The following is a 115,343-nucleotide window of genomic DNA, read 5'->3' as shown; positions in this document are numbered from 1 at the left end:
CCTCCATCGGCGTCAGTGAGGGTAGATAAATCCCAGAGAAAACACTGGCTAGTGAAGAGGTGCCGCCCAGCGCCGGGTCTTTGCTAAAGCTGGGGAAAGAACCCAGAGAGCTATCAAACCGAGTCCCGCTAGCCGGAACCATACTGCGCGTGAAGATAGTGCCTAGCTGACTGCCCTGTGTTGTGCTCCTCGCATTGTCCTGATGTGGGGCGGCGAAGATGCTGGACATCAATGAACCTTCTGCTGCTGCACGTCCGGCACTGAAGTTACCGAGCGAATTCGAGGAGAGCAGAGCATTCAGTGCCTGTGTTGTGTCGCCTTCTATCTGAGATAATGTGCCGCTGTTCTCACCGGATCTTTGTGGTGTGATGCTGTCAGACAGGCGGAACTGAGGATCACCGGCGATGATCTCTGCGCGAACCACTGCCATAGTCACGGTCAGGGTAAAGTTGGTGCTGACCGACACGTTACTGCCGTCGGTAGCGGTGACCTTGATACTCAGGTTGCCGACATTGCCATTGCCTGGCGTGCCGGAGAAGGTGCCCGTAGCGGCATTAAAACTCAACCAGGCAGGCAGTGGCGAGCCGTCTGCCAGCGTCGCACTGAGTGTCAGCGTGTCACCGTCCGGGTCGCTAAAGATGCCGGCAGGTACCGTGAAGTTTAGGCTACCGTCCTGTGCCACCCTTTGAGCCGGGATCGGGGTTGCGACGATCGGAGCGTCATTGATGTTAGTGACGGTCAGTCTAAAGCTGGTGCTGACAGAGGCATCACCGTCGTTGGCTGTGACCTTAATACTCAGGTTACCGACATCGCCATTGCCTGGCGTGCCGGAGAAGGTGCCCGTAGCAGCATTAAAACTCAACCAGGCAGGCAGCGGCGAGCCATCTGCCAGTGTCGCGCTGAGTGTCAGTGTGTCACCGTCTGGATCGCTAAAGGTGCCAGCCGGTACGGTGAAGTTCAGGTTACCGTCCTGCGCCACGCTTTGAGCCGAGAGCGGGGTTGCCACCACCGGAACATTGTTAACATTGGTGACTGTAAGGCTAAAGCTGGTACTGATGGTGGTGTTGCTCGGGTCGGTGGCGGTGACCTTGATGCTCAGGTTGCCGACATCGCTATTGCCCGGCGTACCGGAGAATGTGCCGGTGGCCGTATTAAAGCTGAGCCAGGCAGGCAACGGCGAGCCGTCTGCCAGTGTTGCGCTAAGTGTCAGCGTGTCACCGTCCGGATCGCTAAAGGTGCCAGCCGGTACGATGAAGTTCAGGTTACCGTCCTGCGCCACGTTTTGAGCCGGGATCGGAGTTGCGACGACCGGCGCATCATTGATGTTAGTAACGGTCAGGCTAAAGTTGGTGCTGATGGTAGCGTTGCTTGGGTCGGTGGCGATGACCTTGATGCTCAGGCTGCCGACATCCGCATTGCTTGGCGTACCGGAGAAAGTGCCGGTGGCTGCATTAAAGCTGAGCCAGGCAGGCAACGGTGAGCCGTCTGCCAGCGTCGCGCTCAGGGCCAGCGTGTCACCATCCGGATCGCTAAAGGTGCCAGTCGGTACGATGAAGTTCAGGTTATCGTCCTGCGCCACGTTTTGAGCCGGGATCGGAGTTGTGACGACCGGCACATCATTGATGTTAGTAACGGTCAGGCCAAAGTTGGTGCTGATGGTAGCGTTGCTTGGGTCGGTGGCGGTGACCTTGATACTCAGGCTGCCGACATCGCCATTGCCCGGCGTACCGGAGAAAGTGCCGGTGGCCGCATTAAAGCTGAGCCAGGCAGGCAACGGTGAGCCGTCTGCCAGCGTCGCGCTCAGGGCCAGAGTATCACCGTCCGGATCGCTAAAGGTGCCAGCCGGTACGATGAAGTTCAGGTTACCGTCTTGCGCCACACTTTGAGCTGGGATCGGAGTGGCGATGATTGGCGCGTCATTAATGTTAGTGACGGTGAGGCTAAAGCTGGTGCTGACCGAGGCATCACCGTCGTTGGCGGTGACCTTGATGCTCAGGTTGCCGACATCCGCATTGCCCGGCGTACCGGAGAAGGTGCCCGTAGCGGCATTAAAGCTGAGCCAGGCAGGCAACGGTGAACCGTCTGCCAGCGTCGCGCTGAGTGTCAGTGTGTCACCGTCCGGGTCGCTAAAGGTGCCGGCCGGTACGGTGAAATTCAGACTACCGTCCTGCGCCACACTTTGAGTCGGGATCGGGGTTGAGACGACCGGCGCGTCGTTAACGTTAGTGACGGTGAGGGTAAAGCTGGTGCTGACCGAAGCATTAGTGGTGTCGGTTGCAGTGACCTTGATGCTTAGACTGCCGACATCGCCATTGCCTGGCGTACCGGAGAAAGTGCCGGTGGCCGCATTAAAGCTGAGCCAGGCAGGCAACGGTGAGCCGTCTGCCAGCGTCGCGCTCAGGGCCAGAGTGTCACCGTCCGGATCGCTAAAGGTGCCAGCAGGCACGGTGAAGTTCATACTGCTATCCTGAGCCACGCTTTGAGCCGGGATCGGGCTTGCCACTACCGGTGGATTCCCAGTGACCAGCGTCAATGTAGAAGTAGCACTGCTGCTGGCATCGTCGTTCACTTTCACCAAAATGGTACGTGTGCCTGCACTGGGCGTGGTGGCGGCGTTAACATAGACAATTGCGCGCAACACGGTCTGGAACGCTTCCGCCGTTGCTCCACCAGTCAGTGTTACTGTCAGCCCATTACTTGTGACATTGATGCCAGCGGCATGCGCTGCCAGCCGTGCTGATTGTGACAGCGCCAAGGATTCGCTATTACTGTCCAGCACGCCGCTGAGTGAGAGCGTCAATGTCCAGATACGACTATCGCCATCAGTTTGGCCCAGGGTTGCCAGTGCATCGGTGATGGCGATACCACTGCCGAAACCGCTGGATATTGTAGCTGAGTAATTATTCCCAGTATTACCCCCGTTCAGGTCCACCTGCGGGGCAGTACCCGAGGCGAATTGCGACTCATAGGCACCGATATCCACACCGCCCTGACGAATGCGATCCAGCCCGCGAACATCTGTGTCGCCTGTGACGTAGAAGCGGTTGCCCTGATTGATGGCATTGCTAGCCGTAGCGGCCAGTCGCGGATCGGATGACGACACCTGATCCACGCTACCACTCAGGATGTTGTTGCCGCCGTACAGCGTGTAGCTGGCGCCGGTGGGTTGCCCCGGCGGAGTGTAGGCCACAATATCCTGGCTCGTGCCGGTAATGATGGAATTACGCACGCTGGCGACCCAACTGAGGGCATTGTTAATGAATTCGAAGACGATACCGTTGTTCTGACCACTGATGGTGGTATTTATTAGGCTGATATGTGTGGTGGTAGGGTTACCCTGGTTCCCGGTTAGCCACAACCCGCTGATACCGAAGGTGCTTCCAGCCGAGTTAATACCGGTATTATGGGTGATGGCGGAGTTGGTGATTGACAAGGACATGACTTGCTGGGTATTGGACACGAACAGCTTGATCACCCCTTCATTCAAATCGCCAATCATCATGTTGTCGTGAATATTGACCCGGTCGAAATCAAGGTTGTAGCTACCTGGCGCGACATTGTACAAGTCGATTATGCCGTTACCCCACAGAGTGTCACGGTTGCCCGAAATATCCACGTTGTACAGCCGGAAGTTGACATCGTGGGCACTGTAGCTGAGCCCCAGCACGCCACCGGTGTCGGTGCTGTTATCTGTGGTGAAATTGGTCAGTGTTAGGTTTTGAATGGCCATGGTGATCGAACCGGTAACAATCTGGAAACCGGAATAGCCGCCACCGTTCAGGGTGAAACTTTGACCATCAATTAGCACGCTGTCTGTCGGCGACAACAGGGAACTGGCTAGCGTCACGTCGGTTTGGAACACGATGCGGTCAACACCCGAGGTGTGGTTGGCCCAGTACAGCGCCTCACGCAGGCTGAGCCCATTACCGTCATTGGCATCCTCTTGCAGGGAACTGCTGAAGTTAGCATTATCACCGGTGTCGTCCCCTGAGGTGACATACAGCGCGCCATTGCTGGCCAACACATTGACCGATGAAGTGATATTTAGTGCGCTACTGTTGTTGCTGCTGCCACTGTCGCTGATGGCACTCAGCGTGACCGTCCGCGCTGCGGCGGTGACACTGGCGGCGCTGTTGCCATAGCGCATGCCATCCACCAGACCGGCCACTTGATCATTACTGGCGCTCATGCCATTCAGTTGCACGGTCACGGTGTTCCCGACGCGTGTCACGCTATAGCTGCCGATGCCGTTGAGCGTACCGGTGCTGTTGGCACTCAGGTTGATGTTGTTGCCGCCAACGTTGATAAATTCGCCGCTGTCGGTGACATTGGAAACGGTTAAGGTTAGCGAACTGAAGGTCTGGCCGGTGTCGTTGGTATTGGCGCTCACACCACTAAACAGATCAACTGAGCCCGCCATGCCGCCGATGAATACCGGACTGCTGCCAGTGGCGCTGAGTGTCGGCGCATGGCTCGCGCTGGTGGTAGTGGCATCAACCTTGACCACAGTGACCGTATTATTACCCGCGCTATCCTTCGCCACCACGTACACATCATACATTGTGCTGGCGGCGAGGCCGGTCAATGTAAAGCTAAAATCGTAGGGTGCGCTGTTCAGCACCTGGCTGCCCGAGGCGGTGGCAGCACCACCTGTGGCATTTTTCCCGGCAATCACCTGCGCCGCAGTCGGCGCGCTGGCGCCATCAGCCACCACCACATAATAGACATTACCCTTCTCACTGACGCTGCCGCTAAGATCGAAGCCGCCTGCAGTGGCGTTGGATGCGACCGGTGCCTGATCGAAGGTAGGGGCAATATTATCCGTTACCACCAGCGTCACCACCTTGTCATAGGTGGCTCCGCCATCAGATACCTGCAAGCGAACTGAGTAAGTGCCGGCAGCCATGTTGGCGGCATTGACGGCGTGGAGTGTGTTGCCGCTGACGGTGAATAGGGCGTTATTCGTACTGCCGCGGCCACTCACCAGACTGTAGGTAAAGACGGTGGAATCCACATCCGTCGCCGACAAGGTGGCGACCACGCCATTATTGCCGAGGGATTGAGTAAACTCCGTGGACGACAGCGTGATATCGGTGGGTGCATCGTTCACCGGCACCACGGTGATAGCGCTGCTGATATTTGGCGCAACGGTATTATTGCTGGTGCCGGAGTCGGTCAGTTGCGTCAGGGTGACCGTGCGTGTGGCATTGCCGGGGTTGTCGCTGCTGTTGCTGTACGTCATGCCTGATAACAGACTGCCCATGTCGCTGTTGCTCAGCGTGGCGCCGGTGATAGTGACAGTGGCGACACCATCATTCAGGCTGACACTGGCACTGCCATAGCCGCTACCGAGTGAGACGCTATTACCATTGCTTAGCGCAACATTGATGCCGTGAATAGTCAGGTATTCAGTACTGCCCGCCACGTTACTGACGGTAAATACAGCGCTGCCAAAGGTCTGCCCGCTGTCATGGGTATCGACGCTGATGCCGGTAAATACACCCACTGCTGCGCCGTTTTCGGCAAAGGTAGGGTTGGCTCCGCTGCCGTTGGCCGTCGGGGCGTGATCGGCAGATTGACCCGAATTGGTGGAGGTAAAGTGCCATACCAGTACGCCATCACCGGCCGTCATATTGGTATTGATGTGGAAGGTAATGGTTTTATCGTTGCCGTTAACCGTGGCAGAGATATCCGCTGCACTGGTGGTAGCGGCGTTATCTTTGGTGACCGAGGTGATGGCCAGCAACGTGCTGCCAGAGAAAGTGAAATCGAACGAGGTAAGTCCGTCACTGGCGTAAATTCCGTTGCGTATGGTCATAGTGATGGTGGAATTGGTCGGATTGATATCGGCATACCAGTTGGAACTGTCAACATCAAATCCGCCATCAAGAAATATTTCCACACCAGCGCCGACCGTACCAGTGGAATAGGCAGTACCGTCAATGATGAAATCAACTGTAGTGCCGCTCACATCGAGTGTATGACGATAGCCGTCTATGTGTATTGCACTGGTTTCGATGGTGCCATTGTGGTTTTCCAGATCCCAATCGCCCCCCAGTCTGCTGTCGCCAGTAGTATCACTGGAGGCCGCCACATCAGCACCAGTAAGCTGTGCCAACAGCGTGACGAAACTTTGGCCGGAGCCCTGCGCCACCTCGCAGCCGTAAATCAGCAAATCCCCCGAGTCCGTCAGAGCAGCGCCTAAGGTCGCAAGATCGGCGGCACGGGCGTTGGCGGTGGTACTGTCCAATGTCAGGCTGCCTAACTGGATTTCCCCTTCTGAGCCGTGGCTTAAAATATGGACAGCATCATAATTGCTGTGGCTTTTTGCCCACTGGACCAACTGGCTGAGCCCATCTTTACTGCCGTCAAACAACTGGACTTCAATTCCTACCGGTACGTTATCGACCAGTGTTTGATAATCGGTGACCGAGGTATCGATAAATACCACTTCCTTACGCGCGGTTTCACCGGTGACAGCAATATCACTGGTGCCGCTGGTATCATCATGGTTGTCGGTGTGTTCGGTTTGGTTATGTTGTGTCTGGGGGCTATCACCCGTATGCGCGGTATTGCTGCTGTCAGTGTTGGCACTGGCCTCAGCGGCGGGTTGGGCATTATCTGCCTGATTGACGGTAGCGGCGACGGCACCATCAAACATCATACGTGCTTCGAGCGCGAACCCGAGTGGCATTGGTGATGCAGTATTCACCGCAGCGGTAACTCGGTCACTGTGTCTGCGAGTGCGTAAAAAATGGCGCCATAACATAGATGTACTCCCGAAAATCATGACTAAGTGATCACAACCCGATACGCGTTGCGGGGATACGCTAAATCTCATGTAACGGAACATTAATAAATATGGCTACATGATCGTTTTATTGTCTTATTGTAAATTTAATTTAAAAATAAAAGCTTGAGAATGTCATTTTTTCAATAATGTTAAATATCTCGATTTATTTTTCGCCATTGCCAATAGCGGGTGATATGCGAAAAAGAAACAGCCAACCGACGCTGCTAATAACGGCGGTCGGCTGGGATTACGCGTCAAAGTATTTAGGGGTGTTGCGGGTAAATCCCCTGAGTTGCAATGCAGGCTGTCAGCCCTAGTACCGGGTCACGGACCGATAATGGGGTGCTTGAACCTGTGACGCCGACCGAGACTTCCGGGACTTTAAACGAGAATGATGGAATGGTTGGGTTGCCTGTTACTGCAACATCGGCAGGCAGCGTCGCACCTGCGCCGGGCTTAGTTTGTATAAAGGGGCCTTTGAAAGTCACATTCTGCGTGCCAGCCCCAACGGGCACCGTGCCGGCGATGGCGGTAAGGTAGTTAAGCCCGCTGGCCGGTGCAGCACCGCCGCTGGCAGGTACGGTGGTAGACAGCGGCAGACTGGCTGTTACACTCAGCGTGCCCGGAACTGCGGGGATGGTCACGTTATTCGTCGCTGGCGAAACCGATGTCACTACATGGGAGTGTGCTGCCAAATTGCTGATGGTAAGGGCTACGCTTTCTGCCCCCAGCGATTGACCAAGATTGATGTTACTCAGACCTGGCCCCTGGTCGGTGCCGATAGCACTTCTGCCGCGTAGGTCGGGAAGGCCGAAGGTACCTGATGATTGCTGCCCGCCAAACGTGTTGCCGACCAGTGAATAGAGCGCCTGATAAGCGTTGATTTGTACTACTTGCCCTTTAGCTGGCAGGAATCCCTGAGGGCAGTAGTTGGTGACCATATAACAGACGGAACCGATTAAGGGTTCGGCTGCACACGCAGAGGCATCTTCTGCATGCAGCATAATAACAGCCAGGGAGCTTACCAGTGCAGATTTGGCGAATAATGATGAGGTTAATTTCATATTGACTCTCCTTGCAATATATACGGCTTTGTTGAAACCACATGGATTTGCAAAAAAATAATTCGCTTTCTTATTATTTAAATAATAATTAAATTGCAGAAATAATTGCTACCTAAATACCATAGCTCAGCGTTTTTGATTTGTTAGTCTTAGAGAGAAAATTTAATTTATTTAAAACAATGCCCAGTCTTGATATGGAGTATGGGCAGGAATAGCCGAGTTGCCTCAGTTAAGGTGTGATATCTATTATTTAATAAAACCTGTAATACATTGAAAAATAAATGTATAAAATGACTACTTATATATTGAGGATTAAAATCCGCTCTCTCTTATTCCTAATGCTGCGATGCGCCGCCATATTGCACCTAACAACGATTCTTTCTCGCCTTGTAAAATAACGCTGCCACGTAAAGGTTGCTGTGGTAACGATGTTGCCGACGTCAGGGTGAAACGCACGCTGTAGTGTGCCTGCACCGGTTGGGGATATTGCTGACTGTCGCGGCGTACGGCAATGGGGCCATGGCGGTCAGAAGCCAGCATTTCCTGTTGCAGGTAAGCGCTGCCTGTAGGCGCAATCGTCTGTAAGCGCACCGCCTGACGCGGAAATGCCGGGTCGTCCGCGAGGAAGACGCCGTTCATACCTTTTTGGGCACGCGTCAGGTAATCTTCCGGAATATAACCACTGACTTGCCCCTGTAGAGGGTCGACCACTCTCAACAGCGGTGTATCAGCAGTGAGCCAGCGCCCAGAAGTCATATCCCGTGCAACATCCCGCACCACACCGGCTTGCGGCGCGCGCAGCGATAAACGTTGGCGCTGTGCTTCCAATCCGCGATACCGTGCCAGCGACTCGGCCAATTGTCGATCGAATACCTGAGTTTCGCTGGCGGTTTCCTGTCGTGCCGCGCCGCGCCGTAATTGCTGTTGCAACATAGCAATACGCTGGCGTTCGATATCGAGTCGGTAATCCAGATCGTTTGAACTCAGTTCCAGGAGAATATCCCCGGCATTGACCCGCTGACCATCGGTGACGTACAGATTTTTTACCTGGGCCGGCAACGGTGAGTATAGGGTGCTGACATTGGCGGCTTCTAGCACTGCAGGGATGCGCATGCTACCGCGCCAGGGATAGATCAGGATAAACATCACCAGCAGGAACAACAGTGCCGCGCGCAGCAGGGTTGCACTATGTATGGATGAACGCATAGACCACCAAGTATAAGCTTCTTTAAGAATTGGCAGTGCGATAAACCAGGCAATCTCAATCAACATCAGCCCGATACCGATCACTTTGATAAAGAAATGGTACACCACCAGTGCGATACCAAAGAACAGGAAGAAACGCCAGATCCATGAGGCGTAACCCCAGATAAGCAGCTTGCGTTGTAGGTTAGGTGACCAGGTTTCCGGTGGCGGGTGGCCATAGCCGAATAGACTTTCGCGCAGTCGCCAACGACACAGGGAGTAGGCACGCTCTTGCAAGTTCTCCACACGCCAAAAATCGCTCAGTAAGAAGTAACCGTCAAAACGCATTAGTGGGTTCAGGTTCACCGCCAGTGTGGTGATCCACGTGGCGCTGGAGAGCATAAATGCTGCGGTACGTGCCGGACCGTCGGGCAGCAAGGCCCACGCTAGCAGTGCGATACCGGCCAGCAGTAGTTCAGCCAGAATTCCGCCAGCACCGATCAACAGGCGTGAGCGGCGATCTTTGAGTTTCCATGCATCACTTACATCGGTATAGAACAAGGGAAACAAGACGATAAAGGCCACTCCCATGCTCTGCACTCGGCAGCCAGCACGTTTTGCCATAAAAGCATGACCCAGCTCGTGAATGAACTTGGCAAACACCAATGACAGGCCAAATACTGCCATGCCAGACAAACTGAACAGATGCGGGAAGGAGTGGGTGTAGCGCACCCAATCACGGCTGACCAGAAACAGGCCCAATATCAACAACAGCGGAAAGATACCAATAAGAAAAGGACGCCCGTAGCGCTGTAGCCAAGGCCAGCAGCGGTTGAGTATCGGATCTGGACGGCACAGGGGGATACGAAAAAACAGATATTGATGCAGCACGCGTTTCCACAAGCTGATGCGCATGGTACGGGCTTTATCCAGATAGCGCTGACGCTGTTCGGCATCCAAGGAACTAACCAAATCGTGCTGACGCAAAAACTGCAACAACTGTTCTAGTTCCTTTACCTGCAGCGGCAGGCCGGGTTCCTGATTGGCGGCGGAGAGGACCTGCTGAGGATGACGTAGTGCCCAATGACGTAACAGCCGGATGGCAGACGGTGACAGATTGAAATAGCGTCCGGTTACCGGATCTGCCAGTACCCACTGCGGCGCACCGTTAATGCCGGGAGCGGACTTGGATAACTGTAAATCGGCACGCAATGCGGGTAATAGCGGGGTCATAGCCCGATAGCCTGACGGATCACAGCCAGCGGGCGACGGAACAGATAAACCGCCAACGGAACGTATTCGCCTGACAATTTGGCAGTACCACGCAAACCAATACGAGGCGGTGCATTGATAAGCCGACCATCTAGCCGGTAAGCCAGATTACCCGCTGGTGTCTGCTCAGATTCATAGGCGATACGTTCTAACTGTGCCGCATGGGGTGTCAGTGGATCGCTGTCCAGAAACAGCGTAATAGGCGCATTCTGTTGCAGTTGGATAGCATCGCCCACATCCAACTCTATACGTAACGTGGCCAACATCGGGTCTGCCAGCTCCATCAGCCGTTCTCCGGTGCGCACGGGTTTTCCTGCCCAGCGGTTGGCGTCTGCGAACACAGCGATACCGTCACGGTCGGCACGAATTTCAGCTCGACCAAGCAGGGCGGTGGCATAATCTCGCTCGGCGCGCTTTTGTGCCACTTGCGCGGCGAGAAAATCCAAACGTGCTTTTGAATCAGCATCCTGAAATGCACGCTGTGAGCTGGCGCGATATTCTGCTTCGGCGACATTGAGCGCACGCTCAGCCACATCGGCTTGTGCTTTTAGGGTGGTGTCATCGAAGCGTACCAGCACATCGCCCTGATGGACGCTTTGGTTCGGCTGCACAACAAAAGATTGAATCACGCCATCCAGTGGGGCAGCCACTACCCTGCCTTGATAGGGTACCACCTCCGCTGGGGCCAACACAGACTGACGTACTGGAATAAACAGGCAAGCAAGTATCAGCAGTAGCGGCACGACAATCTTCCAGCTCGTCCGGCGCGGACGCCAGCGGGCAGTTTGTGGTTCAAGTGCCAGCCAGGCATGGCTAAAGGCGTCGCCAAGTTGTTCTGCTAGTACCCGGTCGGCGTTGTGCCATGGCTGCTCCCGCGCCAGCCAGACCGCACCGAAAGGTTTTCCTTGACGATCGTTTAGCGGCAACCACAAGGCTTCGGGGGCGGATAATGTTTGCCAGTCGCTACGGCTCTGCTCATCAAGCTGTATGGCTTCGATCACCGAACATTGCTTAAACCTGTCTTTATCTGCTGCTTGTAATTGAGTACAAGCACGCTCGATGAACGCGACAAACGGCGCATGCGGAGCAGGCTGAGTGACGCCAGTCACTGCGCGTACGCGACCATTGATGATCAGTGCAGCATGACGAAAGCCAAATAGCGGTTGGCTATCGTTGACGATGCAGTAGGCCAGCTCTTCGCTGGTAGCGGCGGCACGAGCCTGTCTTTCAACATCGAGAAAACGGGCGAATACTGCTGCACTGGTCGAGGTGGGTGAGGCGACGCTAGTCACTTCGCCTCCGGGAACTGCGCAGTACCACTCATTCCAGCCATCAGGCTCTGATCGGGATGTGCAAGGGATCCGGTCAGACCGAGGGTCTGGCTGCTCTCATCAATACGCGCGCCCAGCCTTGCCACTGTAGCTTGCAGTGGTTTGCCCGTTTCGTCGGGTATGAAAGTGAAGGTTAAACCGGGTTTTAGCACTGACAGCAGGCGTGACGAAACCAGCAAATTAATTTCCAGATGGCGGTTATTCACTATATCCAGCAGTGGCGTACCTTGCGCCACACTCTCGTAAGTCTGTGCGCGGCGTTTAACCACTTGTCCGTCAAAGGGGGCATTTATGTGGCAGCGGTTGACTTGAATCTGATATACCTGACTTTCAGCCTGGGCTTGAGTGAAATGGGCGGCAGAGAGTGCCACGGCGTGTTTACCGACGGATTTCAGTTGTGCCAGTTGCTGGTTTTGATTCAATTCCGCCTGTGCTGCGCGCGTTGCGGCTTGTGAGGCGCTGAGCTGGGCCTGATAAATGGCGCAATCAAAACGAACTAATACGTCGCCTTTATTGAATGCTTCTCCTTCCTTGAATGGTATTTCTACAATGCGTCCCGACTGGTCACTGGAGAGAGTTGCTTGATCGACTGCGACCAAAATACCGCGCGCTTGATTGTCGCTACGATTAATCGGCGTATCGCCAGCGACCGTGGGAGCGAGAAGCGGATCAGATACATTTGCCCGTGCTGGCTGAAACAGTGAACCAATTAAAAGCAGACCTACCATATAGCGATAACCCAACATGTTAACTCTATTCACAATCGCCTGCCTTTGCCGAAAAACTACTATTGACATCGGAGATCCGCAACGATATCTGGCGTTGCGTTCTGTTAATTATCTATATTTCAATGCTTCGCAGTATAGCAAATGGGATAAAAGTCGAAAGAGGATGCAATAGACTAAGGCAAAAATTTCTTATATGAGCAGCAGGCCATAGTGGCAAATCGGGCATATGCGCTAGACATGCGAATTGATCACAGCCCAGCGTTGATCTCGCTGATGCTGGAGTTTATCAAGCCGTGTAAGCCTACACAGAATGCTGTTGTTGAAAGCTCAACCGGATACCGGACAGAAAACCTGGATTTTATCTATTTCAGACACTGAATGAAGCACGGGAAATTACCGAGCGTTGGCTGACTGAATATAATAGCGAACGGCCTCATGAATCCCTGAATAATCTGACGCCGAAAGAGTACAGGCTGATGGTTGAGAAACTGGAAGTCTGAAAAAGGGTGTGGAACTAGAATAAGTATAATTACAGGTTTTTTTGCCTCCATTTAGCTGGCGATAGGCCGTGCACTTTCTTGAAAGCTTTAGAGAAATGTAGTTGGTTTTCATAGCCTACCGAAATTCCCACCACTTTGATCGCCGTATTGCTATTGCTGAGAAGGCTGACGGCGATGCTCATGCGAAAATTAAGCAAATACTCCTTAGGGCCAATACCGTAGGCACTTTTGAACAGCCTGCATAGGTAGCTGCGATTGATATTGCAGTAGTCAGCCAGACTATCAACCGTCAGATGTTCGTGGTAGCGGTTTTCAATTTTTTTAACCGCTTTTCGTATATGTTTCGCCTTCTCATCATGGGGGGAAGCGCTACCCTGAAGCGTATTGCTGATTAGCGTTGAAAAGAAAAGATAACACAGTCCCTGCACCTTCAACTGGTGTTCATCGCCATGATTGATAATTTGCCGTAGATACCCTTGGGCGCTGGTGTTGTCTTTATTCAAGTTGGGCCGATAAACTGGGAATTGACGACTCAGATGACAGTCTTCGAAAATTTTGGCGACGATCAGCCCATCTACCTCAAGCCATATATAATGCCAGGGATCCCGTTTATCAGCGCAGTAGGTTGTCACATCATGCGGGTGGATCAGAAATCCTTCCCCTGCGACGACAGGAAAAGTGCCGTATTCGCTGTATAAAATACCGGTCCCGCTTATCACATAATGAAATAAATAATGCTGGCGGACAGCGGGACCAAAACTGTGTCCCTTATTGCAAGTCTCCTCCCCGTACTGGTACAGATTCAATTCAATATTGTCGGTATGATTTAGGATAAAAGTCTTGTGCATCAGCCATGGCCTCTATTTTTCACCCACGTTATCAGCGAGGTCTCCAGTAAAATTACTGTGTGCTAGTCAGATTCAGAGCTGGCTCACACTTTCTTCGTTACATCATTTTTCGCCATAACAATATCACATTTAGCCATATTTCATGTTCACGCCACAGCGTACATTCTGCATATCGAAAACAGCAAGAATGGAGAAATACAATGATTAAAGTGACATTTATGGGCGCAGGCAGCACCATTTTCGCCAAGAACGTACTGGGGGATATCATGGCGACACCGGCGTTGAAAGAGGTGGCAATCGCACTGTACGACATCGACAGCGCCCGTCTCAATGAATCACTCGCCATGTTGAATAATATCAACATTAATACTAATGCAGGCAGAGCGAATATCACCGCTTACCTTGGTGTTGAGAACCGACGTGCGGCACTGAAAAACGCTAATTACGTGGTGAATGCCATCCAGGTCGGCGGCTACGATCCTTGCACCATAACCGATTTTACCATTGCCCGGAAATATGGTCTCCAGCAGACTATCGCCGACACGCTGGGTATTGGCGGTATCTTCCGTGCGCTGCGCACCATACCAGTGCTGTTTGATTTCGCACGGGATATTGAAGCAGTCTGTCCGGACGCCTGGTTACTGAACTACACAAATCCTATGGCCACCATAACGGGAGCCATGTTGCGTCATACTGAAGTGAAAACAGTGGGGCTTTGTCACAGTGTTCAGGTTTGTGCTGAAACGCTATTGAAAAGTGTGGATATGCCAACCGACGATGTGCAATTTCATATCGCGGGTATTAATCATATGGCCTGGCTGCTGGACATTCGTCGTCACGGCGAAGATCTGTACCCGGAAATTAAGCGTCGCGCAAGCGCTCTACAAGGCAAGCATGATGATATGGTGCGTCATGAAATAATGAAAACTTTCGGCTATTACGTGACTGAATCGTCAGAACATAATGCCGAGTACATGCCTTACTGGATCAAACGTAACTACCCGGAACTGATTGAACGATTCAATATCCCGCTGGATGAATATCCGCGCCGGTGTATCGAGCAGATTGAGCAATGGCAGCAGCAGAAAGTGGAGCTGACCCATGACACCAGCCTGACTCACAGCCGTACCCATGAATATGCTTCTTACATCATAGAAGCGATGGAAACCGATCGGCCTTACAAAATTGGCGGTAACGTGCTCAACACTGGTTTGATCACCAATCTACCTTCAGAAGCCTGTGTCGAAGTTCCTTGTCTGGTGGATGCACAGGGTGTTACGCCATGCTATATCGGCAACTTGCCGGAGCAGTTGGCAGCGCTGAACCGTACTAACATCAATACACAGCTGCTGACTGTCGAAGCTGCGGTTACGCACAAACGCGAAGCCATCTACCATGCTGCTCTACTCGACCCGCACACTTCTGCAGAGCTTTCAATCGATGACATCCGCAAGCTATGCGACGAACTAATTGAAGCGCATGGCAGCTGGCTTCCAGCCTACCATTAATCGCCTTACTGACCTGATACCTCCTTATAACTCACAAGGCGCGGAGCTTTCCGCGCTGCTACCAATGGGAAGGTGAGCTATGTTCTACTTAAAAAACAGGAACTTTTGGATTTTCGGTGCCTTCTGTTTTTTCTATTTCTTTATCATGGGCGCGATACTCCCGTTTTTTCCGATTTGGTTGCATGACGTCAACCTGCTCGATCAGCAACAAACCGGAATAGTTTTTGCTAGCATGGCGCTGTTTGCACTGGTATTTCAGCCAATTTTTGGCTTCGTGACAGACAAGTTTGGCCTGAAGAAACATCTGTTGTGGATGATCATTTTCCTGCTGCTGTTTCTGGCCCCTCTGTTTATTTATGTCTTCTCACCGCTGCTGCAAAGTCACTTTTTTGTAGGAGCCCTGTTGTGTGGTATTTATCTCGGACTGGTCTGCAGCGGTGGTTCGCCGGCTATAGAGGCCTATATCGAGAAAGTGAGCCGCCGCAGTCAGTTTGAGTATGGTCGCGCGCGCCTGTTTGGTTGTATCGGCTGGGCAATTTGTGCCTCGATCGTTGGCTATATGTTTACCATTAATAACCAGTTCGCGTTCTGGCTGGCGTCGAGCTTCTCGCTGGTATTGGCCGGTTTGCTATATCTGTTCAAACCGGAAGAAAGTAATACGCTGGCGGTGGCTGATGGTTTGGCGCTGAACCATAAGCCCATCAAACTTAAAGCGGCACTGGGGTTGTTGAAAATGCGCAAATTCTGGTGCCTGGTGATGTATATCGTCGGAGTTGCCTGCGTATATGACGTCTTTGATCAGCAATTCGCCAACTTCTTCACCTCATTTTTTAGCAATCGGCACACCGGCACTCAGGCGTTTGGCTATGTCACCACACTGGGAGAATTTCTTAATGCGTTTATTATGTTCTTTGCACCATTGATCATTAACCGCATTGGTGGCAAAAATGCGCTTCTAATTGCCGGAGTGATTATGTCAACGCGGATAATCGGCTCGTCACTTGCAGACTCAGTTACAGAAGTAATAATTCTGAAGACACTCCATATGTTTGAGGTACCATTCCTGCTGGTGGGCATTTTCAAATATATTACTACCCAGTTTAACGTTAATCTCTCAGCATCGATTTACTTGTGGGGTTTTTGCTTCTTTAAGCAGCTATCTGCCATCGGTATGTCCTATGTGGCAGGGGTGATGTACGTCAATTACGGCTTCAAAATTGCTTACCTGATCCTTGGCTGTATCGCGTTGCTATTTACCATCATTTCAGCATTTGCTCTGAGTGGTAAGGTACGTATTATCCAATCCTCAGACGAGTTATCGGTTTCAAATGTATAGGTCGGTTTTAGTTCTGAGTGCAACGTTATGAGTATTCGTCAGAATCCACCCTCAAATACGACGCGACGAGTGGTGTAAAGTGACCGATAGCTTGTAGAACAAATGTGGCAGAATATTTATACAGAAGTGGCAGGTTAGGGGGAGTTTCTTATGTCGACGGATATCCTGATGGTGCTGAATCTGTTGCCCCGCACATCGTTCGTGCCGGGGCAAAGTTTTTGTGAACAGTTGCTCAACTTAGGTATTTGAGCATCAATACGTTAGAAATAGCTACATAGAACAACGTTGCGGATGCCCTCGTGAAGCGCGATTATGCCGTCCAGGTTTATTGCCGTGTTGTTCTCAATCTGGCAAACAGACGAGTTGCGTGATTCTCTGACCATGTTCGGTTACTGTTATGTCAGTCCAGCGCCACAAACTTGAAAGTTTTTTTGCGAGGAAGTGGCTCTTTCAGCAGAGCGCTGTTGTGCTGGATTGATATTCTGCGCCAGCAACTTGCGGATACCATCACGCTATTGACGGGCATCAACCAAAGGCACGTCGGGATAGGCACCTAAGCCGAGGCGGGATTTTTTTCTATTGATACGATATTTGAGATACCAGAGACGTGAACCGCCTGGATTAACCAGCAGGTACAAACCGTGAGAATCGGAAACTTTGAAGGGTTGATCAGAAGGTTTGAGACTGCGGATTTTTGAGTCGTTAAGAGACATTTTAGGGTCACTCCGTCATCGAACCAACCTGACCCCAAATCTGACCACCAAATTCATCCTTTTCGGAGGGAAAACTGAAAACGCCGCGGGTAGATTTATCACACTAACCTGTTGTATCAGAATCATAGAAAAATTTGGGCGGGTACATAAAAAGCAAAAAACCTGCCTAAGTTTCCTTAAGCAGGCTTCTCTAAATTTGGCTCCTCTGACTGGGATCGCCTTTGCCAGTAACTGGCTAATAAGCAAACTAAACTTAAATTCTTATCCTGTCAAGACCACCAAAATGACCACCAATCGAAGTTGGTTATATAAAACTGATTTGAGCGGTCTCGTGCATTTGGTGATCGTTACTATGATCGTATCTACAAGGGCAGTCTGCTCTGTGCTCAGGCTGTGTGAAAACCGGCTTAGCTCAAAGCAATAACCGAATGCGAGACAAAACCAGCGTATTTAAGTTAAATCTGCGAGTTCTTACCAGGGAACAAATCGCAGTTCTCGCGTAGACGCACGTCCTATAGTTTGTAGTTAGAGTTTTCACACAGCATGTGCCTGAAGCGGACGTTGTTAACGAGAAGAGCATGAGAAAGCTGAAGTCGGTATAGGTGCAGCCAATGTGGTAAATGAGGGGTGAAACTATGAGAAGTAAAAACTATTTCCGGCTATGTCAGACATTTTCCTGAAGGAACTTAAAGTTCCTCGGTAGAAGTATAATATTATGGTTATCATAATTAGCAGAGCATATACTAATAGAGTACAACAGGCACTCTATTTTAATGATTTTATTAGGGAGCAATGTCAATGCTTAAAAATTGGAATGATTTAGAAAGTTATACCCAATATGTCTACTCGACCTTGCTTAACCCTCGAGATAATGGAGTGGAAGTTAGTCGTAATGTTATCCTTAAAGGATTAAAAGGTGAATATCAAATTGATGTATTTTACCAATTTGAAAATGCAGGCTTTATACATCGTGTAGCGATAGAGTGCAAATATCACAATCGCCCGCTTGATCGTGATACTATTATGCCATTTTGCAACAAAATTACTGATATTGGAAATATTATTGGGGTTATAGTTAGTAAGTCTGGTTACCAAAGTGGTGCAAAAGAATACGCTGAAAAACATGGCATTACTTTGTTGAAAACTGAAGATTTACCAAGATTTAACATTTTGGTTGCTGATTATTTGATAAATTCAATTTTACCTACAAAAGACTGGATCGGTGAGCCTTTTTGGATTTTGATGGAAAGAGAGGAAGATAATGTTTCAGGTTCATACTACAAGTTTGCACAAAAACATAATGGAAGAGATGTAATGCCTTTATTCTTTTCAAAGCGTGAAGCAATCGACTTTCTAAATGAATTTGAGCAGGCACCGCATTTCGCAATAAGAGGTGTTCCGCAACATTATTTAAAACGTTTGATCGCAATAACAGAGCGTTTAAACCCTTTATTCTTCTTAATGCTTCCTGCTTTGAATGAAGAACAAGCGAAAGGTTTATTAATTGAACCAATTGAATTAATGAAAAGATATCTGTTATCAGAGATATTGCCTGAGGAATATCAAGAGTTTTACGTTAAAAGGAAGTTTCGTAACAAGAATGAACTTACTCTTTTAAAAATATTGAAAGCAATGAAAGGTAAAATTGGTGCAGAATTGGCGGAAAAAATATTAAAAAAGAAAAATAGGTAATTACGGAGTCGTGATCCCGGTAACCGTTCAACCTGAAGTGCTGGCGTGAAAGATGAAGCGGAGGGCCATTTGATGAAATAAAAGATTAAACATTCGATGCAAAGCAAACGGTCCGCTGTGTGCCAAAAGCGGAAGTGATTAACATCCATATGTGTTGTTCAACGGGGAACGGGTCACTTCATTTTTCTGCCCTCAGGAAACGAAAAAAGCGCGCCAGATCAAATCTGCTTCACGCGAGTGCGTTAATCACGTAGCCGGGACGTTTCAACCTCATTAAGATGGCGGAGACACTTTCTGTATGAAGGATACGCCGGTGATAGGCTCACAATGGAATAAATGGGATTTACACATCCACAGTCCCCTGACATGGCTGGCCAACAGCTATACTCCGGATGATATTGAGAATTATGTTGGCACGCTGGGGGCGCATCAGCTGTCCCTCATCGCTGTGACGAACTACTTTTATTTCCGGCAGAACGAACTGGAAATCATCCGGGAGGAGATTGCCCGGCAGGGGCTGGCGATCACGGTACTTGCCAACGTGGAATTCCGTCTCGATCAGCAGAACCGGGATGACCAGTTCAATAACATCCATATTCTCTTTTCAGAAAAGCTCTCAACCGAGCGCATCAATGAAGCCCTTTCCCGCCTGCCGATCAGGCTGACGGATGGTGAGGGGAAGAATGTCTACTGCTGTGAGAAAAGCCTTGGCGACAGCGGGCACGGTGTCGATACCATCACTGTTGCACTGTCAGAGCTGACTTCCCATCTTAATTCCGCGCTGCGTCCATTCCAGGATTTTCTAATTGCAGTGTGCCCCAACGGTTACGGCGGATATCGTCCGGGGGGCACCGGACGGTCCGTAGCCGCCGCGACCGAGATTGACCGCCAGGGACAAATAATTTTCGGTGGTGCCGCCGATCGTGCATTTTACCTGCGGACCGACCGTTATCCCGGCGCCACAATCAAACCCGTCTTTCTGTGTTCGGACGCGCACAGCATGGCACAGATTGGCGGGCGTTATACGTGGGTAAAGGCGATGCCGACTTTTGAGGGACTCCGGCAGGCCCTACTTGAACCCGAGTCTCGACTGAGGATAGGGGATGACTGGCTAGCCACTCGCACACCCAAGGCCCACTTCAGTAAGATCGAGGTGGAAGGGACAATTTTTGACGGGCAGGAGATCCGTTTCCGGCAACTGGCAATCCCCCTGAGCCAGGACATGGTCGCCATTATCGGAGGCCGGGGAACCGGAAAAAGTCTGCTCCTCGATGCGCTTCGCTCCCGGTTTGCCGGAGCCGCCACCAGAGGAAGTGAGCAACGTGCGGTGAATGTGCAGAATCTCTGCGTTGAACTGGACAAGGCCAACGGGGAAAAGGTGCGCTTTGATGCACATTCAGAAGGATATGAATACCTTCACGTATCGCAGGGCGAGATCAAAAAACTCTGCCAGGAACCCGGTCTTATCAGCGACGAGATTAAAAAAATGCTGCGACTGTCTCCTCACCATGAGGCCGGCAGTACGGGCATTCAGCTGAACGAAAACCTCAGTGCCTGGCGCGCATGGCGTGAGTTTCTTACCTTTAAAAATGAGCGTGATGAGCCGATCAATACGCGGTCATTTCAGGAAGCCATGGCGAGAACGGCCCGGGAAAAAATTGATGTCCTGACCAGCAACCGTAACAGGGAGCTGATCGCGCGATTTCGTGACAACAGCGGCCGGCAGGCCACCCTGACACAGGCAAGAAAACACGCCACCGGGCTGCAAACAGCGATTGAAACCGTCGCTCGGGATCTAATTACAAAAATTGACGCCGTCAATGCTGCCGTCGATGACGGCACGGTTATCCCGTACCCTGATCTGTCATTGATTGATGCCGCCGTCGGGACAAAGCTGGCCAGCATTGACGAGCATACAGCCCGGCTTGCCGAGGATGATCGCCGTATCATTTCATCGTTTCAGGAGCAGGGGGTAGGGCAGGATATCGCTGGATTACTGGAGAAGGTGCAGGAATATCAGCTGCAGGCGGATCGTGCAGATGAACACTTGGGCACTATTGACGCCCGGGAGACACAGTATCAGCAGGAATTACTCCAGCGAGGCGTACTGGCTACCGCGTTTATTGACACGCTGCTGACAAGGCAGGAAATTATCGATACTGCTTATGGCTCTCTGTCCACCAGACCACACCTGACTGAAGATCAGCAGGCGCTGATCCGAGATATTCTGACGGACATTCGTATTTACGGCCGGCCGCATTTTGATGTAGCGGCGTTTTACAGCGGCTTGCTGGATCATATGAACCGCGGCCGGTTCAGGGCTTCCGCTGAACTGACATCTGTTGAAAGGCTACGCGATGTGTTCCAAGTGCAAACCATTGCTGATTTACATGCACTGCTCTCCAACGCTCCTGTAATGGCACTGCCGGAATGCCCAGACAGGAAACTCACCATTGAAGAATTTCTGTGGCGCATTGAGTACTTTAACAGCCCGGGACCATATGCCCTTCTGAGCTTCCTATTCAACCCGGAACATATCCAGCAATACCTGAGCGTCAGGGCAGAGTTTGAATACAAGGGAAAAACCGTCGAGAAACTGTCTGCCGGTCAGCGCGGAACCTTTTACGTCTGTCTCAAACTGGCTACGGATGCGTTTGGCTCACCTTTTGTCTTCGACCAGCCGGAGGATGATCTGGATAACGATTTCATCATGTACAATCTGGTGCCGCTGTTCCGGAAAATCAAACAGTACCGTCAGGTCATCATAGTGACTCATAACGCTAACCTAGTGGTGAACTGTGATGCGGAACAGGTGATAATTGCCACAAACGATGAAGAGGTGATCAGTTACCGTGCAGGGGCACTGGAGTACGGCGATCATGACGCACCAAACAGCATGCGCAAAGCAATTTGCGATGTGCTTGAAGGGGGCCGCCACGCATTTGAGGCTCGGGAGCAGAAATACGGCATGCTCTGGCTCAATTCCTTATAGAGAAGAGCTTAAGGAAGAGAACCGGAGGTTCAAACAGCAGTTTGTGATCTGGTAATACAATGCATACAAACATGGAATGACAGAACATCAACTTAATACTCGGTTGATAAAGATTGACCGGGAACGTTCTGACGGTGAAAAACGATGATAATCACGGTAGAAAAATTTTTCGTAATATTGATCATAAAGGAGATTGAAAATGATTGATCAGTCTTTTTCAGCAAAAAATTTTAGAAGAATATACGACCTAGATAGGAAAAACAAAGGTACTATAGAAGTTGAACACTTTCCTGATGCATATAAAATTAGGAAGAAAATGATAAGGTTAAAAGCTTTTATTTACTGGCACTCAAGAAGACTTAAAAGTGGTCAGATTAGCGCTGCTAAATTTGAAGAAAAGGAAAATATAATTAATGCGCATATTAAACTAAGGAAAGAACAATATAATAATGAAGTAAATGAAAAGTTGAAGATTATTGCAAGTAATGTCAGTGTAAAAGGGTACACGTTACCTTTGACGTTATTGCCACAACAAGTGAAAAATAAAAGTGTATATTCAATTGGAAATTCAGTTGAAGAATTATTTGTGTCTCGGCAAATAAAGTGTATTTTAAGCGCATTATATACAATAAAATCAAATAATAGGGATCTGATTATCAGTCGCCTAAGCGCTTTGGCTAAGGAAATGAGTCCAAAGTATATAATTAGGGCCGATGTTGAAAGTTTTTATGAATCTATAAATCATAAGTCTTTATTAGATATGTTACATTCATCACCTAAATTATCTGTTCCTCCACGTCGGGTGATTACTCAGCTAATTAGAAAATATCAGGTTTTAACTGGATTAGATAAAGGGGTGCCTCGTGGTGTAGGCATAAGTTCGTATTTATCTGAGCTGTATATGAGTGTTGTAGATGATAAAATAAGAACCTTACCAGATGTTACTTATTATGAACGATTTGTAGATGACTTGATAGTAGTTTTCTCGCCAAATAAAGTGGGGAATACAGATGACTATCTCCCCAAAATCACTAATATTATAAATGATCGTGGCTTGTTCCTAAATAATAAAACAAAAGAATTGGATTTATTTACACAAACTAATAAAAACTTTGAATATCTAGGATATAAATTTCAGCTAACAGCTGGAGGTTGTAGTATAAAAATGAGTTCTAATAAAGTTCAAAAAATTAGAGGTCGAATTGATAAAACATTTGATGAATATAATCAGAGTGTTAGTAAAACACCGAAGAGAGCAGCAAAAAATATTTTGCTTAGAATGAAGTTTCTTACCGGAAATACTCGGCTTTATAATAGTAAGTCAAAAGCTTTTGTTGGCATATATTTTAGCAATCGATTCATAACTGATTTATCTGACTTAAGTGGATTAGATGCTTATTTGTCGAATAAAATAAATGGATTGCAAGATCAGAAACTTAAAAAAAGAATTAGTAGATTTTCTTTTAATAAAGGTTTTGAAGATAAAGTTTTCAGGAAATTTAGTTTCATCGAATTTAGCGAGATATCTAAGGGATGGTCACATGTCTAAAAAAGCATTATCTATAAATTTCCCTATAGAACGAGTAGTTCTTTCCGATTTTTTACCATATGAAGTTCCTATTATTTTTTCAAATAGACATTTTTATAACTTTATTGTTAAGTATCAAATAAAACATGATGGATTGAATTTTATATGGTTAAAGAGAGATGACTGTTTAAATAGTTTAATACTACTTTTATTGGGGCTTGAAAATGGCACTGCAACAGTTGAAATAGTTGTTGATGGCATTAGTTATATTAAAACAAATATCGAGCATGCTAAACTGCCTAGTATTGCCTTTACTTTTCCAATTTCGCATAAACATAAAGAATACAGATACTTGTCTCTAATGCATCCTAAGGGGCAGTTATTAGGTGTTGATTTTTATAGAAATTATAAAGATTTAATAACATACTATTCTAATGTTAGCCCACTCAGCCTCAGATCAGCAAAAAGGGTCGCTGGTTGTACTTACATCGATTCCAAGTCTCTTATTGAAAGTTTTGAGAAAGAAGATTTAAGTATTGAGGTTGAAGGTCAGGATTATGAAAATTTAAAATCTTTTTTTGTTTATAAGAAATATCGTAATATTTTTGAGTTTTATGAATCTGAAGATCATCATTGGTGTGAAAAACGTTTTAATTTCCTCTCTAAATTAGATGTATCGAACTGTTTTGATTCAATATATACCCATTCAATTTCATGGGCTGTTTTGCAAAAAAATTATGCAAAACAACAGTTAAATAAGACAAAATCGACATTCCCATTTAAATTTGATCAATTAATGCAGAGGTCTAACTACAACGAAACAAATGGCATAATAATTGGACCGGAATTATCCAGAATTTTTGCAGAGATAATAATGCAGTCAGTGGATAACAATATAATTAATGATCTTAATAAAGAGGGTTTAGTTCTTGGGGGAGATTACCAAATATATCGCTATGTCGATGACTATTTCATTTTTTATAATGATGATGATGTGTTCAATAAAATTAGAATAAGTGCGCAGACAAATTTAAAAACTTACAAGCTAAGTTTGAATAAATATAAAGAAGAGAAGTTTTCCCGGCCAATAATAACTCCCATAACTATTGCCAAGAAAAAAATAGCGAATTTGATATCTGAAAGAATATCTTATAACATCATTGACAATGATTCTTTAGACGAAAATTCAAATAAAGGCAATGTCTATATACATCAAAATAGTTTATCTACCGACTTTAAATCGATACTTTCTGTATCAGGCATAACATATTCGGATATCTTAAACTATTCATTGTCTATAATTGAAAGGAAAATCAAGACACTTTTTAAAGATTATAAAGAACTATCAAAAGAGGAAAGTGGTGACCGCCAACTAATTAATGCTATTGTATCTGTGGTGAATTTCACATATTTTATATATGCAGTTGCCCCGAAAGTGAATAGCACCATAAAATTATGCAGGATAATTCAGCAAGTAATTATGTTTGTTAAAGATCAAAAATTAGGCGAGGAATATCAACATATTGTATTCAAATGCGTATTCGATAACTCGTGTTCTATTTTAGACAAATATTCTGTTGATAAAACAACACCTATTGAAACTTTGTATTTGCTGGTGTTAATCAGGCAGCTTGGTAAATATTATTGGCTAGGCGAGAAAAGCTTAATAAAATATTTTAATATTGGCTTTGATGGCGACACCTACACATTTGATGATAACTTAAATTACTTTTCTATTACTTCTTTATTGTTTTATATGAGTGACAAAAAAAGATATAATGGAGTCAGGAAACATCTTTTGCTTCATATTGAAAACATTTATAGCATGAAAATTGATACTCTTCTAAATGAATCTGAAATGGTTCACTTAACGTTGGATCTAATAGCTTGTCCTTACATACCTGTTTCTTTTAAAAAATCTTTGCTTTCTCGTTATGGTATTGATAAATCTTGTGTGAAAAGAATTATCTCATTAAATGAATATTGGTTTACAAAATGGAATGACTTTGATTTTGCAAAGGAACTGGACGCGAAACTTAGCAACGCTGTATACTGAGAGGGAGCGCATCAGGCACCCTTAATGGCTGTTGGCAGCCGCACACACCAGCGCTAACAGGTATGATTGCCCTATGCATGGGAATTATGCTTGGCGAGATTCGTCTGAGTCTTTCCGTTGAGATAGCCCCCTACTACACAGCTTTGGCCTATGTTGTAGGGGGTTGTCGATACTAAAGTGACCTAGGTACCATTCTCTCCAGCTTGGAGATACATTGGTGTCAAAACTAGCCTGACAATTTTCTTAAATACTTAATCTAAATTAATCAGTGTGCCAAGACTTTGCTCGGCGTTCTTGCATGTTTGATTCGTTGATTACCACAAATATAACAAGAACATGAACAAGTTGCTTGGTAAATTTCCCCTACAACTTTCGGTGTTTTTGCCACCGCAGTTCGATAGTTTTTCTTTTGGATTTTAATCGAGATATATGGTGGCGCCGCCAGGCCCGATTTCTAACCATTTCCATTCACTCCAATTTTCGAACGCGGCGTCATACCGCGCCATTATCAATCTTTGGAGTTTGATATCAACCTGATTTTTCATGAATATCTCTAAATTTGATGGCGCAATATATCATTAATTAGCAGATGAAAAGTCTGACACTCCACATTTTCATCTAGGCTCCACGTTGTCAGCTATAGGACAGGCGACAAGATCTATCAGCAGATATAGCGAGATTTACGGACGTGCCAGCATTTGTAATTTTGAAAAGCACTGGTTCTGGATCAACGCCTAGAGTGGAAGGATGCCGCTGACCTAATCCACGTGATCAGATACCTAGGCTCGATAGAGGAAGTCGCAGCTCTATTCGTTCAGCGTATTCGTTCAGAGCTGCACCCAGAAGTGGACTGACCCCATAAAGTTGGACAGTTCATGTTAAGCGGCTTTCAGGGCCTGGGTTCGGTATTCTACCGGACTCAGGCCTTTTAATTTCAGGCTTATTCTTTCGTTGTTGTAGTAATGGATATATCCCTCTATCGCCTCCCTCAGTTCCCTGAGACTCCCGAACTGGCTCAGGTAAAAAGCACTCCGATTTCAGCGTACCGAAGAAGTTCTCCATTACTGCATTATCCAGGCAGTTTCCTTTACGCGACATACTTTGCGTTATGCCCTTTGCCTTTAATTTTGCCTGATAGGCTGCCATTCGATACTGCCAACCCTGATCCGAGTGCAACAACGGGGCATCTTCTGGACTGAGCTTTGCGAACGCATCACGCAGCATGGTATTCACCATTTCCATCACCGGTCTTTCCGACAGGCTGTATGAGATGATTTCCCGGTTAAAAAGATCGAGAACCGGTGACAGGTACAACTTTTTACCCTGTATCGAGAACTCTGTAACATCCGTAACCCACTTTTCGTTGGCTTTTGATGCACTGAAGTCCCGACTCAGGATGTTGGAGGCTGCCTTGCCCGCTTCCCCTTTCCAGGCGCGATATTTCTTCACCCTGATAAGCGACCGGAGCGACACCTCTGCCATCAGCCGCTGTACTGTTTTATGGTTCACCAGCAGCCCCTGCTTTCTCAGTGAGAGCGTGATCCTGCGGTAACCATAACGCCCTTTATGATGGTGGTATATCTCTCTGATTTTGTCTTTCAGTCCGGCATGCCTGTCCACTCGTTTCAGCGCGTTCATATTGTGATACCACGTACTGCGGGACATCCCCGCTGCACGCAGAAGGTCACTAAGCGCATAATTACGCCTTAGCTCACTGATTATTGCGGCTTTTTGCCGTTTTTCTCGCTTTGAACTAAGGCCTTTAGCTTTTTTAGGTAGGCATTCTCTGCACGCAGGTAACGGAGCTCAGCCCGCAGCTCTTCGGAAGATAACTTTTCCAGCGCTTCATCGGTAAGTGGGGATGCTTTTTTGGGTTTTGTCATGCCTTTGCTCCGGCCGGGTTTTATGCTCAGAAGTCCATTCTCACCAGCGTCTTTGTAGACATTAACCCAGTGCCGGACAACGGTCTCGTTTGAGATATTAAACCGTGCGGCAGCTTCGCGCATTGAAAGTTCTTCACCGAGAACAGTCCGGACAACAGCAATCCGGAATGCCGGAGAATGGCGGTCATTTTTCCAGGTAATGCCATCAATACCGTGTAATTGCCAGGCTCTGACCCAGCGACGAACGGATGTTCTTTCGACACCAAAACGTTCTGCGGTCCGTTGTGTCCCGTCATTGCCGTAGAGGTAATGGCTGACCACAGCCATTCTGGTTTCGAGGGTATATTTTGGCTTCGCCATAAAAAATTGCACCTTACTCAGTTGGGTGTCCAACTTTTGGGGTGCAGTCCAGTTATGCGGGCTTTTAGATTTGAGGTAATATCAGGAAATTGCACCATACCTAAAAAGCATATCATGATTTTTTAGTTCGAAATTATAGAAGATGTTATTATCTCCTTTTTCTTTGTAATGCACCATCCATTGATTCAGGATTATCCATATTAACGCTGCCCTTTCTGTAAGTAATATTTTATTTTCATTTCGAGGAATGCCAAAATCCCTGGCGACTCGTTCCTTTTCATTCTTATTAAGAATTGAATTAATTTCAAGCTCTACAGGCAGGTTAAGTTTCCATAATGAGTCATAGTCAAGACTATGTTCTTTCTCTATATCTTCATTAGTTTCAGAAACATCAATAACTCTGGAAAAATTAAAATTTTTATATCTAACAGCGGGTTGTGACGGGGCGTTTTCATGGTAAGCCCTGAAAATCCAGTTCCTGCCATCAAATAAAATAGCCAGTGGAGAGAGTAATCTGCTGTCTGTGTTTTTACTGGACGCTGAATCGTAATTGCAGAGAATTTTTTTGTTATTAAGCATTGCCCTGGTGATTTTAGAAACCTCAATTGAGTTAAGAGTTGATTTTATAAAACCAACTCTCTCGAAAGGCGTGTTGATTCTGGAGTTGATTATCTTATTTTTGTTAAACCCTTCAGCTAACATTTCTAGTGCGTCATCTACACTAAAGTCCACAAATGGAATAAAACTGTCAATCTTGATTATGAATTTCTTTTCGCTTTTATCATAATCGAAATTATTCTCTCTGAGAGAATTGTATTCCGCAATTATGCGCGTTGCGGTAATTTCAGAAACATCAAATTCTTTAGTTATATCCAGTCTGGAAAATTGTCCTTTGTAGAGCAATAAAAAATCAATAAAAGCTAATCTCAGAGCTAAGTTCTGGTCATTTTTTAGTATGTCTGTAAAAGATTTATCGGTCATGGTATCAGCCTCATGTCTACTCTAAGTAGATTCTACCACAAACCATCGCTCACATGGTTATCATTTTGATAGTCTTATAGATCGATTTATAGGTTCGTATATGGCATGTTTCCATGTGCAAGTGCTTGACAAAGGGCAGCCGGCATTTTAGATTAAAGCTGACTAGTGGGAATTGGTCCCACCGGTAACTTTTAGGAGCAGCCCAGATGGCTACTAACCCACCGAAAGATGGACATAGAAATGGAATGGTTAAACAGCGCTCACAGGTGTTTAATCCATTGACGGAGACATGGACTAAGCGTGATACGCAGACAGGGCGCTTTATGGATGGTAAGGCAGATGGTGATCCATTCAAAGGCGTAAGAAAGGAAAAGTAAAGTGGATGCTGTATTAAGCATCCACTTTATGATTGCACTCAGCACTTAACTTCCCCAAGAAAGTGCCTAACCCAAAGGCTGTTAATCAGAATGCCATGACGGAAGCTTCTGGTCAACAGCCAACACATAAGAGGTTCTTTTATGAACTTTCAGCATTATAGTTTAAATCATCGTCACAAGGGCGATGTGGTAGAAATCTCCTTGCAAGGAAATGCCGCTAATATTCGGGTCATGGATGATATTAATTTCCATAGATATAAAAGCCGCCAGCGTTATCAATATCTGGGTGGGCTAGCTATGAAATCACTTACTCGGATTCAAATACCAAATGAAGGAAACTGGCATGTTGCTGTTGACCTTGAAGGTTACCGTGGTAATGTGCGCTCATCTGTAAGAGTACTGTGAGATAAAAAGGGGCCTTCCAGGCCCCCAATTCATTATGAAAGCATTGGCTATTTTTGGCAGCACTGCGCGGTATGAAAGAGAAGCTTCATCAGATATAGATTTAATCGGCCTTTACGATGAGGTTGCAGTTAAATCCATTACTGAGCAGTCAGTTTCTCTTTTCATGTACCCGGAAAAAAAATTGGTCGAAATGATGACCAATGGGGATTTATTCTCTCTACACTTGGTTAAAGAAGCACAGCCTATTTATGGAAATGAGATATTCGAATGCATTTTCTCTAAGTTCAATTATAAAGAAAACTATCAGCAGGAAATGAATGTGTCGATGTTTGTCGCAGAATACATCCTTAATAACTACGAGATGCTAAAGAATTACTCAGAGGCCAATAAGAAACTATCATGGTCACTGCGAACTTTTATCATTGCCGTTTCTGCTCATGATAGAAAACCTGTTTTTTCCAAAATTAAAATATCGGAATACTTATCTTTCCCAAATTTAACTAGTCAGGATATTTTAGTTGCTATCAATATAAAGGCATTCAAAAACAAACTGCCTGATAATATAATGCTGAAAATAAAGGATATTTTTAGTTATCTTGCAGAGAGTAATAATAGTAGCCCAAGATGTGAAATGGACATTGAACTGGCGACATCAATTATAAAAAAAATTGGGATTGGTTATTCTGGTTTATTTGTTGGCGGTCAGTAAAATAGTCCGTCAGTTCAGACGGGCTGAATTTTTTAAAATTTATAGCTATTTCCTGCAGTGACTGAACGCTTAGGCGCTGGTTGACGTCACAAGGGCTAGTATCTACGCCGCGGAACCAGTACTCGCGGTCAAAGATATTATTGATTCTGACATAGCCGTTAAGCATGGTGCTGCCAGATTTGTACAAGTACCGGCTTACCTTGTATTCCGTATCTAGTAGGACGGCATCTGGCACAGAGCAGCCTGTCAGATTAGGTTTAGCCTTGTGCCTTATGGTGTTAGATCAAATCGAACTAATACAGATTAACATCTGCCCGGAGTGCCAGCAGCCGCCGTTCCAAATTATCCAGTCTTTCTTCGAGGTCATAGCTCTGCTGCTCAATATCTTCCAGCGTTTCTGACAGAACATCACGAAGCAGCACAAAACTTGCCTGTAGAGCATAGACAAAATCGCTGCCGCGAGTCAGTAATGCTTCGCGCGGTATGTCCTGCAATGCGGAATGCGTCATCCATGTCACCAGCGCTTTTGCGCTCATTTCAATCAGTACGTCAGAAAGTCTGTCAGTTTCTCTGTTCATTCTGGAGTCCTGTCTATTCTGATGTTGGGGAGTATTTCGTAAGGGCATGATTTCCGGTCATTGCGCTGCGGGTTGGGGCTGGTGGTGATACAGAAGAACTATATGCCGTGGTCTACATCGAGCCGTTGCAACTCGTCGAGCGTGTAGATGCGAAAGACATTCCGGTGGCGAGTTTCCAGCGGGATGTGCTGATGGTTAACGGTCACGTGCCTGATGCTGTCAAACAGCCGTTCAAGGCCGAGTTTTTTCTGCGGGTCCGGCACGATATAAAAAACGTAAATCCAGTCTTTCCGGGTCCGGGCCACTAAATGGCTGGCGATTATCGACTGGTAGCGAGCTCTGGTTTTCAGACGACGCTCGGTCTCAATGGCGATCACGGCGCCGCCGGGAAGGGTGATCAGCCCGTCCGGGCGGTGACTAACCTGGTAACGGCTAAGGAAGGTTGTGCGATCGCCGTTGACCCACCCTGACGCGCCTTTTTGCTCAAGGGTGATCCGGGCCACCTGATTATCAAGGTGATGCTCCAGTGTCCAGCCGGTGATTTTTGAAGGTTCAAACCGCGCCGGGAAAATCGCATCGTCGGGGGTTAACACAACGGCCAGTCCGTCACTGGTAATGCCCCACAATGAAATTTTCATCGTGCGCGATACCAGTACATGCTTTTTTATTAAGCCCATTCCCTCGACTTTTGAAAGAAGGGAATACAGCGATTTATGATCCCTGAAGCCAAACAGCAGCATCAGTGTTTTAAAGTCACTGTACGTTTCTTCTTTCAGGAAATTCAGCAGTCGTTGTATTTTTTCGCGGTGTCGCGTCTGGCGTTCGCTATATGTGGTGATCAGCATCATTCCCCCTTTAAAAATCCAGCAATGACGGGTTTTCTTCTTTGTTGGTATTCGGTGTTGTCGTGTTTTTTTCATCCGTATCAAAAAAAAGATCGGGTCGCGTTGTGGTGATATCCGTCTTTGATGCGGGGCCGGGGTAAGTTTCCTCCTCGCTAAAATCCAGGGTGATGTTTACCGTTGCGGCGGTGGCGGTAATCGCGGGCGACACGGCACTGATCTCCAGTTCGCGTTTTTTCACCCTGATTGGGGAAATCAGTGAGGCGGAGGGAAGTGTTCTCGTCGTAAAGATAAAGCTGACAAAATCGGGTAAGTTCAGGATCATATTGCTGTCGGTAAAGAAACGCTCGGCCTGCCTGATGGTGCGTTCATCGTCGATAGTCTCTGTCAGCACGGCGTCGGTTTTCGCTTTGCGGACCTCATCATCGACTAATATAGTACCGGACATTCTTGCCACCCATTCGGCGGTATCTGGATCCATGACGCGATAAACCAGTTTGAATTTGGCGTTCTCAACGACCGCGCCCACTACGGCATCACCTTTCAAATCTGCCGGGCAGTCTTTTAAATCGGCAATCGACTGCTGGTCCATAATAATATGCACGCCTTTATCGCGTGCGGCGCCTAAACCTTCCAGCGCGGGCCTGGATAAATGGTATTTCAGTTCGGAAAGATAAATAGCAATGGGACGGGGCACGTCTTTCACTCGCTCGCGCCTTTCTGCCAGCTGGTACAGGCGAACCAGCAGCATGCGCTGCGCGGTGATAATTTTGCTGTTTCGCATCGAACCGATGACATAACAGCAACCGCCTTCCTCAAATATCGTATTAAGTGAAAATCCGGTGGGGGCATTAATGGCATTGAGTAGGGCCAGCTCTTCAATTTTCCCGAAGAAGGCTTTTATTTTATCTGCAATGCCCTGAACGTAGTCGCCGTTATACACATCACGAATAGTTGCGGTGGCATGTTGATTAACAAACTGCGCGGCTATTCGGGCCGCTTTCCGGTCGTCAATCCGATAAAAGTCAGATTCCTGACCTTTCTCTGCCAGGCTGAACCCGGCAACAAAAAGCTCTTCCAGTTCATCGGCGGTGATCTCTTCTATCAGGTTTAGCTGGTATTGGGGTTTTCGCAGGTCAATTAAGGCAAAAGTCTTACCCGCATCCTCGCAGGCTTTGCGGTAAAGGTGGGGTACCCATTCATCATCCTTGGGGTCCATCACAAATACGCCTTCACCAGCCAGAATACTTTGATAAAGCAATATCCCGGTGGCCACCCCTTTACCGGCCCCAGTGGTGCCGATAATATCCGCGTGTTGTCTCTGCCAGTCTTTTAACGGCAGGTACATCGGCTGAATATCGCGGTCAATGCCGATAAATAACCCTTTGTTCAGGTCGATATAATCCAGCGGGTCATAATGCAGTGTTTCCGGCAGCAGTGATTTCACCGTGCGGACATCGGTGCGCAATTCCCGTTCAAGCACTGTTTTCCTGACGAGGCGTTTCTTTATTTTGTCTAATTCAGGGGTTAATACCCTACGCAGCAGAATATGGAAAATAAAACCTGTTACGGTAAAGGTAATCAGCACCGGCCATGCCAGAACCGGAATGCTGTCGACGACCCGGCCTTGATAAAGCCACTGGAAAATCCAGATAACAATCGGGGCCATCGTACCGGAAAGAAAACACAGCAGGGAAAAAGCAATAATCAGCTTTTGCCACAACGGGGCTTTTTGCCGTTCATCGCTTTTCATCGACGCGAAAAACGGCATCGTCAGCCCCGATAACAGCGCCAGCATCAGCTGATGCTGTTGCATAAAAGCCATGAAGCTCAGCGCGCCATTCACTATCAGCGACAGTGAAACGGCCAGCTTATTCAAAATCACGATGCCTCCTTCGTCAGCAGTTCGCCCCATGACATCGCCCCATCGGTTCGCCCCACGGTGTCGGGCGAAAAGGCGGGGCGAACGTCAGGGACGAAGAAGTTGGCCGCGTTGCGGCCATGTGCAGGAAAGCATGCTTACCTGCACGAAACGGCGTGCGCCAGTACATGCGGGCTGGACGCCCTTATTGCCTGTCGCATGGGGGTAATGTCGCAACTGGACGCCGCGCCAAAACCCCCAATTTCAACGGCGGCACACCGTCGCCCGCTACGCGCGACCAACCCCTTTAAGACGGTCGCTTTCGCCTTTTTATTCCCTTTGCTCGTTCCTCGCAGCGTGAATAAAAGGGAAGCTGACCTTTAAAGGGGTTGGTCGCGCCACGCTACCGGCTTTTGGCCGGAGACTTAGCCACGACGGTGTGCGGGGCTGTGCCCCCCAAATAAACCGCTATCGTGGGCGATAGCTTTTCGCTCGCTGGGGCGGCGAAATTTATTCGGCTCCCCCGGCCAGCTCGGTTCACTTGGGGGTGAACGCTCGCCGGTGGGTTCGGTGACGCAAATTAGCCATTTCTTCGAAATGTAATTTACTCGCCTCACACCACTTTTTAATTCCTGCTGAGCGCACGAATTAAAAAGCCTAAACCCGTCACGCCCTGCGCCGGACTTGCCCAAATTCCCTGTGAAATTTGCCCACGCCCCAGCGGGGTTGCTTCGCCATCCTTTGCTAAATACAGGTGGTTTTTCGGTTAGTATTTACGGGCAGGGTATTTTGTCGCGGAGAGGGATGTTTCTATCTTCAATATTCGCTATAACGAATTTCAATCAGCGTGTCCTGATAACTCTGGCGACTCTCTTCAATACTGGTTTCATCCAGATTAAATCCGCGTCTGTTTGCTTCCTCTATGAGCGTCAGCCTGTCGGTTGCGTTCAGGGTGCAGAGCAATGGCAATAACTGACTGATGACGCGATAGTGATAAATTTCGTAATAAAGTCCACATCCGCGCATAGCCCCTTTTTCAATCCGCTGAATAATGCTGGCGGCGCGAAGGGTATCACCCCGCTGATGTGACCAGGGGTGTTGAATAAATCCGGGTTTCGTCATGATGATAATCCTCTTTTATCCACCACGGATGCGACCAAATTTACTGATGATCTGGTTGATGATTGCCGGATTTTCCGACGAGCATTCGAATAAAAATGATTTTCTTGGGTCAGCGGTATGGTCAGGCATAAAGCCGTGCCTGTTCTTTTTCACAATCTTAAAGAAAGACTGTTCAGCAGAATGACATTCCTGCCGCCGCTGTTACCCGTTGTTTTACCGTATAGGCATAAAACTACTTCACAGGCATCGGCGGCTATCACCGGAGATGAAAATATTTCCATGCTGCAAATTAGCATTGCGAGGGCTATTGCCTTATTCATATCAGTCACCCTTGTGGGTATATATTGGATTGTGTTTTTTATATGTTAAAAAGATGGAGTTGTTATTTTTCTGTAGGAGAGGGGGCTATTTAAATATCTCCTTCATCTTATTCAGATGAAGCGGCTTAAAATAAATATCGCCTATTCGGCGGACATCACCGGCAATATCAATGCTGACGATCACGTCGACGCTCTTAAGTACCTTGCGTAACAGCACCTCGAACGGAATGTTCTGGCAGTTCGGGTTTTCATAGCAGCGGTCAATAATGCCCTCAATACATTCTTCCGGGCTGCCCGCGTGCATAGAGGTAATGAGCCCCTCATGGCCGGAACCGACGATTTTCAGCGCGTCCCAGGCTTCACCCCCGCGAATTTCCGCCAGCAGAATACGGTCGGGGTTCATACGGTAATTCGCCCGGATCAGTCTGCCGGGGGTGACAATGGCATCCTCTCCGGCATCCGCCGGGTAAAACAGATGAACATAATTGGCGTGGTGGTAAAACAGGATTTCGGGGTTATCTTCGATGGTGGTCAGCCTGAGATGCGGCGGAATATAGTGCAGCAGCGTTTTCATGTAGGTGGTTTTACCGGAGCCCGTTTCACCGACGATAAAAACCGTCTTGCCATACTCCACCGCCTTTTCCATAAAGCGGGGAATATCCCCGCTGTGGTAGCACCGGGCCAGTTCAGCGTCTTTACTTTCCGGCTGCTCCTTACCGGAGATACGGTTATAAAACCCTGCATCAATCCACGACTGATGCTTTTGCTGCTCAAATGACGGTTTGCGCAGCGTAATGGACACCGTGTTACGCTCGCAGGCAGGGGGCATGATGGCCTGAATGCGCTCACCGGATTCAAGCGTGGCGGACAGAACAGGGGACGTATCATCAATGTTATCCTCCTGCCACGACGCCAGCGCTTTGGCAAAGGCGTAACACTGGCGCAGCGTGACAGGAACGTCATGCTTCTGCCATTTCCCCTTAATTTTGGTGTGAAGTTCACCGGGTCGGTTAATCGCAATTTCAGTCAGCCCCTCCGTCGGCAAGAAATCACCGAACAGCTGATTTTTCATAAAATCCAGCGACAGGTTTTCAGCGTTCATACCACCTCTTTTTCAGCCGCAACTGCCAGACGGATGAGAAATCAATATCGGTACCGGTCATGATGCCGATAACGTCACCCTGATTCAGATACATCGTGGGCGGGATATTGATGCTGTTGTCCAGCGTCGTTTTCGCCATTTCGTCCGTGGCGGCGCGGGTGTTTTCGGTATAGTCGGTATTGCGGTCTTTTCCCGGTGCCGCATCCGCCGCCGCTGCGGCCACGTCCTGCACGGTGCTCAGCATCAGTGCATTACCGAACCGTTCCCAGAAATGGCTATCAATCCAGCCTGCGATCCCCGTTTCACCCAACGGGCCGGTAGCGTCTGTATCGGTCAGCGGGATTTGCAGGCTGCCGGGCTCAGGCGTGCGCAGTTCCGTCCACAGTATAAACATTCGGCTACGGCCATGCTGCAGCGCCCCGGTGCGGTAAATGCCCCGGGCGACGGTGCCCGCCGGCAGAAGCTTCACGTGATTGCTGGCGCTGAAGACATCCTCACTGATCAGGCAGGAGATATGGCCACCCACGTCGGAAACGAAGCGCCGCATCATTGAACAGGGAATATAGCGGTCAACGGGAATATACAGATCGGGATCGAGCTCCAGCCGCCTGACTCCGGTCACTTTCGCTACGCCCGGGCTGGCGATTTCAGCATTCGCAGCCGATCCGGTCGTTGGATTTCCGGCGTCCGTGCAGCGTAACCGGCCATCCTTATCTTTGATCATCACTGATGTACACGCGGCATATGTGTCAGCCGGCGGACTACCGGTTGACACAGAGCTGCTACCTGGTGTGTTTTGAACCGTCAGCACGTTGTTCTCCTGGGTCGTACTGGCCGTGCCGTTTAGCCCGGCAGCCAGCGCCGCCGCCTTATTCAACAGGGGCGGTTCCGGTGATGCTGACGCAGCGGCTGGGGCCTGACTTGCCCGGTCTGCTGTCGCTTCCGGCTTGTGCTGGCCGAACAGGCCGAATGGGTTGCTGTCCATACCGAGGTTTTTGCGCTCATGCTGTACCGCGCCGTTTGACGGCGGCGGCGCGGAGTCTGCCGCGTTACCATCACCTCGTTTCAACGCCAGCAGAAGGCGATCGCCGCCGAGCGCCAGCGCAATCAGCAGGACCAGGCTCAGCAGGGTGACAATCAGCGTGCGGCGACCAGAGGACTTTCGAAAACGAGTCACCTCAGGCTGGCCGGGCCGGTGCGATGGCTCCGGCTCTCGTTGGGCCATCTCCGCGCGGGCGCGTTGGCGGGCCTCCGCTTCCCGCTCTGCTGTGGTCTTTTCCGGTTCTTCCGGGGAAGGAGTTTCTGTCATTTTGCCTCCAGCGTGACGTTGGGGGAGACGGTGTCACCGCTGGCGACCGCCATTCTCCCGAAGGCCGCGTTTTCAATCCCTACCACAGCAGGGCCGTAGCGCAGCACCAGGTCTGGCGACAGTGCGCGGACCACCATCACGGTGTAATTCCCCTGACTGACAATTCGGGGTGTCACCGCATGTTCCTGACCGTTAACGACCAGGAAGGTGGAGGGCAGGGTTTTGGTGGGGGAAAAGCCAAGGTAGGTAAAGCGACCATCGTCGTAAGTGAAATCAGGTGCAATGGACGCCGAACCGGCGGCCACCCGTTTGGTGTAACGCCAGTTGCGCGGCGCGGTGGTCTGCCTGAATGCCGCCGCTATCCGCTGCTTTTCCTGCTCTTCCTGCAGCCTGTTCAGGCGTGTGGCGCTGGCCGCGTCGGATTGTTGGCGGGCCTCAGCCGGATAGTGGTAGCGGATAACGAACGCCTGTGCGGGCGAATCGTGGTCCAGCACGTTCAGCTCCAGGCTGTAATCACGCTTTGACGTCACCACAAAGAGGTTGGTCTTCCAGTCCTGTGCGGTCGGCAGGAAAACCTGACTGATGTTGTTGCCGCTGGCGTCCGTGACCGGCTGCGTTATTGGGTTCGGACTGACGCCGACCCGGTTATCGCTTTTGGTCACCGTCCAGCCCTTGGGGAAACCTGCCTGCGCGTCAATCACCACTTCATCGTCGTCAAAAAGCAGCGTGGTGACGTAGCCGGGTCGGGTATTCACCACGGTGGCGTTCTGGCTGTTGTAAGGTACGTTCTGCATCCGGCTGTCGTACCCGCTGCCGCGTGGCGTGGCTGCGCCCCACACAGCGCATGACGCGAGGATAAGCCCGAAAGAAAGCAGTATTTTCAGCATCATTCGCTCCTCAGTTCTTTATCGCGCTGGTAACTGGTGACGATGAACCCAAGTGGGTTCACTTCTCGCTGACTGTCCGTCAGCTGTTTGCGGGGAAGGTAGCGCCAGGTCAGGCGGATATTCCAGACATCTGTTTTTACCGAATTATCTGCAATGCGGCGAAGGGTGCGCTTAATTCGCAGGGTGGCAAGACGATCGGGAGCCGTTGCGGGAGCATGGACGTTGGAAATAATGTCGACAGAAACTACATAGTCCGCCTTATTGAAAATGACATCCGGCGCCTGGTCACCGTTAAATCCGTCCAGATACTCTTTATTCACGCTGTCACTGTTGAATAACTGCACCTCATCGTAATCGCGCTGAAGAGAAAAATAGTTATACCCTTCGCGCAAGGTGACGTAATGCGCCGCCAGCGAATGCGCCAGCGCTTCCTCGGTGGAAATATCACGCTCTTTAATGCGGGTCATGTATTCATAGCGCCCGGTCTGTTTATCCACTGACCACAATTCGATTTCGGTGGTTTTCAGCGGCATCAGAATAATCACGGCGGCTATCGCCAGTCCGGCCAGCGTAAATCCGACCGCCGCCATTGCCCATGCAGTCTTCCTGGCACGCTCCTCCTTTTCCAGCATGATGTATTCAAATGAGCGGGATACATTGATGATTTTCTCAACGTCAGGCATTGGGAGTCAGCTCCTGGATAATGGCCGGGGAATTAACCGACTGCGGGGAGCCGGATACCGGCGGGAGATTGCCTTTATGCTGTGCGCAGCCCGCGAGCACGCACAGTATCAGGAGGAAGATGCTGAATTTCATATCAGACCCTTATGTGATGGATGCAGGAATGCTGCCCCGATGGCGCAGGCAACAGAGAGGCAGTAAGGTGAAATTAACGACCAGAAGGGTTCAGCGGTTACGCTGCTGATTGAAGCGTTTCATGCTTTCGATGGCGGCGGCACGCTTTTGCCATGCTGTTACAGCTTTGCCGGTTCCGGTGGCGATAAGTCTGCCCGCTGCGGCGGCGGCCACCGCACCCCCTTTGGCCGTCATCCGGGCACCGGTGGCCCCGGCCTTCATGCCCGGTCTGGCCGCGTCGGCGGATTTGCTCGCCAGCCCGCTCAGACCACTCATGGCAGCGCCCTGTAATACGGCCTGCACGGCGGCACCGCTGAGTGCATTGGCGATCTTCGCGGAAAAATACACCACGACACCCGCTGCAATCCCGGCCAGCAGACATTGCGCCGCCAGCGTCACCATATTGCTGATATTGGACATTTGGGTGGCCGCATCAAGGATTTTATTCAGATAATTGATGGCGATGCGGACAGACAGCGCAGAGAACATGATTGTTAATATTGCCGTAAATATTGTTTTCAACCAGTTATCAAACATCGGTTTAATAAAGCCATACAACAGGCAGAAAATAAATATCGGGGCGGTGGTGGCCATTAACAAAATAGTGATTTCGGCGAGGAGGTTGACAAACGTGGCGGCCAGTAACAGAACGATTGCACCACCCCATACCAGTACCTCGGCAAGGCCACCGTTCAGTTTGACGTAAGTGGAAGTATCCAGATTAAACAGCGTTTGTCCCAGCGTCTGTGCCTTTTCCCAGACGGTATCGAGCAGCGCCCAGACATTATCATCGCCGCTAATCCCATCCTTGAGCCCTTCAATAGCAGCAATGCTCGCATCCAGCCAGCCGTCGCGGTTTAAAACAAAGGTGGTGATCAGCAACATGCGTCCTACATCCCAGACAACATCTTCCACTGGCGTCTGGAGTTTTCCGCCCAGCGTCTGATAGCCGCGATACACAATAAACAATGTGAAGGAACTGACGATAATCACACTGATCATGGCGCCGTAGGTGTAGGACTGACCTTCTAAAACAGCGTTGAGACCCTCCATGATGCTTTTGTCCATACCAACAAAAATACCACCGGACATGGTGCCTCACTTGAGATGGTAAGAGGTGGGGAATAGAAAAACAGGGAAGGATCCCTGTTTATGACGGAGGAGGTGTTACTGAGTGACCGTTTTTCTTTTTTCAGCTTCCTGCCGAAAAACCGTTTCGAATTTTTCCTTGATGCCGGGCTTGCCTGTTTGCGCGAACATAATCGCTGCCCGTTGAGCAAATTCGCAGTTATCGCTTGCCTCGCCATCTTTGATGCATTGCGTATAGACCATATAGGTTTCATCGGGATGCTGCTTGTACCAGGCTTCGGATTTCGGTTCCTTACAGCCTGACAGCAATATCGCACCTGATATTACGCATAAGGTTACTATGGGCTTGAACACGTTTGACCTCCTTATATATTATTAAGGTCAGCAACAGGCGCAGTTAACTGCTGCTGCTCAAAGGCTTTCTGTCTTTGCTGTTCCAGCAACGTGGTTCGCTGTTCGGCTTGTTTGACAGACATTTCCCACTGGTTGGTCAGCGCATTTAACTGTACGCTTTTTGCCGCGATAGCGTTAGCCAGGTCTTGTGACTCTTTCGAGTCCTGCGCATTAGAAATACGGTCGGACAAATCTGATATATCGCTTAGTGTGCCAGTGATCTTGTTTTCAACCTCCGCGGTATTTTCTATCGCCATTGCCTGATTCAGGATCATTTGTTGGCAGCTGTCTGTTAGCGTTTGCGATTTTATTCCCTCCTGTTCCGCGCTGCACACGCTGAAGGATTTGTATTTACTGTAAAGATGTTGAAGTTCTGTAGAGTACGAGCCGTTGTGATTGGTTAACAGGTTATCCAGTGAAATACCGTTTTTGCGGAGATTATCAATATCAGTTTTAAGGCTTCTGGCATCGCTGAGAAACCCCTGAATATTCCGCACGCCCGTCGCGGTGGCTAATTGCTGTTTATAGGCGTTAAGCTCGTTTTTATAATGGGTGACGGTATCTTCCCATTGCTGGAGTTTTTGTACCCACTGATTGATAGATTCGACATTTTGCACGGCGTCGAATACCGGTATTCCGGCGCTGAACGCCTGGGTTGAAATAAACAGCGATAATGCCAGCATGATATGGCGGGTCTGCATTTTCATTACCTCAGTCATGGCTATTACAGGGCTTGCTCAAGGAAGGCGTCTTTCCAGTCATCGGGTTGCATCCCTTCCTGATAAAGGGCGTCAAACAATTTCAGGTTGTCTTCGCTCCCGCTCAGCATCCGGGTGATTTTTCCGAGGCCCGATAGGTCCATTTTCGCCATCGACACAAAAGGCCGGGTTTCACCGGCCCACAGGGGCGTTTTCAGGATCACCATATAACGCTCTCCCGGGTCAAGGTGTCTGACGATGTCATACACGCTGTCCGGCACCTTCATCTTTTCCACGTAATCGGCACGGCTGGCCTTCGGGTTGGCGAGAAAAATCTGTGTGCCGCACTGTTCAATAATCGCCGGAGCGATGGGGTGTTTGACGATTTCATCAGGCGACTGGGTGGCGGGGACAAAGATGCCGTTCAGCTTGCGGATGACTTTCAACATATTGAGCGAGAACCGAGAAAATTCCACGTCGGCCAGCCACTTCCAGAACTCGTCCATGAACATCACCAGCCGGCGACCGTCCAGCAGGCCGGTAACGCGGTACAGCAGATAGAAGGTGATGGGACCACGAATATCGTCATCATCCAGAAACTCCGTGCCGTCGATGCCCACGTTATCGATGTCGCTGATATCGAAGGTGTCCGTTTCGTTGTCGAATACCCAGCCGAACTCACCGCCCTGCGCCCACTGTTTCAGTCGAATGCGCAGCCCGTTTGTACGGGCCTCCTTCGTCGGCGGCTCCGGCAGGACTTCCAGCAGGCGCGTGATGCCGTAACGGCGATACTGCGGCGGGTAGTCCAGCATAATGGTGTCCACGGCGGTACTGATACGCTCCTCATCGCGAGGATCGAGTGGTTTGCTATTGCGACGACACAGCATCCGCACCAGCTGCTTGATAAAGCTGATGTTCCGTTTGGTCGGCGCAAGCGCAAATGGATTAAACCCGGTAGGGACGCCAGTACGGAGTCGGAAGTAGCGACCGCCCATTTGGCGTATCGCCATCTCCGCCGCCCGGTCCTTGTCGAAATAGACGGTGGTTAGCTGCTTGTGAGGGGCCGATTCGGAAAACGTCGCCGGATTGCGGTACTTCTGCATCAGTTGCTGCATCACGGTCATCAGCATCGTTTTCCCGGAGCCGGTTTTCCCGATAATCGCCGTGTTCCCGGGTGTTTTTTCGTTGAAGTCGTCCCGTCCTGCCTGGCTGTCGTGCAAATTCAGGTAATACCCGCCGCCGCCGGGGGAGGTCATGATGGCAATGGCCTCCCCCCACGGATTGCCGTTGCGCTTGTGGGGGTGAAAGTTATGCAGGCTCGCCATATCGGCAAAGTTCTGGCTGCTGACGGCTACCAGCCGGGGGCGCAGCGTATACACACCCGGCAACTGCGACAGGTACGCGGCAGGAAGCGACAGTGTGGACAGGGTGGTCATAATGCCGAGGTCGGCGAAGGGCTGCGCCAGCGCGTTGGCGTCCTTCACCACCTGGTCGGCGCTGTCTGAGGATACCAGCAGAGAAAAGTGGTATTTCCCGCAGGACACGTGCCCGGACTGGAGCAGGTCGCGCAACACAATCAGCTCTTCGCGCTGGGAAAGGGCGTCGTCGGCCGCTGAATTCAGGCGTTTTTCTGCGAGCCGGATATGGGTTTGTGCTTCATCTCGCGCCATGCAGGTGAACGACTGCGTCATCACGTACTCACTTTCCGCGTACAGCAGCGCATCCAGCAGGCCGGTCGCGGTGTCAGGTGAGTAGTCCTTGATTTCCAGACTGCGGAAGAAGCGGGAGCCGCCGACCGTCTGGCACTCGGCGGTATCGGTGGTGAAAAACACATCCGGCGTGCTGAGTGTGTCGTAAAACGGCGAGCGCGTGACCGCCACCTTTTGCCACTGGCCGGTGAGCAGGCGGTGATAAAAGGAAAGCTGGGAGGAGTAAACTCGTCTGTTTTCTTCATACACCTCCAGCGGCGTCGCCGTATAGCGGGACAAGGCAGAAGCCAGCGCATCCCGGTATTCCAGCATTATTTTCAGGGCATCATCCAGCGCCGCAGTGCGTTTACCGGACGGCTGCGCCTTCATGGCCTTTTTCTCAAGGCGTGAGAACGGCGCATAGCACAGGGTGAAAAACAGCCGGTGCCGCCAGAGCGGTTTTTCCTTTATCGGCTGATAATAAAGCGCGGTGAGGTCGTCCGAAAAGGGAATGCCTGAATTTGCCGCGAAGGCGTCCTGGTATTTTTCCCGAATACGGTGAAGATAAAAGGTGACCGGCAAGCCCTCATACGAACGGATCACGTTATTAAGATGGGTTGACATTAACGTCAGGTGATGTTCATCCTCGCATTCAAACACCGTACCGCCCAACTCCCAGGTAGAAACTAAGTCGCCGTGGCGGTTTCTTATTACCTGGGGGTGAACATGGGAGGAGTACGGAATATGTTTATCCAGCGTAACGCGCTCGTTTAATTTCATCTTCTTAATAAACTCCGAAATATCGACGGCGTCATAGCGGTTTGCCAGCATGGCATTGGCACCGAAATGCTTATTGGTGGCAAACCGGCCCCGGGTTTTAAAGGCCAGCCAGAGTAGGCCAAAATAATGGATATCCGTTCTGGCCTTTGCCTTCATCTCCAGCCAGGCCGGAATGAGCAGCAACACAAGGTAATAGCTGAGGTAGACAGACAGCAGGACGATGGCCCCGCTGACTATCACGAACGGCACGAGGGGAATGCCGGCTATGGCGGCAGGCCGCGTCAGTGCTTTGTTCAGCGTAGCCATCGCGGCCTCCTTTATGATGCCCAGTATGCACCGAAGCCTGACGCGCCGATGATAAGGATGGCGCCGATGATGACGTTGCGCATGTCTTGCAGGCTCTTGCCGTCAAACAGCACTTTGTATCCCACCCACATTGTGGCTAACGTAATGGTAACGGCGGCCAGTCCGAGCAGGCCGGTGGAGGTATTGCTCAGCGTGTCATTGGCTTTATTAAATCCGCCTTCTGCCGACAGAGCCGGGGCTGTCAGTAATACGAAAGAGAGAGGACGGGCCAGTAATTCTGTATTCGTTTCATCATTGTTCCTCCTGGGAACCGGGGATGAGTAACGCACCGCGTATCACGGCGTTGGGGTAGTGCAGGGAGAGTGGCGAGGAAGATGGGGTATCGGGGAGGTCACCGCGCAGTAAGTTGGCGGGGTAATGGATTTCCTGCATGGCCTTTTCGGTGGCAGGTTGCTGCCGGTTTTCCCGCGTTGACGGCACGGCGTAGCCGATGCGCTGGATGTAGCTGGTCTGGTTAAACGCGGATTCCGGCTGTTGGCCGGTCGTGAAATTTCCGGAATAGTAACAACTGAGCGCACGTTTCAGAGAGCCGCCGCGGCGGTAGCAGTCGGTGAGGATGCGCTCAAAGATGGACAGGTTAGTACAGGGGTTAAGAAGATCGCGAGCAGTCACGCTGTAGTGACGGAAATTGGTGCTGGTGATTTGCATCAGCCCGACCGAATAGCGTCGACCCTGTGCCGCCAGCCGTCCGATGAGGCTGACGGTCTCATCCCTGCTGGCGGGGAAATGTGAAATCACACCTTTGCCACCGGGCAGAATTTCAGCGATGGCATACGGATTCAAACCGGATTCGACCCGTGCCACATCAAGTGCCGTAGTCGGGTTAATGCTGGCTGCGCACTGCATTGCTGCCGCCAGAAATGCGGGGGTGGAAAGCATGTGAGCCTCGGAATGGTAACCGGGTAACGCGTACCGCCATCAGACGGGACAGGGCCGGAAAAAGGGGAAAGGGTGGTTAAACGGATTGAGTATGTTGTGTCGCATCGCTGTCGTCCCTATGCTCAAGGAGCACCAGCTTTCCAGAAACGGCAATACCGGGTGTCAATACCACATTCAGGCCGGGTTTACCGTGATGGGCGAACGCCACGCCGACTTTAGTCCACCAGGTGTTTTTTTCACCCTGTGGGTCGGGCTGACTTTCCTGGATGACAAATACGTGATAAAGGGGTTTTCGCATGAGGTTTCCTCTAATAAAAACAACGATGAGTTAAATAAATGTCACATCCCAATTCTGCATTCCGGTTTAAACGGGCTAGCGAGAACATTCAGCGGCACCCTGAATTGTGGTTTCGTGACAGCCCGAGCCTTATTTTTAAAGAGCAATATCAATTCCGGAAAAATTAATCCGCCATTAAGTAATGGCGTATTCAGAGTGCAACATTAAAAAAACCTTCGATATAACAAATTAAAAAAAGAAGAAAGAGAGTTAATAAAATAAAAGATGGATTTTCCTGGCGGGATTATTCTTTCCGTTGCTGGGGTAATAAAAAAATTTACGGATTTATGACTGATAGAGGAATATAAAAATGCGCGGAGAAGAGAAATTCCCCGCGCGTAACCGGTATGATGATTAGCGCCTGCGACGTTCAAGGATGGACTGGCATACCGTGCATGTCGTCACCCCCGGCAGGGTCTGCCGCCGTTTATCAGGAATAGGCTTACCGCAGAATTGACAATGAAATAATGAGGGCGTTGCCGCCGATTTGAAACGGTTCTGTTCAATCATCTCCTCAAGCCGCTGTTCATTAAACTCCTGATCGCGATCGATCTCATCCGACATGCCACGCCCCCCTGTCAACTGCTTCACGTTCGCAAAGGGTGATACGATTCCAGACGACAGTCAGTGAGGGGTTATCAGGTTGAGCAGACAAATCTTCAGTAACCTGCATCATCGCCTTTAACGCATCGGACGAATCAAGATTATCTACCCGATATTTTTGCCATTGTCGCCAGATCCCAGCATCTGTCTCTTCATCCGGTATTGGCGTCCGGCCAAGGGGGATGGCGACATTCAGCAATCGACGACGCAGGCAGACTTCATTGGATGTGAGACCAAAATAGCGATTTAGTAGCGCAATTGACCCACCCAACCGTATGGCTCGATTAGTTTGCTGCTGGCATTGAACCTCCTTACTGGATCTAGCCAGGAGCAGGCGTAAGGCATCATGTTGTACAGTGACAGTCATAAACTGCGCTGATTCCCGACTGATAATAAACAACTCGTCGAGAGACAGCTGGTTGAGGGCATTCATCTCGTCGAAAGTAAATCCCAGAGTTTTACAGTGGTGGATGTTGCCATCCTTCAGCGCGTGCAGTGCATCTGTTAAGACAGCATAATTAAGTGACGGGATCATGATTCTTTTTCTCCCTTCAGCGCATTACGCGATTGGCTAATTTGAGGTTGATCCATTCGTCAATTTCCGATTCGAGCCAGGCCACACTGGCCGGGCCAATCTTGATTGAACGGGGAAAGGTACCATCCTTCATATACAGATAGATTTGAGAACGCTTCAGGCCAGTTTTTTCTTCAACCTGTTTCAGACGTAATAACTGATGAGATCTCACGGTATTCTCCTGTGGCAGATATAGCGCTAGCCGGGAGATAACACGACAACACAAAGTAGTGGTGGGGATAAAGTTGATGAGCCCGTATTACGGGAACTAGAACCCTTAATACGGACTTTTATAGCAAAGGGACATCATCTTACTTTTGTGCCGATATGGACAGGGGGCGAGCCGCGTTCAAGCGCAGTCTTCAGTGTGTCGCCACTGAATCGTTCAGTAATGCCTTCCTCAGAGGCCCATTGTTCAAAAATGGATAATAGTTTATACGGTTGCTTGATTAACGGACTAATAGTCTCATTATTTTTACAAGCAAGCCAGAACATACGGGATAGTGGTGTCGATATACGTGTTGAAGTCGCTGGGGCCGTTTTGTTTTTTAAGAAAATATTGATTAACTTTTCAAGTTCTGAATGTTGAATTACAAAACACGCATCTTGTGGTAAATTATGAATTGGGAAGTACCATCTTTGTTGATGCCTTTTTTTGTATGAAATATACTTTTCAATATGCTGAGCTATATCCTCTGGTAGTTTTATTTTTTGCTGTTGTATTCTTTCACGCCATGTCTTTTGTTCAAATACCTGGAATAATTCTCCGTTGATAATAACAGAAATGCCATAATTCATATTATTCACTCCATCTATAGGGGGAGGGATGTGCAGCGAGTAGGCCAGTAGGCGTTGCACAAAGACATATTCATATCCCATTAAAGGAGTGTCAATAATCCTTTGTAGAGGGTAAATGTATTTACCTTCGGTACTGATAGTTAAGTTTCGGCTGCTAATGAAACAGTGCCTTTCAAGTAGGCATAGCCGATCAATTAGTGAATTCCTTGTTGGTCTAAGATTTACTTTATGTTTCGATATGTGAACTTTTCTTAATACAATAGGGGATTGGAAATATATGGAGAGATAGATGTTCCCATATAATGCTTGGCGATAAATATCAAAATCATTGATTTTTAACTCTGCTATTGTTTTTATTAAATCAACAGCCTCTTGAATAGTTAACCAGTTTGGAGTCCTATTTATAAAATTTAATTGAGAGTCATTCTTTGGCACAAAGCATCTCCTTCCGAACAATAAAACCAATTAGTGAAATTGGCAGTATTATGAAATTGATGGGCTTTATTGGTTTTTAACTATAAGAAAAAACTAAATAGCGTGATGATATTTGGTTATTACACTATAGAAATTATTCATTGTACGTTTGAAGAAGTACGCGTATAAAATTCAATCATTCTAAGGTCGAAGCCTGTATAGCATGAAGTCTGTAACTGCAATTGAAGGAAAGAAAGAACCGTTATTTGAACAGCGTTTACTTCACAAGAATGAACAAAATGAGATTTTTTATCTTTTTGCCGTTGGTCTAACTCCATTGAATATATACCTCATGCCTTATTATACGAACATTATTATTACAATGCTCATACTAGGCCTCTGACCGACCTTATGAATTTGTTAGAATGTGCCAGGCAGGCTGAAAAATATATTGTACACAAATATGAAAAACAATCGCTCGATACACGATTTATTTTAACTGAGTGGTCTTGCAATTTCACCGAGAACTTTATTCCTACCACTGACTTGTTAAATCGTTCTGTATGTTTAAAAATAGTTACAAGTAATACGCGGAGTGACCTGCTCCCTGTTGATTAACATATCCCGATGTTAGTAATGTCATTCGTAATGACCGCTCCCCGTATGTGATCCATTCATAATCAGGAATAACCGGCTCGAATTATACCCTTCAGTCTCTACCAGCATGCTTTGCTGAAATAAGCCCTTAGGACAACTCATCGAACAAACCCTTTTTTAGTTACGACAGTGCTCAATCCTGTGCGATAAAGCTCTGGTCACGGTGCTGATATCCTTCCCTGCATCGGTCATTAAATTGACTTTTTTGGTCGTTGGTCGATATTATGAGATAAATTGGTCATTACAGGATTATCACGTGCTAACTGTCTCTCCGTCAATTGCCCCTGAAGTGTATGCTATCGCTCCCGGCTTCCGTGCCCTCAGTATTTATGTACAGGCGGCGCCGGTACTGAATCCCCAGGTCGGGGAAACGGCCCTGAAAGAAGCCTGTGATGCTGTTCTGGCTGGCGCCCCAGAATGGGCTGATTCTCATCTTGCTGCGTGGGCCGAAGTGTTTCAGGCATTTGGTGCCAAACCTAAACGGACTCCGAGCTCCGCTGATGCACTGCGTAAGCGTGTGCTTCGCGATGGCACAATGGCGGCTCTTGATCCGGTGGTGGATCTCTATAACGCCGTCAGCCTGCGATATGCTGTTCCTGTTGGTGGAGAAAATATCTCTGCCTACCAGGGAGCGCCACGCCTGACAGTGGCAGAAGGCACAGAGCCTTTCGATACCGTGAAAGAAGGTGTGCCGGCGGTGGAGTACCCTTCCCGCGGAGAAGTTATCTGGTGTGATGACGCCGGAGTAACGTGTCGCCGCTGGAACTGGCGACAGGGGATCAGAACCCGCTTAAGTGTGGAAGCTCAGCATATGTGGTTTATCCTGGAAAGTCTGCCTCAGATGCCGCTGGAACAGCTCCATGAAGCAGGGAAGATGCTGACCGACGGCCTCGAACAAATGATGCCTGACCTTGTGTTTGAAGTGACTCTCATCGGGGAATAATGCTTATTATGCCATCAAGGACAAACAGTATGTTTACTGGATTAAGTGCTTTCCCGTTAACCCCTGTCACTGCCAGAGGCGTGGATGAAGAGGGGTTTAGCAAAATCCTGGCCCGTCTGACTGCGGCCAGGGTCGACTCTCTGGGTATTCTGGGATCAACCGGTAGCTATGCCTATCTGACCCGGGAGCAGCGCAAACGTATCGCTCATCTGGCAAATCAGTTTGCCGGGGATATTCCTGTCATGGTGTGTGTGGGCGCGGTCAGCACTGATGCAATCCTGTACCTGGTTGAAGATGCTCAGGCTGCAGGAGCCGATGCCCTGTTACTTCCGGCGGTCAGTTACCAGCCACTCAGGGATGAAGAAGTCTTTGCACTCTTTCAGACTGTTACCCGGCATGCTTCTGTACCAGTCTGTGTCTATGACAATCCAGGTACTACGCATTTTACTTTTACTGATGAGCTACATGGGCAGCTGTCATCACTGGATGGTGTTCATTCGATTAAAATACCGGGTGTACCTGATACTCCAGCCGTTGCCGTTGAGCGCGTCGATGCGTTACGTAAACAACTTCGTCCCGGCGTGACGATTGGTATCAGTGGGGATGCATTTGCCGGTCTGGGATTAAATGCTGGCTGTGAGGTCTGGTATTCCGTATGCGGTGGATTGTTCCCGGAAACAGCAAAACAAATCACAGAGGCTGCGGCGCTGAAAGACCATGCCGGTGTTACTGCTCTGGTTGCCCGCCTGGATCCTTTGTGGGCACTTTTCCGTAAACATGGCGGAAGTATCCGGGTTATAGCAGCCGCTGCAGGAGTGCTTGGGCTTACCGATACCGACTGTCTGCCTCGTCCTCTGCAACCGTTGACTGCTGGTGCTATCGCGGATATTGCCCGTGTGATAACCGAGCTGGATCTGAAGTAACTCTCCTCCGGGACCGGCAGTCTGTCGGTCCTTCTGAAACATGACCGGGCTATAATTCGCCATGACGATGCTTCGATACAAAAACGTTACTGGTCAGGCGGGCCTGGTGCGCTATGCTTTTGCCGCGATGCTGGCACGAATTGCAGATGGTGGCGGTGTGCTGGCCGTGATTCTGCTGTGCCAGTCATCAGAACAATATTCCACGGTCACCGGGTGGATGGCTGCCTGCATTACCCTTCCACATATGCTTGGTCCGTTTATTGCCCGGAGTATCGATACAGCCAGGGACGGGCGCAGAGTCATTGCGACAGCCTGTCTGGTCTATGCAGGTATCACGGGATTACTGACAGTCACTTTTGGCCATATTCCCTTATTCCTGACAGCCTCGTTTCTGATCGCTGCAGGTCTCTGTGGTCCATTACTGACCGGAGGGATCAGCATTTTTCTGCCAGCCATTGCAGGGCCGGACCAAAAAAGTCAGCGCAGGGCGCAGGGATTGGACGTGGCAACCTATGGGTTTGGTGGTACCCTGGGTCCCTCTGCTGTTGCTGCCATCTCCGCCTGGTCTTCACCTTCGGCCGCCTTTTACCTTCTGGCAGCCTGCACAGTACTCGCTGCCTTTTTTATCATGCGACTGCCGGTATCTCCGGCAACACATACTGGCAAACCTGCAGAAGTTTCGGGTGCCATAGCGACTATTGTTCTGATGATCCGGGACACGCGCTTGCGCCGGACACTGTACCTGACGATGGCGGTGGCCTTTGCTGTCGCTGTCCTGCCGGTTATTGCTGTGAACATGGCTGATGTTTTTGGTGTGCCAGCAGCCACAGCCGCCTTTCTTACCGTTGCCTATGGTGCCGGTAATCTGGCAGGGTCATTGTGTCTGATGATCATACCGCTGAGAGGTGAGCCGGATAGGCTGATGATGAAAACTGGGGGGCTGATTGCCGCAGGCCTGCTTTCCATCTGTTTGGTAAACGGCTTTGTATCGGTATTTGTATTCTTCTTTATCACCGGGATGCTCAACTCAGCATTTTTTGCCGCCACGCTTGCTGCACGCAATGAATATTCTCCCCAGTTTTGTCGAGGACAGGTATTTGTCTGGGTGGGAGCAATGAAGATTACTGCAGGCTCACTTGGCACTGCAGCAGCAGGTCAGTTGATGGCACAGGGAACCTATGCACCTCTGGTATTAGGCCTGACTGTCCTTTCGGTAATATTGGTTATTTCCCTTTCAGGCCATATCAGGCCGTCAATTAAACCCCATGACTGATAAAACAGCAAAACAAGAAGCCAAATGAGCAATATTTTTCTAGCCTCAGTAAGGGCGAATTTTGTTTTTCGAGTGCCAATAATATTTTGCTTCGTAGTAGCGGGTTCTGGTCTTCCAACTGCAGCAAATGCTCCTTATCCATTTGAATGCCAGAGCTCGGACTGATGAGATTTTCCTTGTTCTCGGTGTCTTTGATAATACAGTTTGGCCCAGTATGATGAGTCAACCGTTTTGCAGTTCATTCCATGAGTGTTTGTCGAACGAAGTTGGCACATTGCTAACGCCAATGTACCTAGCATTTCTGTCCGCTTCGTTCGGTTAGAATGCTACCAGAAGGTAATGACTGTAGCAGCACCTTGCTTGACTCATCAATTGCGTCGGTATTTGAATGCTGTCCGTAAGCTCAGGGCAGTACAGACGTTGATAATAAGAAGCTATGAAGTTTTTTAAGCACGGCCCCAAATTCATTTATGTCAATGTTGGCAAAGCCGATGATAATGAACTGGGGTGTCGCGCGCACATCAGAAACATAATTTTGCGGGGCTGCGACCTGAATGTTGCTGGCGGAAAGCCAGTCGGAGATCCGTTGGGTTTTTGCAGGATCTAAAAATCTGACATAAAGCTGTAGTCCGCCAGACGGAACAGAAAACTGTGCATCCGGGAGGTAATGGCGGATCAGTGCGACAATAGCATCCCGTTTGTGCCGGTAAACCGTTCGCATCCGGCGGGTGTGCCGCTCGTAAGAGCCGCTTTTAATCAATTCGCATACCCATTGCTGAAGCAGACCGCTTGTACCGCGGGACAAACTCCAGTGCAGTGAGGCCATCTGCTTTACCAAGTGTGCATCTGCAACAAGGTAGCCCAGCCTGACCGTATTGAACAATATCTTGGAGAACGTGCCCATATAGACAACGTGATCGCTGGCCGCAGAGGCTCTTAGTGCCGGTCTTGGAGCACGCTCGAAGTAAAACTCACTGTCGTAGTCATCTTCCAGCAGCAACAACTGATGCTGGATGGCCAACCGAATGATATCGCTTCGTCTTGCATCAGAAAGGGTGATGCACTGAGGGAAATGATGTTCCGGCATAATGTAAAGAATATCCTGGGAGGTCGCATGAAAACCTGAGATATCGATCCCCTCAGTGTCCATGCCATGCGGGTGCAAGTGATAGCCGAAACGGGAAAAGTTACGGGCAAACTCCATGTAACCAGGATCGCCGAAATGAAAGCAGGACCTTTCATGCCCGATGGTCATTGCGAGCAACAGGCTACCGTACTGTGAACCAGGGACGATCAGTACTTCTGAGGGGCTGGCGGAAATCCCTCGCGAAGGAAGGATTTTTTCGCAGATGAGCTGCCGTAGTTCCAGGTGGCCGGCACTCTCGCCGAACTGGTTAAGCCGGTCCGGGTAACGTAATACGCGATTGAAAGCCTGTCGAAACTCACTCACCGGGAGGTGCGCTGTACTGGCATGGCTGGGCAGTAAGGATAAACCTCCTGGAAGAAATTTTTCAGCCGTTGGGCTATCAGTCGCAGTTGGCCCCTGTGACGACAGTTCAGATGCCGATCGGTAAATCACCCTGGTTCCCCTGCCTGTCTGGCTGTGACAATACTGTTTCAAACACAGCAATTCATAGGCACGGACCACGCTTCCCCGTGATACCCCGAGCAGGCGAGCCAGCTCCCTGGACGGAGGAAGGTCATCCCCGTAAATCAACTGACCCTGAATAATTTGCCAGCTGATTTGCTGTTCTATCTGGTTATACAGCGGCAGTGCGGTTGCACTGCGGCTGAGATGAAGTTCAATCACAGCCTCTCCAGTGGTCCAATTATTTAACGGAATTGGACCTTTTAAATGATGATGTGCAGGACCAATATACACGAAAAATGATCATTCTTTTTTGCAGGGGCAAAGAAAAACGCCTCTAAATTTACAAGTGAGATTGCTCGTGTCTGAAAAACTAAAATTTGTCAGCTTTGATTTATATTCAGCCGTCATGGGTATTACAGGCCTTGGACTTGTCTGGCGCGCTGCCGCATTGACTTACGCTGTTCCTGCATGGCCAGGAGAAACCTTCCTCGCCTCGGGTCTGGTTGTGTTTCTTGTACTGACAGTTGCTCAACTACTGCGTCTGATTTTTTGCCATCAGGCAATTCTTGCGGAATGGCAATCACGCACCAGTAAGAACTTTTTTTGTGCTGCCACTATTTCGGGCTTTTTGCTTTCCATGGGGTTGCTGCCCTATAGCATTGTGCTGGCAAAGATGCTCTGGATCACCGGCGTCATTGCACAAATTTACTTCCTGACCTGTACTTTCCGTCGCTGGATTATTGACAAGTTCGAGACGCATGAAATCAGCCCTGTATGGCTTATCCCGATGGTAGGCAATGCATCACCTGCTTTTGCCGGTGTCGATCTTGGTTTTCCGGGATTAAGTAAAATGCTCCTTTTCTCGGCTATTCTGTGCTGGGCATTGTTTATGCCACTTATACTCTGGCGAATTATTTTTGTTTGTCCCGTCACCCCATTGAAGGCTATGCCGGGCCTGGCGATTATGGTTTCAGCGCCAGCCGTTATAGCAGTGGCACTCTATTGTGTTTATCTTGGGGTGAATGATGCCGTCGAATTTATGGCATGGACCGCTTTATTTTTTGCAGTAGTACTTATCAGTTTATGGCGAAGAATGGTGCCGGATACGTTCAGCAAGGCCTGGTGGGGGTTCACATTCCCGGCCACGGCACTGGCATCATCTCTCATCAGGGTCGACAGAGCCACAATGAGTCCACTTAACCATGCTCTCGCAGTGACGGCGTTGATATTCGCTACCTGCGTTGTATGTTCGATTATCTTTCTTACACTCAGGCAAACATTGTTAACCGTCAGAGGATGCAGGAATGCGGAACAAATTTGACAGCGTCTTCTATAGTCCTTTATATGTAAGGGTGTCGGAATATCTTTTTTATGTGGGTAAACGCAATGTCTTTACAGCCATTGCAAAAGCGGTTATTGATAAGATTGAAGATTTCCCTGATGTAAATATTGAAGAACTGGCATTGTATTGTAATACGACGCCTTCAAGCATTACAAAGTTCGTTCGTGAGATAGGATATGGCTCTTTTCAGGAACTGAAAAATGACATAGCGCCTTACCGTTTGGCGCATCATGGAATAAAAGGACTGACTGAACAAAAAATTATTGAGGAAATTTATAATTATATTCCCTATAACGAATGCAAGGCGCTGGCTGAAGTTATTAATAACAGTCATTCTGTCATTATTTTATCAAATTCATTTATTTTTAATATCGCGAATTTCATGCGTGAAAGTATCAGTGGTCGAAATAGAAAGGTATATCTTGTCGAACGCTCTAATGATGAACTCATTAGGAGTATTTTAAGACAAGTTGATTGTTTATTTATTCTTACACTCACAGGTCAGTGGATTAACTCCTGTCATTACATTAATAATGTTGCGGAAAATACTCGTATATGTCTTATTTCAGGAGGTATTCCGGCTATATTAAAGAACAGACCTGTTCATTACATCGAGCTTAATAATTACCCACAAATGCTTTATGCTAATTATTTTTCACATAAGTATCTTGAGAGCATTGTTTTTAATATGGTTCAATATGTGATTTAGGTCACATCTCATTTTCCAAAACTGGAAAACGATATCCTTTGATTTCCCTCTTTCTTGAATGTATTTTCATAATACACCCTACACCAAAGAGTTATACATATGTCTGAAGAAAAACAAATAGCATCAATTATTGATGATTTAGGCGGTCGTGAAAATATTAAAGATTACTTCCACTGTGCTACTCGTTTACGATTTAATCTCTATGATTATGATAAAATAAATAAAGAAGCACTCAAGGCTAACTCTCTGATACTTTCAGTCGTCCAGGCTAGCGGACAATGTCAGTTGATTATTGGCAATAAAGTCAGTGCGGTATACAGCGCTCTACACAATCTACTTGAGACAGGTGATGGAAGCATCGCAAAACCGCCAACAGATTCGGTATCTAAGCATGAATCAATAACGAGCTGGGTCTTCGCATTTATTTCGGGTAGTTTCCTGCCATTGATTGGCATTCTTGCAGCGGCAGGATTGCTGAGGGCTTTGGCCACACTGTTGTTGAGCTTGCCTTCTCTTGCAGGTAACAGCACACTTACCATCCTTTCCTTTATTGCCAACGTACCGTTTTATTTCATGCCAGTTTTACTTGGCTTTACCATTGCACGTAAACTCAAATCGAATGAATTGATCGGCTCCATCATAGGCGCCTCACTCCTCTATCCTGAATTTACTCATCTGGCAGGTCAGACATTAAACGTAGTAGGGTTGCCTCTGATTGTCATGGATTATGGATACAGTATATTCCCGGTCTTTTTTGCAGTACCTGTTGCTGCGTACCTGGAAAAATTCTTTAAAGTCAATCTTTACGACTCAATTCAGCTATTTATGGTGCCATTACTATGCGTTGTAATTGTTGTTCCTATTACAATGTTTTTACTTGGGCCATTCGGGAAATATCTTGGTGACTATCTGGCCACTGGTATTGTCTACATTATTAGCGTAAATAGCCTCGTGGCGGGAATGATTATCGGGGCAGCATATTCATTTATTGTTCTGTTTGGTCTTCACTGGGCCATTATTCCCGTTGTATTTTCAAATATTGCTCATGGTGGAGACCCTATCTACGCTATCGGTGGGATGTCTGCAATTTCGCAGATGGGGGTTGCATTGGGAATTATGATCCGTACCCGTGATGCCAGAACTCGTCAGATTGCAAGTAGCGCATTTTTCCCGTCATTAATCAGTGGCGTAACTGAGCCAATTTTATATGGCCTGATCATTCCTAACCGCCGCACAATTTATTACATCATCATTGCAGGTGCAGTGGGTGGCGGTATCGTTGGTGGCTATAATCTCACCATAAATAATCTTGTTTTTGCAAGCCTGCTTTCTATTCCGACGGCAAGTAATATGCTTGTCTACAGTATTGCATTATTTGCTACGTTGATTACTGGTGCATTGTTACCTGTCATTTTTGGTTATAAAACCCGGTCTTAAATGGGAGATGTTATGAGTACAAACTTACTGCAATTTTCAGATGATTTTTTATGGGGTGGTGCAATTGCTGCCAATCAGGCTGAAGGAGCCTGGAATGTAGATGGCAAGGGCATTAGTGTTGCCGACATTAATGAATATGTTTTCAATGAAGATATGCGGAAAATGTATAACATCGAGCTTACCCGTGACTATGCTATTCGGGCCCAGGACGATGCTGAAGGTATTTTTCCTAAACGGAATGGTATTGATTTCTACCATACCTTCCGTGAAGATCTGGCACTTCTCAAGTCAGCGGGTTTAAAGACATTCCGCACCTCAATCAGTTGGGCACGCATCTTCCCGAACGGTGACGATGCTGCACCAAACGAGGCGGGCTTGAAGTTTTACGATGAACTTATCGATGAAATCATAAATAACGGTATGATCCCGATGATCACGCTCGCACATTATGAGATGCCGCTAAATCTCGCGATTAACTATAATGGCTGGAAGAACCGTCAGCTTATAGATTTATACTTCAATTTTGCCTGTGTATGTCTCGACCGATATCATGACAGGGTGAAGTATTGGATACCATTTAACCAGATTAACCTTATTCGTTATGAATCCTTCAACCATTTGGGTATTTTTGAGGATGACGGCTCGTCCCTTGAACAGGATAAGTACCAGGGGGTGCACCATGAGCTGGTTGCATCAGCAAGGGTCAAAGAATATGCCTTATTATTGGGGGAGGATATCAAAATTGGTATGATGCTATATACTGATTTCGCCTATCCAGAAACGACAAGCCCGGAGGATAACTTCGCGACCTGGCAGAAAAATCAGTACGAAATATACTTTGCTGATGTTCTTCTACGCGGTGAGTACCCGGGGTATATCAAGCGATTCTTCAAGGAAAAAAATATCGTTCTTGATATTACTGAAGAGGACAAAGCCGTCCTGAAAAACACTGCGGATTTCATGACGTTTTCTTATTATACGACATATGTCAGCAATGCCGATATAGCTCATAATTTCAGAGGTAATAACAAGCGCAACCCGCTTTTAGCTCAGACCCCATGGGGTTGGGCCATTGACTCTGTAGGGCTTCGTTATGTGCTGAATTTCTTCTGGGATCGCTGGCAAAAGCCCATCATGATTACTGAAAACGGGATCGGCTGCTTTGACGAGCTGGTCAATGATACCGTAGAAGATGATTATCGTATCGCCTTCTTCCGGGATCATATCCGGTCAGTGGGTGAGGCAATCGCGGATGGTGTTGAGGTGCTGGGATATTATATGTGGTCACCTATAGATATTATCAGTTGCTCCTCAAACCAGATGTCAAAGCGCTACGGACTGGTTTACGTCAATCTTGACGATTTAGGGCGAGGTGACGGTAGACGCCTGTGTAAGAAAAGTTTCTACTGGTATCAGAAACTTATTGCCACAAATGGTTCATCACTCGAAGAATAATTCTCCACGGCTCCTGGATGATGAGGTGGTTTTTTACTTTCCTGCCGGGTCGGCTACCGCTCCGGAATACCGGCTGCGGTGGGGGTTATTACCAGTCTCATCATCGTGAATATGTTATTTTGAGAACACGATCATTGTTTCACATGATCATCTGCACGCTGTGCCGTGAGCAGGCATAGCTGTGCAGTTCCTCTATCAAACCGGCGGTCTCTTCCCTGACAATAATGTGGATCTCTTACAATTGGTTATTGATTCAGTCCAGGAGTTTGCTTCTCCCCGAACAGTTAGGTTCTGCATGTGCAGAATACCTGTCTGCGACCCCCGCCTTTAACAAAAAAAAGAGCTCACAATACAATGAGTTATCCGGAAGTACCTGATAAAGGCAAAAGCTTCATTTCACATACATAGTCTGCAGTCCCGGCCCACTGAACTTCTCTTCGATCAGAATAAAAATATTATTTTCAAATTTAAAACGACCAAATCTAGAAGAGAAATATTATTACCTTTCTCCTTTTTAAATACTTAAATATATATTTGGTGCTGTACTTTTTTATCAGTATCAGCACCGATTTTGTAACTTAATGATTATTAAATAGACTGATTGTTAAAGTGTTCTTTTACTTTGTTATCACTACGCAGGAAAAAGTAAACCATTGCAACAATAACAACCAAAAACCCTGCGCCAACAATCCAGTATCCCGGACCGAATGGACCAGGATTAAGAACCATATATACCAACGAACCCACAGAGCACATCACAACACCAGTACGTAAAATCCATTGAATATATTTATTCTCATCATCTTTTAAAAAATGCTGTGCAAGCAGCATTACAACCATGATTGCTGGAAACAGTATGAGACTTACATCGAGATGTAGCATCCTGAAGGCAAAACCATAATCCCCGAGGGGAACATCTTTTGCCGAATTGTAAAGATCGGCCCTATACTCTTCAAGAAATCCCATGCCTGCTACGGTTACAACGATACTACTCCAGGTAAGGAAAATACCGCTGAGAGTGTATTTGGCTGTTTTGCTTAATGTGTGTCCTGGGGATTTTTTTCCGAAAAGAACCGCCCCAATCAGCAGTATTCCTCCCATCAAAAAGAATGTGCCAATGGTGAAATCGCCGAGATCAATACCCGCCACGCTCTGACCCCGTGGGGCATAAAATCCCTTCTCAGTGAAAATGTGCGGGATCTGCATACCGGAGCCACCGAACCCGGAAACGACCATGATGATGATCAGTAAAACCAGTCCCGTGATGGCCATCCATTCACCTGTGGCTTTTGCTGATGACGATATACCCGTCAGATGTCGCCCGTACTTCCAACTGATGACAGACAGAATCAGGCCGATAACGGCAACCACCATCATATCTGAATGTGAACGTAAAAGATTACCCTGCCATTCCTCTAACGTATAACCTATTTTTCCAGCGTACCATCCCAGAATGCCGGGCCAGTCACCAAAATCCAGGATAAAACCCGCCAGATCGCCAATCAGGGCTGCGATAACAGCGGTTGCTGATGCTGAAAGAACTAAATAATAGGTACGTGATTGTCTGAGCTCACTGTCCTTTATCACAATCAGACCGATGGACATGGTGATTAAAATCACGTCAAGCGCGATAAAAGAAAGGATCTGATACCAGAGAAACAGTTTGGTATATTCCATTGAGCGATTAATTGCACCACCCGTAATCCCAATGAAAATTGTGGCAACAGTACAAAGGAAAATGATTTTTTTAAATTTTTTATCAAGAGCAAACACCTGACTGATAATCAGAGCAGTGATTCCGGCTAGTCCCACTGTCATGCCATGAAAATACATTACTCTGGAATAATCAACAGGTGTGGTTCGATCTACAAAGATAGAAAATGGATTGGATATAAATACGCTGGCTATGGCGTACACCACTAACATAACTAAAAGCCATTTAATGACCTGCGGCCATGAGTACTTTCCTAGTCCTATTTCTTGCAGGGTTTCAGGGGGGTTATACATGTGTAATGCCCCCGATGTTAAACATAACTTGATCTTGCAGCTCACCTGAATTCATTTTCTTCTCCATTTCCCATTTGGAGGGTTGGGCAGGCTTCCGGTATGAAGACATGTATGTTCCCTTACTTGCGTCCTTATGGATGGGCCCGACCCTCCGACCGTATACAAACTGAAAAATACCTGGATAACGTACTGTAAGGTCGTAAGTCATCAGGTAGTCATTGTATTGACTATTATTGATCATTATATTGACCAAGATCTGTTTTTTAAGTTATTACCAGTGATTCTCGGGTGAGATCACTCTCTTTAAAATGGCTGAAACGGATAGTCCGCAACTATCTGATAATCCAATCCCAGGATGAACTATGTACAAGGGGGCGTGCGAAAGAGACAGGACCTATTGAATTTGCGTGCTTTTTACTATTTCCGGTTTCATAACTAACTTTCTGAAAAGAAAAGGGATCTGTATCTCTCTCGGCAGGATTTTGGGTATGGGAAAATCATAAAGATATTTGTCTAGGAGGCGTTCTGTTCTTCATAGCGAACATGAGTGAAGATGGCAGAGCTTCTGCCCTGACTCTTTAATCAGGGCTTCGGTTTCTGGTAAATATTTGGGCGATTGGTCTGCCAGACAAAATCAGGCCGGTTCAGGGGGGTATATCCATATTTCTCGTATAACCATGGTGCGCTGTCAGTTACCAGCATTATTCTCCGAAGACGTGACATTACCGGATGGGCATGGCAGCACTCGATCAGCCAGCGACCAAGACCCATCTTCTGATACTGATCGAGGACATAGACATCGCAGAGATAGCCAAAAGTGGCATAGTCTGTCACCAGACGGGCAAATCCTATTTGTTCTGAACCATCGAGCAGGCCAAAACACAGGCTGTTCTCTATCGATAAACGCACTGTTTCTTCATCAATTCCTGGTGCCCAGGATGACTGTGAAAGAAAACTGCGTATGGCGCCAGTCTGGAAACGTGAAGCGTCGGTCGTTACGGTAAAATTGTCTTTCCGAAAAGTCAGATGCTGATTGTTCACAGGGCATATCCTCAGGAATACCGGCAAGGGTTCTTTTTACGCTTTTTCATGAGCAGAGTTTGTACGGGAAATACTCAGCATGGTGGTCAGCAGCACTGGGGGGACAGGAAGAGCATTTTTTTCCATTGACGGACTAAAGGTACTCAGGTGGTAAAGAGCATGGGTGAGCAGGTGAAGGAGGATCTCCTCACGTGTCATGTCTCCATATGCCCCATCCGTGAAGATAAATTGAACCCTCTTAATGCCAGTGTTAGCACCCAGAGAGCTCGCGTAGGAAATTAGCCAGTCATTACTGTCAATTGCTTCCTGTCTGAGTACATGTAAATCGGGTATATCATCACTCACGGTAGACTGGTAATCATGTGTTTCTCCGCACAGATGCGCCCGAAATATCTTATCCACGATATGAATATGGTTAAGCCAGTATGACCCGGCAAGAACAACCTCAGGAAATGACTGGCATTCCGGAGAAAGTAATAAATCATAGAAAGCAATTTCCTGATTTTTCTTCATTTCCATCATGGTGGCCAGAATGGCTGACTGGGAATTCAAACTTAAATATCCTTCAGGTGAAACCTGGTCATTCACTACTGGAATCACTCAGGATGCTTTTTCGTTAACGGTCATGATGAAAATGAGGGGATGCTCTTCCTGATTTTCGTAGAAATGAGGAACGTCCGTTCTGGCTGTCGCGGAACAGCCGGTATTGACCTGGTACAGACTATCTTTCATGCCAAGCATGAGCGTACCAGACTGCACATAGAGCAATTCAAATGTTCCCGAAGGATGACCCGGGGATTGAAACTTCTCTCCTGGCTGCAGTTCCCACAACCAGAGTTCGGTCATGTCAGGTCCTCCTGAACCGGCAAGAAGCCTTGCACTTCCCCCCTTGTCGCCTTTCCAGAGTTCAGGAATATCTGTATCAGCAATGATGCGAACGTCAGGCTTGCTGCTCACATCCACAAAATCTGCCACTGATACACTCATTGCTGCTGCAAGACGGCATAACATCGCAATACTTGGGTTGGCCTTACACCCTTCAATCTCTACCAGCATGCCTTTACTGACATTTGCTCGTCTGGACAATTCATCGAGCGATAATTTTTTTAACTTACGGTACTGCTTAATCCGGAGCGACACGGCTTCGTTCACGGTGATCACATCTGCCCCGGCATATGTCACTAAATTAACTTTTTTAGTCATTGGTCGATATCATGAAATAAATTGGTCATTATATGATTATTACGTGTTAACTGCCTCTCCGTCAATGGCCTCTAAGGTGTATGCTATTGCGTCCGTTTTCCGGGCACTCACTATCTAGGTGCAGGCCTCGCCACTACTGAGAATCCATAGGTTAGGGAAATGACACTGAAGGAAGCCTGTGAAGCCGTTCTGGCGGGCGCGCGGAACGGGCCGAGTCGCATCTTGCCGCGTGGGTAGAAGTGTTTCAGGCATTTGGTGCGAAATCTTAACGTACTCCGAGCTCCACTGATGCACTGCATAAGCCGGATTGTATTTAATTACGCCCTGTTGTATGGCATTTCGCATTATTTTGGTCAGATGCTGGCGCACGCATCCGGCGACGCCATGCACGCCTTTGTCGTCAATCGCCTTAACCAACTGCGCCAGATGCTGGGTTTCAACCTGAGCAATATCCATCGCGCTGATAGTAGAAAAAACACGGTGTTTCAGGCAGGTGAGGATTTTATTGGCATGAGCCTTCGACCAGAGTTTAAGGCTGCTGGTGTGCCAACTGAAAGGTGCGGGATTCATCAACGGCGGTGTTGTTCGTTTTGCGAAGCTGAGAGAGGTTGAATCTTGACGTTAGCAACTTACGCCCCGCATCGCGCTTTTCATAGACTTCCGCCAGCGTGGTGTGAGGCCAGACGGCTTTATTTACCGCCGAAGCGATAGCGGAAATAGCTTAGCGCCGCTGGTGGATACTGTCAGGTACAGGCCTTGCGAATCGGTGAGCTTGTAAGATTTTGCGAGAGTTTTCGCGGATCGGACTTTGCTGTCAGTTATCATATGAAGGTCACTCCGTTCGTCGAACAGAATGGCCCGCAATCTGACCCACAAATTCCGCGATACGAAGGGATAAATCAAAACGTATTGGAAAATATTTTCACGCCAACTTATTGAATGAAATAAATATATTTATTGATAAGGAGGCATAAAAAAGGAAAGGGTGTGCCAGGACTCGAGATCGCCAACAGAGCGCGAAAATACAAATGTTGAAACCGATACAAATTGAAAAAGCAGACCGATAATAGATCGGATCTGCTTTTACTTTACTGATTAACTGAGGCCATTACTTATTAGATAAAATTATGTTTTCTCCAGTTTATCCCAGACATAGGGTGGGGTATATTTTTCCCTGCATCCATCCAGATAATCCGACCACCACTGCATCATCGCTTTACGAGCATCTAGATATTCTGCTTTATGGATGTAAGCGGCTCGAACGCTGTTGCGTTCCTGGTGACTCATCTGACGTTCAACGGCATCTTGTGCCCACAGACCAGACTCCATCAGAGCACTACAGGCCATTGCCCGAAATCCGTGGCCGCAGATTTCATCTTTCGTGTCATAACCCATCAAGCGCAGCGCCTTGTTGACCGTGTTTTCGCACATTGGTTTATATGGATTATGGTCACCGGGGAATATCAGTTCCTGATGCCCGGATATATCCCGTATCTGTTTCAGTATAGCGATGGACTGACGGGAGAGGGGAACGATATGTGGCGTGCGCATTTTGGCACCACGCCCGGAATAACGCACGCTAGGAATGGATTCACGGGTAGCCGGAATGGTCCAGATTTTGTTTCTAAAATCGATCTCAGACCAACGGGCAAAGCGCAACTCGCTGGAACGGATGAACAGGTGCAGAGTAAGTGATACTGCCAAACGGGTTAATTCTCGCCCTTGCTTGTAGTCCTTAATGCGAGTCAATAGTTCCGGTAGTTTCTCCAGCGGAAGGGCAGGGTAGTGGCGTTTAACGGGCGGGGCGATAATGCCGTCCAGATTTGCCGCCGGGTTGTGCTCTATTAATTCCTGATGCACGGCATGACGCATGATGTTGCACATATGCTGCCGGGTACGAGCCGCCACTTCCAGCAAACCTTTTTTCTCAATCCCTTTCAGTAGGTCGATAAAATGACGTGGTTTTAGTTCAGAGACAGGTAGATGCCCAATGATTGGAAAAATATGGTTATCCATGCTGGCGAGCAGAAGGACGGCATGATTCTCAGACCATGCTTTGTTGCTTTTATGCCAGCTTAGTGCAACAGACTTGAAGGTTTCTTCTGGCAACGCAGTGGCTCTTTCAGCGGAGCGTTGTTGTGCTGGGTTGATATTCTGCACCAGTAGCTTACGGATACCGTCACGTTGTTGACGAGCATCAGCCAGAGAGACATCAGGATAAGCACCTAAGCCAAGGCGGGATTCTTTTCTATTGATACGATATTTGAGATACCAGAGACGTGAACCACCTGGATTAACTAAAAGGTATAGGCCGTGAGAATCAGAAACTTTGAAGGGCTTTGCGGATGGTTTTAAGTTGCGGATTTTTGTGTCGTTAAGAGACATATGGGGGTCACTCCATTATCGAACCAACCTGACCCCAAATCTGACCACCAAATTCTTCCGATGCAGAGGGAAAACTAAAAACGCATCGGAAAGGTTTTTCAAGCTAACTTATTGAATCTGAATCACATAGGGATTCGCAAAGATGCATGAAAATAAGAATTTGGCTCCTCTGACTGGACTCGAACCAGTGACATACGGATTAACAGTCCGCCGTTCTACCGACTGAACTACAGAGGAATCGTGTGAACGGGGCGAATAATAGCGGGGTATGAGGAACATGTCAAAGGGGGAAACAGCAAAATTGGATTGTTTGCTTACAGTTTGTGCAACTTGTTGAGATTTTTGGCTTTTCGTTCAACATTTACCCGTAAAACGGGTCTGATAGCCGGGAAAATGGCGGGCAGCGGTGTTGGTTCTCTGCCCGCCAGGGTGCTTACTGGGGCGCATCCGTCAGGACAAACATGCCATATGGGTGAATTTGCAGATAATAGCTATCGCCAGGAGCGGGTTGTAACTGTGTGGCATTGACTTGTAATAGCAATGATTGGCCCTGCCAATCGACTGATACTTCATATTGCGGCCCCATATAAGCCACTTTATTGATAGTGCAGCGCTGGCTTGGGTCACCTTGCTGGCTTAACGTAATGGCCTCTGGCCTTACACCGACCGTAGCTTGCTGATATCCATCAGCAAATCCTTGTGGGCGTGGAATGTGATAACCAAAAATTTCAACGCTATCACTGTTGATTCGTGCAGGGAATACGTTGGCATCACCCATAAAACTGGCCATAAAGTGAGAGGCAGGGTGGCGGTATAGCTCCTGTGGCGCACCGATTTGCATGATTTTGCCTTTATTCATCACCAAAACGGTATCAGACACGGCAAAAGCCTCGCTTTGGTCGTGCGTAACATACAGCGAAGTAATATTAAACTGCTGCTGCAATTCACGAATTTTATCGCGCATACTACGGCGTAGGTTGGCATCCAGGTTACTGAGCGGCTCATCAAACAATAGCACTTTAGGTTTTAGGATAAGGGCCCGCGCCAGTGCCACTCGTTGCTGTTGCCCGCCAGAAATCTGATCGACAAAACGATCAGCAAACCCGTCTAAATCAACCAACGCCAGTGCTTCTTTCACCCGCTCGCGAATTTCATCTTTCGGCCGCCCTAGCATTTTCAAACCATAACCAATGTTCTCGCCCAGTGACATATGCGGGAACAGGGCATAGGACTGAAACACCATACAGATATCTCGCTGCTGGATAGATCTGTCCGTGACATCTTCACCATCGATAAAAATTTGCCCGCCAGTGGGTTTTTCCAGCCCAGCGACCAGCCGTAATACGGTAGTTTTACCGCAGCCAGATGGCCCCAGCAGCGTGACCATTTCGCCTTTGGGGATAGCCAGATTTAAATCATCGATAACGGTATTGGTGCCAAAACGCTTGGTGACATGTTTGAGTTCGACAAAATGCTTTTTATCAGACCCATGATTTTTATCAGATTCATAGCTTTCGTTAGTCATTATGTTAAGCCTTATCAGTGCGCCGTTATTCAGCATTACTGGCTTTCGAGCGGGCAATACGCGCTTCGCCAACCAGGTAATCAAACAGGAAGATGATGGCAAGCATCACCACAATCAGGATGGAGCCATAGGCAATCGCGATACCGTATTCGCCATCTTCTACCCGGTTAAGGATGTAAGAGGTGGCGACTCGGGTATCCGGCGTTACCAGGAAAACAATGGCACTGACAGTGGTCATCGCCCGCACAAAGCTATAAATCAGCGCCGATAGAATCGCCGGGCGCAGTAATGGCAGCAAAATATAAATCACGGTACGTAGCGAACCGGCCCGCAAACTGAGTGAGGCCTCATCCAGCGATTTATCAAGTTGGCCCAGACCGGCAATCCCGGCGCGTATCCCGACGGGCACATTGCGCATCACCATTGAGATTATGACGATAGCTGCCGTACCGGTCAGGTAGACCGGAGCACTGTTAAAGGCCAAAATATAGGAGACGCCCGCCACAGTTCCGGGTACGGCGAAACAGAGCATGGTACTGAATTCGATGGTTTTTTTGCCACGAAATTGCTGACGTACCACGATATAGGCAATCAGCAGACCAAAGGCGGCCGTGATAGGTGCGGCAATACCGGCGTACAACAGTGTATCGAGCAGCGAAGGCCACGCGCCATCACTGAAACCTTGGCCAAATAACTGGTTGAAGTTATTGAGCGTCAGGGTGTAATCGACTCCCCAGTTGACGGTGAAACTGCCATAGAAAATACTGCCGTACAGCAATACGTTAAAGGCAATCCACACATATAACATGGCTGTTGTGCCCCAAACTAATGAGACCGGCAAGGGCTGAACATCACCGCGCGAAGATTTGCCGGAGATGGTGACGTAGGAGCGTTTGCCTATCCACATATACTGAATACAGAAGATAAACAGCGAGAACATCAGCAGGATGACACCCAGTGTCGACGCTGCCGGATAGTCAAGTTGTGCGCCGGTAATATAGAAGTAGATTTGCGTGGCGAGCACATCAAAGTTCCCGCCTAATACCAGTGGGTTACTGAAATCAGCCAGTGATTGCACGATGACAATTAAGAATGAGTTCGCCAGAGCCGGTTTCAATAGCGGCAGGAATACTTGCATAAAGGTCTGCCAACGGCTGGCCCGCAAGGTATAAGAGGCTTCTTCCAACGACGGGTGAATCGTTTTTATCGCACCATCGAGGATCATAAATGACATCGGCGTAAAGGCCAGTACTTGCGCCAACCAGATACCGGTAAAACCATAAAGCCAGTTAGTGTTTGTCAGCCCGAACCAGGTGACCATTAATTCGGTCACGTAACCGGAGCGGCCCATCATCAAGGTGACACCCAATCCAACCACAAAAGGCGGGGTGACAATCGGCAAAATCGAGAAAATTCGCCCCAGTAATGCTGAGCGTTTAGCAATTCGCGTGGTGTATATAGCTAACACCATGCCAAAGAAGGTACAGCCGATGCCGACCGCAACCGACAGCACAAACGAATTCCAGATAACTTGCAGGATATGAGCCTGCCCAAGGATCGCCATAAATTGCCAGGGCGCAAAAGCCCCACTTTCATCAGTAAAGATGGGAATAAAAATAGCGATACTGGGAAACAGGATAAAAACGGTGATAAGGGCAATAATGGTGACCAGCGAACCGAGGACAAAACGATCGCCCCCCAACCATTCAAGGCGAGCGAACGCCAGTGTAATGATAGCGCCCAGGGCAATAAACAAGCCGATAGTGGCAAAACCCAGCCCACGTTGCAGCCAGGCCGAAGTGATGACCACGAACAGAGCGCAGAATAGGGCGAAACCGGCATCAAACAGATGTCGGGTGCGGTGTTCGCGTCCTTGTGGGGACAGTGGCCGGAAAAGCAGCACTAATGGCAAGGCAAACCATAATGTGCTGATGTTCAGACTGGACCAGCCATAGGCGGCCAGTAGCTCAGAACGGCTGGCCTCAAGCAGACTATAATCCAAACTGAACGCGGGTAATAAGGCAAAAGCAGCCACGGCAAAGGCCAACCAATAGAAAATGGTATCCCGTGTCTGCGGGAGCCGCAGAGCATGTGAGTGAGTCATGGTGTTCCCCAGATCTAACCTTCACCCTTGACGCGACAGCGCGGTGCTGCCGCGCCAAGGGCTTGGTGATAGAAAAGCGATAAGTTATTTTATGGTTCGCTTATTGTGTGGGCTGCTATTTGCCCATCTTGACGTCATTAACCCATTTGGTGATCAGCTTCTTACGCATCTCGGTTGCACCGTAAGTGTCCATGTCGTAATTAATCAGTTTCAGATCATCAAGTTTGAGTGAGTTAGGGGAGGTCGCCGCTGTGGTATTGGTCAGGATCTGATAGGACTGACCTTTCTGCCATGCTAACTCTTGCGCGTCTTTTGACAGCACCCAGTCAACGAATAACTTGGCGTTATCCAGATTACGCGCGCCTTTCAGAATGCTGACACCCCCAATTTCATAGCCAGAACCCTCACAAGGCGAAATCAGTTTCAGGGGCGCACCTTTCTCTTTTTCCAGTGAGTAATCGTGCAGGAAACCAATACCAATGGTCGTTTCGCCGCGTGCGGCGTTACGTGCCGGGGCGATACCGGATTTGGTGTATTGCGACACGTTGGCATTGAGTTTTTTCAGGTAATCAAACGCAGCATCTTCACCCCATAATTGAGAGAAAGTAGCCAGCGCGGTGTAGGCAGTGCCCGAGCTTTGCGGATCGGCAATCTGGATTTCACCTTTGTAGATAGGGTTGGTCAGGTCTTTCCAGCATTTAGGTTCTGGCAGGCCCTTCTCTTTCAGGCGGTCAGTATTCACCCCCATCCCTAAAATACCGATATATACCGCAGAGGAGTAGTTACCTTTGCGTTTGGCCGGATCACGGAATTGCGGCATGATTTGCGCCAAATTTGGTGAGGCATAAGGATAAAGTAAATCCATTTCACCGGCCTGAGACTGTGGGTCCAGGGTACCGCCATACCAGACATCGGCCTGTGGGTTCTTTTTCTCTGCGTCTACTTTAGCGAGTGTGCTGCCGGAGCCATTGCGAATGAAGCTGGTTTTGACATCGTATTTTTCGCCGAACGCTTTGGCTTCTTCTTCACACATGGCATTGGTTGCGCTGCAATAAATCACCAAACGGCCTTCCGCTTGGACGACGGTGGTAACGGCGCTCAGTGCGAGACCTGCGGCGACCAGTGCTGATAGAGGTAAGAGTTTCATAACATTATCCTTTTTATTTCCTTTATGCGCCCATTACTGAGGCATAAAGGATTGTTGTTGTAGGTAGAGGTATGACTAACGTTGTTAACGTCCTTTTTTTATTTAACGTACTGCTTTCAATCGATTAATACCGGTCATTAACAGCGGCATTAATAACAATCCAACGCCTGCCGATGCCAGTGTTAGCGAAGCAAAAAAACCTTGCCAGCCATAATGTTGCAACACTTGCGCCAGCGGCCATCCCGCCAGCGCCGCACCGAGATAAGCAAATAACCCAAGAAACCCAGTGACCGTACCGGCAGCATCTTTATGGGTATATTCGGTGGCTGCCAGGCCAATGAGCATCTGTGGTCCAAAAACAAAAAAACCAATACTGAAAAATGTCACGGACAGTAGTGGATAGTTATGTACTGGCGCCAGCCACAGGGCCGTCATGGTCAGAAACAGCCCCAATGCGAATAACAAAATCATTGGTGCGCGCTGACCGCGAAATAATAAATCTGATCCCCAACCAGCAAATAGCGCCCCAAATAACCCGCCTAACTCAAATAGCGATAAGGTGGCATTGGCGCTAAGCAAATTGACTCCATGACTCTCCGCTAACCAAATGTTGCCCCAGTCATTGAGGGCGATGCGGATCAGATAGACCAGCACATAAGAAATCCCTAATAACCATATGGTGCGATTACGCAAAATGGCATCGCGAAAAATACGCCCCATCGGCATGGGGGGGCTTTGCTGCTCTTGCCACTGATCCTGCGGATCTCGCCGCCATTGGCCGATGGTCGGTAAACCTTGCTGTTGCGGCTTGTCGCATAATTGCCAGCACAACCAAAGACCTAACACGATACCAATAGCGCCAGGCACTAACAGTGCGGCCTGCCAGCCGTAATGCGAGGCCAGAAAGGCCGATAACAGCGGTACTGCCGCGCCGCCAATACTGATGGAGGTATTCCAACATCCCCACCAGGTTCCACGCTCGTTGCGCGAGTACCAGGTACTCAGCAATTTGGCGCAGGGGGGCCATCCCCATCCCTGAAAGAAACCATTTAAAGTCCAGACCACCAACAAGGCGGGCAGGGAGTGGCACAGGGTAAACACCACATTCAGTATCCCGGTCATCATCAAACCGATGCCCATGATCCAACGTGCCTGGGTGCGGTCGCTGACAATACCGGACACAAATTTTGAGCCGCCATAGGCCAAATAGAATAGGGTGCCCAGTAAACCGATATCTCCTTTATCCAACCCCAATTCCAGTTGCATCACTGGCATGGCGTAGTTGACACTTTTACGTGTTAGATAAAAGGCGGCATAGCCCATCACCATTGCGGCCAGCAGGCGCGGTCGCCAGTAGCGGTAACGCGCATTCACCTGTTCCGGCGTCAAAGGCTCAGGGGGCAAAGTCTTTGACGACAATAGCGGTGCTGACATGGATTCCTCCGGTAATTATGTTGAGTGTAAGGAAGGAAAAAGTAAAAGAGATGAGACAAGTTTGTAGACGCTTAGGAATAATGCTTAGTTATGAGGGTTTTTTATCCCGTTCTGTGGGCGGGCTCACAGAGTCATGAGTACGGATATGGGTTGGCAGGTTAACTACCACGCGGGTTCCTAAGCGGCGTTGCAGTAGCCAGTCACCGCCCAATGCCCGTACCCGTTCTTCAATCCCGCGTAGACCAAATCCCCCGCCTTGTGGTTGTACGGGGATTCCCATGCCATCATCGCGCACTTCCAGGGTGATGATATTGTCGGACAGGCGCAAACTGACCTGAATATTGCTAGCATTAGCGTGCTTATTAATGTTGTTGAGCAGTTCTTGTACCAGCCGGTACAGCGTAAATATCACCATATCCTCACCGGGTGTCGCGGGTAGGGCATAATCCAATTGGAAATGAATCCCTTGTTCCGCGAAAGCAAACTCTTTCGCCAAATGGTGTAGGGCTTGATCAAGTGGCATTTCATCCAGTACCGGTGGGCGCAATTGGCGCAGCAGTTGGCGGGTGGTTTGATGGATTCGTTGCGATAAGCTGCTGATTTGATTAGCTGCAGATTGAGCCGCCGGTGAGGGTGCACTGCGGCTGACCAGCATGGCTTGAATTTGAATGGCGGTGATATTTTGGCCGATTTCATCGTGCAACTCACGGGCAATTTCTTTGCGCACATCTTCCTCGGTGCGCACTAACCGTTTCATTAATTTACGCCGGGTTTGTAGCTCTTGCTCCAATTGATTGCGATAACGATGCAGATGTTGAGCCAACTGTTGTTGGCGGCTGATGGCAATCCCCAGTGTCAGCCCTAGCAGTGCTTGAGTGGAGAGGAACAATTCCAGTTCCGCCAAATCATGGAATGCACCACTTGCCTGACGCGTCACGGTAATCATCAGGCTACCTAACACGGCTGCCAACACCCCACCTTGCCAGCCAAATTTATAAGCCATAAAGACATTGGGCAGAAAGACAAAAATCAGCAGTAGTCGCTCCATATTGGGAGCAATAGCTATTTGCACACAAACCCCAATAGCAAAAATCAGCGAGCACCAAATCAGCAGTGAGGTGCGCAGCGGTGGGTCTGGCATCTGTTGCGAGAACAAGTTTCGGATATGCTGCTGTTTTAAATATTCGTAGATGAGATAGGTAAACGGCACTAACAGAATGCCCCCGGTAAAAGTGGCAAGCAGTGTCTGGGTTAATGGTAAAGGCAGCCAGAAGCCCAGTACCAGCCCATGCAATACACTGTTACCGGTGACGGCAGCGAGTAACAGTAATAACCGCTGCCAGTAAAGGGTGTAATGGTGCCAAAAACGCTGGGTCAGTTCGGCGGGCAATAAACTCAGGAACGGTGACAACATAATCAACACAGCGGGTTGCAACTGTTCACTGTGCAGCCACCACAAGGCGACACACTCGGTCAGCAGCAACACTGACCAATAGCAGCGCGGCAGCAATATCATTAATGCCAGCCGTAAGCCTTGTGGCAGTAATAGAACCGCATGTAAACCATCATCACTGAGATAAAAACTGATGGTCCACAGCGCTAGCCAACTCAGTGAGAAGAAAATAGCCAGGAACAGCGATAGCCCCACTGAGCGCAGCTGCCACATGTCAGTTTCCCGCCAGCAACTGATGTTGCAGCGCAAAGTGCACCAGCTCGACGGTAGTTTCGCAATTCAGTTTGCCCAGAATATTGGCGCGATGAACATGGACAGTTTTGTGACTGAGAGACAATTGTTCGGCAATAGATTTGACGCTGATCCCATTGATCAGTAACTGGAAGACCTCTTTCTCACGTGGCGTCAAAATCGCCAGTTGTTGCGGCTGCTGTGGCATATGGCGCAGGGCGCGCAAAGCATCAGCGCACAGATAGAGACCGCCGCCATGAACGGTTCGTAGGGCTTGTACCAATTCATCCGGGCCACAGCGCTTAGTCAGGTAGCCACTGGCACCGGCATCCATCGCACTTTGTACAAATGCGGTGGTGTCATAAATACTCAAAATAATGGCGCGAAAATGTGGCATTTTTTGGCGCAGGCGTTTGAGCAGGCTAAGCCCGCTTTCGTCCGGCATCGAGATATCCATAACAGCAACATGTACATCGGTGTTGGGTAGATTGGCCCAAGCCTCTGCCGCCGAACCATACTCACCAATAATACGAATATCTTTTTCTAGCGATAACAACTGGGCAAAACCCGAGCGGACAACAATATGGTCATCTATCAACGCGACATTAATCATGATTTTTCATTATTACGGAACCCATACTGCATGATGCTGATCAATCATTTGCGTAGCAATAATTGTTATCAAAAATGTAAGAGGCTTAACAGATGCGGCCAAAATCTGACGGTGAAATAGGTAGTTTCCGGTGAAAAACGCTGCGCTCCACAAGATAGGTGTGGAGCGCGAAGCTGTGGGATGAGTGGAACTCAGTGGTGGTTATAGCGATTTTTTACTGCGGTAGATCCGTTGTGGTCGGCCCACTTTGCCATAAATAATCTCTGCTTGTAGTGCTTGATTCGCAGCACAGAATTCCAGATAACGACGAGCGGTGGTGCGGCTCAACCCAAGCATTTGCGCGACATTTTCAGCTGTGTACTCATCTGCAGTATAGCTGAATAGCGTCTGGATTTTATCCAGTGTCATTTGGTCGATACCCAGCGGTAATGTCACTTTTTGCTCGCCACGAGCATAGGTGTTGTACATTTCATCAATCTGGCGTTGATTGACCTTGGTACCATCTTGCAAGACTTGATGACGATGGCTGTAGCGGGCCAGGGATTGTTCCAACCGTTCGTAAGCCACTGGTTTTATGAGATAATCAAAAACCCCATAACGGATAGCTTCGGAGACAGTTTCGCTGTCACTGGCTGCGGTGACGAAAATAATACCGCCAGAGAATCCCTGTAAGGTCAGTTCACGCAATAATTCTAAACCACTGCCATCGGGTAGATAGTTATCCAGCAGAATTAAATCAGGGTGAAAGCGAGCCACCATGCTGCGGGCTTGCTGCAAATTACCCGCCAGCCACACTTCATGGCAATGGCTGCTTTGTTTGATAAATTCGGCATGCATTTCTGCCAGTGGTGTTTCATCTTCTACCACTAAAATATTAAGACATTCCATGGGATCTCCCTGTCTTTGAGATCAATGCGTCTTCGGAATAAAGACTGTAAATAAGGTGCCGCGCGGCGGATTCTCTTCTATTGTGATGGTGCCACCACTTTGCTGAACATAGGTGGCCACCAGATACAGCCCAATACCATGTTCATCTGAATTTTTAGTGCTGATACCCCGCTCGAACAGGCTATCTTGTAACTGTGGCTCAATTCCGCAGCCATGATCGGCGACTTCTAAAATCACATCATCACCCTCATCAGACAGATAAATTTCAATTTGTTTATCGCCCTCAGGGTTTTTTAAGCTGGCCTCAAAGGCATTATCGAGCAGATTTCCCATGATAGCGGCCAGTTCATTTTCACCAATATTGGTAGGTAACTGACCTAGCTGGCAGCCGGGGACAAAGTTCAAATTGAGCCCTAACTCTTTGGCCCGATGGTATTTACCAAATAATAATGCGGCAATCTGTCGGTTATTGAATCCGGTGCGCAGCATATCAATCAGCGCCTGATGGGAGGACGACTCGGTTTTCACCATCTCCAACGCCCGGTCAAACTCTTTCATTTGCAACAACCCACTCAGAGTTGACATCCAGTTCAGATGCTCATGGCGCACCGTACGTAGATTCTCGACATACTGCTTGATCTGGCTGAGTTGAGCACTGAGAGTATGGATATCATCCTGGCTGCGAAAACTCACCACCCAACCCTGAAACACACCATCCTCCGACCAAATACCCGCGCGGTTGGCGATGGCATTTAAGCCATTAAAGGTACAGAGTTCATCCTGGCGATTTTCACCACTTTGATCGAGGAAGAAGTGGTCAGGAGAGACGACTTCACTGACTTTACGACCAATCAGTTGTTGTGGCGTAGCAAGAATATGCAGCATTTTACGCGCATTTTGATTGATTGCAGTGATCTTTCCCTCAGGATCAACCGCTAACAACCCTTCAAATACTGCACCGAACAAGGCTTCTTGCTGGCGCAACACTCGCGCTATTTCTTTGGGTTCCATTCCCATCATCTGGTGGCGGATATGATGAGCAAACAGCCATGACAGTAACAATAATACGGCAAGTACCAGGATGAAAGAGTGGGTCAGTGGCAGCAGATAAATCAGCCGCCAGTGGTCTATTTTGCTGATCAGATATCCCAGAGAGACGACGCCAATGATTTTTCCCTGTTCATCGCGTATGGGGGTTTTGGCGCGCATGGCTTCACCCATAGAGCCTTTGCCAAAAATAATGTAGCTCTCGCCCCTTTCCAGTGCGCCGGGTTTGGTCCATTGCATTGGATGGCCAATCATCTCGGGATTGGGGTGATACAGACGAATAGATTGAGTATCACCAATGACGAGGTAATCAAGATCGGAAGTACTCCCGAGTCGGCTGACGATTTGGGCCAATTGTGCCTTATCGCGGTGCTTCACGGCATTGACTACGGAATCCATCGACGCAATGATTTTTGCCTGATTCATCGCTGTTTTGCTGACTTGATCGAGTAGGTATTGCTCAAAATTATGGCTGAGAAAGCGATCCAGCGCGCCGATCAGCAGAATAGAGACGGTCAAGAGCAGCAGAAATATACGTAGCGGGAAGGCCATGTTTCGCAACCGGCTCCACATTCGGCCACGCCATTTTAATTTGCCTGATAGAGAAACATCGGCAGAGGGGATCGACACATTACTCACCTTATTTAACATATGGGCTATGTACTGGCGTTAACATAAGTTAATTTAAGAAATAATTAAATAGCTAAGAGAAATAAAAATATATATTAATAATTAAGAAAATTAAAACCATTAAATAAATTATATTTACTCTCTTATATGTGAAATAGGTCAATTAACCACGTTGTTTTTATGTTTAGCATGTACTCATAAATTAATTAAAATTAAAAATAAACCCGATTAATTTATTTTAACTTGTTGTTTTTATGTGGATTTAATATTTAAAAGTAGAATTATTATTTATTTTTTTCTGATAGATCAACTTGTTTTTTATTTGTTATGTAAACGTTATGGTAGAGAGTGAATCATGGATACGGTATTTAATCGAATTAATCGTTCAGACCATCAGAAGATTGCAGAAATAACACGCTTCTTGCGTGCAAATGATCTGAATATAGACACCACTGTTGAGGTGTTTATTACCGTAAGCCGTAATGAAAAGCTAGTGGCCTGTGGTGGCATTGCGGGTAATATTATCAAATGCGTGGCCATCAGTGAGCAAGTGAGAGGTGAGGGGCTGGCGCTGATTCTGGCCACCGAGCTGGTCAATCTGGCCTATGAGCGCCATCACAGCCATCTATTTATTTATACCAAAACTAAAAACGAGAGCCTATTTAAAGCTTGCGGCTTTTATCCTATAGCGAGTGTCCCTGGCATTGTGGTGTTGATGGAAAATAGCGACTGCCGCCTGCAGCGCTATGCCAAACAATTAAGTCAATTACGTCAGCCAGGGCAGAAAATTGGCAGTATCGTCATGAATGCCAACCCATTTACTCGCGGGCACCAATATTTGGTTCGGCAGGCCGCCGCGCAGTGTGATTGGCTGCACCTATTTTTGGTGAAAGAAGACAATTCACGTTTTCCATATGAAGACCGACTGCAATTAGTGCTTGAGGGCACCCAAGATATTGCCAATCTTACGGTACATCCCGGCTCGGAATATATGATCTCCCGTGCCACTTTCCCTTGTTACTTTATTAAAGATCAAGGCGTGGCTGATGACTGTTATACCGAAATTGACCTAAAAATATTCCGCCAATATTTGGCTCCGGCATTGGGTGTGACGCACCGCTTTGTCGGAACTGAGCCGTTCTGTACCGTGACCGCTAAATATAACCGCGATATGAGCTTCTGGTTGGAGACATCGTCATTGCCATATCCACCTCTTTCGCTGGTAGAAATTGAACGTCTTAAATATCACAACACTGCTATTTCAGCTTCTTGGGTGCGCAAACTACTGGCGCTGGGGGATAGCGAAACCATTCGTAAATTAGTCCCTCCCGCCACCTGCAATTACCTACAGCGATTGTTGACACAACGCGCGCAAAAAGCGGCCAATACGGAAAAAAACTCAGCATTAGCAAAGAGTTCAGCCCCGTTTTAACTGATTAAAGAGAACTGATTAAAGCAGGGCGCAAAGAAAGATAGGGACTGATATCTAAGTCAGTAACCACGAATTTGAAGATAAGTTAATCAGGTGAAAAATGAAAATTATCAGAGAGGCCGTCGCCGGAACGTTGGAATCGAGCGACGTTATGGTGCGCATCGCGCCATTAAATCCACCCGAAATAGATCTGCAAATACACAGCAGTGTGGACAAGCAGTTTGGTGACGCCATTCGCTATAGCGTACTGGCGTTGTTGGAACAGTATCGGGTTACCGGAGTGCAACTGATTATTGACGATAAAGGCGCGTTGGATTGCGTTTTGCAGGCACGGCTGGAAACTGCGTTGCTACGAGCCTGCGATGAAAAAATTCTGCCATGGAGAGCGCATTGATGAAACTTGAAATGAAAAACAGAATGCGCCGCAGCATGTTATTTGTTCCCGGCGCTAATGCTGCAATGGTCAGTAATGCATTTATTTATCAAGCAGATGCGTTGATGTTTGATCTGGAAGACTCCGTCATTCTGCGCGAAAAAGATGCTGCTCGTCGCTTGGTCTATCACGCCTTGCAGCATCCGCTTTATCAGGATGTAGAAACCATCGTTCGGGTTAATGCATTGGACTCGGCTTATGGTCTGGCCGATTTAGAGGCCGTGGTGCGTGGTGGCGCGGATATCGTGCGTTTGCCGAAAACCGATAACGCGAAAGATGTCGAGGATATGGCGCGTGAAATCAGCCGTATTGAATCAGAATGTGGCCGTGAAGTGGGTAGCACCGGCTTACTCGCCGCCATTGAGTCAGCACAAGGTATCACTCAAGCGCTAGCGATTGCGCAGGCATCACCGCGTTTAATGGGGATTGCGCTGGGAGCGGAGGATTATGTCCGCAACTTACGCACTGAGCGCTCTCCAGAAGGGATTGAGCTGCTATTTGCTCGTTGTTCAATATTGCAGGCTGCCCGTGCGGTAGGGATTCAGGCTTTTGACACCGTGTATTCTGATGCCAATAACGAAGCGGGTTTTTTGCAGGAAGCCGCGCTTATCAAACAACTGGGTTTTGATGGTAAGTCGTTGATAAACCCACGTCAAATAGAACTGTTACACAACCTCTATGCACCAACTGAGAAAGAAGTCCGCCATGCCCAGGCCGTGGTTGATGCTGCTGCGGCGGCAGAAGCTGAAGGGCGTGGTGTGGTTTCTCTGAACGGCAAGATGGTGGACAGCCCAGTGATTGAACGGGCGCGGTTGGTTTTACAACGTGCGGTCAGTGGCCTGCGTGAGGAATAAGAGATGAATAGGCAACAACGAGTAGAAAGTTTAAGCCACAGTCAGGATAACGGCCCGGTATATCATCGCCCGTATCAGAACACCTCTAAAGCGAATTTACAGGCGCAGAAGCCACGCAATATCAAGATGTGTGATTCATTGGAAAATGTGATTCGCCGTAGTGGATTGCAAGATGGCATGACTATTTCCTTCCACCATGCTTTCCGTGCCGGTGATTTGACCTTAAATCTGGTGATGAATTCGATTGCCGCGATGGGCTTTAAAAATTTGCGTCTGGCCTCTAGCTCTTTGAGCGATTGCCATTCGCCGTTGGTCGAGCATATCCGCAATGGTGTGGTCAGTGAAATCTACACCTCGGGTATGCGCGGGCCGTTGGCGGAGGAGATATCACGCGGATTATTAGCCAAACCGGTACAGGTTCATTCCCACGGTGGCCGCGTTAATTTGATTGAGTCTGGCGAACTGACCATCGATGTCGCTTTTATCGGGGTGCCGGCTTGTGATGAATTCGGTAATACCAATGGTTTTAGCGGCGCTGCCTGTTGTGGCTCATTGGGTTATGCGCGAGTTGATGCTGAATATGCCGGTTGTGTGGTGCTGTTAACGGAAGCCGTGGTGGCATATCCGCATCATCCGGCGAGCATTGCTCAGGATCAGGTTGATTTGATTGTGCAGGTAGAGCAAGTGGGTGATGCCGACAAGATTGGCGCTGATACCACCAGAATGACTTCCAATCCTCGTGAGTTGCTTATTGCCCGCCGTGCGGCCGAGGTGATTGCCGGTTCGGGTTATTTTGTCGATGGTTTCTCTTTGCAGACCGGCACTGGCGGGGCATCGCTGGCAGTAACACGTTTCCTCGAAGATAAAATGCTACGCCGCAATATCACGGCCGCTTTTGCACTGGGTGGCATCACCTCAACCATGGTGGATTTGCACGAAAAAGGGCTGATTACCAAGCTGTTGGATGTGCAAAGTTTTGACAAGCAGGCCGCCTCTTCGCTGGCTCGTAACCCACGTCATATCGAAATCAGTGCGAATCAATATGCTAATTTTAGCTCGAAAGGCGCATCAGTCGATCGGCTAGATGTGGTGGTGCTTAGCGCGCTGGAAATTGACACCGGTTTTAATGTCAACGTGTTGACCGGTTCTGATGGTGTGCTGCGCGGTGCTTCCGGCGGCCATTGTGACACTGCGGTTGCCGCTCGACTGTCAATCATTGTCGCCCCATTAGTCCGTGGCCGTATCCCAACCTTGGTCAAGGACGTAACCACTTGCGTCACGCCGGGTTCCAGTGTCGACATTTTAGTGACCGATCACGGTATCGCGGTAAATCCGACACGACCAGAACTGGCCGAACGTTTGCAGCAAGCGGGTTTGCCGGTAGTCACCATCGACTGGCTCTATCAGCGCGCGCTGATTCTGACCGGTGAACCTCAACCGATCAAATTTACCGACCGGGTGGTGGCGGTGGTGCGCTATCGCGATGGTTCCGTGATTGATGTTGTTCATCAGATACAGGAGTAGACGATGAATACACTTTCCCCTGCATTAGCCGCTAACCGGCCGATCAGTTTGCCGGAATTGCTGACCAGCCGTGAGTCGCGCCAGAGCCGACAACAGGCCTGGTTATCGCGCCATCAAGTCACGTTGATTTCACTGACACTGGTAGCTCCGGGAGCGGTCAAAGATAACCCATTGACTCGCAAGCTGTTTGCACTGGCGTGGCAGGCCATTACAGCATTGAGCCAACAGCAATATTGGCCGGTGTTGCAGCAAGAAGTGTTCCCGTTACCGACCGGCTGTGAGGGCTTGATAGCGGTTGATTTGCCTGCCGAACAAGTGAAAGACGCAGCATTGTTGCTGGAGCTAAAGCATCCACAGGGCAGGTTATGGGACATCGATGTGCTGGATGTTTCAGGGCGAATTTTGTCACGCCGTGATGTGGGCTTAGCGCCACGCCGCTGCTTGCTGTGCCATCGCCCAGCTAATGTGTGCGCCCGGGCACAGACGCACACCATTGACGAATTATTGGTCCAGATGGAGTTGATGCTCAATGCTACCTCTGCAACGCACTGACGAGATGGTGGTTTCGTCGCCTGCCTTGGGGGCAAGTGATGATTTCAGCAAAAAGTACGGCGCATTAGCTTATCGGGCGATGCTAGCTGAAGTTAATCTGACACCCAAACCTGGCCTGGTGGATTGCGTTAACTGCGGTGCGCATCAGGATATGACGCTGCAAGATTTTTATCACAGCGCTGATGCTATCGCGCCGTGGTTGCCTCGTTTTATCGAACAGGGTATGCGCTACAACCATTTGCAGGGTCAGGCAGCGCTTAATAGCTTGCGGCCATTAGGACTGGCTTGCGAAAACAGCATGTTTCAGGCGACCAATGGCGTCAACACCCATAAAGGTAGCGTTTTTTCTCTGGGGCTGATTTGCTGCGCACTTGGGCGATTAAGGGCGCGAGCGCAATCGATTAGCGCTGAGGCGGTGTGTCAAGAGGCCGCCAGCTTATGCCGTGGGCTGACTGAGCGCGAACTACGCCAATCGAATCCACAACAAACCGCCGGGCAGCGCCTGTTTTATCAATATGGCCTGACGGGCGCGCGGGGTGAGGCTGAATCCGGCTTTGCCACGGTGTTAACCCATGCTTTACCCGCGTACCGGCGCTTATTAGCCGACGGGGCGCAACCTGACCATGCCTTATTGCATACTTTGCTGATTTTGATGTCCATCAATCGCGATACCAATGTGGTTTCCCGTGGCGGTATGGCGAGTTTGCAATGGTTACAACAACAGGCAACAGAACTGTTGGCCTCACTCTCGGCGGCAGGGATGAATGATCCTCTCAGCCTGTGGCGAGTGCGCAGGTTTGATGCCCAATGTATCGCCCGCAACCTTAGCCCTGGGGGCAGTGCTGACCTGCTGATCCTGACCTGGTTTCTGGCGCAATTTCCCCATCATCTCCCTCACAAAAATAATAACGTTGTTATTGAACCAGTAACAGCTATTGAACCAGTAACGGCTATTGGGCCAGTAACAGGTATAGGAGTCTCTCTATGTTGAAGTCGCAAGAGAAATTATGGAAAGCGCTCGCGCCTTTTGTGGTGCTGGCCGTTCTGCTGTTGATCCCAACCCCGGAAGGCATGCCACCACAAGCTTGGCGCTATTTTGCGATTTTTGTCGCCATGATTGTCGGTATGATTTTAGAGCCAATTCCTGCCACGGCGATAAGCTTTATCGCGGTGACAATTTGCGTGCTAAGTTCTGACTGGGTGCTATTTAGTGCTGCCGAAGTGGCAGATACCAGCTTCAATGGCGGTAAAGAGTCATTGAAATGGGGGCTGGCAGGATTCTCCAGTACCACCGTCTGGCTGGTATTCGGGGCATTTATCTTTGCGCTGGGCTATGAAGCCACCGGGCTGGGCCGACGTATTGCCTTGTTCATGGTGAAATTCATGGGTAGGCGGACACTGACCTTGGGTTATGCCATTGTCATTATTGATATTCTGCTGGCACCCTTTACGCCATCGAATACTGCCCGTACCGGCGGCACCGTATTTCCGGTGGTGAAAAACTTACCACCTCTGTTTGACTCCTATCCCCATGATCCGTCGTCGCGGCGCATTGGTGGTTATCTGATGTGGATGATGGTGATTGGTACCAGTATCAGCTCCTCCATGTTTGTTACAGGCGCGGCACCTAACGTATTGGGTATTGAGTTTGTTAATAAAATAGCTGGTGTTCATATCGGCTGGATGCAGTGGTTCCTGGCCTTTCTGCCGGTTGGATTGATTTTACTGATTGTTGCGCCGTGGCTCTCCTATGTGCTGTATAAACCCGGTGTCACTAAAAGTGATGAAGTGGCAGCGTGGGCACAAACGGCACTCAGTGAAATGGGGGGGTTGACCCGCAAAGAGATAACCCTGATTGGTTTGGTCCTGTTGAGTCTATGTTTGTGGGTGTTTGGCAGTAAGTTCATTGATGCCACTGCCGTGGGTTTGCTGGCGGTATCGTTGATGTTGGCGCTGCATGTCGTGTCGTGGAAAGATATCACCCAATATTCCAGTGCCTGGAATACGTTGGTGAATCTGGCGATCTTAGTGGTGATGGCAAATGGCCTGACTCGCTCTGGTTTCATTGATTGGTTTGCCAATACCATGAGCACCCACCTTGATGGCTTCTCACCGAATATGACGGTGGTGGCATTGGTGCTGGTGTTCTATTTCTCTCACTACCTGTTCGCGAGCTTGTCTGCTCATACTGCCACCATGCTGCCGGTGATTTTAGCTGTCGGTAAGGGATTGAGTGGCGTACCAATGGAGCATCTATCCATGCTGTTGGTGCTATCCATCGGGATCATGGGGGTGTTGACGCCGTATGCTACCGGGCCAGGGGTGATTATCTATGGCTGCGGCTATGTGAAATCCAAAGATTACTGGCGCTTAGGGGGGATCATGGGGGTGTTCTACATCAGCATGCTGTTGCTGGTTGGGTGGCCAATTATGAGTCTATGGTATTGATTTAAAATTATTAATAAGGTTAATGACAAAGTACGTGCTGCGGTGAAAACAGGTAGATCGTAAAGACGCCGTCAATGCGTCCTTGTAGGCTCGAGCCGCACCATCCCTGGCGCGGACGCTTTACTCTTCTGCCTGTCCTCCCCACCAGAGCTCCTGTCATTGAGGTTTGTCTGCAAGCTGATTAATCTTGTGAGTCGGGCCAGTCAGCGGCCCGACTTATTTATGTCAGATGATGAGCTGATGGGTTAGCCGGTATAAACGCCAAAGACTCTGGATAGCCACAGGGATAGAGTTGTTGACCGGCAATAAACAGTGCAGCAATAGAAACCGTACCGCCGGTTGCCAGCGAGTAAATCCCCGAGTTATGGCTAGGGGGCGTCAAAATAGCCTTAACTTTGAACCATAGCCGTTTCCAGAGGTAAATCAATCCATACTGCACCTGCAATCGCACTAAAGCAGACGGCACGCCGATAGCCAACAAAATTGCCAGGGTAAAAACTAAAATGAATGTATCCATAAGGTGAAATCCCTTAAATTATGAATAGACAATCACCATTAAATGCAGAGCAAAAGATAGGATTTATCGGGTAATAAATATGGTGTAACTTGAGGTGGCTAACGTTTTAGCTCAAATGGCGGGGTTCTAATATTGTGGCAAACGAGGTTAGCTACTAATATACCGGTTATTCTTCAAGCAGCATGTGCGTTGGCTGTCTCCATTACTCGGCCCGTCCATGGGCCTCGCCTCTGCGAGGCCGCTGCAAACAGCGTTCAAATCTGCTCCTGGCTGATTTGTCACCCCAGTCACCTACTTGTGTAAGCTTCTGGAGACTCACTCAGTTGACGCTTTCCTGCAACTAGAATCATCTAGGGTGCAAAACGCTATAAATCAACATGAATAGGATAACGCGTGACCTCAGTATTTATCCGTAATTTTACTTTTGCTGCACTCCCAGCCGCCGGTTTGAATGACCAACCTCAGTTTCATGGGCTTTTGGCTAAATGTGATTTTGATGTGAATGAATATAGGGATGAGCTATTTGCAGTGTATGGCATTGCGTTTCCTGGCAGTTTACAAAAAGCCGTTACAAAACGGCGTGCTGAATACCTGGCAGGGCGCTTTGTTGCCAGACAGGTATTGAATATGCTGGAGGCTCGCGATTACCCATTGGTAAATGGTATCGACCGCGCCCCACTTTGGCCGATCGGTTTGATTGGTAGCATCAGCCATAATAATCAACGCGCTTTGTGTACCGCACAGATAATAACACCCGCTGGAGAGGCTATTGAAGCCAGTTCACGTCGGCATGGTATTGGTCTGGATATCGAGAGTTTAATTGCTGTTGAAAGAGCAGCTAACTTATGGCCGGGTATTCTCAGTCAAGAGGAGCATCATTGTTTCCAGGATGGGCTATTACCTTTTAACCAATTGCTGACATTAGCTTTTTCCGCGAAAGAGAGTTTATTTAAAGCGGTCTATCCGCAACTTGGGCGTTATTTTGATTTTCTTGAAGTGAAGCTATTGAGTTATTCATTGGAAACCGGGCGTTTTGAATTGCAGTTATTGCGAGAATTAAGTGAAGATTTCCCCTCTGGCCGTTGTTTTATCGGATGTTTCACATTAAACGACAGTGATGTGCAGACATTTATTGCTTACTAATTCTGAGCAATTTGCTATCACTGAAAAAGAGCCAGCTCTTTTTTATCAGTTATCCTCCTATTTAGTGCCTCAATTTAAATTTCAAAAATAGGTATTTATACCTAAAAAATGGGTAGTAGTACGAATTTACTCTTCATATAAACATGATTACTATTCATGTGGATAAATACTTAAATATCCCAAGGCTACAAATCATTTTTTAAATATAGACATAAAAATTTATCGTAAAGTTTAAATAAACAGAAATATGTAAGGAATACATATAATGAATAGAAATTGTACTTTCGCTATTATCACAGGATTGCTATTAGCCACTTCCAATGTTGCATCTGCCAATAGTATTGAACAAGAAGGTTATTATGGTTCAATCAAAGTATTGAGGACATTCCAGGATGCTAAAAATATGGACACCAGCAGTCGCCCTGGTATTGGTTCATTTGTCTCTGGTCAGGATAGCGATAATTTTTACAATGGTTCAATAGCGGCCGGTTATCAATTTGGTAATGGTTGGCGTACTGAAGGTGAATATGTAGCCAAAAAAAAATCTACTTACACCAGTGGTTCTACTCGCTTCCCAACCAGCTTTAATCATCAATACATTAATGCTGAGCGGTTAATGCTAAATGGCTATCGTGATATTGCGCTAAGTCATGGTTTCGCTTTATATGGCACACTGGGTATCGGTGTTGCAAAAATTAGCTCAGACGGATGGCAAGGTAATCCTGCCCGTCAGTATGCGAGTAGCACACAGAACAATCTGACTTATACAATTGGCACAGGTGTTAGTTATTCACCTGTTGAATCACTGATTTTAGACCTCGGCTATCGCTATACTGATATGGGGGATGTTCAAAGTGGTTTCAATCAATTTGCAAATGCCAGAGCATTACAAGATGAACAGATGAAAGCACATTTGGTTTCAAGCGAATTTTTATTTGGTATACGTTACATATTTTAACCTTTTCTATCCCTGCTTTCGCGGGGATTTTATCCCTAATATTAATCAAATAGGCGCACCCAAACGCCGAGCTTATACATGACTTCAATAGATTGGAGGATAGATTTCTCATCTGCGGTTATCGGCCCTTGTCATTATTTTAAATTATTTTTAGTTGGAAAATTTAATGGGAATAGACTAAATATTTAGATACCAAAAATATTTATTGATAGGGCATCATGAAATATATAGTACTGTTTTTTTTCATCTTATGCGTAGCCTATGTGCACTTTCGCGGAAAGGTTCGTTATAAGTTCTGGCGTCAACTCTCAGACCATTCGACCTTTGTTTCACCAATCAATGTCTTTATGTATTTATTCTCGCGCGTTCCCACCACGCCTTATTTAAGACAGGATCTGTTCCCTGAACTTGCTGTACTGCGAGATAACTGGTTAAAAATCAGGGAGGAAGGTAAGGCATTAATGGAAATCCAACAAATCAAAGCATCGGATAAGTATAATGATGCCGGTTTTAATTCTTTCTTTAAAACGGGGTGGAAGCGTTTTTATTTGAAATGGTATGAAGATAGCCACCCATCAGCAATGACATTATGCCCCCACACCACCACTTTATTGAAAGGGTTACCATCAGTGAAAGCGGCGATGTTTGCTGAGTTACCGGATGGCAGCCGTTTACCTCGCCATCGCGATCCTTATGCGGGTTCCTTACGTTATCACCTTGGTTTAATCACTCCGAATGATGACCGCTGTTTTATTGATGTTGATGGTACGACCTACAGTTGGCGTGATGGAGAGGGAATATTGTTTGATGAAACTTATATTCATTATGCTGAAAATCAGAGTGGGCAGGATCGGCTGATTCTCTTTTGTGATATTGAACGCCCGATGCGGTATCGTTGGGCACAATGGGTTAATCATTGGTTAGGGCGCAATTTGATGAGTGCCGCCACCGCCCCTAATGAAGAAGGGGATAGGACTGGCGGGGTTAATCGTGCTTTCAAATATATCTATGCGGTACGCAAGGTAGGTAAGCGCCTGAAAGCCTGGAATCGGAGAATTTATTATTTGATCAAATGGCTATTATTTGGTGGCATTGCCGCATTGATTTTTTATGCGCTGTAGCTCCAGGTCAATAAAAAAGTAATCAAATAGCAAAAAGCCCGCTTATTTTTCTTCAAGCGGGCTTTCCTCATTAACATCCGATAGTTCTCACCTTCTAGTCCTCTAATCGTGTTGGTTGGTCTAAATTTAGGCCAAATAGTATGGAAAACTTCAGTTGTGAGCCGTTAAACTTCAAATGCAAATTTTTATTCCATAAAAAATTATTTTTGAAATAAAATGGTTAACCAAGTCACAAAAAAATCAATTTTCCTTACTGCTACTTCACTAAAAAATACCCGCCATGCCATCTATTTATCATTTTTTTTCGTTTAATATCAAATGGATATTTTTTATTCTTGTTGTTGAATGAGGGGGGGGTCCTGTTTTCACTCATGTTGGGTTAGAATTTAAGTATCATATTGTGATCGATATAGAATTTTAATTTCAATATGAATGATATGTTATGTCACGGTTAAGTTATTCAGGTGTTGCTGTAAGTTGTCTGGTGAACAGGTTGGAAACCGAAAATGTAAAAGGGGCATGCTAAACAGAAAAACACATCATAAGTAATATAACGTCACACTCTGTAAGAAAGTTTATTTGGCTTCAATAACTGCATTTATCTAATTAATAAATCAGAGTGTCAAAAAGTTTTTTCACTTTCTCTTTTGAAAGTGTAGAGGCGTTTTTTTTTAAAATCTTTTTGGCATTAAATGGATACTCAAATAAAAGGTAAGGATATGTCGTTAATGATGAATCTCAACGCACAACAGAGAAAACGATTACATCAAATAACATTAGTCGCTACCTTTGGTGGCTTGCTTTTTGGTTACGATACGGGTGTTATTAATGGTGCATTTTCGTCATTGAAAGAAAATATGGCACTGACACCGACGACAGTCGGTCTGGTCATGAGTGTGCTTTTGGTCGGTGCCGCTATTGGTAGTATCTTGGGCGGAAAGCTGGCTGACTTCTTTGGCCGAAGAAAATATTTACTCTATCTCTCCTTTGTTTTCTTTTTTGGTGCACTACTGTGCGCATTGTCTCCTAATATTACTTGTCTGTTGATTGCCCGGTTTGTACTCGGTTACGCAGTTGGCGGCGCATCTGTTACTGCACCCACATTTATATCCGAAGTTGCACCAACAGAAATGCGGGGTAAACTGACGGGATTAAATGAAGTAGCCATTGTATTTGGTCAATTAGCTGCATTTGCTGTGAATGCGGTGATCGGTATTGTTTGGGGACATCTTCCTGAAGTCTGGCGCTATATGTTATTGGTGCAGACTATTCCCGCGATTTGTTTATTGGCTGGAATGTGGCGTTCGCCAGAAAGTCCTCGCTGGCTGGTCAGTAAAAATCGACGTGAAGAAGCGTTAGCCATATTAAAGCAGATTCGCCCCGAAAAGCGTGCGATTAAAGAATTTGAAGATATCGTAACGTTGATTGATGTTGAAAAAGAAAAGCACTTATATGCAAAGAAAGATTGGGCTGTTATTTTTCATACGCCGTGGATCTTAAAATTAATCTTGGTAGGTATTGTTTGGGCAGCATTACAGCAAACAACCGGGGTTAACGTGATTATGTATTATGGCACTGAAATACTGAAGACTGCCGGGTTCTCTGAAAGAATGTCATTAATCTGCAACGTGTTAAATGGCGTATTTTCTGTCGGTGGTATGGTCATTGGGGTGCTTTTCCTGGTTGATCGTTTTAAACGGAAGACATTGATTATTTATGGTTTTGCACTCATGGCAACATTACACCTGATTATCGCCGGTGCAGATTATTATCTGATGGGTGAAATCAAGGCAACGGTCATTTGGTTGCTCGGCGCGTTATTTGTCGGTGTTATGCAAGGGACCATGGGTTTTCTTACCTGGGTCGTATTAGCTGAGCTTTTCCCATTAAAAATTCGCGGATTATCTATGGGGATTTCGGTGTTTTTCATGTGGATCATGAACGCAATAGTCAGTTACTTATTCCCGGTCTTACAAGCGAAGTTGGGCTTAGGCCCAGTATTCCTGATTTTTGCACTTATAAACTATCTGGCGATTATCTTTGTGGTCGCAGCCTTGCCAGAAACAGCTAATAAATCATTAGAGCAACTAGAAGAAGAACTGTCTTCCGGTAATTAATAGATACTGCTTTATATGAGACAAATGAGTCATCGCGCAAAGGGGACAGGTCATGCTAGATAATATTACTGCTGAAAATATCCATTTAGGATGTCATGCAAAAAATAAGGCTGAAGTTTTATCCATGGTAGGGAAAGAGTTTAAAGCTAAAGGGTATATTAACCAGGATTGTATTGCTTTCCTCACTGAAAGAGAGCAGCAAGTCTCTACGTTCCTGGGCAATGGTATTACCTTACCCCATCTACCAAAATCAGCTACCAATATTATCGTTAAAACAGGTGTTGAGATCTTCCAATTCCCGGATGGTGTTATTTGGGATAGAAGCAATGTGATGTTTATCGCCATTGGTGTTATCGCGAAAGAAAAAGAACATATCGATGTGCTAAAAGATATCGCCTCGATCTTTAGTGATGAAATTATTGCTAATGCACTCTCGCTGATTTCAAGTAAGCAGGATTTTCTGCGCATTCTTAATCGAAAATAGCGGTGAGTTTATATCGCTAATACTCAAGCCTGAGCAAATTATCAGATAATCAAAAGCCCGTTTAAGTTTCCTTAAGCGGGCAGCGCCAATTGTGATATCAAATTTAGCGCCAGCCTGTTGACTATAATCAACATTCCCTTGCATACCAATGCCGGCGATATGCCCCATTAACTCCAGCTCGGCAAACCGATTACCGATGATTTGCACCGGCATACCTTCCCGTAATAGATGTAAATCGATCTCTTCTACGCGCGTTAGTATTCTAAATGTATCTTGGCTAATAATATCGATCAGCGGGGTGCCTACGCCGACGGGCATACCTGGTTGTATGAGAAGCGGGCGACTATGTTCAGGGATTATGGGATGGGTTCAGTAGAGGGGGCTGGTAGGGCTTATCTAAATTTGGCTTTCTGACTGGGTACAGCCTCAAAAATAACAGGTATAATCCCACAAATTATTCAACTGACTTAGAAACTAAGATGACAAAACTTACCTTACAAGAGCAGATGCTAAAAGCTGGATTAGTGAGCAGCAAAAAAATGGCTAAAGTCCAAAGGACAGCTAAAAAGTCACGAGTTCAGGCTCGTGAGGCGAGAGAAGCTGTGGAAGAAAATAAAAAAGCACAACTTGAGCGAGATAAACAGCTAAGTGAGCAACAAAAACAAGCTGCTTTATCTAAAGAGTATAAAGCTCAGGTGAAGCAGCTGATTGAAATGAACAGAATCAATCTTTCAAAAGGCGATATTGGTTTTAACTTCACAGATAATAATTTAATAAAAAAAATAGTTGTGGATAAGGTGACGCAAGCTCAGCTGATTAGTGGTCGTCTAGCTATTGCTCGAGTCGTTGCGGATAACAGTGGCGAAAGTGAATACGCTATTATCCCCGCGAGTGTCGCCGATAAAATTGCGCAGCGAGATGCGAACAGTATTGTCTTAAATAGTGCACTTAGTCAGGAAGAGCAAGATGAAGAAGATCCGTATGCTGATTTTAAAGTGCCTGATGATTTGATGTGGTAATTAACTGTTCTCAGAACGGGCTGGCATGACTGATTTTGATCCACTCCCCGCTAATGGGATGAACAAAATGTAACTCACTGGCGTGCAGCATTAGCCGTGGTGTCTGTTCGGTTCCCGGAAGCAAGCGACCGCCATACAGGTCGCACCCCCAAATCGGGTGACCCAACAGCTGGCAGTGGATGCGCAGCTGATGAGTACGCCCGGTTTCTGGGAGTAGCTGTACTCGCGTCAATGGTAGTAACCTTCCGTCCTCCAACTCATAATAAAAACGTTCAACCACTCGATAGCCGGAGCGAGCGGGCTTGCCGTGGGTTGCGCAAATCGACATCAGTGGGAACAGCGCGGGATCTTTGGCAATTGCTGCGTCTATCACCCCTTCGTTGTCGTCCAGATGTCCGCAAAGCAGTGCGCTGTAGACTTTGGTCACTGAGCGCTGGCTGAACTGTTGGCAGAGAGCGGCATTGATAGCCTTATTGCGGGCAATCACCATCAGCCCGGAAGTCCCGAAATCGAGGCGGTGGACTAGGGTGCAGCCGGGGAATATCTGAACCAGCCGATGATGCACCGAATCGAGATTTTGCAGGTTTTTACCTGAGAGGCTGAGTAACCCCGTGGGTTTATTGATAAGTACCAAGTGATCGTCCTGATAGAGTATCTCTATCTCGTCATGGCACCGCGGGGCAATAAAGGTATCGATGATCTTAGACATCAGGTAACCCAGATGGAGAGTGGGGGCGGATGATAACGAATTTTAAGTCGGCTGACGAATCTGGCTATTTAATTTAGTAAAATTGATGTGTATTTAAAGCGTATTTCCTCATAGGTTAAACAGTAGATTTTTATCGCATAATAAATAATTTTCATTATCATTGCGTTTCCGTATTCAAAGTTCATTCCGCTAAAGAGTTGTGTTAAATGAAAAAGGTCATCTATGCGTTAGGCATGGTACTCGCCTCAGTCAGTTCTGCTTTGGCAACCACGTATCCTCTAACGATTGAGAATTGTGGATATAAAGAGGCGTTTACCAAAGCTCCTGAGCGTGTCGTTGCATTGGGACAAAATACCGTCGAGGTTCTGCTGTTATTAGGATTGCAGGATAAGATAGTTGCTAGTGCGTTTTGGCCGACTAAAGTTCTGCCACAACTTGCTGAACAGAATGAAAAAATCAAAATGCTGACGGTAGAAATACCGACGCTTGAATCTATTCTTGCCCAAAATCCTGATTTCGTTCCCGCACAGCTGCCTTTGTTGCTTGGTCCGGAAAGTAAAGTCGCCAAGCGTGAAGATTTTGCCACCGTTGGCGTAAATAGCTATATGTCTCCTGGGATGTGTGCAACCACCAAAGATATTGGTGATATGTACGGCAGCCGCCAAAAACTGTGGGACATGACATTCCTTTATAAAGAGATTGAAGATTTCTCCAAAATCTTCAATGTGGAAGATCGCGGTCAGGCGCTCATTACCGATTTTAAAAAACGCGAAGCAGATCTTCGTCATGAGTTCGGCAAAAACCACAAAGATCTTTCATTTGTTTTCTGGTTCTCCAGCGCTTCTCCCTCCGCTGACGCTTATGTTGGCGGCAAGAACAGCGCTTCGGGTTTTATCGCTAATGTGTTAGGCGGGCATAACGCTATCACTTCAGAGACAGAGTGGCCAACTGTTGGTTGGGAGAGCATCATTGCCGCGAATCCTGACGTGATTGTAGTTTCAAGTCTTGACCGCAATCGCTGGGCGCTTGATAACGCGGAAGAAAAGATTAAATTCCTCAAAACTGATCCTGCTGTTAGTCAATTAGATGCAGTGAAAAAAGGTCACATAGTTGTGATGGATGGCCAGGCTATGAACCCAACTATTCGGACAATCTATGGTGCGGAACAAGTTGGTGAACAGCTCAGAAATCTGGGACTAAATAAGTGACCGCTCTGGCACAGCCGATGAAACAGACGTTTCTGCTAGGTGTATCGAGTATCTTTTCAGTGGGATTGTTATTGCTGGTGATCGCGATTGGCGTCAGCGTGGGTGAGCTTTCTATCCCTTTGCGAAGCGTGTTCTATGCCATTAGCAATAAACTTGGGCTGACAGAAGTCCCCCTTAGCCGCATTTATGAAAGTGTCATTTGGGACTTTCGACTGAGCCGTGCGCTGGTTGCGGCTGGTTGCGGCGCTGGGTTGGCGATCTGTGGTGTGGTACTGCAAAGCCTGCTAAAGAATGCGCTAGCAGAACCTTACGTTCTCGGTGTTTCTGCGGGCGCTTCAACTGGTGCGGTTTCAGTAGTCGTACTGGGCATTGGCACTGGTGCTGTATCGCTCTCGGCTGGAGCATTTGCGGGGGCACTTGCCGCCTTCATATTTGTTGCCTTTTTGACCAATGGCGCGCGCGGCGGTAACGAGCGCACCATACTGGCAGGCGTTGCTGCATCTCAGCTCTTCAATGCTATTACCGCTTACACCATTAGTACATCGGCCAGCGCGCAGCAGGCACGTGACGTAATGTTCTGGTTATTGGGCAGTTTCAGCGGTGTGAGATGGCCTGAGTTTCAACTTGTTCTGGTTGTCGTGCTGGTTGGGTTTGCCGTGTGCCTTTACTATTCTCGAGCATTAGATGCTTTTACTTTTGGCGATGATGCGGCAGCCTCTCTTGGCATTGCTGTTCCCTGGGTTCGTCTGATCCTGTTCACCATCACTGCACTGATCACTGCCACTATTGTTAGCATGGCCGGTTCTATTGGCTTTGTGGGATTGGTCGTCCCGCACGTCATGCGCTTCTTTTTTGGGCCGTTGCATCGCCGGTTGCTGATCACCAGTGCATTGGCAGGCGCTATCTTGATGGTGCTGGCCGATATCGCTTCACGTCTATTGATCGCCCCACAAAGTCTCCCGGTTGGTGTGGTTACTGCGCTGGTTGGCGTGCCGTTCTTTGCAGTCATTATCTACCGCTCAAGGAATAAGTAATGAGTATCGCCGCTGAAAATATTACTTGGAGGGTGGGTAAAAAAACCATCGTTAACAACGTCTCGCTGAGTGTTTCGAGTGGAGAAACAGTCGGGCTACTTGGCCCTAATGGCTGCGGTAAGTCATCATTGTTGCGGATCCTCGCTGGGTTACGGCGCCCTGACTCAGGTGCTGTCACATTGGATAGGCAAAATATCGCCCAGATGGCTAAAAAGCAGTTAGCGCGCCGGGTGGCTTTTGTGGAGCAACACGGCATGACTGAGGCGAATATGCGCGTTGTCGACGTGGTCAAATTGGGGCGTATTCCTCACCACACTCCATTTTCTAACTGGAGCGCGCAAGATGACGATACTGTTACTGCCGCGCTCCAGCGCGTGGATATGCTGAGCAAAAGCGAGCAGGGGTGGCTGAGTTTATCGGGTGGCGAGCGCCAGCGTGTACACATTGCACGAGCTCTCGCTCAGTCGCCTACTGAGATTCTCCTTGATGAGCCGACCAACCATCTGGATATCCATCATCAGATACAGTTGATGAAACTCGTTAGCGAACTGCCCGTGACCAGCATTATCGCTATTCATGATCTCAACCATGCCGCCATGTTCTGTGACGCGTTGATTGTGATGCAACAGGGGCAGATTGTCGCCTCTGGTAGTCCGCAGGAGATCCTCACAGAATCTCTGCTTTGGGATGTGTTCAGGGTAGAGACAAAGATTGAGATCTCACCTTTCCACGGAAAAAAACATATCCACTACATCATTTAAGACCAGGTCATGAGCATGCCTTTGCCAATTCTGCGGCCAGCTACTCAGCTTTGGCCGCCTGTGTTACTAGGTAGCCAGTTCGTTTTTAATATTGGCTTTTACGCTGTTGTACCATTTCTGGCGGTATTTTTACGCGAAGATATGATGCTGTCCGGCGGACTCATCGGGCTGATATTAGGCCTGCGAACCTTTTCGCAGCAAGGCATGTTTATTGTTGGCGGCGCGTTGTCTGATCGCTACGGTGCACGTATCGTTATCCTCTGCGGTTGTATGATCCGTGTGGCGGGTTATCTGCTACTGGCACTTGGGCAGTCTTTGTATCCGATTATCATTGGTGCCTGTCTTACCGGCATCGGCGGTGCCCTGTTTTCTCCTTCAATCGAAGCGTTATTGGCAAAGGCAGGAACGCAAAGTGAATCACAAGGGAAACGCAGCCGGGCAGAATGGTTTGCGTTGTTTGCGGTTTGTGGCGAACTGGGAGCAGTACTTGGTCCGGTGGCGGGGGCCCTGTTAACAGGATTAGGTTTTCGCCAGGTTGCACTGGCGGGGTCTGGTGTCTTCGTAGTAGCACTGGTAGTGCTATTTTTTTGTCTTCCACCAACAGATGTGAAGAAACAGACACTAAACATTCTTCCGTGGTGGACTACATTCCGTAAGCCACGGTTTGTCGCTTTTATTATTGCCTATAGCTCATGGCTGTTAAGTTATAACCAGTTATATTTTGCGCTTCCTGTGGAAATTCAACGTGCTGGCGGTAGCGAAAAAGATCTTGGCCCATTGTTCATGTTGGCATCGTTGCTGATTATTACCCTACAGTTACCACTTGCGCGTTTTGCTCGCCGGATAGGCGCTGTGCGTATCCTGCCCGTGGGTTTTTTGCTTATTTCTGCTTCATTTCTAAGCGTCGCGCTATTTGCTGCCACCCCTCCACCAGAAAACGAGCTGCGGCTTTTGCCTTCCGTCTATTTTGTGACGTTACTGACCCTAGGACAAATGTTGTTGGTGCCTTCAGTGAAAGATTTGATTCCTTGGTTTGCTAAGGAGTCGACACTAGGCGCGCACTATGGTGCGCTTGCTTCTGCCGGAGGATGTGCGGTATTGGCGGGAAATTTCTTTCTCGGCAACCAACTTGACGCTGCATTGACGCCTTCCCATGAGGCTATCTTCCCTTGGCTACAACTGGCTTTTTTCCCGTTCTGTAGCGCAATAGCAATGGTTGTGATTTGCCGACCTATGCGAAAATAGCCTGCACAAAATCATCAGAGCGTATGAAGCAAAAATCGGCGACAAGGGCCGAAATGCAGGGCTGTTATGTTATGCATTATCTATGGTTGGTACTCATTGATTCGGGACAATAGAAAGAACTCATCCACCCTAAAATAAAAGCAAAAAGCCCGCTTAAGTTTCCTTAAGCGGGCTTCTCTAATTTGGCTCCTCTGACTGGACTCGAACCAGTGACATACGGATTAACAGTCCGCCGTTCTACCGACTGAACTACAGAGGAATCGTGTGAACGAGGCGAATAATAGCGAGGGTGGTGGCGTTTGTCAAAGTAGAAAAACACTAAAAATGCGCATTTGCTGAGAGAATGAGCTTATTGGCTTGTTTTTCAGCAAACTTGTCTGCTTTCCCGCTATTTTCATCTGATTTTTATTTAGATTCATCACGACATGTTACGGTGTCACTTTGACTAACTGGCTGTTTTTCACCTGATTACCGGCATCATCGAAATAAACATACTCCAAGGTCAGTTTTCCGTTGAGCGAGGTGGGAGGATGTTCAAATTGATACTGTCGAACAGCAAACGGAGTGATCATCATGTTCATCTGTTGCGCGATGGTATGCTTTTGTTGTGCGCTGTTGAGCTGCATCTGACCGAATGAAACATGATATGGCGTAGGATTATGAACGGTGAGGACGTATTCTTTATTTTGTTTTTGCAGAGTAAAACTCACCTTTTTCATCGCTTCATCCGGTTCCGGTGTTAATCCCTTAGGCCGATGAAAAATTTTCATCTGCGTGTTCATTGCCATCGCGAGTTGAGCATGAGCCTCGGCATTGCGCGGTGTTTTAGGTGGAATTTCATAGAGGTTAAGCCAATAAACTGACTCTCGATCAGCGGGCAGATTGTCACCTTTATTAATAATACGCAGCGCTTGTGCAGAACCAGATTGCATTTTAAAAACTGCCGGTAACACCATAAACGGCGCTTCCGCCTGGTCCGGTGTGCTATCGACGTCGCCATTGTCGACCCAAGTCTGTACGACGACTGGGTAATCATTGGTATTCGCCAGCATCAATGTACGCTCGCGTGACTCGGGTTGATAAATCATCCGGGTTGAGCTTGCAACAAGCCCCGCGTGAGTAGCTTGATTGATATTGAACATCAATAAAAACAGGCACAAGTATCTCATTGTATTTTCACCAAAACATAGGCTGTAGCATCAATTTTACCGGCTGTTGGTGTGCCGTTCGGTAGTTTTTTTAATGTGGCAGTGAAATGGTGCGAATAGCTGTTGAAACCCGCAGCATTACTGCCATTAGCATTAGCCCCGGTGAGAACCGGATACCAACCTGCACTGGTAGTGGAAATACAGTTGCTGACACATCCCCCCCAGCCAACAAAATTCATCGCTTTGCCGCTGCTGTCACTGAGACTGATCCCCACGCCTGTAGCAATACGTTTGTCTGTACCATAGTGATCGGAAAGCAGATAACTGACACCGTCTGCAGAATTGACCAATCCTAAGCCTTGAGCAATCAGATACCCTGGTAATGAGGTCTGAATACCGAGCGCGGTTTGTCCACTATTAATGCCTGACTCAGTGCCAGATTGGCATTCAATATCAACAGTAATATCCGCACTACGTGTTTGATTATCATTGAGTTCATTCACAGTGATAATGGGGAAAACGACATAAGGTGTTACGTTGCGCACGACGCAGGTGTTTTTGCGTGTCAGGACGGATACCGGTGAGGTATTCATACCAAACGCCATATAGCGGCCTGTCCCCCATGTCTGATAATTGGTCGCGGAATCATAGCCTGTTTCTGGTACTGGCATCCCAGGGCCTTTGAACACCACATATCCATTAGGTTGATTACAGGTATAGCTGCCGGAGTAATTCTCTGCCGCAGGGCCCGGACAGCCCCAGCTGGAAGGGCCTGGAGTACGATCCACCGTACCGACCTTTTTCAGTTCGGCGCGGATTTGGCTGAAGTGCTTGCCTTTAATCTGAATTTTATTACCGACTACATCGTATTTCTTCAATGGAACCTGTTGCCAGATTCGGGTGAACTCAATACCGCTATCGACATGAATAAGTTTTAACGCGGTATAAGGGAAAAAGGTCTGAAAATAGTTGTCGCCCATATTGGTATAGCCGCCAACATTACTGTCGCCGTTAGTCGCAAAGACTTCAAATAAGCTGTCTTTATCGGCGACATCACACTCATAGATGACAGCCTCGGGATCTGACCAGAAGCGGGCAGGGACCAGGCTGATAATGCTAGAGGCCAGAATTGAATCGATAGGTTGAATGTAATTACTGGTGACATTGATATTGCCTAGTTGCAATGAGGCACCGTAGTTATCCCCACCGATATTTGCGCCTTTCCAAACACATTGGGCATAGCCGGGCAAGGCGAGGCTCAATAATCCGAGTGAAAAAAACCAACGCCAACGACGTGAGAAAAGAGATTTGCCTTGATAATGGTAGGCCGCAAGGCGTGTCATAGGATTCATACTGTTTCTCTGATTCAATGCTGGGTAGCGACACACAAGGCATCGAGTTTATACAGCTGTCTATCTTTATTGGGCGTTCCGAGATCGTAATCTAGCTGGCAGCGCTCATGAGCGGTATCACCCCATACCAGCAGCAGCGTTCCGCGGGCTTGTTCGGCTCGCAAATATGCCTGACTGGCTTGCCCGACCATGCCAACTTCCACATCTTGGGGGTGATTATCGTCATGGTTGTTGGTTGGGGCACTCGTGGTGTAAACCACCGCCCCCATCGGCACTTGGCTGCCGTCAGCAAGTTTGACCGTGATTAAGAGTGGGTATCCGCTGAGGGTGCGAAAACGGACTTTGACTGCTGAACCGGCATAAGGCGCAATTTGGCGCTCCCCGTCCTGGAGTTCAGTATTGAAATCCATACCCTCAGGATCGAGTGTGATGGTGTTATAGCGATAGGGCGTCAGGGTCGGAACCAAGGCATAGCCGAAGCCGTCGATTTTTGCCCCTTGCCCATACATGACTTTGGCCCCGCTGGCTCCTTTTGCCTCAATCAGCGCAAAGGTATCACTCAGATACGGCCCCAGCGTGACTCCTCCGCGGTGAAAAGCAATGGCCCCACGGGTGCTAGCTGAACCCTGCCAGTAACCAGGGCTTACTGAAGCACTGCCACTCAGGCTGGTGACCGGCAGGCGTTTTTGCAGGCTGCCACTAAAGGTATTTTCTTTGGACTGCTCACTGCGGGCAAAGTCCATGCTGTAACTGGCTGACTGATCGTCGCCCATCACACCGGCCAGCGAAGTCTGATAGCTGGCACCACTGATTCGACTATTAACAGCGCCGGCAGAGACATAGGGGGCCTGAGGGTTGCCACCTAATGGGAATGAAAGGGACATTTGCACCACGGTTTCATTGGTAGCAAGAATATTCGCTCCATTCGCCGCTGGCATACCGCTGCCGGGGTCAACAAAGAAAGTTTCGTTGGTCGTCGCCCCTCCGGTTTTTTGTTTTGAAATGGCCAGGTTAAAACTGGTATTACGCCATAGAGTATTGGCATAACCCAATTGCAACTGGGTATCTCGCTCGCGTGAATTGCGGTAATCCTGTGAAGATGCCGTCAAATACAATGAGCCGTAACTGTTAAGATTCTGATTAAGGGAGATTTCAGTCCGGCTGCGCTGTTGGTAAGTTCCTGAGCTCCATACTTTGCCGTTGCTGGCCGCCCGTATACCCAATACATCACTTAAGTCACGGTAACCTTCCGTTGAATAACGGTAGCCCGCCACTGATAAGGTGGTGTTAGTGGTTTCAAAGGTACGACTGAAAGAAGCCCGCGTCATCCAGCCATTCTGCGATTTGTTTTCTGGTGAATTGGTATCGCTCGGAAGGCTGGCATGGGAATAGGTGGCATCCAGCCCCAAGGCACCTATATAGTGGGCAAAAACGCTACCCAGCATCACGGCCTGATATCCCGAGGCCAGCCGAATCCCGCTATTGGCCGTAATAGCGTTACTCACTCCCTGTTGATAGGTTAGCTCACCGAACAGTTCTTTACTGCCCAGATCACGGACCTGACCTGCGGCGAAGCTATAGCGGGAATAACCGGGGCGTAATGATTCAGGCACCGATGAGAATGGCACTTGGAAGGTGCTTAGAGTGCCATCGGCTTCTTGAATTTCAACAGTTAAATCACCGCCAAAGTTTGTTGCGGTTAAGTCATTGAATTCAAATGCTCCGGGTGAAACAGTACTTTGATAAATTGGCCGATTATTCTGAAATACCGTAACCTTTGCATTGGTTCTGGCAATCCCCCGGATAACAGGAGCATAGCCACGTTGTGACTCCGGCAGCATGCGGTCATCGGTGCTCAGCGCAATACCGCTAAACCCCAGACTGGAGAAAAACTGGCCGGAACTGAATGTCTCACCTACAGTAGCTTCGCTGCCAAAACTGGGCAGAGCACGTTGGCTGTATAAACGATTAGATGTCCAGTTTGCCCCTCGGGTTGGGTCATAGCGCAAAGAGCCTTGTTGACGAAAACGCCACATTCCGGCATTGATGCCATTATTTAGGCTAAGATAGGTCGAGTCGGTGCTGCGTTTAATCCCATCTTTGTTATAACCCACATGATATTGGTTTAAGTTGTAATTACTAAAGCCAATGGTTTCTCCCGCAGTGAGATTACGAGGGTCAACATAGCCACGTGGGACATTCTTCACATACAGTTGTGGAATCGATAAATCAAAACGCAATTTGCCATAATCGAAACGATAGTCACTGGCAGGCAGCAGGGTTTTTAAATCCAGACAGTCATCTTCCTGATTGGCATTTTCCAGCACACTATCATTTACGCCAGCTTGCAGTAGTTGTGACGCTGAGAAGCAGGGAACAACAGCGTCATTTTTGGTCATAAATATCAGTTCGATACGATCGACAAACTTGTTGTTCATATAGAGATCAACTTGATATTTGCCTGCTTCATAACTGTCTTTTTTATTAAAGCGGGAGATGGCACCTAAGCCGAGTGATGAACCGCGCAATAATGCATCCTCAAACACATATTCGTCTTGCTTACTCTCATCTGCCGCTGACACAGAGTGACTGACCAACAGACCCTGTGTTAGCAGGTAGGATAACCAGGGAGCAAACCTCACGTTTTCTCCCTGTAGCCCGGCACATTCACGATTCTCATCACGACAACATTACAAATGGTAATCGCTAGGGATGTTAGTGCCATAATCATTGACCACGTTCAACGTGAGTAGCTCGCCTTTTTTGGCTTTAACCCCAGGGGGTAAAGCTAAATCAGTGGTCGAATTAGGGGCAAACATCTCGCTGGTGGCAAATGAGATGGTTTTCCCGTCACTGACCAGCTTGGCATCACGCAAGCTTATGTAATAAGCCGTAGGATTTTGTATCTTGATCTTGTCACCATGGGTGCTCTCCAGAGTGACGCGAACCTTCATACCCAAAGTATCGACGTTTTCTTTTAATGCAGCAGGACGATAAAAGACTTTCAGTCGATTATTAACGATTAAAACCAGTTTGTTTTCAGTCTGTGTATCTGCTTTTTTTAAGGCGGGAATTTGTAAAAAATTCAGATAGAAAACGGATTCGCGATCATTGGGTAAATTACGCTCAATATAGGACAGGCGAACCACTTGTCCACTTTTAGCTTCCATCCGGAATATTTGGGGAGTCAATGTGAAAGGGACATCACTTTTTGATGGCGAAGACTGATTATTACCATCATCCATCCATAATTGGACTAAGTTAGGGTGGTCATCTTTATTACTGAGCTGTAGCACCTTCTCCCGAGTACCCTCAGGATAAATGATACGTGTCCCTGTCATGACAACACTGGCTTGCGTCCATAAGGGTACGCCGCTAAGCAGTAATAATGTGCAGGCGATAATGTTGTGGGCAGTCAGTGTCATGGCGCTTACTCATCCTTGGTTTTTCTGGTTTGCATCGGCCCCGTTACCGGTTGGCCAACATATTCATAAAACAGTTCGGATTTCACGAATAGTTAGGGATAGGTGATCGCATATTGCGCTGAAGCAATAACGCTCCCCGCGGTAGCGCGGCCTTCTTCTGTAATATATTGAGCAGCCAAATCCTGTGATGCTGATGTCGCACCCGCGACCAGTGTAATTCCAGGTACTGAAACGCTACCACCAGACATGCGAATAGCCGCACCACTCGAATCAAGTAACTGAATAGCAACATTTTTTGCTGTTCCAACATTACCCAGATTACCGGCAGATGTGACGTTCATCCCCTGAAAAACAGAGCTGATTTTGGTGTCTTGAATGGCGATATTGCAGCCAGTGAGATTGATGGTGAAATTGGTTTTACCTGCGACAGCATTGACTTGATTCAAGTTACTAGTCGAGACGGTGGGTAACAAGACAACAGGTGTGTTGGCTGTGCCATTGATATCAACCATACAAGTCTGTTCAGCAACTTCTCCCTGAAATTTGATTGTGTTATTTGAAGTCGCCGCCAGCGCGATACCCGGTAGGGTCAGTAGCGCCAACGTTATTAATGTTTTTCCCATTTCATTCCCACTTAAATTTATATTTTCGTCAACGGAGATCTCCAGCATTCAACAAAATGAGAGCTCATTAAGCTGAATTGATCATCCGTTATTTATATTTGCGAGCTGGTTTCTAAACCGGGGGTAGTATAAGGGGAAAATAGTGGCGAAAAAATGAGAGGCGTCTTTATTTTTTATATGAAATTTCCTACAAAAACTGTAGGAACTTGTCCTATTTAAATTGGCAGTAATTATAAAATGTATTTATTACAATGCATTACGTGTTTTTTTGGATGTGTGATGATACTCTTGTTATAAAGTTATTAATAATGAATTTATAAAAAACTCGTCAAAATGTCTGACGAGTTTCAGTGAAAACATTAATTTCAACCCTATCCTATGATGGCGGCGAACTACCTATTTCAGCATATGAGGCTATTAATTCCACTAATAATTGGTTCGTCTTAGTCAATAGTGCCAGGTAGTCAACGCCATAGGTAATAACGGCATATTTATCCTCTGAGTGAAGTAGGGATTCAAATGTAATACAGCTGTCTACCAGAGGCAGGGCATCAATCAATTGTACCCCACCCTTAATTCGATGAACCAGACTGGCCATTTCTTTATAAATTTCAGCAGAAATAGCGCTATTATTTTCTACGGTGAAGTGTGAATACTGTTGTTTTAACACTGCAGTATCTTGCACATTACTCTCTAGCAATGACTGCAATAGCAGCAACTCCACATCTGTGTTGCCTCCCGAAAGTTTTTTGAGCTTACTCCGCGCTGCAATAAAAGGCGTCGCTGGTTTATTGTTAATCAAATTCGGGACGCTATTTTGTGCTGCGGCATCATCAATAGACGGGTGAGAGGGCATGTTCGCATCACTGCTAATAATTTCCAGACGCAGCAGGGTAGTGCGTAGTGTATCGATAGTGACAGGTTTAATCATACAGTCATTCATACCGGCATCACTGCAACGGGTGGTACTCTCTTCCCTTGCATCTGCAGTGCAACCAATAATGACCATATCTTTCATTGTTGCACTATTACGGATATGGGCCGCCAGTTCATAGCCATTCATCAACGGCATATTGTAGTCGGTGATGACGGCATCAAAACTATAGTGTTGTAATATTTGCCAGGCTTCAGCGCCATTCTCGGCAATCATCACTTGCTCGATACCGATAAAGGCTAACTGTTGCTGAAGTAGTTGACGGTTAGCCGGTAAATCATCCACCACTAGAATGCGCAAATTTTTCAACTGATTCAGTTGCACTTCATCTGTGAAGGCAATGGTTGATTCCTGAGGTAAATCATCGACACTGGCAACTTCCAGCGGCAATGTAATAAACAGGCTGGTGCCTTTGCCAAGCTGGCTTTCTAAGGTGATTTCCCCACCCATTTTATGAGTTAGCTGATGGCAGATCCATAGCCCGAGACCGGAACCTCCGAAACGCGGTGATTTCCCCTCGTTGGCCTGGCTGAATGGCTGGAATAATGTGGCTTGTGCCGCAGGAGAAATGCCAATACCGGTGTCGGTAATATCAATATTCATTATCCCATGTTTGTCGTCGATAGCTTCCCAGGTGATATCCACTGATACGCTACCTTGTTCAGTAAACTTCAGCGCATTGCCTAATAGATTACCCATGACTTGCCGTACCCGCAGCATATCCACCATGACTAAATCAGGGATTTGATTATCTACCCAACCAGAGAACCTCAGATTACGTTCATCTGCGATGGGTTGATAAATCGTAAACATTCGCTCTATTTCTTGACGGAAATCGACAACGGCGGGGTGGATGCTCAGTTGCCCGGCTTCAATTTTGGCAGAGTCGATGATGTCATCAAGCAAAAGCATCAGAGATTGAGCAGATTTAGACACGGTCACCAGCGTGTTCTTGTCTACTGGCTGCTCACTGCGTATCTCCAGTTCTAGCAATCCCATAATAGCGTACATTGGTGTGCGTAGCTCATGGCTAATGGTCGCCAGGAAGGAGCTCTTGGTGCGGTTGGCACTTTCTGCTTCGACGCGAGCAGCCTCCAGTTGCCGTTCAACCGTTTTACGTTGACTGATATCCAGCCAGCCACCGAGTAGACTGCGCTCAGCATTATCCAGCGGAATAATCCACAGGAAGATATCACGTAACTCACCGTTGATCTCAAGAGAGAGATCCACCATTTGTGGTTTTCGGTTGCTTAACACCATACGACAATACTTATCTATTTCGCGATCCAATGGGCTGGTCATTGGCCAATTGGCTGGCTCATTATTGTGATTGAGCAGGTCGTTTAGCTTATCCTGATGCGCGTCGGCAAAGTGGCTGTTATAAACGGCCAATTCTCCCGCAGCAGTGCGAATAAATACCGCAAATGGCAGAGCATTAATAATCGACTCTTGCTGTAGCAAACGAGCATGTAATAACGCGGCCTGACGACGTTTATTGAATACCAGATAACCAAGATATAAACCGAACACTAATAACAAACCTGAACTGATTTTCAGCGTCAACATCAGCCATTCGTTGTCTTGTAAGCTTTCATCGAAACTGACGGGTTTAGGTTTAAACGTGCTCCAGTCACTGATGATATTATCCAGTTCTTCCGGTGGGATAGATTCAATGACTTTATCAACGATGGCTTTTAATTCAGGAAGTTTCGGGCTGATGGCAAATGCCATCATCAGTGGCTCTTCTCCGGTGACCGCAACCGTTTTAATATTAGGGGTAAAGTTCTGTGCTGATAAATAGTTAGCGGTCATCATATTTTTGATAATCGCATCGACTTTCCCTTGTTGTAACATGCGTACCAACGTCATGGCATCGGGTGCTTCAACAAAGGTGATTTTTTGGGCCAAGAGTGTGTTGTTAATCACACCACCGGAAGTGCTGCCCGCTTGTATCCCGACGCGTTTTCCCGCAAGGTCCGCGACGTTGTTGATATCATTACGATCTTCTCGTGTCAAAATACCCCACAACGATTGTGCGACGGGTGAGGAGTAAAGGCTATTACCGTATTGGCCATTGCGTACCGCGACAATCGGTAGCATATCTATTTTTCCGGCAGCAAAATCACGTACACCTTCGCCGCTGTCCTTGATATAAATCGGCTTAAATTTAATGCCGGTTCTGCGTGAAATAATGTCGATGAGATCAACAGAGAAACCGGCCATCTCACCGGTTTGGCGATCACGGAAGATTAATGGAGCCAAATCCAGTGGCGCAGCATAGGTCACCTCCGGATGATGCTGAATCCAATTAAGCTCTTGTTCTGTGAGCAGTAATTTAGCATCAATATTATAATGATGTTTGCTACCAAACCAACGTTGTTGAATATCACCCGTGGCACGGCTGGGCAGTAATTCCAGAATCTGATTAATGTAATCAATCAGTTTTTGATTTTTTTCCAGGGCCAGGAAGGTGTAAGGGGCCGGGTGATAAGGGGCAAAGTTACGAATTTGCAATGTCAGTAGCTGTAATTGGTCAATCAAATAGTTGGCTGATGTGGCATTGGCCACAAAGACATCGGCATTACCATAGGCAACGGCCAGTAACCCTTGCAACTGGTTAGGATAGGCGACGATTTTATCAGCATGATAATTAAACAAAAACTCCGGTGAAAGTGGTTCATTATTGACGATAGCCACTGTTTCCGGATGGGTGCGTTTGGTGGGATCCCAATTCTTGCTACGAACCTCAACATGCCGGTTAGTGAAGAATGCATGGGAAGCAATAAGTCCTGGCTGAGCTGGCATCGGAGTGCCTGCCATTAAATCAACCTGACCATTCTCCAGTGCATTAAGTACTAAGCCGTAATCACAATAACCAATCATCTGGAAAGAGAGTTGACTGGCGTCACTGATGATTTTTAGATAATCCGCGACAATACCTTCGATGGAAGTATCATCGCGGTTAACAACAAACGGGGTATTGGCATCAATAACCATGCCCACTTTTACCGTACGCCGGCTTGATTGGCGTGCATCAGTCGCTGGGGGGAGTAATAAGTCTTCACTGTAACTGTTCGCAATACTGTGTATCGTCAACGGCTGGCCGGTATCACATCCCTGACGACTTGTCATCGGGGCAGCATTAAGTTGCCCGCTCAGTAAGACCAGGCAACACAGTAAAATGCGTGAAGAAAACCAACGACGTAGAGACAATACTGTACGCGGTAAATCAGGCCTGTCTGAATTAGACCAAATTATGGGTATGCGCATAATCTGCCAGTTCAATTACAGAACTCAGTCCTAATTTAGTCAGGATACGTGTTTTATAGGTACTGACAGTTTTGTTACTGATAAACATCTCGTCGGCAATCTGTTTATTTGACAAACCATTGACGAGATAACGTAAAACATTAATTTCTCGCTCCGACAACAAACGAGCCCGATTGACGGGATCATGGCTTGAAGGCTGCCCGGCTAATTGGGTCAAGGTTTCAGATGGAAAGAAAGAATACCCGCGTAATACGTTCTGTGCGGCAAATAGAATTTCGCTAATATCTTTATTTTTACTAATGAAACCGTTGGCTCCAGCCTGTAATGCCCGCACAGCAAAAACCTGCTCATTCTTAGCTGACAAAAATAACGATTTACCAGTAAAACCACGCTGTTGCAGCTTTTTCAGAAATGAAAAACCATCGAAGTTTGGCAGTTCAATATCGATAATAACCAGGTCAACCGTATGATTTTTTAATGTTTCCAGGGCTTCACTGCCATCAACTGATTCGTAAATAGTTGAAAATTCGTTGCTTTGTGAAAGTAATGCACGAATGGCAACACGAATTGCCGGGTGGTCATCAACTATCATCACTGATTTAGTCATGCTATCTCCGTAAACCGTTATATCTTGGGATTCGCAGAGTTAATTCACTGCTCCTCGCTCGCACCGATCGACTCAAATGATTACCCAAGACGAGATAAACAAGAACCGCTACTGCCGATGCCCAAAGTAATAATCATGTAAGGTACTATTTCGGTGATTTTAATCTCTAATGATAGATTATCAAGAAAAGATTCTTACTGATCACCTTTGTTACGTAGTCCAATTCATCCTATAGGCATTATTCAGTTTAGAGATTTGATTATAAACGAATTAGGATTTTTTTTATTGAAATGCAATTGGATTGCTCAGTAAAAGACACAAGAAATAGTAAAGTTATAATTCTGAATGTAAACATATACGATTTTTCGACGCCTTATGTAGGAAAATTCCAAGATGAATTGCTTGAATTATTCCAGCATAAGTATGAGAGATATAGCTTCTGATTTGATAAGATTTCGTCAAAATGGGAAAAAATGAATAATGATGCTCTAAGAATCTTTCTATTGCGGCAACGGTGACAGCAAAAGTTGCAGAAAAAAAAGCAAAAATCCCGCTTAGCTGCCTAAGCGGGATTTTCTAAATTTGGCTCCTCTGACTGGACTCGAACCAGTGACATACGGATTAACAGTCCGCCGTTCTACCGACTGAACTACAGAGGAATCGTGTGAACGGGGCGCATGATATCTAGCATACCCGATACTGTCAACGCTAAATTAGTACATTTGGGTCGACTGCTCAGCATCTGAGCAAAGAAGATGTTTATTGCGGCTAAATAAAGCTAGCCTGATGTTTTTATTCTTCCTCGCATCTTGTATTTTCTAAATCGGCGAGCCGATAACTAACCCATTGGAGATGAACTTTCAATATTTTGATTCTCGTTTTCCCCACGTTTTAGTCTAGCTAGCGGGTCCTGGCGATAGAAAGTACAGAAATGCCGATATACCGCCGGGAAACGGTTTTCCAATAGCTCAGGCGCACTGAAAAAATATTCAGATAACACAGCAAAACATTCTGCGGGATCACTGGCGGCGTAGGCATCCATACTGGCAGCGTCGACACCCACCATATCTATCTCATCTTGAATATTGTCCATCGCCTGATGTAAGTCATATTCCCATGCTGCAACATCACGCATAGCGATGGGGGGCACGCCGTTTGAGTGCCCGCCGTTACGCATATCCAGCTTATGAGCGGCTTCATGAATAACCAGATTAAAGCCTGATAAATCGAATGAATCCTGAATATCTTGCCAGTTCAGAACGATTGGCCCTTGCTCCCAGCTTTGGCCGGACTGCACGGTTTGCCCGGAATGAACCAGGCCTGCATCATCTTGCCAGTCGTCGTCAACCACAAAAGGAGAGGGGTAAATAAGTACTTCATGAAAGCCGTCTAGCCATTTTGCTCCTAACTCCATGACCGGCAGGGCAAACAGCAGTGTTAGACGGGCCTGCATCAGCGGTGTTAATACTAACCCTTGTAGTGGCACCAGGCGCTTTTGTTGCAACAAGTGACTTGCGACAGAAACCAGTCGCTGTTGTTCCTCCTCATTTAAAGGTGTCAATAGGGGGATATTCAGTGCTTCACGCCACTGTGCAAGCATCTCCGCTTGCGGTTGGTTTGCTTTCCACAGCCACTTAATCATCAGGTTGCTCACAAAGTGATAATTCGAACGTCTAAAGCAGGGAAGTGTTGTTGTAAACATGCCGCAGAAGTGGGCATGAACGCAACCGTTTCATGGAGAGATATCCGAGCACTTGAAAGGGCCGCCTCGAAAACCAGTGAGAAGCTCATCTTGCGGAGGAGTAAAATTTCTCACGCTCTTTCATTATTCAAGCACTTATAGAAAAAAAATTCAGCGATCCTTATCACAGTAAGTGGGTGAAATAAGGCGATATATCTTCGTCATGCTTTCAAGCTATAAGTATGTTAGCGACCTTGCTGCAACTCGAATGACTGACCTGCTGAGCACTATAAACCACCCCGAACCAAAGACTTTGCATATCTTGTTCTGCATAGCCGGAGTGGGAAGATAAAGTGAGGTTATCGACGGATGCAACCAGACACTCATTAAAGGGGGGGGGCAAATAGTACTGATTTTACTTTTGAGGTTCCTACGTCAATTCCGAGATAATAATCCATCGGATATTACCATTATAAAAGTCATAATATTTTGAGTATAAAGGGCTGTACGCTAAGTAAGATACTGATCAAATATGCTTTTTTGGGGATGGTGAAGTTGAAAATTAGCTTAGGGGTGCGATAAGGGAATGGGCTGAAATAATACGCTATCTCAATGTTTTGTTGTGGGAAAAATGGAAAGAGCATGGTTAATCACAAATATAATGGCTAAAGCAGATTTTCGATTTTAATGAGTGAACGCTGGAATGATATTTCTATATTTCTACGGGTGGAGCAGGCGAGATAATATAAAAATGAGTCTGAGTTTAAAGTGAGGTCGTTACTTAATCTATTGATTTAAAAGTGTTTGTTTTTATATAAAACATGCTTTTGAGATGCTCTCAGGTTTCTTCCTGATTAAACATAGATTAAGGAATTTCATTCACCGGAATCATGCGATAAAGCATCGCTGCGTAAGACCATTCCTACATCAAGTCAGCCCTCAGTCTTATATACAAGGAAAGTCTTAAATCGTCTAATGGCAGCATAAATTTTGAGCTCATATTTTGATTTGGACCAACCATATTATAAATGAACTCAACTCTAGGCACTGGGCCTATAAAGTTTGGGTATCGCAACGCGATAAACATTATATATCAGGATTATTTAAATGAAAAAGCAACTGGCTAAAATTACTGTACTGTCTTCTTTGATTTTTGGTATTAACGCTGCCAATGCAGAAGCACCTACTGCGGAATTAAAAGTTATCGGTACTTTAACTGTGCCAAGCTGCACCGTGAATGCACCGGATGATGGTGTTTACGACTTTGGTAAACTATCTTCATCTTTGATTAAATCAGGTGCGGGCACCACAGTACTGACGCCAATCACTAAAAACTGGACAGTAACCTGTGATGCGGAAACTTATCTGAACTTTACGCCAGTAGATAACCGTGCTGCATCTGCCAGTACTGCGGGTACGACTAACTTTGGTATGGGTAATGTGAACGGTACCGGCAAAATCGGTTACTACACGGCACAAATCAAGAATGGTACCGTTGATACTAAAGCATCTAACTTATTCTCTTCTGCGACCTCAACGTTCGCCGCCTCCACCGTTGCTAACCTGACCACGGGGTTACGTACCGGTTGGTCATCTGCAGCCAACACCCAAAGCGTTGGTAAAATATTCACTGCTGATATTACCGTTAGCCCAATTTTGGGTGGCACCACCATTATGGCTGGCCCGATCACTGAAGATGCAGAAATCGACGGTTCAATGACCATGAACTTTGCATTCGGAATCTAATTACCCGTACATCACGGTATTAAATAAAGGGCAGATTTATATTTCTGCCCTTTATTTTTCCTGAAGTTCTATTTCTGAGTAAGTGCTAATAATATTTATATAACCGAGTGACTCTCATTTTATGAAAAAGAATATTTTCAAACTCACTCTTTTTACCTCAATAATTTTATCCGTGGCAGCACAGGCGGCACCGCCTTCGGCAGAATTAAAAGTTAAGGGTAAATTGGGAGTGCCAAGTTGTACGGTAATAGCCCCTGATGGCGGTATTTATAATGTCGGTGAGATTTCAGCAAGCCAGGTAAAAAGTGGTACAGCAGTAACAGCATTGCCATCGATCACAAAAAACTGGACGGTTACCTGTGATAGCCTAACGTATCTGAGCTTAACCTCAACAGATAACCGTAAAGCATCTGTCAGTGATAACTCTATTCATAACTTTGGTTTGGGTTTTGTGAACGGTACTGGGAAACTGGGTTTTTATAGAACGACGATGAGCAATGCTACGGTCGATGGCGTCAGCAGCTTACTGTATTATATCGACGCGAATAACGTATTACAGGGTGGGCATACTCTGGAAACATTAACCAATAACTTCCGTTTTGGATGGTCTGAAAATGCCACCACAGTGAAAGCGGGTAAAGTATTCAGTGCCGATTTTACAGTAATACCGACATTGGCAGGTTCAACCACTATGGGCGGAGCCATCACTGAAAATATTAATATTGATGGTTCTGCCACCATGAATTTTTCTTTTGGTATTTAATTCATAAAAATCCTATACACAAGGTTGTTTTCATTTTTTAATAATCTTGTGTACTCTTTGCTGTATAAAACAATATTGCCTCTTAACCCATTTGTTTCCCTTACTTTTTAGGATACCACTGTGTTTGCACGCTGCGTATCGTTTTCGTTTACAGCATTCCTTTTATCTCTTTCTCCTGTAGCGGCTCTTTCCGCCACAAAAGAGGGTGCAGTGGCGTTTGATATAAAAACACTTGAAGGGTTAGGGTATTCTGCAGAGTTAGCGAATTTTTTTAGTCAGCAGGATAAGTTTTTACCTGGTCAGCATGATGTCTCTATCATTGTTAATGCCAACAAAACCTACCATATTGCAGCCACCTTCGACAGTGAAGGTAATTTGTGTGTGGATCGTAACTTACTCATTGCATTGAAGTTACGTCATAAAGGCAGTGGCGATGGCTGCGAAAACCTTGAAGCTTTGTGGCCGGGTGTCGTAATAAAGTTACTTCCTGGTCAATTTCGTGTGGAAATGACCTTGCCGCAAGAGGCATTTGATCCCGAAATGGAAAGCAGTGACTACCAAAGTGGCGGTCATGCCTTATTACTGAATTACAATTTGTTTGGCCAGCGGATCGAAACTAATAACGATAATCTTAACTTATTTCAAGGGCAGTTTCAGCCGGGTATTAATCTATATAACTGGGTACTGCGTAACCGAGGTTCCTATACCTATAATCAAGGCGTAGGCCACTACGATAATCAGGAAACCTACGCATTACGCGCGGTGGAATCACTGAAATCGGTCGTGCAGCTGGGTGAGTTTGGTTTAGTCGGTGACACTTATTCCGGCCTGCCGATCGTGGGCACCCAACTATATTCCGATAATGCTCAACTGAATAACACACAGCTGGTGGTGCCCATTGAAGGGATTGCTAATACTAATGCCACCATTGAAATTCGCCAACGTGGACGTGTTATTTACCGTACCGTCGTACCACCGGGGCCATTCTCATTATCTAATATCAGTAATTTTTCTAGTGGCGTGGTGACTGATGTTGATGTCATTGAAGAAGATGGTACCCAGCAGCATTTTACGGTATCAAATTCTCTTGACCCTAATTCTGAACAGCAGGCGACCACATACCAACTGGGGTTGGGCCGTTATCGGGATAGTCTGAATGAAAGTGAAACTAAATCGCCGTTACTGGCATCGGGCGAGGTCTCTTTTAGCCCGCTAAATGCATTACGTATCACTTCAGCTGGGCTGATTTCCACTGATTATCAAAATATCAGTGTACAAAATCTTTATAGCGGGATGGAGAGAGCCTGGTTTTCAGCGGGGACAAGTTACTCTAATACTAAAGATGCCGGGCAGGGTTATCAACTGACGTTACAAAATCAGGTAGCAATTAATGGCAATTTGAGTGCTTCATTGTCGACATTATATGACTCATCGAGCTATTGGTCGCCGGATAATGCCCTGAGTAGTGGCAATAATCTGAATGAACTGAAGTACGGTAAACTGAAGAACTCGACATCTGCTGCCGTATCTTGGGCGCATCCTCGATGGGGCGCATTTTCCTACGTTTTGTCTAATAATATGTATTATCAAACCGCAAACAGTGTTTCCCATACATTTTCTGCGAGTGAACAATTTGGCCGAGTGACGGCCACGCTAAGTTTTCAGTCAACTTCGCAGGGGCAAAATTCAGTCTACATTGGCATCAATATGCCATTGGGTAACGGCTCCCTCAGCGGGCGGATGCAACGCAACAATGGCAATATGACCTTAGGTAGTACTTACCAAGGGCGTTGGGGTGATAACAAAGGGTATCAGGTCGGTATAACAGGTAGTGATAGTCAGCGACGTATTAATGGGGCGCTGAATATGAACACGGCGTATTCGCAACTGGCTGGTGGGGTTTCTCAGGCCACCAACAATAGCCGCTCAGCCTATGTTTCGGCAAATGGCTCAATGGCTTATGCGAATAACACCTTTGCGACATCTTCATCGCCAATCGGGGATACTTTTGCGGTGATAAATGTGCCGAGTCAATCTGACTTGCGCGTTTCTTCGCCTAGTAGTGGAACGTCAATTACCGATTATGCTGGAACCGCCTTGTTACCATCCGTGATGCCTTATACAGCATCAAAAGCACAGATAAGCACCAAAACATTGCCACTGAATATTCGTCTTAATAGCACCAGTGCGGATTTGAAGATGACACGTGGCACAGTGGCAACTCGTTATTTTGAGGCAACCGAAACTCGCCAGTTGCTGCTGAGTATTCGTGATAGTAATGGTGACATGTTACCCGTGGGCGCTAACGTGCTGGACGAGAAGGGCAACTTCCTGGGAACGATTATTGGTGATGGCAACTTTATGTTGGAAAACCAAGCGATTGGGGCGACATTGCGTGTTAAGGCTGCCAACCGCAGTGAATGTATTGTGAGTTATGTTGAGCCGGAGAAGTTTGATCCGGATGCATTGTATGAAGTTGCCGACGCTGTATGTCATTGATTTGAAGTATTGTCGAGCAAGAGGATACTCAATAACTGTTTTTTAAACATAGGATCTATTATGAAAAATATCATGGTTAATAATGGCAGCGTTGGCGCAATGACTGCATACACTCATCTCTTTAAACGTGTTAAATCGTTTTTTATGCTTAATTTGCTGGTGTTGTTAAGTTGCTGGAGTTTGGCATCCTATGCGTCTTTCAAACTAGAAAGCACCACGGTTATTTTAAAAGAAAATGAGGGTCGCACCAGCTTTACTATCGAAAACACATCGGCAAACCCAATATTACTGGTGACTAAATTAGTCGACTTGGACGGCAAAAACCTGAGTAAGCAAGTTTTGATTTCCCCGCCGGTAACCCGAATTGATGCAGGGCAAAGCCAGCAAGTTAACTTTGTATTGAAGAAAGGCACCACATTAGATTCAGAAGTCCTGTTAAAAGCTTCGTTTGAAGGTGTTGAGCAAGTGCAGGGTAATGCGACTGTGATGCCAATTCGTCAGGAAATTGGTTTTCTTATCCAGCCAAATTCTGTGCCACAGATTAAAACCCCATGGCAAGAATTGGTTTTATCCACCGCGGGTAATAACTTAATGATTAAAAACCCGAGTAAGCATGTGGTTCGTCTTGGTCCTCAGGTGATTTTAGTCCCAAGTAATGAGGTTGTTCCTTTGGGCAGCCCTTATATTATGCCGGGCGAGACCAAACAATTTGCAATCAAGTCATCACCTACCTCAGTGAAAGTCATACCATTGAGCCGTTATGGTTTTGCACAAGCCGAAGTTACTGTGCCTGTTTCACGTTAATAGCGATGAGTCAGTCAACACAAAAAGCGGCCGATTATGGCCGCTTTTAAATTAATGAGGGAACTGAGAGGGCTAGTTGTCTTTTTTCTTGCCAAAAATTTTCAGTAAGGCACCCACTGCACAACCCATCACAACACCTAAAATCACCCATTCAGTAAATGACATATTCAAACCCTTTTATTCGTTTGGGCTGATTATATAAATTATTCCCTGCTTGTCCATGTCTGCCCGACCCAACATTAATAACATCCCAGCATTATAGCTTCGCCAACATCTCTCGAGTAACTAATACAATACCGCTTTCCGAACGATAAAAACGGCGAGCATCTTCATCTGCATTTTCGCCAATGATCATGCCCTCGGGGATAATACTGGCGCGGTCTACGACGCAGCGGTGTAACCGACAAGAGCGGCCCACATTGACGTCGGGTAGCAATACACAAGAATCAATATTACAGAACGAATTGATTCGCACTCGGGAAAATAGTACCGAGTTGACTACCACGGAACCGGAGATAAAACAGCCACCGGACACCAAGGTATTCATGGTCATGCCATGACTGCCAGAACGATCCTGAACAAATTTTGCCGGTGGCAATGGCTCCGCATAAGTGCGTATCGGCCAATGTGAATCATACATATCCAGCTCTGGTGTAATAGCCGCCTGATCGAGATTAGCTTGCCAATAGGCATCTAAGGTCCCGACATCACGCCAATAATCAGGGGCATCGGGCGAGGTGGAAACACAAGATAATGAGAATGGATGCGCCCAAACATGACCCTGTTCGGTGATTTTCGGCAGAATATCTTTGCCAAAGTCATGGCTGCTATTTTCGTCCGCGTGATCGCTTTCAAGTAGACCAAACAGGAACTCTGCGTTAAATACATAAATCCCCATGCTGGCCAGACTACTATCAGGTTTACCGGGCAGAGTAGGGGGATCTTCAGGTTTTTCCCAAAACATTTTCACCTGGAGCTGTTCGGAGACTTCCATCACACCGAAGGCTGTTGCTTCCGCCTTGGGGACTTCAATGCAAGCTACCGTACAAGCCGCACCACTTTCTACATGATCGAGCAGCATGCGCGAGTAATCCATTTTATAGATATGATCACCTGCCAAAATCACCACATATTCAGC

The 115,343-nt window shown here is 47.5% G+C and carries 90 protein-coding genes, 3 tRNA genes and 6 pseudogenes (2 of these 99 running past the window's edge); 39 read left to right on the top strand and 60 right to left on the bottom strand.

What is annotated here, in order from left to right; genetic code table 11:
* The 5 genes from ACF3VQ_RS12965 to ACF3VQ_RS12945 form a co-directional block, all read right to left on the bottom strand.
* Positions 1-6,769, bottom strand: the 5' portion of a protein-coding gene (locus tag ACF3VQ_RS12965; protein ID WP_392431364.1) for a putative Ig domain-containing protein. The gene continues 203 nt to the left of window position 1, outside the view; only the first 6,769 of its 6,972 coding nucleotides appear in the window; its start codon is at positions 6,767-6,769; its stop codon lies beyond the left edge, outside the window.
* A 287-nt stretch (positions 6,770-7,056) separates the two neighbouring features.
* Positions 7,057-7,857 carry a phage tail protein gene (locus ACF3VQ_RS12960; protein WP_392431362.1) on the bottom strand — a complete coding sequence of 267 codons (801 nt, stop codon included), beginning with the start codon at positions 7,855-7,857 and terminating at the stop codon, positions 7,057-7,059.
* A 312-nt stretch (positions 7,858-8,169) separates the two neighbouring features.
* Positions 8,170-10,275 carry an HlyD family efflux transporter periplasmic adaptor subunit gene (locus ACF3VQ_RS12955; RefSeq protein ID WP_392431360.1) on the bottom strand — a complete coding sequence of 702 codons (2,106 nt, stop codon included), beginning with the start codon at positions 10,273-10,275 and terminating at the stop codon, positions 8,170-8,172.
* Positions 10,272-11,606: an efflux RND transporter periplasmic adaptor subunit gene (locus ACF3VQ_RS12950; protein WP_392431359.1), complete on the bottom strand. Its 1,335-nt coding sequence runs from the start codon at positions 11,604-11,606 to the stop codon at positions 10,272-10,274. The genes ACF3VQ_RS12955 and ACF3VQ_RS12950 overlap by 4 nt, the downstream gene beginning before the upstream one ends.
* The gene (locus ACF3VQ_RS12945) at positions 11,603-12,373 is read right to left on the bottom strand and encodes an efflux RND transporter periplasmic adaptor subunit (protein WP_392435574.1); all 771 of its coding nucleotides are present in this window, start codon (positions 12,371-12,373) and stop codon (positions 11,603-11,605) included. Before ACF3VQ_RS12945 ends, ACF3VQ_RS12950 begins: the two co-directional genes overlap by 4 nt.
* Positions 12,374-12,580: 207 nt before the next feature.
* Between ACF3VQ_RS12945 and ACF3VQ_RS12940 the strand changes: the two are divergent.
* Positions 12,581-12,873, top strand: a pseudogene (locus ACF3VQ_RS12940) (transposase); the annotation flags it as partial.
* Between the two features lie 29 nt (positions 12,874-12,902).
* Here the strand turns inward: ACF3VQ_RS12940 and ACF3VQ_RS12935 are convergent.
* Positions 12,903-13,721, bottom strand: a complete 819-nt coding sequence (locus ACF3VQ_RS12935; protein WP_392431357.1) for an AraC family transcriptional regulator — start codon at positions 13,719-13,721, stop codon at positions 12,903-12,905.
* A gap of 200 nt (positions 13,722-13,921) precedes the next feature.
* On the opposite strand from ACF3VQ_RS12935, the gene ACF3VQ_RS12930 reads away from it, so the two are divergent.
* Together ACF3VQ_RS12930 and ACF3VQ_RS12925 are read left to right on the top strand one after the other, a co-directional pair.
* On the top strand, positions 13,922-15,229 hold the full coding sequence (locus ACF3VQ_RS12930) for an alpha-glucosidase/alpha-galactosidase (protein WP_392431355.1): 1,308 nt from the start codon (positions 13,922-13,924) through the stop codon (positions 15,227-15,229).
* Between the two features lie 79 nt (positions 15,230-15,308).
* The gene (locus ACF3VQ_RS12925; RefSeq protein WP_392431354.1) at positions 15,309-16,565 is read left to right on the top strand and encodes an MFS transporter; all 1,257 of its coding nucleotides are present in this window, start codon (positions 15,309-15,311) and stop codon (positions 16,563-16,565) included.
* Positions 16,566-16,968: 403 nt separating this feature from the next.
* On the opposite strand, the pseudogene ACF3VQ_RS12920 reads toward ACF3VQ_RS12925, so the two are convergent.
* Positions 16,969-17,278: pseudogene (locus ACF3VQ_RS12920) on the bottom strand (Arm DNA-binding domain-containing protein); the annotation flags it as partial.
* A gap of 798 nt (positions 17,279-18,076) precedes the next feature.
* Between ACF3VQ_RS12920 and ACF3VQ_RS12915 the strand changes: the two are divergent.
* The 4 genes from ACF3VQ_RS12915 (at position 18,077) to drt3b (ending at position 25,546) form a co-directional block, all read left to right on the top strand.
* Entirely contained in the window at positions 18,077-18,970 is an 894-nt protein-coding gene (locus ACF3VQ_RS12915; protein WP_392431352.1) for a restriction endonuclease, read from the top strand.
* A 313-nt stretch (positions 18,971-19,283) separates the two neighbouring features.
* Positions 19,284-21,962: a TrlF family AAA-like ATPase gene (locus ACF3VQ_RS12910; RefSeq protein ID WP_392435572.1), complete on the top strand. Its 2,679-nt coding sequence runs from the start codon at positions 19,284-19,286 to the stop codon at positions 21,960-21,962.
* Between the two features lie 199 nt (positions 21,963-22,161).
* Positions 22,162-23,511: an antiviral reverse transcriptase Drt3a gene (gene drt3a / locus ACF3VQ_RS12905; protein ID WP_392431350.1), complete on the top strand. Its 1,350-nt coding sequence runs from the start codon at positions 22,162-22,164 to the stop codon at positions 23,509-23,511.
* Positions 23,504-25,546, top strand: a complete 2,043-nt coding sequence (gene drt3b, locus ACF3VQ_RS12900; RefSeq protein WP_392431348.1) for an antiviral reverse transcriptase Drt3b — start codon at positions 23,504-23,506, stop codon at positions 25,544-25,546. The genes drt3a and drt3b overlap by 8 nt, the downstream gene beginning before the upstream one ends.
* An 878-nt stretch (positions 25,547-26,424) precedes the next feature.
* Here drt3b and ACF3VQ_RS12895 read toward each other — a convergent pair.
* Together ACF3VQ_RS12895 and ACF3VQ_RS12890 are read right to left on the bottom strand one after the other, a co-directional pair.
* Positions 26,425-27,789, bottom strand: a pseudogene (locus ACF3VQ_RS12895) (IS3 family transposase).
* 81 nt (positions 27,790-27,870) lie between these two features.
* On the bottom strand, positions 27,871-28,770 hold the full coding sequence (locus ACF3VQ_RS12890; protein WP_064360485.1) for a WYL domain-containing protein: 900 nt from the start codon (positions 28,768-28,770) through the stop codon (positions 27,871-27,873).
* 206 nt (positions 28,771-28,976) lie between these two features.
* On the opposite strand from ACF3VQ_RS12890, the gene ACF3VQ_RS12885 reads away from it, so the two are divergent.
* The 3 genes from ACF3VQ_RS12885 (at position 28,977) to ACF3VQ_RS12875 (ending at position 30,261) form a co-directional block, all read left to right on the top strand.
* Positions 28,977-29,147: a hypothetical protein gene (locus ACF3VQ_RS12885; RefSeq protein ID WP_169804715.1), complete on the top strand. Its 171-nt coding sequence runs from the start codon at positions 28,977-28,979 to the stop codon at positions 29,145-29,147.
* A gap of 141 nt (positions 29,148-29,288) precedes the next feature.
* Positions 29,289-29,552 carry a DUF1883 domain-containing protein gene (locus tag ACF3VQ_RS12880; RefSeq protein ID WP_100675220.1) on the top strand — a complete coding sequence of 88 codons (264 nt, stop codon included), beginning with the start codon at positions 29,289-29,291 and terminating at the stop codon, positions 29,550-29,552.
* Between the two features lie 34 nt (positions 29,553-29,586).
* Positions 29,587-30,261 carry a hypothetical protein gene (locus ACF3VQ_RS12875; protein WP_392431346.1) on the top strand — a complete coding sequence of 225 codons (675 nt, stop codon included), beginning with the start codon at positions 29,587-29,589 and terminating at the stop codon, positions 30,259-30,261.
* Positions 30,262-30,554: 293 nt separating this feature from the next.
* On the opposite strand, the gene ACF3VQ_RS12870 is transcribed toward ACF3VQ_RS12875, so the two are convergent.
* The 20 genes and pseudogenes from ACF3VQ_RS12870 to ACF3VQ_RS12775 all read right to left on the bottom strand — a co-directional run bounded on the left by ACF3VQ_RS12870 (position 30,555) and on the right by ACF3VQ_RS12775 (position 47,777).
* Entirely contained in the window at positions 30,555-30,839 is a 285-nt protein-coding gene (locus ACF3VQ_RS12870; RefSeq protein ID WP_392431344.1) for a hypothetical protein, read from the bottom strand.
* A 98-nt stretch (positions 30,840-30,937) separates the two neighbouring features.
* The gene (gene mobC, locus ACF3VQ_RS12865; protein WP_050915008.1) at positions 30,938-31,684 is read right to left on the bottom strand and encodes a MobC family replication-relaxation protein; all 747 of its coding nucleotides are present in this window, start codon (positions 31,682-31,684) and stop codon (positions 30,938-30,940) included.
* A gap of 10 nt (positions 31,685-31,694) precedes the next feature.
* Positions 31,695-33,566, bottom strand: a complete 1,872-nt coding sequence (locus tag ACF3VQ_RS12860) for a type IV secretory system conjugative DNA transfer family protein (RefSeq protein ID WP_392435571.1) — start codon at positions 33,564-33,566, stop codon at positions 31,695-31,697.
* A 792-nt stretch (positions 33,567-34,358) separates the two neighbouring features.
* Positions 34,359-34,664: a hypothetical protein gene (locus ACF3VQ_RS12855; RefSeq protein WP_392431343.1), complete on the bottom strand. Its 306-nt coding sequence runs from the start codon at positions 34,662-34,664 to the stop codon at positions 34,359-34,361.
* A gap of 15 nt (positions 34,665-34,679) precedes the next feature.
* A pseudogene (locus ACF3VQ_RS12850) lies at positions 34,680-34,984 on the bottom strand (TrbM/KikA/MpfK family conjugal transfer protein).
* An 85-nt stretch (positions 34,985-35,069) separates the two neighbouring features.
* Positions 35,070-36,086, bottom strand: a complete 1,017-nt coding sequence (gene virB11 / locus ACF3VQ_RS12845; protein WP_392431341.1) for a P-type DNA transfer ATPase VirB11 — start codon at positions 36,084-36,086, stop codon at positions 35,070-35,072.
* Positions 36,076-37,395: a VirB10/TraB/TrbI family type IV secretion system protein gene (virB10, locus tag ACF3VQ_RS12840; RefSeq protein WP_392431339.1), complete on the bottom strand. Its 1,320-nt coding sequence runs from the start codon at positions 37,393-37,395 to the stop codon at positions 36,076-36,078. Before virB10 ends, virB11 begins: the two co-directional genes overlap by 11 nt.
* A complete protein-coding gene (virB9, locus tag ACF3VQ_RS12835; RefSeq protein ID WP_392431337.1) occupies positions 37,392-38,285 on the bottom strand; it encodes a P-type conjugative transfer protein VirB9 in 894 nt (297 codons plus the stop codon). The genes virB10 and virB9 overlap by 4 nt, the downstream gene beginning before the upstream one ends.
* Positions 38,282-38,965 carry a virB8 family protein gene (locus ACF3VQ_RS12830; protein ID WP_392431336.1) on the bottom strand — a complete coding sequence of 228 codons (684 nt, stop codon included), beginning with the start codon at positions 38,963-38,965 and terminating at the stop codon, positions 38,282-38,284. The genes virB9 and ACF3VQ_RS12830 overlap by 4 nt, the downstream gene beginning before the upstream one ends.
* 223 nt (positions 38,966-39,188) lie before the next feature.
* Entirely contained in the window at positions 39,189-40,229 is a 1,041-nt protein-coding gene (locus ACF3VQ_RS12825) for a type IV secretion system protein (RefSeq protein ID WP_392431334.1), read from the bottom strand.
* Positions 40,230-40,304: 75 nt separating this feature from the next.
* Positions 40,305-40,580 carry an EexN family lipoprotein gene (locus tag ACF3VQ_RS12820; RefSeq protein ID WP_392431332.1) on the bottom strand — a complete coding sequence of 92 codons (276 nt, stop codon included), beginning with the start codon at positions 40,578-40,580 and terminating at the stop codon, positions 40,305-40,307.
* A gap of 11 nt (positions 40,581-40,591) precedes the next feature.
* Positions 40,592-41,320: a type IV secretion system protein gene (locus ACF3VQ_RS12815; protein ID WP_392435569.1), complete on the bottom strand. Its 729-nt coding sequence runs from the start codon at positions 41,318-41,320 to the stop codon at positions 40,592-40,594.
* Positions 41,321-41,343: 23 nt separating this feature from the next.
* Positions 41,344-44,091 (bottom strand): VirB3 family type IV secretion system protein, encoded by a 2,748-nt coding sequence (locus ACF3VQ_RS12810; protein ID WP_392431330.1) that lies wholly within the window; start codon positions 44,089-44,091, stop codon positions 41,344-41,346.
* Positions 44,092-44,102: 11 nt separating this feature from the next.
* The gene (locus tag ACF3VQ_RS12805; protein WP_392435567.1) at positions 44,103-44,363 is read right to left on the bottom strand and encodes a TrbC/VirB2 family protein; all 261 of its coding nucleotides are present in this window, start codon (positions 44,361-44,363) and stop codon (positions 44,103-44,105) included.
* 19 nt (positions 44,364-44,382) lie between these two features.
* Positions 44,383-45,030 carry a lytic transglycosylase domain-containing protein gene (locus tag ACF3VQ_RS12800; RefSeq protein ID WP_392431328.1) on the bottom strand — a complete coding sequence of 216 codons (648 nt, stop codon included), beginning with the start codon at positions 45,028-45,030 and terminating at the stop codon, positions 44,383-44,385.
* Between the two features lie 76 nt (positions 45,031-45,106).
* The gene (locus tag ACF3VQ_RS12795; RefSeq protein ID WP_392431326.1) at positions 45,107-45,328 is read right to left on the bottom strand and encodes a hypothetical protein; all 222 of its coding nucleotides are present in this window, start codon (positions 45,326-45,328) and stop codon (positions 45,107-45,109) included.
* Positions 45,329-45,721: 393 nt separating this feature from the next.
* Positions 45,722-45,931 (bottom strand): TraR/DksA family transcriptional regulator, encoded by a 210-nt coding sequence (locus ACF3VQ_RS12790; RefSeq protein WP_392431324.1) that lies wholly within the window; start codon positions 45,929-45,931, stop codon positions 45,722-45,724.
* Positions 45,921-46,505, bottom strand: a complete 585-nt coding sequence (locus ACF3VQ_RS12785; RefSeq protein WP_392431322.1) for a DUF2857 domain-containing protein — start codon at positions 46,503-46,505, stop codon at positions 45,921-45,923. Before ACF3VQ_RS12785 ends, ACF3VQ_RS12790 begins: the two co-directional genes overlap by 11 nt.
* Positions 46,506-46,521: 16 nt before the next feature.
* Positions 46,522-46,716 carry an AlpA family transcriptional regulator gene (locus ACF3VQ_RS12780; RefSeq protein WP_392431320.1) on the bottom strand — a complete coding sequence of 65 codons (195 nt, stop codon included), beginning with the start codon at positions 46,714-46,716 and terminating at the stop codon, positions 46,522-46,524.
* Between the two features lie 134 nt (positions 46,717-46,850).
* Complete coding sequence (locus tag ACF3VQ_RS12775; RefSeq protein ID WP_392431318.1) at positions 46,851-47,777, bottom strand: hypothetical protein; 927 nt, start codon at positions 47,775-47,777, stop codon at positions 46,851-46,853.
* Between the two features lie 390 nt (positions 47,778-48,167).
* On the opposite strand from ACF3VQ_RS12775, the gene ACF3VQ_RS12770 reads away from it, so the two are divergent.
* The 4 genes from ACF3VQ_RS12770 (at position 48,168) to ACF3VQ_RS12755 (ending at position 51,552) form a co-directional block, all read left to right on the top strand.
* Complete coding sequence (locus ACF3VQ_RS12770; RefSeq protein ID WP_392431316.1) at positions 48,168-48,374, top strand: AfsA-related hotdog domain-containing protein; 207 nt, start codon at positions 48,168-48,170, stop codon at positions 48,372-48,374.
* 295 nt (positions 48,375-48,669) lie between these two features.
* Positions 48,670-49,356, top strand: coding sequence for a B3/4 domain-containing protein (locus ACF3VQ_RS12765; protein WP_392431314.1), 687 nt, complete (start codon positions 48,670-48,672; stop codon positions 49,354-49,356).
* Between the two features lie 29 nt (positions 49,357-49,385).
* On the top strand, positions 49,386-50,279 hold the full coding sequence (locus ACF3VQ_RS12760; protein WP_392431312.1) for a dihydrodipicolinate synthase family protein: 894 nt from the start codon (positions 49,386-49,388) through the stop codon (positions 50,277-50,279).
* 61 nt (positions 50,280-50,340) lie between these two features.
* Complete coding sequence (locus ACF3VQ_RS12755) at positions 50,341-51,552, top strand: MFS transporter (protein ID WP_392431310.1); 1,212 nt, start codon at positions 50,341-50,343, stop codon at positions 51,550-51,552.
* Here the strand turns inward: ACF3VQ_RS12755 and ACF3VQ_RS12750 are convergent.
* Positions 51,536-51,874 (bottom strand): annotated as a pseudogene (locus tag ACF3VQ_RS12750) (hypothetical protein); the annotation flags it as partial. The gene ACF3VQ_RS12755 and the pseudogene ACF3VQ_RS12750 overlap by 17 nt on opposite strands.
* Positions 51,875-51,955: 81 nt before the next feature.
* A complete protein-coding gene (locus tag ACF3VQ_RS12745) occupies positions 51,956-53,362 on the bottom strand; it encodes a PLP-dependent aminotransferase family protein (RefSeq protein ID WP_392431308.1) in 1,407 nt (468 codons plus the stop codon).
* 139 nt (positions 53,363-53,501) lie between these two features.
* On the opposite strand from ACF3VQ_RS12745, the gene ACF3VQ_RS12740 reads away from it, so the two are divergent.
* The 4 genes from ACF3VQ_RS12740 (at position 53,502) to ACF3VQ_RS12725 (ending at position 58,086) form a co-directional block, all read left to right on the top strand.
* Positions 53,502-54,464 (top strand): C4-dicarboxylate transporter, encoded by a 963-nt coding sequence (locus tag ACF3VQ_RS12740; RefSeq protein ID WP_392431306.1) that lies wholly within the window; start codon positions 53,502-53,504, stop codon positions 54,462-54,464.
* Between the two features lie 52 nt (positions 54,465-54,516).
* Positions 54,517-55,194 carry a transcriptional regulator, RpiR family protein gene (locus ACF3VQ_RS12735; protein ID WP_392431305.1) on the top strand — a complete coding sequence of 226 codons (678 nt, stop codon included), beginning with the start codon at positions 54,517-54,519 and terminating at the stop codon, positions 55,192-55,194.
* Positions 55,195-55,293: 99 nt separating this feature from the next.
* The gene (locus tag ACF3VQ_RS12730) at positions 55,294-56,631 is read left to right on the top strand and encodes a PTS transporter subunit EIIC (RefSeq protein WP_392431303.1); all 1,338 of its coding nucleotides are present in this window, start codon (positions 55,294-55,296) and stop codon (positions 56,629-56,631) included.
* Positions 56,632-56,643: 12 nt separating this feature from the next.
* The gene (locus ACF3VQ_RS12725) at positions 56,644-58,086 is read left to right on the top strand and encodes a glycoside hydrolase family 1 protein (protein WP_392431301.1); all 1,443 of its coding nucleotides are present in this window, start codon (positions 56,644-56,646) and stop codon (positions 58,084-58,086) included.
* A gap of 588 nt (positions 58,087-58,674) precedes the next feature.
* Here the strand turns inward: ACF3VQ_RS12725 and ACF3VQ_RS12720 are convergent.
* The 15 genes and pseudogenes from ACF3VQ_RS12720 to dpiB all read right to left on the bottom strand — a co-directional run bounded on the left by ACF3VQ_RS12720 (position 58,675) and on the right by dpiB (position 75,716).
* The gene (locus ACF3VQ_RS12720; RefSeq protein ID WP_392431299.1) at positions 58,675-60,093 is read right to left on the bottom strand and encodes a hypothetical protein; all 1,419 of its coding nucleotides are present in this window, start codon (positions 60,091-60,093) and stop codon (positions 58,675-58,677) included.
* Between the two features lie 582 nt (positions 60,094-60,675).
* Complete coding sequence (locus ACF3VQ_RS12715) at positions 60,676-61,134, bottom strand: GNAT family N-acetyltransferase (RefSeq protein WP_392431298.1); 459 nt, start codon at positions 61,132-61,134, stop codon at positions 60,676-60,678.
* Between the two features lie 36 nt (positions 61,135-61,170).
* A complete protein-coding gene (locus ACF3VQ_RS12710) occupies positions 61,171-61,722 on the bottom strand; it encodes a DinB family protein (protein WP_392431296.1) in 552 nt (183 codons plus the stop codon).
* 12 nt (positions 61,723-61,734) lie between these two features.
* A complete protein-coding gene (locus ACF3VQ_RS12705; RefSeq protein ID WP_392431294.1) occupies positions 61,735-62,337 on the bottom strand; it encodes an XRE family transcriptional regulator in 603 nt (200 codons plus the stop codon).
* Positions 62,338-62,634: 297 nt separating this feature from the next.
* A pseudogene (locus ACF3VQ_RS12700) lies at positions 62,635-63,162 on the bottom strand (tyrosine-type recombinase/integrase); the annotation flags it as partial.
* Positions 63,163-63,462: 300 nt separating this feature from the next.
* Complete coding sequence (locus ACF3VQ_RS12695; RefSeq protein ID WP_392431293.1) at positions 63,463-64,722, bottom strand: tyrosine-type recombinase/integrase; 1,260 nt, start codon at positions 64,720-64,722, stop codon at positions 63,463-63,465.
* A 161-nt stretch (positions 64,723-64,883) separates the two neighbouring features.
* A tRNA-Asn gene (locus ACF3VQ_RS12690) sits at positions 64,884-64,959 on the bottom strand.
* A 196-nt stretch (positions 64,960-65,155) separates the two neighbouring features.
* Positions 65,156-66,247 carry a ferric ABC transporter ATP-binding protein gene (fbpC, locus tag ACF3VQ_RS12685; protein WP_392431291.1) on the bottom strand — a complete coding sequence of 364 codons (1,092 nt, stop codon included), beginning with the start codon at positions 66,245-66,247 and terminating at the stop codon, positions 65,156-65,158.
* A gap of 25 nt (positions 66,248-66,272) precedes the next feature.
* Complete coding sequence (locus ACF3VQ_RS12680) at positions 66,273-68,351, bottom strand: ABC transporter permease (RefSeq protein WP_392431289.1); 2,079 nt, start codon at positions 68,349-68,351, stop codon at positions 66,273-66,275.
* A 115-nt stretch (positions 68,352-68,466) separates the two neighbouring features.
* On the bottom strand, positions 68,467-69,498 hold the full coding sequence (locus tag ACF3VQ_RS12675; RefSeq protein ID WP_075337605.1) for an ABC transporter substrate-binding protein: 1,032 nt from the start codon (positions 69,496-69,498) through the stop codon (positions 68,467-68,469).
* 102 nt (positions 69,499-69,600) lie between these two features.
* On the bottom strand, positions 69,601-70,932 hold the full coding sequence (uhpC, locus tag ACF3VQ_RS12670; RefSeq protein WP_392431287.1) for an MFS transporter family glucose-6-phosphate receptor UhpC: 1,332 nt from the start codon (positions 70,930-70,932) through the stop codon (positions 69,601-69,603).
* Positions 70,933-71,020: 88 nt separating this feature from the next.
* Entirely contained in the window at positions 71,021-72,598 is a 1,578-nt protein-coding gene (locus ACF3VQ_RS12665) for an MASE1 domain-containing protein (RefSeq protein WP_392431285.1), read from the bottom strand.
* A gap of 1 nt (position 72,599) precedes the next feature.
* Complete coding sequence (locus ACF3VQ_RS12660; RefSeq protein ID WP_005168584.1) at positions 72,600-73,229, bottom strand: response regulator transcription factor; 630 nt, start codon at positions 73,227-73,229, stop codon at positions 72,600-72,602.
* A gap of 201 nt (positions 73,230-73,430) precedes the next feature.
* Complete coding sequence (dpiA, locus tag ACF3VQ_RS12655) at positions 73,431-74,117, bottom strand: two-component response regulator DpiA (RefSeq protein WP_392431282.1); 687 nt, start codon at positions 74,115-74,117, stop codon at positions 73,431-73,433.
* Between the two features lie 21 nt (positions 74,118-74,138).
* Positions 74,139-75,716: a sensor histidine kinase DpiB gene (gene dpiB / locus ACF3VQ_RS12650; protein WP_392435566.1), complete on the bottom strand. Its 1,578-nt coding sequence runs from the start codon at positions 75,714-75,716 to the stop codon at positions 74,139-74,141.
* A 433-nt stretch (positions 75,717-76,149) separates the two neighbouring features.
* On the opposite strand from dpiB, the gene citC reads away from it, so the two are divergent.
* The 7 genes from citC to ACF3VQ_RS12615 all read left to right on the top strand — a co-directional run bounded on the left by citC (position 76,150) and on the right by ACF3VQ_RS12615 (position 83,037).
* Positions 76,150-77,226, top strand: coding sequence for a [citrate (pro-3S)-lyase] ligase (gene citC / locus ACF3VQ_RS12645; protein ID WP_392431281.1), 1,077 nt, complete (start codon positions 76,150-76,152; stop codon positions 77,224-77,226).
* Positions 77,227-77,326: 100 nt separating this feature from the next.
* A complete protein-coding gene (gene citD / locus ACF3VQ_RS12640; RefSeq protein ID WP_019080909.1) occupies positions 77,327-77,620 on the top strand; it encodes a citrate lyase acyl carrier protein in 294 nt (97 codons plus the stop codon).
* Positions 77,620-78,513: an aldolase/citrate lyase family protein gene (locus ACF3VQ_RS12635; RefSeq protein ID WP_392431278.1), complete on the top strand. Its 894-nt coding sequence runs from the start codon at positions 77,620-77,622 to the stop codon at positions 78,511-78,513. Before citD ends, ACF3VQ_RS12635 begins: the two co-directional genes overlap by 1 nt.
* A 3-nt stretch (positions 78,514-78,516) precedes the next feature.
* A complete protein-coding gene (gene citF, locus ACF3VQ_RS12630; RefSeq protein ID WP_392431276.1) occupies positions 78,517-80,037 on the top strand; it encodes a citrate lyase subunit alpha in 1,521 nt (506 codons plus the stop codon).
* A gap of 3 nt (positions 80,038-80,040) precedes the next feature.
* Entirely contained in the window at positions 80,041-80,589 is a 549-nt protein-coding gene (gene citX, locus ACF3VQ_RS12625; RefSeq protein WP_075337597.1) for a citrate lyase holo-[acyl-carrier protein] synthase, read from the top strand.
* Entirely contained in the window at positions 80,567-81,580 is a 1,014-nt protein-coding gene (gene citG / locus ACF3VQ_RS12620; RefSeq protein WP_392431274.1) for a triphosphoribosyl-dephospho-CoA synthase CitG, read from the top strand. The genes citX and citG overlap by 23 nt, the downstream gene beginning before the upstream one ends.
* The gene (locus ACF3VQ_RS12615) at positions 81,574-83,037 is read left to right on the top strand and encodes an anion permease (protein ID WP_392431272.1); all 1,464 of its coding nucleotides are present in this window, start codon (positions 81,574-81,576) and stop codon (positions 83,035-83,037) included. The genes citG and ACF3VQ_RS12615 overlap by 7 nt, the downstream gene beginning before the upstream one ends.
* A 220-nt stretch (positions 83,038-83,257) precedes the next feature.
* Here the strand turns inward: ACF3VQ_RS12615 and ACF3VQ_RS12610 are convergent, their stop codons facing one another.
* Positions 83,258-83,554 carry a hypothetical protein gene (locus ACF3VQ_RS12610; protein ID WP_392435774.1) on the bottom strand — a complete coding sequence of 99 codons (297 nt, stop codon included), beginning with the start codon at positions 83,552-83,554 and terminating at the stop codon, positions 83,258-83,260.
* Positions 83,555-83,947: 393 nt separating this feature from the next.
* Here ACF3VQ_RS12610 and ACF3VQ_RS12605 point away from each other — a divergent pair, with 393 nt between their 5' ends.
* From ACF3VQ_RS12605 to ACF3VQ_RS12585, 5 genes are all read left to right on the top strand, one after another.
* Positions 83,948-84,697 (top strand): 4'-phosphopantetheinyl transferase, encoded by a 750-nt coding sequence (locus ACF3VQ_RS12605; RefSeq protein WP_392431270.1) that lies wholly within the window; start codon positions 83,948-83,950, stop codon positions 84,695-84,697.
* 265 nt (positions 84,698-84,962) lie between these two features.
* Positions 84,963-85,655, top strand: a complete 693-nt coding sequence (locus tag ACF3VQ_RS12600) for an outer membrane protein (RefSeq protein WP_392431269.1) — start codon at positions 84,963-84,965, stop codon at positions 85,653-85,655.
* Between the two features lie 218 nt (positions 85,656-85,873).
* Complete coding sequence (lpxO, locus tag ACF3VQ_RS12595; protein WP_392431267.1) at positions 85,874-86,776, top strand: lipid A hydroxylase LpxO; 903 nt, start codon at positions 85,874-85,876, stop codon at positions 86,774-86,776.
* A 719-nt stretch (positions 86,777-87,495) separates the two neighbouring features.
* On the top strand, positions 87,496-88,893 hold the full coding sequence (locus ACF3VQ_RS12590; RefSeq protein ID WP_392431265.1) for a sugar porter family MFS transporter: 1,398 nt from the start codon (positions 87,496-87,498) through the stop codon (positions 88,891-88,893).
* A gap of 52 nt (positions 88,894-88,945) precedes the next feature.
* Positions 88,946-89,377, top strand: a complete 432-nt coding sequence (locus ACF3VQ_RS12585; RefSeq protein WP_392431263.1) for a PTS sugar transporter subunit IIA — start codon at positions 88,946-88,948, stop codon at positions 89,375-89,377.
* Here ACF3VQ_RS12585 and ACF3VQ_RS12580 read toward each other — a convergent pair.
* Positions 89,336-89,695, bottom strand: a complete 360-nt coding sequence (locus tag ACF3VQ_RS12580; protein WP_392431261.1) for a hypothetical protein — start codon at positions 89,693-89,695, stop codon at positions 89,336-89,338. The two genes, ACF3VQ_RS12585 and ACF3VQ_RS12580, sit on opposite strands and share 42 nt — an antisense overlap.
* Before the next feature lie 161 nt (positions 89,696-89,856).
* Between ACF3VQ_RS12580 and ACF3VQ_RS12575 the strand changes: the two genes are divergently transcribed.
* Positions 89,857-90,396 (top strand): DUF2058 domain-containing protein, encoded by a 540-nt coding sequence (locus tag ACF3VQ_RS12575; RefSeq protein ID WP_392431259.1) that lies wholly within the window; start codon positions 89,857-89,859, stop codon positions 90,394-90,396.
* A gap of 10 nt (positions 90,397-90,406) precedes the next feature.
* On the opposite strand, the gene ACF3VQ_RS12570 is transcribed toward ACF3VQ_RS12575, so the two are convergent.
* The gene (locus ACF3VQ_RS12570; protein WP_392431257.1) at positions 90,407-91,105 is read right to left on the bottom strand and encodes an RluA family pseudouridine synthase; all 699 of its coding nucleotides are present in this window, start codon (positions 91,103-91,105) and stop codon (positions 90,407-90,409) included.
* A gap of 206 nt (positions 91,106-91,311) precedes the next feature.
* Here ACF3VQ_RS12570 and ACF3VQ_RS12565 point away from each other — a divergent pair, with 206 nt between their 5' ends.
* Genes ACF3VQ_RS12565 through ACF3VQ_RS12550 form a run of 4 tightly spaced genes read left to right on the top strand, consistent with a single transcriptional unit; the run spans position 91,312 to position 95,353 of the window.
* Positions 91,312-92,313 (top strand): ABC transporter substrate-binding protein, encoded by a 1,002-nt coding sequence (locus ACF3VQ_RS12565; RefSeq protein WP_392431255.1) that lies wholly within the window; start codon positions 91,312-91,314, stop codon positions 92,311-92,313.
* A 17-nt stretch (positions 92,314-92,330) separates the two neighbouring features.
* A complete protein-coding gene (locus ACF3VQ_RS12560) occupies positions 92,331-93,347 on the top strand; it encodes a FecCD family ABC transporter permease (RefSeq protein ID WP_392431253.1) in 1,017 nt (338 codons plus the stop codon).
* A complete protein-coding gene (locus tag ACF3VQ_RS12555) occupies positions 93,347-94,108 on the top strand; it encodes an ABC transporter ATP-binding protein (RefSeq protein ID WP_392431251.1) in 762 nt (253 codons plus the stop codon). Before ACF3VQ_RS12560 ends, ACF3VQ_RS12555 begins: the two co-directional genes overlap by 1 nt.
* A gap of 15 nt (positions 94,109-94,123) precedes the next feature.
* A complete protein-coding gene (locus ACF3VQ_RS12550) occupies positions 94,124-95,353 on the top strand; it encodes an MDR family MFS transporter (RefSeq protein ID WP_392431250.1) in 1,230 nt (409 codons plus the stop codon).
* Positions 95,354-95,536: 183 nt separating this feature from the next.
* Here ACF3VQ_RS12550 and ACF3VQ_RS12545 read toward each other — a convergent pair.
* The 10 genes from ACF3VQ_RS12545 to mtfA all read right to left on the bottom strand — a co-directional run bounded on the left by ACF3VQ_RS12545 (position 95,537) and on the right by mtfA (position 108,354).
* A tRNA-Asn gene (locus ACF3VQ_RS12545) sits at positions 95,537-95,612 on the bottom strand.
* Positions 95,613-95,781: 169 nt separating this feature from the next.
* Entirely contained in the window at positions 95,782-96,522 is a 741-nt protein-coding gene (locus tag ACF3VQ_RS12540) for a molecular chaperone (protein WP_392431249.1), read from the bottom strand.
* The gene (locus tag ACF3VQ_RS12535; protein WP_392431247.1) at positions 96,519-97,853 is read right to left on the bottom strand and encodes a fimbrial protein; all 1,335 of its coding nucleotides are present in this window, start codon (positions 97,851-97,853) and stop codon (positions 96,519-96,521) included. Before ACF3VQ_RS12535 ends, ACF3VQ_RS12540 begins: the two co-directional genes overlap by 4 nt.
* Positions 97,854-97,867: 14 nt before the next feature.
* On the bottom strand, positions 97,868-100,495 hold the full coding sequence (locus ACF3VQ_RS12530; protein ID WP_392431245.1) for a fimbria/pilus outer membrane usher protein: 2,628 nt from the start codon (positions 100,493-100,495) through the stop codon (positions 97,868-97,870).
* Positions 100,496-100,543: 48 nt separating this feature from the next.
* Complete coding sequence (locus tag ACF3VQ_RS12525) at positions 100,544-101,278, bottom strand: molecular chaperone (protein ID WP_392431243.1); 735 nt, start codon at positions 101,276-101,278, stop codon at positions 100,544-100,546.
* Positions 101,279-101,370: 92 nt separating this feature from the next.
* Positions 101,371-101,901: a fimbrial protein gene (locus ACF3VQ_RS12520; RefSeq protein ID WP_392431241.1), complete on the bottom strand. Its 531-nt coding sequence runs from the start codon at positions 101,899-101,901 to the stop codon at positions 101,371-101,373.
* 376 nt (positions 101,902-102,277) lie between these two features.
* Entirely contained in the window at positions 102,278-106,105 is a 3,828-nt protein-coding gene (locus tag ACF3VQ_RS12515) for an ATP-binding protein (RefSeq protein WP_392431239.1), read from the bottom strand.
* Complete coding sequence (locus ACF3VQ_RS12510) at positions 106,080-106,712, bottom strand: response regulator (RefSeq protein ID WP_392431237.1); 633 nt, start codon at positions 106,710-106,712, stop codon at positions 106,080-106,082. Before ACF3VQ_RS12510 ends, ACF3VQ_RS12515 begins: the two co-directional genes overlap by 26 nt.
* 583 nt (positions 106,713-107,295) lie before the next feature.
* Positions 107,296-107,371, bottom strand: a tRNA-Asn gene (locus ACF3VQ_RS12505).
* A 179-nt stretch (positions 107,372-107,550) separates the two neighbouring features.
* On the bottom strand, positions 107,551-108,354 hold the full coding sequence (mtfA, locus tag ACF3VQ_RS12500) for a DgsA anti-repressor MtfA (RefSeq protein WP_392431235.1): 804 nt from the start codon (positions 108,352-108,354) through the stop codon (positions 107,551-107,553).
* 1,146 nt (positions 108,355-109,500) lie between these two features.
* Here mtfA and ACF3VQ_RS12495 point away from each other — a divergent pair.
* From ACF3VQ_RS12495 to ACF3VQ_RS12480, 4 genes are all read left to right on the top strand, one after another.
* Positions 109,501-110,139 (top strand): DUF1120 domain-containing protein, encoded by a 639-nt coding sequence (locus ACF3VQ_RS12495; RefSeq protein WP_392431233.1) that lies wholly within the window; start codon positions 109,501-109,503, stop codon positions 110,137-110,139.
* Positions 110,140-110,260: 121 nt separating this feature from the next.
* A complete protein-coding gene (locus ACF3VQ_RS12490; protein ID WP_392431231.1) occupies positions 110,261-110,902 on the top strand; it encodes a DUF1120 domain-containing protein in 642 nt (213 codons plus the stop codon).
* A 120-nt stretch (positions 110,903-111,022) separates the two neighbouring features.
* Entirely contained in the window at positions 111,023-113,401 is a 2,379-nt protein-coding gene (locus ACF3VQ_RS12485; RefSeq protein WP_392431229.1) for a fimbria/pilus outer membrane usher protein, read from the top strand.
* A gap of 99 nt (positions 113,402-113,500) precedes the next feature.
* Positions 113,501-114,205, top strand: coding sequence for a fimbria/pilus chaperone family protein (locus ACF3VQ_RS12480; protein WP_392435564.1), 705 nt, complete (start codon positions 113,501-113,503; stop codon positions 114,203-114,205).
* A gap of 256 nt (positions 114,206-114,461) precedes the next feature.
* Here ACF3VQ_RS12480 and glgC read toward each other — a convergent pair whose 3' ends face one another.
* Positions 114,462-115,343: the 3' portion of a glucose-1-phosphate adenylyltransferase gene (glgC, locus tag ACF3VQ_RS12475; RefSeq protein WP_392431227.1), read on the bottom strand. The gene runs 396 nt beyond the window's last position; the window shows 882 of its 1,278 coding nt (coding positions 397-1,278); its start codon lies beyond the right edge, outside the window; it ends in the stop codon at positions 114,462-114,464.

It is taken from the genome of Yersinia fenwicki (genome assembly GCF_043099325.1).
Classification (GTDB): domain Bacteria; phylum Pseudomonadota; class Gammaproteobacteria; order Enterobacterales; family Enterobacteriaceae; genus Yersinia.
This window is presented reverse-complemented; position numbering and strand designations above follow the sequence as displayed.

Bases quoted from the DNA above. Each gene is read 5' to 3' on its own strand.
- ACF3VQ_RS12960 (WP_392431362.1), bottom strand. From the start codon at position 7,857: ATGAAATTAACCTCATCATTATTCGCCAAATCTGCACTGGTAAGCTCC.
- ACF3VQ_RS12955 (WP_392431360.1), bottom strand. From the start codon at position 10,275: ATGACCCCGCTATTACCCGCATTGCGTGCCGATTTACAGTTATCCAAG.
- ACF3VQ_RS12945 (WP_392435574.1), bottom strand. From the start codon at position 12,373: ATGGTAGGTCTGCTTTTAATTGGTTCACTGTTTCAGCCAGCACGGGCA.
- ACF3VQ_RS12935 (WP_392431357.1), bottom strand. From the start codon at position 13,721: ATGCACAAGACTTTTATCCTAAATCATACCGACAATATTGAATTGAAT.
- ACF3VQ_RS12930 (WP_392431355.1), top strand. From the start codon at position 13,922: ATGATTAAAGTGACATTTATGGGCGCAGGCAGCACCATTTTCGCCAAG.
- ACF3VQ_RS12925 (WP_392431354.1), top strand. From the start codon at position 15,309: ATGTTCTACTTAAAAAACAGGAACTTTTGGATTTTCGGTGCCTTCTGT.
- ACF3VQ_RS12915 (WP_392431352.1), top strand. From the start codon at position 18,077: ATGCTTAAAAATTGGAATGATTTAGAAAGTTATACCCAATATGTCTAC.
- drt3a (WP_392431350.1), top strand. From the start codon at position 22,162: ATGATTGATCAGTCTTTTTCAGCAAAAAATTTTAGAAGAATATACGAC.
- drt3b (WP_392431348.1), top strand. From the start codon at position 23,504: ATGTCTAAAAAAGCATTATCTATAAATTTCCCTATAGAACGAGTAGTT.
- ACF3VQ_RS12890 (WP_064360485.1), bottom strand. From the start codon at position 28,770: ATGACCGATAAATCTTTTACAGACATACTAAAAAATGACCAGAACTTA.
- ACF3VQ_RS12885 (WP_169804715.1), top strand. From the start codon at position 28,977: ATGGCTACTAACCCACCGAAAGATGGACATAGAAATGGAATGGTTAAA.
- ACF3VQ_RS12880 (WP_100675220.1), top strand. From the start codon at position 29,289: ATGAACTTTCAGCATTATAGTTTAAATCATCGTCACAAGGGCGATGTG.
- ACF3VQ_RS12875 (WP_392431346.1), top strand. From the start codon at position 29,587: ATGAAAGCATTGGCTATTTTTGGCAGCACTGCGCGGTATGAAAGAGAA.
- ACF3VQ_RS12870 (WP_392431344.1), bottom strand. From the start codon at position 30,839: ATGAACAGAGAAACTGACAGACTTTCTGACGTACTGATTGAAATGAGC.
- mobC (WP_050915008.1), bottom strand. From the start codon at position 31,684: ATGCTGATCACCACATATAGCGAACGCCAGACGCGACACCGCGAAAAA.
- ACF3VQ_RS12855 (WP_392431343.1), bottom strand. From the start codon at position 34,664: ATGACGAAACCCGGATTTATTCAACACCCCTGGTCACATCAGCGGGGT.
- virB11 (WP_392431341.1), bottom strand. From the start codon at position 36,086: ATGAACGCTGAAAACCTGTCGCTGGATTTTATGAAAAATCAGCTGTTC.
- virB10 (WP_392431339.1), bottom strand. From the start codon at position 37,395: ATGACAGAAACTCCTTCCCCGGAAGAACCGGAAAAGACCACAGCAGAG.
- virB9 (WP_392431337.1), bottom strand. From the start codon at position 38,285: ATGATGCTGAAAATACTGCTTTCTTTCGGGCTTATCCTCGCGTCATGC.
- ACF3VQ_RS12830 (WP_392431336.1), bottom strand. From the start codon at position 38,965: ATGCCTGACGTTGAGAAAATCATCAATGTATCCCGCTCATTTGAATAC.
- ACF3VQ_RS12825 (WP_392431334.1), bottom strand. From the start codon at position 40,229: ATGTCCGGTGGTATTTTTGTTGGTATGGACAAAAGCATCATGGAGGGT.
- ACF3VQ_RS12815 (WP_392435569.1), bottom strand. From the start codon at position 41,320: ATGCAGACCCGCCATATCATGCTGGCATTATCGCTGTTTATTTCAACC.
- ACF3VQ_RS12810 (WP_392431330.1), bottom strand. From the start codon at position 44,091: ATGGCTACGCTGAACAAAGCACTGACGCGGCCTGCCGCCATAGCCGGC.
- ACF3VQ_RS12800 (WP_392431328.1), bottom strand. From the start codon at position 45,030: ATGCTTTCCACCCCCGCATTTCTGGCGGCAGCAATGCAGTGCGCAGCC.
- ACF3VQ_RS12795 (WP_392431326.1), bottom strand. From the start codon at position 45,328: ATGCGAAAACCCCTTTATCACGTATTTGTCATCCAGGAAAGTCAGCCC.
- ACF3VQ_RS12790 (WP_392431324.1), bottom strand. From the start codon at position 45,931: ATGTCGGATGAGATCGATCGCGATCAGGAGTTTAATGAACAGCGGCTT.
- ACF3VQ_RS12785 (WP_392431322.1), bottom strand. From the start codon at position 46,505: ATGATCCCGTCACTTAATTATGCTGTCTTAACAGATGCACTGCACGCG.
- ACF3VQ_RS12770 (WP_392431316.1), top strand. From the start codon at position 48,168: ATGAATTTGTTAGAATGTGCCAGGCAGGCTGAAAAATATATTGTACAC.
- ACF3VQ_RS12760 (WP_392431312.1), top strand. From the start codon at position 49,386: ATGTTTACTGGATTAAGTGCTTTCCCGTTAACCCCTGTCACTGCCAGA.
- ACF3VQ_RS12755 (WP_392431310.1), top strand. From the start codon at position 50,341: ATGACGATGCTTCGATACAAAAACGTTACTGGTCAGGCGGGCCTGGTG.
- ACF3VQ_RS12730 (WP_392431303.1), top strand. From the start codon at position 55,294: ATGTCTGAAGAAAAACAAATAGCATCAATTATTGATGATTTAGGCGGT.
- ACF3VQ_RS12725 (WP_392431301.1), top strand. From the start codon at position 56,644: ATGAGTACAAACTTACTGCAATTTTCAGATGATTTTTTATGGGGTGGT.
- ACF3VQ_RS12720 (WP_392431299.1), bottom strand. From the start codon at position 60,093: ATGTATAACCCCCCTGAAACCCTGCAAGAAATAGGACTAGGAAAGTAC.
- ACF3VQ_RS12705 (WP_392431294.1), bottom strand. From the start codon at position 62,337: ATGACTAAAAAAGTTAATTTAGTGACATATGCCGGGGCAGATGTGATC.
- ACF3VQ_RS12695 (WP_392431293.1), bottom strand. From the start codon at position 64,722: ATGTCTCTTAACGACACAAAAATCCGCAACTTAAAACCATCCGCAAAG.
- fbpC (WP_392431291.1), bottom strand. From the start codon at position 66,247: ATGACTAACGAAAGCTATGAATCTGATAAAAATCATGGGTCTGATAAA.
- ACF3VQ_RS12680 (WP_392431289.1), bottom strand. From the start codon at position 68,351: ATGACTCACTCACATGCTCTGCGGCTCCCGCAGACACGGGATACCATT.
- ACF3VQ_RS12675 (WP_075337605.1), bottom strand. From the start codon at position 69,498: ATGAAACTCTTACCTCTATCAGCACTGGTCGCCGCAGGTCTCGCACTG.
- uhpC (WP_392431287.1), bottom strand. From the start codon at position 70,932: ATGTCAGCACCGCTATTGTCGTCAAAGACTTTGCCCCCTGAGCCTTTG.
- ACF3VQ_RS12665 (WP_392431285.1), bottom strand. From the start codon at position 72,598: ATGTGGCAGCTGCGCTCAGTGGGGCTATCGCTGTTCCTGGCTATTTTC.
- ACF3VQ_RS12660 (WP_005168584.1), bottom strand. From the start codon at position 73,229: ATGATTAATGTCGCGTTGATAGATGACCATATTGTTGTCCGCTCGGGT.
- dpiA (WP_392431282.1), bottom strand. From the start codon at position 74,117: ATGGAATGTCTTAATATTTTAGTGGTAGAAGATGAAACACCACTGGCA.
- dpiB (WP_392435566.1), bottom strand. From the start codon at position 75,716: ATGGCCTTCCCGCTACGTATATTTCTGCTGCTCTTGACCGTCTCTATT.
- citC (WP_392431281.1), top strand. From the start codon at position 76,150: ATGGATACGGTATTTAATCGAATTAATCGTTCAGACCATCAGAAGATT.
- citD (WP_019080909.1), top strand. From the start codon at position 77,327: ATGAAAATTATCAGAGAGGCCGTCGCCGGAACGTTGGAATCGAGCGAC.
- ACF3VQ_RS12635 (WP_392431278.1), top strand. From the start codon at position 77,620: ATGAAACTTGAAATGAAAAACAGAATGCGCCGCAGCATGTTATTTGTT.
- citF (WP_392431276.1), top strand. From the start codon at position 78,517: ATGAATAGGCAACAACGAGTAGAAAGTTTAAGCCACAGTCAGGATAAC.
- citX (WP_075337597.1), top strand. From the start codon at position 80,041: ATGAATACACTTTCCCCTGCATTAGCCGCTAACCGGCCGATCAGTTTG.
- citG (WP_392431274.1), top strand. From the start codon at position 80,567: ATGCTACCTCTGCAACGCACTGACGAGATGGTGGTTTCGTCGCCTGCC.
- ACF3VQ_RS12615 (WP_392431272.1), top strand. From the start codon at position 81,574: ATGTTGAAGTCGCAAGAGAAATTATGGAAAGCGCTCGCGCCTTTTGTG.
- ACF3VQ_RS12610 (WP_392435774.1), bottom strand. From the start codon at position 83,554: ATGGATACATTCATTTTAGTTTTTACCCTGGCAATTTTGTTGGCTATC.
- ACF3VQ_RS12600 (WP_392431269.1), top strand. From the start codon at position 84,963: ATGAATAGAAATTGTACTTTCGCTATTATCACAGGATTGCTATTAGCC.
- lpxO (WP_392431267.1), top strand. From the start codon at position 85,874: ATGAAATATATAGTACTGTTTTTTTTCATCTTATGCGTAGCCTATGTG.
- ACF3VQ_RS12590 (WP_392431265.1), top strand. From the start codon at position 87,496: ATGTCGTTAATGATGAATCTCAACGCACAACAGAGAAAACGATTACAT.
- ACF3VQ_RS12585 (WP_392431263.1), top strand. From the start codon at position 88,946: ATGCTAGATAATATTACTGCTGAAAATATCCATTTAGGATGTCATGCA.
- ACF3VQ_RS12580 (WP_392431261.1), bottom strand. From the start codon at position 89,695: ATGCCCGTCGGCGTAGGCACCCCGCTGATCGATATTATTAGCCAAGAT.
- ACF3VQ_RS12575 (WP_392431259.1), top strand. From the start codon at position 89,857: ATGACAAAACTTACCTTACAAGAGCAGATGCTAAAAGCTGGATTAGTG.
- ACF3VQ_RS12570 (WP_392431257.1), bottom strand. From the start codon at position 91,105: ATGTCTAAGATCATCGATACCTTTATTGCCCCGCGGTGCCATGACGAG.
- ACF3VQ_RS12565 (WP_392431255.1), top strand. From the start codon at position 91,312: ATGAAAAAGGTCATCTATGCGTTAGGCATGGTACTCGCCTCAGTCAGT.
- ACF3VQ_RS12560 (WP_392431253.1), top strand. From the start codon at position 92,331: ATGAAACAGACGTTTCTGCTAGGTGTATCGAGTATCTTTTCAGTGGGA.
- ACF3VQ_RS12555 (WP_392431251.1), top strand. From the start codon at position 93,347: ATGAGTATCGCCGCTGAAAATATTACTTGGAGGGTGGGTAAAAAAACC.
- ACF3VQ_RS12550 (WP_392431250.1), top strand. From the start codon at position 94,124: ATGCCTTTGCCAATTCTGCGGCCAGCTACTCAGCTTTGGCCGCCTGTG.
- ACF3VQ_RS12540 (WP_392431249.1), bottom strand. From the start codon at position 96,522: ATGAGATACTTGTGCCTGTTTTTATTGATGTTCAATATCAATCAAGCT.
- ACF3VQ_RS12535 (WP_392431247.1), bottom strand. From the start codon at position 97,853: ATGAATCCTATGACACGCCTTGCGGCCTACCATTATCAAGGCAAATCT.
- ACF3VQ_RS12525 (WP_392431243.1), bottom strand. From the start codon at position 101,278: ATGACACTGACTGCCCACAACATTATCGCCTGCACATTATTACTGCTT.
- ACF3VQ_RS12520 (WP_392431241.1), bottom strand. From the start codon at position 101,901: ATGGGAAAAACATTAATAACGTTGGCGCTACTGACCCTACCGGGTATC.
- ACF3VQ_RS12515 (WP_392431239.1), bottom strand. From the start codon at position 106,105: ATGCGCATACCCATAATTTGGTCTAATTCAGACAGGCCTGATTTACCG.
- ACF3VQ_RS12510 (WP_392431237.1), bottom strand. From the start codon at position 106,712: ATGACTAAATCAGTGATGATAGTTGATGACCACCCGGCAATTCGTGTT.
- mtfA (WP_392431235.1), bottom strand. From the start codon at position 108,354: ATGATTAAGTGGCTGTGGAAAGCAAACCAACCGCAAGCGGAGATGCTT.
- ACF3VQ_RS12495 (WP_392431233.1), top strand. From the start codon at position 109,501: ATGAAAAAGCAACTGGCTAAAATTACTGTACTGTCTTCTTTGATTTTT.
- ACF3VQ_RS12490 (WP_392431231.1), top strand. From the start codon at position 110,261: ATGAAAAAGAATATTTTCAAACTCACTCTTTTTACCTCAATAATTTTA.
- ACF3VQ_RS12480 (WP_392435564.1), top strand. From the start codon at position 113,501: ATGACTGCATACACTCATCTCTTTAAACGTGTTAAATCGTTTTTTATG.